Raw genomic sequence first — 115,343 nt, forward strand, 5'->3', positions numbered from 1 at the left:
CAGAGGTGCGGATCGCGGTCTCCAGATCAGCGAGCGCCATCAGGCCGCCGCCGTCGCCCGTCGTGAGGACGGTCGTGCTCTCGGGAGCTGCCGCTGAGACGCCTGCGACCGTCGAGAAGCCGAGACCGATGGTCTGGTAGGCGGTGCCGACCATGATCATGCGCTCGGGCGATGCGATAGGCCAATACATGTTCGCCCAGCCGAGGAAGTGGCCACCATCTGAGGTGACGTGGCGATCCGCGGGAAGTAGCTCGCCAACGCGCGTTGCGACAGCGCGCGGATCGAGTCGCCCATCAGCGCACACGCCTGACGGGTGCTCGTCGAGGCCCGAGCTGCGATGGCGGCGCTCGCCGCCGGGTTCGAGGCCAGTGACGGTGTCGCGCCACGGCGCGGAGGTAGGTGGGGTGGCCGCGATCCGCGCCCCGAGCTCGGCAATGACGTCGCGAGCGTCGCCCTGCAGGAGGACGTAGTCGATGGGGGAATTGGTCTTGGGCGCAGGGACATCCGCCGCATCAACGCGGATCACGCGCGTGCCAGCGCCGAACAGATCGCCGAAGCGCATGGTGAACTGGTTGAGGCTGGCACCAACGACGAGTACGACGTCGGCTGATTCGATGACCTCCATCGCCTGGATCTGGCCGAAGCCGCCGGTGACGCCGAGGTCGGTGGCCTGGCCTGCGAAGAGTCCGCGGGCGAGGGCCGTCGTGGAGGTGATTGCGCCGAGATGATCGGCGATCGCGTCGAGCTGGGGTGCGACGCCAGCGAGGTGCGCACCGCGGCCCGCGATGATGACCGGGCGGGCGGCCTGCGACAGCGCGAGCGCCGCGGCATCAAGCTGCGACGATGCGACCGGCGCCACAGCGGTGGGATCGAGGGCGGGCAGACTTGCATCGGCCGCGGTGCCTGCGGCTGGGTGATCCGCGCCCGTTGCCTCAGCGGGGGCTGCGACCAGGTCGTACGGAATCGCGAGGATCACTGGTACCTGCGCCTGGAGCGCGTAGGCGACGGCCTCATCGACCGTGCGGGCGACGTCTGCGAGGCCGAGCGTGAATGTGCGCACGCCGATAGCGGTCGCGTGCATGGTCTGGTTGACGTCCCAGGGGCGTGGGCCGGAGCTCGGCTCATCTCCCACGACGACGAGCATCGGGGTGTGGGCCTGCGCGGCTTCGGCGAGGGCGGTGAGGGCGTTGGTGAATCCGGCGCCATAGGTCGTCGTGGCGATTGCGATCTTGCCACTCACGCGGGTGTAGGCGTCGGCTGCTGCAACGGTTGCCGCCTCGTGGCGCACCGCGGTGTATGGGACGCCGACCTTGCCGAGGTGATCGATGAGGTGCGCATTGCCGTTGCCCATGAGGCCGAAGCTGCGATCAGCGTGCTGGGCAAGCGCGTGAGCGAGAGTCTGCGTGAGGGTAGGTGTCAGCGTCTGAAGAGGTGAAGACATCACAGGTCCTTAGGGTCGAAAAAATCGAGCGAAGAGATTCCGTGTATGTCTCGTCTGCGGCATCAGTGCCGTGACAGCAGTGCCCCTTTTTCGCGCACCTTACCCGGCCGGGCCGGGATACACCTGGCCGAGCTGGACGAACTCAGTGTAGAGGCAAATTATTGATCAGCGGTAGTTCTGCGAGATTTTTGCTGCAGCGCTATGCAGTGTGTCTACGATTTCGTCGACAGACTCTGGAAGTGTGAAGTGCACGATTGCGAGGGCTGCTGGGGGTTCGCCAACGATCCGCAGCGGGACGGCGAGGCCCGAGACTCCGTTCACAACCTCATTGCGACTTACCGCGTACCCGGCTGTGCGAGCGTCGATCGCTGCGTCACTGAAATCGGCGGATCCCAGCAGCTCCAACCGCTCTGGGGCTGACAGTGAGCTCTCGATCGCGTGGCCAGGGGCGCCGCGATCGACCGAGTGCCGCACGCCAGGGTCGCGCGCAATTGAAACTTCAACACTCGATGGCTCGACCGTTGCGAGAGTGACCACCTCATCGGCGTCGAGCACCGTGAGGAAGGCCGTCATGCCGAGCGTATACGCGACGTCGGTGACGACCGGCAGGGCGGCGGCGTGCAGTTCGGGGGCGACACCGCGCGACAGGGCGGTGAGTTTTGGGCCGAGGCGGATCCGCCCAGCGTCATCACGCACCACGAATCGGCGGTGTTCCAGCGTGCGCAAGATGCGATACGCGTTTGAGCGGTGCACGCCGAGGCCCTTCGACAGCTCGGCGATGGTGAGCGGGGCCTTCGCATCGGCGAGAAGTTCGAGCGCTTCGAGGCCGCGCAGCAGGGTGAGGGACATCGCCGCAGCCTCTGACTGAGTCGGGGCGGGGGTGCTGTCGGGTGACGTGCTGCGTGCGGGCGCCGTTGCCATGAATTCTCGATTCTTCGCCGGGAAAGTTGTGTCATCTCAGAATGCGATTTATGCTGAGTGTGCGATTATCGGAATCGCTGTTCGATAATCGAACAATATCGTAAACGAAGGCTGTTTGCGATACGAAATGGAGAAACAATGCAGTTCCACCACCACGGTTATGTGTCGACCGATCCGCGCGTACGCCCCGCAGCAGGCGTTGGCCTCGACCGCCCGACAGACCTGCCCGATGAGATCGACGTACTCATCGTTGGCTCCGGCCCCGCCGGCGTCGCAGCAGCGGCTCAGCTCGCTGAATTCCCGAATGTGGTGACTCGCATCGTTGAGCGCCGCGACGGCCGACTCGTGCTCGGTCAGGCAGACGGAATTCAGGCGCGCAGCGTTGAGACCTTCCAGGCGTTCGGATTCGCCGAAGAGATTATCCACGAGGCGTACCAGATCACCGAGACTTCGTTCTGGAACCCCGACCCCGAGAACCCCGCCAACATCATCCGCACGGGCGTCACCCCTGACGATCCCGCTGGCATCAGCGAGTTCCCGCACCTCATCGTGAACCAGGCTCGCGTTATCGACTACTTCGCCCAGTTCGCCCGCCAGGCACCCGCCCGTGGCGAGGTCGACTACGGCTGGGACTTCGTTGGTCTCGAGGTCGGCGAAGGTGAATACCCGGTTGCGGTGACCCTCCGTAAGGTGTCGGGCCACTCCGGCGCTGGCCTCAACGCTGAGCGCTCGGCTGACGCGAACGACGGCGAGACTCGCGTCGTGCGCGCCAAGTACGTGATCGGCGCAGACGGCGCGCGCTCGAGCGTTCGTCGTTCAATCGGCGGATCCTTGCAGGGCTCCGCCTCCATGCACGCCTGGGGCGTCATGGACGTACTTGCAGTCACCGACTTCCCCGATATCCGTAAGAAGAGCATCATCCACTCGGAGTCAGGCAGCATTCTGCACATTCCGCGTGAGGGCAACCACCTCTGCCGCATCTACGTTGACCTCGGCGAGGTCGACGAAAACGATCACGGCAAGGTGCGCGAGACAAGCCTGGAGCAGATCATCGCGCAGGCCAACTCGATCATGCACCCGTACAGCCTCGATGTGCGTGACGTTGCATGGCACAGCGTCTACGAGGTCGCACACCGCCTCACAGACCGCTTCGACGATGAGACCACTTCGCCTGACGGCAAGTGCCGCGTCTTCCTCATGGGTGATGCCTGCCACACGCACAGCGCGAAGGCCGGCCAGGGCATGAACGTCTCGATGCAGGATGGCTGGAACCTTGCATGGAAGCTCGGTTACGTCCTCTCTGGCCTCAGCCCCGAGTCGCTCCTCAAGACCTACTCGGAAGAGCGCCAGGTCGCTGCGAAGAACCTCATCGACTTCGATCACGAGTGGTCGTCGCTCATGGCGAAGAAGCCCGAGGAGTTTGGCTCGCCCAAGGAGGTCGAGGAGTTCTACGTGCGCACCGCCGAGTTCCCCGCGGGCTTCATGACGCAGTACGAGCATCCGATGACCACTGGGTCGGCGGATCACCAGCACCTCGCAGCCGGCTTCCCCCTCGGCAAGCGTTTCAAGTCGGTCATGACGACTCGTGTTGCTGACGCGGTCGACATTCACCTCGGACACCACCACCGTGCCGACGGCCGCTTCCGCGTCTACGCCTTCGCTGATGCATCGGGCGAGCAGCTCGAGCAGTGGGCATCGTGGATGTTGAACGACGAGGCCTCGCCCGTGCGCAAGTTCACTCCCGCCGGCGCTGACATTGACTCGGTGCTCGATGTGAAGGCGGTCTTCCAGCAGGAGCACCACAGTGTCGATATCTCGAAGGTGTCGAAGCTCTTCCTCCCCGCGTCAGGCCCGTTTGGTCTCACCGACTACGAGAAGATCTATGCGGCACACCCCGGCGAGGGCACGGACATCTTCGACCTGCGCGAGATTTCGCGTGATGGTGCGGTCGTGATTGTGCGACCTGACCAGTACGTTTCGGCGGTGCTCCCGCTCGACAAGCCTGAGCTTGTAGCGGAGTTCTTCGCAGGGATTCTGACCCCGCAGGTCTAGTGAGCTGAGCTGGCCCACTCGGCCAACTCACCAGCCCAGCCTCGCGGCCGCGCAACCCCGCGAGATCGACCCGTTCTCTCGAGAGCACGAGTTTCTACGCGTAGAAACCACTCTTCTCGGCAGAAACGGTCAATCTCGCGGGGTTTGTGCTGGCAACTGCCGTTCCCAACTGCAATCGCTGCGGTCTCAAAAGGAAACCCCACCAAGCTGCCAGGGGCTAATGGTCACGCGCCAGCGAAATGCGGGGCGCTAAGCTGCATGCCCACAGCCAAATGAAATTCACCAGGATAGGCAAACGTGGCGCATACTGCGCCGCCTCCCAGCTCAGAGGGCGCGGCCTGCGGCCGCACGTGATTCCTACAGCCAGCGCACATTTGAGGTGGAGCGGTGCTCAGTACGCCTCAGCAGGTGCCGAATTGGGGCGCGGGCCTGGGGCTACCCCCTCGAAAACCACCCTTTCTCCCGAAAAGGCCCCTTTCTTGCGTATGAAACACCTTGTTTCGGGAGAAACGCAACTGTTCGCGGGGTTCGCGGGGTTGGCGGGGTTCGCGGGTCAGGCAACAGTGAGGAGCCAGCGGGCAGCGCGCAAAGACTACGCAGCCCCGCCAGAGGTCGCCGCGATCCGCCCACCGGCCACGGTCACGCGCAAGGCAGCACCAGCCGGCGCATCCTCGGGCGATGAAACCACAGCACCCGGTACGCCAGCGGAGTCAACCACCTGCGCGATCGCGTACCCACGTGCCAGCGTGCCCTGCGGTGATAGAGCTGCCAGCCGCGCGGCAAGGTGTGAGCCCTCGCGCGATCGCTCCTCGATGCCGCGCTCAACGAGCTCCTGGCCGCGCGCGATCCAGCGCACAAGTTCTTCAGACCGTTCGTCGACCAAACGCTCAGGCGTCGCCAAGACGGGACGCCCGCGCAGCTGCGCCACCCGATCCGCCTCGTGCGTGAGCAGCTGGGTAATGCGCGAGGTCATGCGTGAGCGCGCTTGGTCGATGCCGGCGAGCTCTTCGCCCACATCCGGAACCACGCGCTTCGCCGCATCAGTCGGGGTGCTCGCGCGCAGGTCGGCAACCTCGTCGAGGAGGGGGCGATCCGCCTCATGGCCAATCGCACTCACGATCGGCGTTTGCGCGTTCGCTGCCGCACGCACGACGCTCTCGTCGCTGAACGGCAGGAGGTTCTGGAAGTCGCCACCGCCGCGGGCGACGATGATGACGTCGACTTCGGGATCCGCGTCCAACGCGATAATTCCCGCGGTCACCTCGGCCGCAGCGCGATCGCCCTGCACCGCTGAGTAGTGAATTTTGAACTGCACGCCCGGCCAGCGCAGTGTCGCGTTGCGAATGACATCTTTCTCGGCGTCGGAATCGCGACCGGTCACGAGGCCGATCTTGCCAGGCAAGAACGGCAGCTGACGCTTGCGTGACACGTCAAACAGACCTTCACTCTGCAGCTGGCGGCGCAGGCGCTCGAGGCGCTCAAGTAGCTCACCGATGCCAACGTGTGACAGGTCGAAGACCTGCATGCTGAGCGATCCGCCCTTCACCCAATAGCTCGCCTTGACGAGCGCGATCACGCGATCGCCGGGGGCAAACTCGCCCGTGAGGCGTGATGACACCGAACGCCAGATGTTGAAGCTGATCGTGGCGTCCTGAGTGAGGTCCTTGAGCTTGCCGTAGACGTTGCCGCCACGCACGTTCCACTGCGTGATCTCGCCTTCGATCCAGACCTGACCGAGTCGGTCGATCCACCCCGCGAGCTTTTCGCTCATGAGCCCAACGGGCCACGGGGCATCACGGGTCGCTGGGGTCGTTCCTGCTTCGGCCATGACACCCAGAATACCCGCGTAGTATCTAGGGTTATGAGCGACGTTCTGACTTCTGCATCCGCCGACTCTCCTGCTGTGAACCAGCGCACCATCGGTGCCCCTGTGGTCAGCCTGGCAATGCCCCGTATGCGCCGCGTCGAAGGACGCCTGAAAGTGACCGATGTTGACGGTCCCAAGCAGCTGTTGCTTGCGGCTCCGCGCGGGTACTGCGCGGGCGTGGATCGCGCCGTTGTCGCCGTAGAGAAAGCACTCGAGCGCTTCGGCGCGCCGGTCTACGTGCGCAAGCAGATTGTGCACAACGTTCACGTTGTCGAGACCCTCGAAAAGATGGGCGCGATCTTCGTCGACGAGATTCACGAGGTGCCCGAGGGTGCGAACGTGGTCTTCTCGGCGCACGGCGTCTCTCCCGCTGTTGTGCAGGCTGCTGACGATCGCGGTCTCCACGCAATCGACGCAACCTGCCCGCTCGTGACCAAGGTGCACCGCGAGGCGGTTCGTTTCGCAAAGCAGGATCTCGAGATCCTGCTCATCGGTCACACCGGTCACGAAGAGGTCGAGGGCACTGCGGGTGAGGCTCCCGAGCACATCACGATCGTGAACTCGCCTGACGACGTTGACACCCTCGAGGTGAAAGATCCAGAGCGCCTCGTCTGGCTCTCGCAGACCACACTGTCCGTCGATGAAACCATGGAGACGGTGAACCGCCTGCGTGCGAAGTTCCCGAAGCTCCAGGATCCGCCAAGCGATGACATTTGCTACGCGACGCAGAACCGTCAGGTCGCGATCAAGAAGATCGCACCCCAGGCCGATCTCGTGCTCGTTGTCGGCTCGAAGAACTCGTCGAACTCTGTGCGGCTCGTCGAGGTCGCCCTCGAGTATGGTGCGAAGGCTGCGTATCTCATTGACTACTCACACGAGGTCAAGCAGGAGTGGCTCGAAGGCGTCCGCACTGTCGGTGTCTCGAGTGGCGCTTCGGTGCCCGAGAGCCTTGTGCAGGATCTTCTCGACGACCTCGGCGATGCCGGCTACGACGACGTGCGCGCGGTCGTGACAGCGGAAGAAGACCTCGTGTTCTCGCTGCCCAAGGAGCTCCGCCAGGATGCCTCGGGCAACAAGGACGCTCGCGCCCTCGGCGGTCGCGTCCGCCGGTAATCTGCGCATGACCTGACTTGCGGGTCGCGGATCTTTTCCTACCCACAACAGCACGGCTCTCCGCACACAGGAAAAGGCCCAGGTTCTACTTCGAACCTGGGCCTTCTTTTGTTCGCCGACGTGGTCGAGGGGGACGTGTGTCGGAGCCTGTTTGTCACTGAGCGCAGCCGCCGCGATGGATTTTGGAGTAAAGCGGCGGCTAAGCCAGTTTGACCGTGCCGGGCAGCTGAAGTGAGGACCGCTAGGGGGGTGAGTCGTTCACCTCAGGGTGGTGTGGGTGGGTATGCCGCCCGCCTCCGAAGACAATGCAACCGGGCGACTAGGGGGTCGTGGTTGGCTGCGCTTGCCAGGATTTCGTGCACACTAAGAGCGTAAGCGCCTAGCTCGCCAAACAACGACTGTTTTTTGTGATGTGAGTAGTGGATCAGATGGCTTGGGTACTGCGCCAAAAAGCCTAAGTAGCCGGTCTCTGCTGCTCTGAAACGCTGAGAGGCGGGCAGCTTCCCGATGGATGCTGCCCGCCTCTCAGCGTGTGTGCGTGTATTACTACGGCTGCGTGGTCGTCGCCATGTAGTCGAGCATCTTCTGCACAGCGTCAGGATCGCTCAGCGCGGTCATCAGCTCGGGCATGCTCGATACTGCGATGGTGGTTGCAATGAAGAACCCGATCGACACCACAACGCCAGCCACGAGCGGGACCCAGAAGGTCACCTTCTTGGCGCGCAGGCGGCGGATCGAGAAGATCAGCGTCAACGCATAGATCGCGAGTACGACGAGTGCGCTCACCGTACCGAGCGTGCCGATCGATGCGGGAACTGCCGAGCTCGACACCTCAAGCGCTTCAGCGATCATCGCGAACGATGAGCGCAACACGAGCATTGACTGCGCGGTGAAGAGCGCACCCATGGCGCCGAGCACCAGCAGGATGATGGTGAAGACCTTGTCTGCGCCACCCTTCTTGGGCGTCTGCGTCTGGTAGATCGGCTGCGGAGCACCAGCGGGCTGGCCTGGCTGCTGCGGTGCGCTTGCGCGGTACGGAGCACCGGGCGCCTGCTGTGCTTGCGGAGCCTGCGCTGCAGGCTGCTGCGGGGCAGCCGCGGGGATCGGTGCACCGGCACCAGCGCCAGCGTTCGAGCCGGAGCCGAGGTTGTGCGGGATGCCGGGCAGCGGGCCAGCCGCCGAGGTCGCCGTATCCACGGACCCCGCGGGAGCAGCTTCAGCGTTTTCTTCTCCGGGAGGAGTCCACTGCCAACCCTCTGGCGCGTACTCGCCAAACTCGGGCTTCGGGCGCGCAGCTGCGGGCTGTGCGGGCTTTGCCTGATCCGCGCCCTGTTCTGGCGTTACCGGGGTCGTGGAATCGTCGGTCATGCGCTGATCGACTTTCCTGCCGAACCGAGCTGCTCAGCAGCGAGCGCGATGCGTGCTGCCATGCCCGACTCCGAGAGGCGGCCGTAAGCGCGGGGGTCGTACGCCTTCTTGTTTCCGACCTCGCCGTCGATCTTCAGCACGCCGTCGTAGTTCTTCAGGATGAAGTCAACTGCGGGGCGGGTGAACGCGTACTGGGTGTCGGTGTCGATGTTCATCTTGATGACACCGTGCGAGACTGCCTCGGCGATCTCTTCTGCCGACGAGCCCGAACCGCCGTGGAACACGAGGTCGAGGGGCTTCTCGCCGGTACCGTACTTCGCCTGCAGGCCGTCCTGGATCTCCTTGAGGAGCGAGGGGCGGAGCTTCACGCCGCCGGGCTTGTATACGCCGTGCACGTTACCGAAGGTGAGTGCGGTGAGGTAGCGGCCCTGCTCGCCGAGGCCGAGTGCCTCAACAGTTGCAACTGCGTCTTCGAGGGTGGTGTAGAGCTGGTCGTTGATCTCAGCAACGATGCCGTCTTCTTCGCCGCCGACGACGCCAATCTCAACCTCGAGGACGATGTTTGCTGCAGCCATGCGGGGTAGCAGCTCCTTCGCGATGTCGAGGTTCTCAGTCAGGGGCACAGCCGAGCCGTCCCACATGTGCGACTGGAAGTAGGGGAGGCCGTCACCGTTCTTGACGCGCTCTTCGCTCGCAGCGACAAGCGGGAGGACGAAGTTCTCAAGGTGCTGCTTGGGGCAGTGGTCGGTGTGCAGTGCGACGGTGATGTCGTATGCCTTTGCGACCTCTTCTGCGTACTTTGCGAACGCGAGTGCGCCGCCAACACGGTTCTTTACGGTGTGACCAGCGAAGTAGTCAGCGCCGCCGAAGCTCACCTGAATGATGCCGTCCGAGCCTGCCTCAGCAAAACCCTGCAGTGCAGCGTTGAGCGTCTGCGAGCTGGAAACGTTTACTGCGGGGAACGCGAAACCGCCGTTCTTAGCGGCGTCGAGCATTGCTGCGTACTGCTCCGGTGATGCGACGGGCATGTGTCTACTCCTTGACGTCGAGGGGTTCCGGCGCTTGGCCGGTATCTTTACTCAGTCTACGCGGTAGGATTAGAGACATGAATGAACCTGTATCGCTCGGCGATTGGCAGCCGGACCGCAATCTCGCTATGGAGCTCGTACGCGCAACGGAGGCCGCAGCGATGCGGGCTACCCCCTGGATTGGGCGCGGCGATAAGAACGCAGCTGACGGTGCTGCGGTTGACGCAATGCGTCGTTTCCTCTCAACCGTTAACATGCAGGGCACCGTCGTGATCGGTGAGGGCGAAAAGGACGACGCCCCCTGGCTCTACAACGGCGAGGTCGTTGGTAACGGCCACGGCGCTGAATGTGACGTTGCAGTTGACCCGATCGACGGCACCCGCCTCACTGCAGAGGGCCGCCCCGGCGCACTCTCGGTGATCGCAGTTGCAGATCGCGGCAGCATGTACGATCCCTCGGCTGTCTTCTACATGGACAAGCTCGTATGCGGCCCCGAGGGTGTTGGCGTTGTCGACATTCGCAAGCCCATCGGCGAGAACATTCGCGCTCTCGCAAAGGTCAAGGGTGTCGAGGTTTCTGACATTCGTGTGGCCGTGCTTGACCGCCCCCGCCACGCACAGCTCATCGCAGATATTCGCGAAGCTGGCGCAGGCACCCGCCTCCTCATGGACGGTGACGTCGCAGGTGGCGTCAACGCCGCGCGCTGGGACTCGAACATCGACCTCTGCGTCGGTATCGGCGGCACCCCCGAGGGCATCATCACTGCGTGTGCAGTGAAGGCGCTCGGCGGCATGATCCAGGGCCGTCTCGCACCCAAGGACGAGGAAGAGCGTCAGGCAGCAATCGCTGCAGGCCACGACCTCGACCGCGTGCTCGAGGCAAACGACCTCGTCGCAAGCGACAACTGCTACTTCGTAGCAACTGGTATCACCGACGTTGACTTCATTGGTGGTGTTGAGCGCCGCGGCCCGTTCGTGCGCGCAGAAAGCATCGTGATGCGTGCTCACTCGGGCACCATCCGCCACATCACCAGCGACATGGATCCCAACCGCTGGGAGTAATTTCTGGCGCGGGCGCGGGCGCGCTAGCGCTCCTTGCTTTGGGTTTGCGGTTCAAACCCGCGAAATCTAAGGATTCTGGTTACTTCGACCGCTAACCCGTCGAAAACTAGGGTTTCTGTCGAAAAGGCCCCTTTCATGCGTATGAAAGGGGCCTTTTCGTGTGAAAGGGGCTGTTTCGGCGAGGTAGCCCTTGTTGACACGCGCAAGCTCGCGCGAGCGGGAGCCAGCGCCGCTCATCGGTGCGCCAAATTCCCTCAGGATGTGAAGTATCGGTGCGGCCGCTGGCCGCGCCCTTCTCGTTAGAAGGTGGCGCAGTATGCGCCACGATTCCCTAACCCCTGAGTGAGCATTGAACTGTGCAATCGTTACTAGTTGCCTGGGCCGCGACATTGCTTCGGTGTGCTGCTGAGATAGGGAGATCCCAGCGGAGGCTCTCGATTAGCTAAAGGTTGAGCAGGCTGAGTGCGAGCTGCCACTGCCGCTTCGCGGCCTTGCCACTGGCTAGTTGGAATCTGTGTGGCGGGGGATATCAAGGGCCGCCTTCTGGCCGACCGCAGCGCCGCGGAGTACCCAAGCCAACATCCAGATCGATGTACCAAGAGTGGATGCGAGGAATACGGCGATGCAGGCCTCTTGTGGAGCTCTTGCTGCAGACATGGCTCCGGCAGCTAGGGCGCCGAGGCCGCCGACGATGCCGCCGTATCCGCCAATTCTTGTCTGCTTCTCACTCGCCTTGTGGGCGGCGAACCAGGCTGCGTCCGATGCCAGCGTGGCGGAGGTGCGGATACCAGCGAACTGGTTTCGCTTGAGCGCACCAGAAGCGCCGCGACGTGCGAGCCAGAACAGTAGGAAGCCGGAGGCGACGAGCAGGAGGCCTACGCCTGCGAAGGTGATGCCGATGCCTGCTTCGTCGCTCATACCCTCCACGCTAGTAGGCTGCGGAGGAATATTCCATCGGGTAGGGCTGGTCTAGAACCCAGGCAGCGTATCAGCTGGCTCGGACGCAGACGCAGACGCAGGCGTAGACGCCGACGCAGACGCCGACTCGGGGTCGGCATCGAACCGAAGCTCGGGGGCAACCAGCGGGCGCACCGCGTCTTCGAGCTGAGCTGGTTCGGTGCCAATCTTGTCGCCGTTGAGGGCGCTAATCTTGCGCGCGGTAGGGAACACCTGGCGTTCGAGGGAGCCGACGTATGCGTTGTAGTCCTGTACTCCGCGGGAGAGCGTACGGCCCAGCTTGTCGAGGTGCGTTGCGGTGCGGCCGAGACGGGTGTGCAGCTCGCGGCTGAGATCGAAGAGCGTGCGCGCCTCAGCGGTGAGCGACTCCTGGCGCCAGCTGTGCGCGACCGACTTTAGGATCGCCCAGAGGCTCACAGGGGAGGCGAGCGCCACGCGGCGCTCGAACGCGAACTCAAGGAGCATCGGGTCGGTGTCGAGGGCGCTCGACAGGAGCGACTCGCTCGGCACAAACGCGATCACAAACTCGGGCGAATCGGGCAGCGCCGATGCGTAGTCACGGGCGCTCAGCGCGATGATGTGCTCACGCAACGCCTTCGCGTGTTTTGCGAGCAGCGCGGTGCGACGGGCCTCCGCCGCAGCGTCGTCAGTCACGCCGGCAGCCGCGATGTGCTGCGCCTCGAGGTACGCGTCGAACGGTACCTTCGAGTCGATTGCGATGGCCTTGCCGCCTGGCAGGTGCACGACCATATCGGGGCGCAGCTCACCGCGCTCGGAGGGAAGCCGGTGCTGCACGTCGAAGTCGACGCGTTCGAGCATGCCAGCAGCTTCGATAATGCGGCGCAGCTGGGTCTCACCCCAGATGCCGCGGGTGTTGTTCGAACGCAGTGCAGCCGCGAGCGACTCGGCGGTACCGCGCAGCTTCTCTTCAGCGCGAGTGGCCTGGCGCAGCTGCTCAGCAAGTTCGCCGTGCTGCTCAGCGCGCTGCTGTTCCATCGTCGTCACGGTGTGCTCAAGCTTGCCGACCGACTCACGTAAGGGAGCGAGCTGCTGGAGCACCCGCTGCTCTTCTTGGTCAAGGACCGCGCGCCGGCGCGCGTCCTCCTGCATGTCTTGCAGCCGCTCTTCGAGACTCATCACGCGGGCGTCTGACGCAGCCAGCTCTTCGCGCAGCAGGCGCGCGCTGGACTCGGCCTCAAGCTTTGCTTGCTGCACGGCAACCGCAGTGTCGCGCGCAATGGACGCCTGCTGGGCTGCAAACGCAGCGGCCGCAGCACGACCGCGTACGACCGTACCCACGACGAACCCGCCGCCGACGCCGATGGCGAGGGCAAGAAGTACGAGCAGTGAGATGGTGAGACCTGTCATGGAAGTATGTTCCCATGAGCCACTGACATTTCAAGATTGAGGCTCGCGAGCTACGGTGATCCGCCGCCTCAGACTAAGGAAATTACAGCTTGAGCGGAATGGCCTTCAGCGGAGTCAGCCGCAGTCCGACCTTCTTCGCGAGTGCCGCCACATCAGCGACCTCGTGGCGTACCGCGGCGTCAGAAATGATCGCGGCGCAGGCCTCGGCGTCTGCGAGTGCTTCGTGGTGGGCAAACTCCGCGAACCCGGCCGCAGCGGCGGCGAGGGGAAGCCGGTGCGAGGGGATATCGTACGTGCGGCGCGAGACCTGCACGCTGCACAGATACTTCAGGCGCGGAGTTGGCGTCACCGTCTCCGCACACGCGCTCTTGATCACGCCCATGTCAAAGCTCGCATTGTGTGCGACAACGACGTCATCGCCGATGAACTCACGCAACTCGTCGAGCTGTTCGGCCCAGCCGCGCGCCTCTGAGACCATCGCCGGGGTGATGCCGTGAATCTTGATGTTGAAGGGCAAGAACTCACCATGCGACTCAGGCGGAGAAATCAGCCAGCTCGCACGGTCAACGACCTTGCCGTCTCGAACACGCACCATGCCCACGGCACATGCCGAAGACGGGTGGCTGTTGGCAGTCTCAAAATCGATCGCGGTGAAATCTACGGGCACCCGAAAAGTCTGACACAGCCCCCTGACATTTGGAATCGTGCGCCCATTAGGCTTGATCCGTGACCAGACTGCCGAAGCTTATTGCCACAGACCTCGACCACACACTCCTCAACGGTGAGGGCCATGTCTCGGCTCGCACCCGGGCAGCGCTCGACGCGGCACGCGCTGCGGGCATCACGGTCGTACCGGTGACGGCCCGCCAGCCCATCGCCCTCGTGGACATTGCGCGTGAAGCGGGCTTTGAAGAGTGGGCGCTCTGCTCAAACGGCGCATTCGGCATCCACCTGCAGACGCGTGAGCTGCTCTTCGCCAACGAGATTCCCGCACGGGTGGTGGCGGAGATTGTGTCGGCGATCCGCGCCCGTATTCCGTCAGTGGTGTTTGCGGCAGTGCGCGATGCGGGCGAGGGGTTCCTCGCGCAGCCCGGATATGCCGCACTCGCAGATATCAGCGATCACAAGCGTGTGCCGACCGAGATGGATCTGGGCACGCTCGCAGAGATCACCAGTGAACCCGCGCTCAAGCTCGTCATGCGCGACGGGACGCTTTCGGTCACAGAGATTTTTGATGCGGTGGCGGATCTCGACCTCGACGGCTGCGAACTCACCCTCTCTGGCGCACCCTTCGTCGATGTGATGGCCGAAGGAATCACCAAGGCAGCAGGTCTGGCTGAACTGTGTGATCACCTCGGAATTGCGCAGGATGAGGTGTACGCATTCGGTGACGAACTCAACGACGCAGAGATGATCGCCTGGGCCGGTCACGGCGTCGCAATGGGCAACGCGATTGACGTGGTGAAGGCAGTTGCAGACGAAATTACCGGCACGAATGATGAAGACGGCCTTGCCCAGGTCGTCGAACGGCTGTTGGCCAGGTAGAATCGTTTCTCGTGGCTCTTACAATCGGCATCGTGGGACTTCCCAATGTGGGCAAGTCGACCCTGTTCAACGCACTTACGCACAACGACGCACTCGCTGCGAACTACCCGTTCGCGACGATCGAACCGAACGTAGGTGTTGTGAACCTGCCGGATCCGCGCCTCGACAAGCTCGCGGAGATCTTCGGCAGTGAGCGGATCCTTCCCGCTCCCGTCAGCTTCGTCGACATCGCAGGTATCGTGCGCGGCGCAAGCGAAGGTGAAGGCCTGGGCAACCAGTTCCTCGCAAACATTCGTGAGGCAGACGCAATCGCGCAGGTCGTGCGTGGCTTCTCTGACCCCGACGTTGTGCACGTCGACGGCTCGGTCAACCCGGCCAGCGACATGGAGACGATCAACACCGAGCTGATCATCGCCGATATGCAGACTGTCGACAAGGCTCTCCTGCGTCTTGAGAAGGAACTCAAGAACAAGAAGGTCGAAGCTTCGGTAGTCGACACCGCAAAGGCAGCACAGGCTGCGCTGAACGACGGCAAGCTGCTGTCGCAGACCGATATTGATCTCGCTGAGATCCGCGAGCTTGGTCTGCTCACCGCAAAGCCCTTCCTCTACGTATTCAACGTTGATGAGGGTGTTCTGCAGGACCAGGCAAAGCTCGATGAGCTTGCTGCACTGGTTGCTCCTGCACAGGCAATCTTCCTCGATGCAAAGATCGAGAGCGAGCTCATGGAGCTCGACCCTGAGGACGCAGCTGAGCTGCTCGCGTCGACCGGCCAGACCGAGAGCGGTCTCGACCAGCTCGCGCGCATCGGCTTCGACACCCTCGGCCTCCAGACCTACCTCACCGCAGGTCCGAAGGAAGCACGCGCATGGACCATTCGCAAGGGTTCGACCGCGCCCCAGGCTGCTGGCGTCATCCACGGCGACTTCGAAAAGGGCTTCATTAAGGGCGAGATCATCTCGTTCGAGGACCTCGTAGAGACCGGCTCGATCGCCGAGGCTCGCGCGAAGGGCAAGGCCCGCATGGAGGGTAAGGAATACATCATGCAGGACGGCGACGTCTGCGAGTGGCGCTTTAATGTCTAACACCCTGCCTCCGTGCCCGGAGTGTGCAGAGTCGTACTCGTACGAGCAGGGCGCGCTGCTGGTGTGCCCGATGTGCGGTCACGAGTGGTCCACTGCAGAGCCTGGCGCTGATGCAGCTGACGGTTCAGGCGAGTCTTCAGCAGACGTCATTCGTGACGCCGTGGGTAATGTGCTTTCGGACGGTGATACCGTCACACTCGTCAAGACCGTTAAGGTTTCTGGCGGTGGTGGTGGCACCATCAAGGTGGGCACCAAGGTTACCGGTATCCGTTTGAACGCTGGTGGTGCTGGCGGTCACGACATCGATGCCCGTGTTCCCGGTTTCGGCAACATGCAGCTCAAGTCGAGCGTGGTCAAGCGCGCGAACTAACTCGACGCTGGTATCCGCCGGCCTACGGCTTCTAAGTCTTGAAGCCTCGAAACCTCGAAGTCTCGAAACGAATCGTTTCATACAAAAAGACCCCTTTCATGCGCATGAAAGGGGTCTTTTTGTCAGAACGGGCCGGTTTCGCTGCAGTTGCAGCGGGCGTTACCCAACCCGCTCGCTACTTCAATGACCGCAGCGCCCGCTTCGTAATGTAAGCGGTGGCCGCTGTCGGACTCTCCGCGTTCCAGCGATCGCAAATCGCACGTGCCCACTCGGGGGAGTCCTTGGAGGCGTCGTTGATCCAGTTCGCGACCGAGTCTTGCACGTAGCGGTGCGGATCTGAGCGCAGCGGTTCAAGCAGCGGTTCACCGAGCTGTGGTGAAGTCTTGAACTCGGCAATGTGCTTTGCCCACACGCCTCGTGGCCGTAGGGATTCGCTGGCGAACCGGCGGATGTTCGCAGACGGTTCACCCGTCCACGGCGTGAGCTCGCGAATCGAGACCTCGAGTTCCTCCGTCATTCGTGGCCTGACCGCCATCCACACCCATTCGCGTACGGTGAACAGATGGTCATCGGCAAGCGGCTTCACTGCGTCCAAGAGTGATGGCACGCTGTGGTTGGTGTCGGCGGCAATCGCGAAGCACGTCCAGCCGCGCACGGTGTCCGAAGGGTGCTGCGTCAGAGCGTGAATTTGATCCGCCCCCAGATGCTCGTGCAGCGCCTGACCGATGGCGGTCATGCGCTTGAGGATGCCCAGGCCCTGCGCTGCCTCCGCTGCGAGAGCAAGGTCGCTTGGTGCATCGGGGATGGCGGCGGCAAACAGCGCGGGGTGGTCGATCACGAGCGCCTCTGTGAGGGTTCGCGCCTCGGCCTTGCCGGCGTTGAGCGCGGCGAGATGCTCTGCGGTGACGTCGCTTTTCTTTGATGCTCCAGGACTTGCCATGCTCAGTTCATTGCTCCTCACTGCGTGACTCACGGTGATCTCAGCCTAGATGGTGTGGTGGGCAGTCAGCTCCCGCCAAAGCCGTAGCGCCTAACCTAAGGGTGAGCACACTTGGACCAAAGGCCTCACTACAGATGACGAAGCAGACCTCGAACTCGCGCATAACCTTCACCCGTCTCCCAGCAATACCGATTGAGCAAGTGACGGCGCTGCTAAACGAGCCGCGCAACAGCAGACATATGCCGCTCGCGACGACCTTTACCCCAGAGCAAGCTGCCGACTGGGTGCGGGACAAGGATGCGCAGTGGGCGATTCACGGCTTTGGCCCGTGGGCAATTTTGGTGAATGGTGAATTTGCTGGTTGGGGCGGGTTTGAAGCTGAGGCAGGCTCTGCCGACTTCGCGCTGGTGCTGCTGCCGGGTCATTGGGGGATGGGTGAAATGATCACCCGTAAAGCGTTGGAAACAGGCTTTGTAGAGTTTGACGTTCACACGGTGACGATCGCGCTCCCGTACTCACGTCAGCCGACTAAGGTCGTCGGACGTCTAGGGTTCAACGCTGACGGAGAAGTCATCTATGGCGGCGAGCGATTCAGGCGCTACAAGCTCAACCGGCAAGACTGGCGCACGGCGTAGGCCGAGTCACCCTTCTACCGAAACCGAACCAATCACCCAAATCTCGTCACAAGACATCGAATTAGCACTGAATTTCCTCAGAAGAGTGAAATATTCTCGTTTCTCAGTTACCTTGATGGAACTGCGGTGCGCGAAATCACCAGCGCCACCCAGAGTTTGTAAGTACCGAATGAAATTTCACCGGGCGGTACCGGGCCGAAGGTCCCAGCGGATCCTGGCGCGACCGCCTGTCGAATCACGATGGAGTGCGGCGAGAAATGATGAAGAACGAGGCCGATGGTTCACGCGTGAACCGCAGTGAGTTCTTGCGGGATGTTGCGCGTCGCGCTGAGACTGACGTGAAGCTCACGACGGAGATCGTCAATGCGGCGCTCGCTGAAATCGTTGAGGTGGTGAGCCGCGGCGACCACCTGACGCTCACCGGTTTTGGCCGCTTCTACCCGCAGCAGCACAAGGGGCATCGCGTGCAGAGTGTCGCTGAGGATGGCAAACTCGCGGGCACTGACGCGGTCGCGCACGTCGATGACTATACGGTGCTGAAGTTCTCTGCGACCCGCACGGTGAACCGGAGCCTCGCGGCCGAGTTGCCTGCGTCATAGGGGCGCGGATCCGCGCTTCGCGCTACCGAACCACACACTCCGCGACCAAACAACACGCAAAGCTACCGAACCCCCGCTTCGCGCTACCGGACGCTGAGCGTCTCTCTGCCGATCTCGACGAGCCCTGCGTCGCTGACGATGAGTGCTACGTCTGCCTCAGGGGCAGCGAGCGTGTATGCAATCGTGCTGGACGCGGTTTCCCCCGCGGGAATCTCAGCGCCCTCCGCTGCCTCCGCACCTGCCGCCACCTGCTCATCGGGCAAGGCTGCGAGCGTGAGCTCGGTTGGTGCTTCCGCGCCAGTCTCTTGCACCGCACGGAAGTGATTGAGCCAGGCAGTCAGCGCATCGAGGACCTCGGCAGAGGTGTTCGTGAGGTCATTGGAGACCACAAGAAACGCCCCACGTTCGCCGGGAATCACGCGGGATTCGGTGATCGCAATTGTTGTGCGAGAAGATATCAGGGTGCGGTCGGAGTAGCTCGTCGGCCCTGCCTCCGTGGGAACTTCCGTCTCGATGACGCTGTGCTCACCGTCACGTGAATCGCCCTGGAATCCGTGCAGCCAGTGGCTGAGAGGGCGGTCAGGCCTGCGACAACGGTGATCGCAGCGTTGCGGTGCGGGTTGATTTGCGCCTGTGCCTCCACCCGTTCGGGCGCTCAAGACACCCAAAACGTTATCGGACTGAGTGCATTATTTACTCATATACGAGAATGTTTGCCCCCAAACATTCGTTACGCTTGTTGTGTAACAGTACTCTGTGCGAGCCACCATGCGCGCACACTGGAAGATGGGGTGTTTGGTGAAGCTGAGGCAGATCCTTACGGGTGTCCTTGCGAGCGTGTTGGTCGCAGCGTTGGCGTTTACGGACGTTGCAACTTCCGCGGGCGCAGCCGCTGCGGCGGCACCCTCCCCATCGATCACCCTGAACGGCACCGTCACCGAGGGTGACCCCGGTGCGCTCACCTCGAAGTCGATCATCTTGGCGACCGGCAACGAGGTGAAGGTGAACTATCGCCTCGTGCCGAACTATTCGGCCGGCCAGGCATCCGGTGTGCGGGTGACGCTGTTCATGCCGTCGCTTGAGCACGTCGACGGCGAGTACCAGGTGGTCGCGCGTGACGCAGCCCCGACGCCGCTCGGTGTGCAGGGACGCGTGAGCTCCGGCGGCGAGTGGAACGTCATCTCTGACACCACGGTCAAAGGCGGCCCGCTCGTTCTCGAGTACGACGGTGACCTGCGTGGCGGCGCGAACCCTGCGTTCGATATCTTCCTGACGACCTACAACGACGGCACGAACGGTGTCTACGGTGGCATCCCCGAGGGCACCCCATTCGAGATCAACGGCTTCGTCTCCTATGACATGTTCGACCGCGCCGAAGGCAGCGAGTGGGAGACCCCCGGCCAGCTCGACGACGAGTCGCGCGTTGCGATCATCTCGTCCGACCTCAAGTGGGAAACGAAGATCGAGCCGTACGCATACGGCAACGGTGACACCTCGGTGCCGATGTGGGATCGCTACCAGTACTTCGATTACGTCTACACGGTAGATAACGTCTCCACGAACCCGGGATCGAACATCGAGGGGTACACGGGAACCTTCGACATCGACACGACCGACAACATCAACGGCATCATTCCGTTCGATATCAACCGCTTCAGCTACACCGCAGACGGTAAGACCGAGCCGAACACCGACCCCGAAGCGACCGAGGGCGAGTTTATTGGCGTGCCTGGCAAGGGCGGCGTCTTGATCTATGACATCACCGAGTGGGACGGCGAAAGCGAACTCACGGAGGAGATCCCGTACTCCTACTCGGGCGCCGGCATGATCTCGATCAATCGCGAGCACGGTGCAGCGAAGCAGGGGCTGAAGCCCGGCGAGAAGCACAAGTTCATGGTCTCGCTACCGATGAGCCGCCAGGGCTTCCCGAACCTCCCCACGAACTTCAAGCTCACCGCGATCACCAACGTGCTCTTCGCCAAGACCGCGAACTGGACCAAGACGCACACGGCTGTGCGCGAGGTTGATGTGCCTCGCTATGGCCTGACCTTCACGCACGCGCCCGAAAAGGCCACCGTGGAAGAAAGCCAGCGCACCTACACCGAGATCTCCGCGATCAAAAACACCTCGAACGCTCCGATCTTCAACACCGACCTCTCCTACACGATCGACCCGGGCTTCGTTGCCGATAGCGTCACGCTTGAGTTCCCGACTGAAAAGTCCGATCCCGACCTCAGCAAGTCCACCCTGACCTACACCTACACCGATAAGAAGGGCGCAGAGCAGACCGGCACGCTCACCGGCACCCTGGGGGAGTCCGAGCAGGGCGCGGATCATTCCAAGCTCACCTTCGATGTCTCGAAGCTGTATGCGCTCGACTGGAATCGCGAGCTGTCGTTCTCGTTCGTGAGCGGTCGCCTGAACCCTGGCAAGACGCTGCCGTTGACGATCCGCGTCTATGGCACCGCGCCGACCGCTGGCACCATTACAGATCCCGCGGCAGTGACATACAACGAGCGCTACGCGAGCAACGACGACTACGCAGAGGACACCGTCTACACCGACGTGCCGCACACGGTGCAGCGTGATGCCGTCTTTACGGTGGTCAAGCCCAAGCCGCAGGACGTGCTCAAGCCCGTCGTCGATGTCATCGGCGTGTACGGCAACGCCCGCACGAAGAGCACGACTCAGGTGCCGTACGAGGCGCCGTTCCAGGCGGAGTACCAGCTGTCGACGGGTGGCGTTCCCGCGGCCTCGTTCGAGTACACGATGGATCTCAGCGCGCCAACGGTGGCCCCTGGCGTCGCGAAGCCGACGAAGATTGCGCTGACCGATGCGCTGTTGGGATCCGCCACTGATCTCGAACTCGCCTTCATCGATGCGGCCGGTAAGAAAGTCACCACCGCAGACACGACGGTGACGCTCGGCGACCTCGCACTGACCGACGTCGCGAAGATCGTGATTTCGGGCAAGATGCTCACCCTTGCGAGCGCAGAAACGATTGCCGTCGTCGACTATTCCTCTGCGCTGGCGATGGGCGGATCGCAGACGCTCCAAGCATCCTTCGCCGGTAGGCAGGTGCCGCCCGATACCGCAACCCGCACGGCATCGAAGACCAATGTGGTGACGGTTCCCGAGGCGAAGACTACGGTGAAGATCGAGGGCCTGAACCAGGTCACGAAGTCGACCGGTGCTGGCAACTCGTACGACCAGTGGGTCGATCGCCAGTGGTACTGCTCGACGAGTGGGTGCGGTTCAAAGACCGACTACACCCTTGATCAGGGGTACAAGTCGCTCGGCGGCTTTGCGGCGTCGATCACGCGCCCCACGACCGCAGCGACGAACAACGACCAGACGACGGTCGTGAGCACGAAGTTGCCCGCGGAGCAGTTCGACATGTACTACATGAAGATTCGCAGCGATCTGCAGCCCTACCTGCGGTCGGTCGATATCTTCCGAACGATTGATGGCAAGGAAGTCCTCTGGAAGACCGTGCCCGCCGCCGACTGGACAGCAAACACCACCGAAGGTAAGTTCTGGCGGATCGCCACAGCAGACCCCCGGGCAACAGACCTGAGCGAGACCTTTGCAACGGTCGACGCAGAGGGGCACACGTATTACAAGGCGCCGTTCGCTGCCGACGTCGTTCCCGACCAGCCCGTGAGCCGGGTCGCCTTCACGCTTGACTTCTCGCGTGCTGACGCGAATGCGCTGCCGGAGCTCAAAGGCACGACGAGTCGCGTGGTCGAGTTCATGGGCCGCTTCTATGCGACGACGACGGATACGAAGAAGCCCACCTCGGTGACCGCTGCCGACACCTTCGGCACGACGGCGGCGACGTTGCGCACCCACGTTGCAAACCCGGTGTATTCGATCGTGAGCCACCCGTTTGCGAAGTCGAGCACCGGCGCACAAGACTCCACTTCGACCGCGTCGAAGACCGTCACGATGGGCACCGAGGCGAACTATCTCGCGAGCGTCTGGAACGTGAATACCGCCTCGTGGTACATCTACAATGGCCACGGCCCTGACGTCTACACGCCGGTCGCCACGGAGTTCGACGAGTGGCTGTACCACTACAACCCAGAGTCGTTCCACGACAGGTTGACATACGAATTCACGTACCCCGCGAGCCCGAAGGACGACAAAGAGTACAACTTCGAGGCGACGCAGATCACGCTGCCGAACGTCAAGCTGCTGAACTCCCTCACCGAACTGCGCGTGACCTTCGGCAATCAGAAGACCGCGACGCTCACGGTTGACGATGACCTGCGCAAGGAGATCCTCGCGCAGCCGCAGCTCAAGCTGGTCTATGACAACTCGCAGCCGGCGGGTATTCACCGTGTCAACGACACGACCTTTGCAATTTCAGCTGGCGTCACAGCCACGTACCCCAAGACGTTTGAGGCGAGCTTCGAGAAGATCGCAGGCATCGGCGATACGACGGCCGAACTGCAGGGAGGCGCAGGGGACAGCCTCGGCGCAGACCTCAAGGAGATCGACGTCAAGGTCGGCGGTGTCGTTAATGGCAATAAGGCACTGGTTGGCACGACGGCGCTGTACCGGGAGTCGAACGGTACTGCTCGAACCAAGATGGACGAGACGAAGGCGACGCTGCTCGGCGCGACGCCAACGCTTGGCGGCACGCTCGACATGACCTTTGATGCGCTCTCGGTTTACGACTACGAAACCGACGGCATCACTCCGACGACGAGCACCGTGCACATGGGCATGGCGAACTCGGCTCAGGCAGACGTGACGAGTTTCACGATGAACATCGTGCCTGACGCGTCATTCCGCTCGCAGCAGCTTGAGATTCCTGCGGCGATTTTCGACGCAGACTGGCGCACGGCGAGCGTGAAGATCACGCAGCCGAGCGGCAAGCCCGTTGAGATTCCGCTCGACCGGTTCAGCCTGAACCCCGACACTCATCGATACGAGCTCGACCTCGTTGCGCTGTTCGAGGCGCAGGGTGACGAAGCTGCGCTGCTGACGATGAAGACTGTCCCGGTCACCTTCGGCGGCAAGTCAGACCTCCTGCAGCTCGCAATCAGCAACATCAGCATTGATTTTGCCGCGGCGACTGATGAGACCCGCATGTGGGGTTCCTTCGCTCGCGAAACCGACCCGACGCTGTCGGCGCGCATGATCGACGGCAGCTACGCCTTCCTGACGGGAATCTGGGTCGACGAGACTGCAGCCGGTCATGACTGGAACTCGAAGCCCTCGTTCCGTGCAGAAGGCACCAAGCTCGACGCAGGAAACTACGCCTACACCTCGTTCCGCGTGCACGTGACTGACATGAAGAGCCCGCAGCGCTTCACGGTCAACGCGGGCGGCAGCAACTCGGGTATGACCCCCACGCTCTCAAAGACGACGTCGGCGGCGCCCGTGCTCCACAACCGCGTGAGTAGCCTGCAACTGCTCGGCATGCACCTGAACGACGACCTGTCACAGGCCACGGGATCCGCGAACTACCTGTTCGACGCTGATACTGACGGTCCGATCGCGGCCAACAACATGGTGGTGGGTGACACCGCGAAGGTGCTGTACGAACTGCGCAACGCCTCAACGGCGGGGAACGGCAGTACTCCGGTAGCTGACCCTGCCGCGCACTTCACTGCGCCGCAGGGCCTCGATATTGCCGAGGTTACGGTCGTGCAGCCCGGTGACTCGGAGACCCTCGACGGCGTCATCGCGGCGGCGGGCCGCACACCGGTCAATGTGGCAGCAGACCAGTTCACCGTGACCGACAAGACCGCGAAGAAGCGTACCGACGTGACCTTCTCAGGCGTCACGGTAGCGGCGCAGGAATCGGTGTTCGTGCTCGTGAAGTACGTCGCCGTGAACGACTACGCCAAAGATCCCGCCAAAGAGCTGGGCGCGACCCAGAAGCAGACCGTCTACCCATACTCCTATGCACGCCCCGGCTACCAGCATCACCTGCAGAACTACGTGGTGACCGGCGTGACGGGTGACGGTATCACCGGTAACTCCTCGGTCACGGGTGATTACGACGGCGATAAGACCAACGAGTACCTCGCACGCACCTACGGCATGACGACCTACGCGAACCCGACGGGGCTCACGCTGAAGTCTGCTTTCACAGAGGAAAGCCTCTCGGGCACGGGCATGATGCTCTCGTTGTCGAAGATCAGTAACAAGATCGTGCACAGCAATACGAACGCGACGCTCGATATCACGCTCGATTCGCGCGCCCGCGGATTCACGCTCACCGAACTGCCCACTCCGACCTACCCCGAAGGGTTCGTCGGTGAGTTCGATGCGCCGCAGGTACTGATCCGCGTCAATGGCCAGTGGGTGGCATACGACAAGAATGAGCACTCGCTCGCAGGAATCAATGAACTGCGCGTTGACTACGGCATCTTGCCGGCTCGCGACGAAGCCGGTGCAGAGTTCCAATTGCCTGATTTCACCATCACCGGCACTGGCCACTGGCAGGCGACCGGGGGAGCGGCGACCAAGAGCTCGGTCATCGCTTCGTCGGCCGTCCTCACGCTCACGCACCACGATGGCGCGCAGCCGGAGAATCCCGCCGTCGCGAGCTACGCAGTTACCGCGACTGACCAGCAGACGATCTACAAGGCGATTCCGGTCGTCGAGTTGAACCTGCAGTCGTTCGACACCGCTGACGAGGCTGCCGCCGAGTACACCGATGTATCTGCTGCACAGCTCGGCAAGACCTCGTACCTGCCCGGTGACGACGTCCACCTGAAGCTCACAGCCCGCAACGCAGACACCCCCGCGGCAACCAACACCGGATTCGGCAAGGCACCCCTGCTCGAGCCAATCATGTACGACAAGATTCCCGAGTACATCACGAGCGATCTTGACGCGTTCATTACCGGCGGCACGCTCGATGCTGCGGCCGCAATCGCGGCTGGCAAGCTCACGATCAACCGGTACGACCGCGCTGGCAAGCTGATTTCGGGGGCGGATCTCCCCGCCGTCACCGTCGAAACCGTCACGGGTCTTGACGTGGGCGGATCGCAGACCTTCGCAAACAATCGCCACAACGATACGTACGGTCTGCTCTCCTCGACGGAACCGAATGACGCCTCGGGACTCACTGCGAAGAACCCCGCGGCGAAGATCGATTTCCAGCTGGTGACCTACACGTTCCCCACGAAGCTGGGCCGTGGCGAGCGGATTGAGATCATGTATGCGGGCACGATCCGCGAGAATGATCTGCCGGTGGCGACCTACAAGGACGGGCACGCCGTCTTTGCACCGCTTATGAGTTGGTACAGCGGAAACACCCCCGTCGCGAGCAACATGCACCAGACCAACATGGATATGGCTGCGTTGCTCCACGATGCCGGTATCACTGGCACCCGCAGCGATGAGATGACGGCGACCGAATTCCTGTCGACCTCGTTCGCGTGGCAGCCTGGCAGCAACACCGAGCGCAGGCATCCGGCAAGCAGCAGCGGCACGCTCGACACCTACTATGACTCCTCTGCGAACAGCTCGATGAGCCACAAAGCATTCATGCAAGAGCGCGTCGCCACCACATACACGAACCCGCTCTACGAAGCTGCGACTGGTGGCGAAGCTGACGATAACTTCGCATATGTTGGCGTCTCGCGCGTCAATGACGGCAGCGTACGTCACGGCGAGCGCGTGCTCTGGGCTCAAGACAATCTGCAGCTCAACCGTGCCTGGCTGTACGGCGCGAGTGAGATGCTGCCCGACGTGCAGCGGAAAGCAAGCGGCGTAGACGCGGCGAACTTCTACGAGTTCGACGGCTCGCTCCGGAAACCAGACAATAACATCACGGAGTACGCGTACGACGACTACACCTATGCGGTTGAACTCCACGAGCAGTTGACCGTGCGGTTGCACGCGGCAAACCTCGGCGACCGCAGCATCGAGAGCGGTATCGAGTACCTCGAGGTGCTGCCAGAGGGCATCTCGCCCTACGACGGTCATGGCGAACTGCTCGGCGTGACCGCGTATGACGGCACCGGCTCCGCAATTGACGCTGACCGAGTGACGGTTGACGTCGTGCAGTCACCGCGTCGCGACCACGGCTATCGCGCCCCCGCCCAGCAACAGGAGGCTGGCAGCTACGCAGAGACGACCCGCGATGAGGTAGTGCCGTATGTGGTCCGCGTGCAGGTGACCGGTGAACTCGGTGGCATGTTCAACGCGTCGACGTCGACCATGCAGTCGAAGTACCAGTACGTCGACCTGCGCGTGCGCGTTGAGCACGAGTCGTCGCAGCTCGTCGACGGCAAGTTCACCTGGTACGACCAGCTCACCGTCACTACGGTCGATGAGGAGCCCTATCTTGAGGTCTACGACAGCTCGTACGGTGGTTACCATCGTGCGCCTGATATCTGGAACCCCCTGAAGTTCCCGAACGACGGCATGCAGCAGGGTATCGACGTCGTCGACCTTCTGTGGTCGAACTATTCCTATTCGACGTACCTCGCGCTTGAACCGTGGGGCATGTACATCAGCGGCATCAACTCGCAGGGCACGACGACCGAGCTCGATGGTAAGCCTGCCATCGTGAACGGCGATCGCCTCGCAATGCGTGCACCGACGTTGCGTGTGTGGAACAACACCGAAAAGGACGCCGACTCGGCAACAGGCGGTGCCTCGTCCTTTGACAAGACCCTGCAGAACTTCACCGCCGAGCTGTACGAAGAATTCACCGTGCACTCGACCGTCGAGAACCAGCAGGTTGAAACTGACCCCGCCTACTTCACGAGCGGGTACACCGAAGACAAGTGGAAGCATCAGCCGCAGACCACGGGTGGTGCCCGTGGCACCTGGTTCGACCCGACCGTTACGGTCTCGCTGCCCTACGGCATCGTGCCAATGCTCGCCGACGGTCAACCCGCCCGGTACACCGGCAAGGTCGATGATCAGCAGGACATCGTATTCACCGCCGCAATCAACGACGTGACCTACAAGTCTTCGACGCAGGTCGCTGATGTGAGCGAGCACCTCACTGTGAAGGTCGAGCGCGTCGCGAGCAACGAGGGCGAACGATTCGTGCTGCACTTCACTGCGAAACGCACTGCAGCGGCACAGGCCGCGCTGCACGCGGTGAAGTTCGGTCAGTCGTTGACGGTCTCGCCGCGGGTGAAGACCATCGATGGCCCGGCGCCTGCCGCGGCTGACGACGCATCTCCTGAGGTCGCGTCTGCTGACGACACCAAGTACCAGCAGATTCTCACTCTCGCACACAGCGAGCGCCCCTCGTTCAAGCCCGTAGTGGTCGCTGCAAAGCCGACCGGATCGGTGCCGACCGGCGCTCCCGCCGACCGTGACCGCCTCGACTCCACGAGTGAGTGGTTGCACACCCCGACGAACGGCAAGGCCAACAACCTCGGTGTTATCAAGATCACCGAGCGCCTAATTTCGGCGACGAAAACCTTCCTGCAGAACGACAAGATTTCGCTGCACTCCGGCGGATCCTGGGACGTCGAAGCCGCACGCCTGATTCCCGTTGAGGTGCCGACGTCGGAGGTGAACGCTGGCGCGTATGGCGGCACCCGCATGGTGCTGCGCCGGCCAACGATCGTGAACAGCACGAAGACTGGTCTCACGAAGGACGGTGAGTTCGTCGAGACTCAGCTCGTCGACGCAGCTGGCGATTTCTGGCTCTCGCAAGAGATCACGAACCGCGCTGCGACGAGTGAGAACCCGTACGAGATGATCACCGGTTCTGGCGACGTCCACAATTCACGGTTCGTGCTGAGCGCGTACGTCTCAGCCTTCGCAGAGCGGATCGGCGACCCCATGCTCGTCGTTGACGACAAGGTGCTCGCTCCCGCGGAATACGAGAAGCTTGGCTACGCGGTCAAGATGCTCACCTCAGACGAACGTGCTGCAGCTGGCAACAACGACCGTCAGCTCATCCAGTGGCGCGTAACGACACCGCCGAACGCGATCGGGACGAGCGGCAAGCTCGCATCGGGCGCCTCGATCACCGTGCGACACAAGCTGCGGCTGGTTGACGGCTACGAGGACACGACTCCGAATGAGGAGCCGACCTGGCACGGCGACGCACTCAAGATCGACTCGTACGTCTCGCTCATCACCGATGACACCTCACTCATCGCTGGCGACCAGCGCGAGGGCGATTTCATCGTCCAGAACGCAGCCTCGATGACCTACGAGACGCGCGTCGCTGAGCACGAGGGCCTCGTCGATTACGACAACGACGACAAGCTGGAGACGACGTTCGCGCACAACCCCGCGCGCATTGAGATCATCAAGCCGCGTGGTGAGGTACGCGTGAACACCACCCGTCCCCGCCTCGAGTATTCGAATGGTCGCACCGGCGACCCGTACTTCAACTCGTCTGACACGATCGAATACATCGTGACGCACGCGAAGAACACGGGCTCTGGCCTCAAGGAATTCGCGTTCGAGCACACCCTGCCGACGAACGAGTCGAACGACCCGACGAACTCGCTGAGTACCGAACCCGTGAACAACACGTTGCTCTACGTCTCGACGGGTTTGTGGGAGATTCCTGCGGAAACCACCGAACTCCTTGCAGAAGCTGGCAAGAGCATCGACGATGTCTTCGAGACTGAGGTGTTGGTCTCGAACGAGCTCGCCGAGGCCGGGTATGAAGCTGGCACGTGGAAGTCGCTCGGCACGAGCTCGATCCGCGCCAATACTGAATTCAAGGTGCCCGCGGCTGATCGGCTTGGGAAACGCAAGATCCGCGTGATTGTGCGTTCTCTCGACCCTGATTTCCTCGTCCCGAAGGGCACCAGGCTCGCCATCGATGCGGATCCCGCAACCGACGGCAGTCAGGAAGTTACTGAGACCGACCCCGAGAATCAGAGCATCACTGAGTACCCGACGAGCGTCACTGACAACGCGATGCGGATCGGTCTGCGCGCTGCTTCGGAGCGCAAGGCAACGATCTTCATCTACGACACCGTGCAGATGTGGGGCAACTACGTAGCCAACGCACGCTTGCAGCTCGACAACAGCGAAGCACGGGCATACCTGACGCCGTCGCGCCCCGTAGTCAACGTCTATCACGACGCAACCTACTACCGGTCGGACTCAACGAAGCCAACCGAGGAACGCTATGGCTGGTCAGAGAACACCGCGATTAAGCCGGATGTTTCGCCGCACCTGAAGTTCCGCGGTGAGATAGTGAACGCCGACGAGTCGATGTGGAACCCCGATACCGAGGGAAACACCTACGCTGAAGACACCCTCATCAATCCGACGGTGTCGTTCGAACTGCCGTCGGTCATGACGGTCGGCGACGACTTCACCTATGTGCCCAACGATCAGATCACCGCTTCGCATCCGCTGAGCGATGATCACCGCTCGCGGTACGGTCTCACTGACAACGATGCCTACCTGTGGACGTGGAAGCTCGTTCACGCGGATGGCACCGAGGCGAGCGCTGACTCACACATCAAGCACACGAAGATCCACACGGGCTCCTGGCCGGGTATGGACCGCAACGTCGTCACCGTGTGGTTCGACGGCACCGTTTTCCCCGGCGATAAGGTCGTGGTCGATTTCATCGGCAAGATCGACGCCTACACTCCCGGTGCGAAGTCTGACGACCTGAAGTCGAAGGTCTACGTCACGAACAGCACCGGTCTCGTGCAGCCGTTGAACTCTGCGCAGAACAGCGGCAACCGCCTGGGCTACATGACTGACCGCTACGACCTCGACGCGAACAAGCTCTTTAATGAGCGCCTGGTGTTTGCCGAGCGCGTGCTGTTCGAGTACGAGACGTACGACAACTTCGGCAAGCGCAAGGTTGCCTACTCAGACCTCAACCGCGCGGGAACGGTCTGGCCTCAGAGCACTCCCGTGCGCGAGGGCGGTACGCTCACCTACGAGCTTGCAATGGATAACACCAAGGAGCCGGGCGGATCTACCGCGTACCCGTATCCGATCATGTACGACGTGCTCCCGTTCGCGGGGGACACCTCGATCATGAACGCGGCGACCTCGCGTGAATCGATGGGCTCCTCTGAACTCGACCTCACCAGCATGACGCTGCGCCGCGAGGGCGACGGCGGCGGGGTGTACCCGGTCTCCGAGTACACCGTCTACGTTGGCCCGTTCAAGATGCAGGGCGGCAAGGTCGTTGCCGCTGACATGCTCGAGAGCACCACGGTCGGCACCGAGGCGTTCTACGATTCACTCGGCGTACCCGGCGCTGCTTCGGCGGTACGTGACGCGCACTTCGTGACGCTCGCTCAGTTCACGGCGGCGGTTGCCGCTGATCCCGCGTTGCTTGGCGAGGCGCAGACGCTGCTCACCCTGTTCAACACCAAGGACGCGTCGCTGCCGGGCCAGAGCAAGCTCAAGCTCAGCTACGACATGCGCTCGCCGCTGAACGCTCCGGCGTACATCGAGACCTGGCAGCCCGAGGCGAAGCCTGCAGATGTCGGCCAGTGGAACTCCTTCGTCGGTACCCAGCGCAAGACTGGCTTCAAGCCGCAGGAATCGAACAAGGCCGGCACCTACGTGACCGAGCGAAAGGCCTCAGTCTCGATCGGTAACTACGTCTGGCACGACGTGAACTACAACGCGAAGCAGGACGAGGGCACGATCATCACTGATGACAACGGTCGCGAACTGCTGCAGCCTTCGAAGGACATCAACTTCGATGGCACGGTTGATGACCCCGGTATCAACGGGGTGAAGGTCACGCTGCTCTCGCCGAACGGACGCCTCGTAGATTACGCAGGCAACTCCGTTGCGAGGCAGGGGGGCGAGTGGACTGTCGTGAACGACGAAACTGGCAAGGTCATCACGGATGATCTCGGTCAGACGACCCCGTCTGACGGCCCGCTCGTGACGACCACGCGATCCGACATTCACGGTAACGCTGGCTACTACGTGTTCTCGAACATCACGCCTGGCAGCTACCGCGTGATGTTTGAATTCCCTGCGGCCTACGACCGGTTCTCGGTCACGACCAAAGAACTCATCTCTGGCGCAGGCGTGACCGTTTACGAGCCCGGCTTCGCAGCGAGCATCCCGGCGGCCAACGCCAAGGAAGCGCTTGTCGCGATCACCTCAGCGCAGGAGATCACCACCGAGAGCGTCGACAAGATTCGTATGGGCTTCGACCTCGGTGTTGGCCAGCTTGCTGACTTCGGTGGTGTCATCTGGAACGACGCGAACCGAAACGGTGTGCGTGATGCCGGCGAGCAGGGTCTCGCGGGCTACCGCGTTGCACTCAAGGACGGTTCGGGCAAGCCCGTGCGTGACGCACGCGGTGACGCGCTGGAGACTGTGTCTGCGGCAGACGGTAGTTACCTCTTCACGGCACTGCCACGCGGCGGGAACTACACGATTCAGGCGACGCATCCCGGCGGCACGTATGACGTCGAGATGCCGGTGACCCCGATTCTGTTGACGCACGATCCGCTCGCCCAGACGGACGACAACGACGGCTTCCTCCGCAAGAGTGATTCCGGCGCACGCCAGGTCGTGACGAACACGTTCAGTTTCGATCTGGAGCGTCTGTTCGGTGCTGACTTCGCGGCGATCAATGCGATCAATGTTGGTTTCACCGAACGCCAGGACACCGCCGTTATCGGCAACCGGGTCTGGAACGATCTCAACCGTGACGGTATCCAGGACGCTGATGAGCCGGGCATCGCCGGCCAGCAGCTCGAACTTGAGCAGTACGTTCGCGCGGGCGACGAGTGGGTCAAGCAGGACGGCTTCACCCGCATCACGGTGTCGGGCGCCGACGGGTACTACTACTTCGCCGACGTTCCCGCGTTTAGCGGCGAAGACACTGACCCGATCGAATACCGATACCAGGTCGTCGTACGTGAGCTCACCCGCGGCTTCACCTTCGCACCCACCCAGACGGGCAACGACGCTGAGGCAGACTCCGACTTCTTCCTGAACGGCACAATGCACGAGGGAGCCGTCGGCGCGAACCTCATTTCGTTGCTGGACATGGAGGGCGGATCAGCACTCGCTGTCGACACCAGCTCGGTCGATTTGGGCCTCATAGCGCACGCCACTGGCGTGATCGCTGGCGAGGTGTTCATCGATGCTGACGCTGACGGGACGAAGACCGGCGATGACCGAGCTACTGAGCGATACACCGCAACGCTGCAGGTGAGCGTTGACGGGGAAACCTGGACCGACGTCACCTCGCAGCACGGCGTGAACGCGTACCGGTTCGAGGGGCTCGCGATCCACCATGAGGACCGTGGTGTGCTCAACCAGTACCGGGTGGTGATCACTGAGATTCCGCTGTGGCTGCAGCTGACTGCGCAGAATGCCGGTACCGGAGACGGTGCTGACGCGATCGACAGCGACTTCGCTGAGACCGTGCGCGATGGTGCAGCAACCGTGACCGCGGTGTCTGATGTCTACGTGCTCGGCGAGCTCGCAGAGGGACACCTGTTGCCGGTTGACACCCGCGAGGCCATCACCCACGAGGACGTCGATCTCGGTCTCATCGAGCCCGCAATCACCATCGGTGGTCGGGTGTGGAACGATGCGAACGCCGACGGAATTCAGGACGCCGACGAAGCCGACCAGGGTGGCAATACTGTCACCCTGTGGGAGCGTGTGGACGGCGAATGGCGCCACGCGACCGATCGCAACGGCGTTATGAACGTGACCGTCGGCACGGACGGCCGGTACCGCTTCACTGTGAGCCCCACGGTGTACGACGAGGCCGATCCGCGCTTCTTGCAGCCGCGCGAATACCGTGTCAGCACCGACCGACTCGGCTACCAGGAATGGTCGCCGGTACACATCGGCGATGATCGTGCGCTCGACAGCGACATCGCGTTCGACGAGGCCATGGACGGTGCGGAGGGCGGATCGCTCCACCGCGGATTCACCGACGCCTTCAGCATCGTCGACACCGATGGCGCATCTGGCGCGATCGTGGCGAACACCGTGCGCGACGACCTGACGAAGGACATCGGCCTGGTCACCAACGCGCATCTCGCCACCATCGGCGGCGTGGTGTGGAATGACGCAAACCAGGACGGCGCGCGTCAGGCTTCCGAGGGGATGATGGCGGATCAGGAGCTGACGCTCTGGGAACGCATTGACGAGGAATGGGTTGTCGTTGAGGACCGCAACGGAAACTCCACGCGAGTCAGTGGCGTCGACGGCTCATATGAGTTCGTCGTGTCGCCGACCGACTACGCGGAGATCTCCGCGGGCTACCTCCTGCCGCGCGAGTACCGTGTGACGACCACGGTTCCTGCTGGGTACGAACTCAGCCAGGGAGCGGAAGTCACTGCGAGCTTCGATGGTGAGAAGGTGGTGACCCTCACAGCGCAGATTGTGACCGTCGGGGAGGACGGCCGGATCCTCGTGCGCGAAGTGACGAACGACCTGTCACTCGACTTCCCGTTCGTGTTCGTACCGGTGGTCTTGCCGAGTGAGCCAGACGGAATCGGCGGCCTCGTGAACACGGGGGGTGGACCACTCGTGTTCTGGGGAGCAGCAGCTGCGATCGCGTTGCTTGGCGGTGGCGCGCTCGTTCTGTGGTCGCGTCGTAAACGCCCGAGGCACGCCGCGCGCTAGCGCCCAACTCAGCAGTAGCGCTCAACTCCGCAGTGGGCGCTCAACTCAGCAGTGAGTGCTCAATTCGGCAGTGAGTGCTCAACCTCGCGAAAGGGGCCGTTTCTCTCGAAACGGCCCCTTTCTTGCGCATGAAACTATCGATCTCGGCAACAACGCCTCTGTGTGCGAGTTTCGCCTGGAACTCGACCTCGCAAACTTCGCCAAAAATGCTGTGTGTCTTGTAGCTTTGTGCTGCATACTGATCTGCACACGGCTCAGCGCAGCCACAAAAAACTACGTCAAGGGAGACGCCATGGCGCACTCAATTGCAACCTATATTTCACTCGACGGCGTGACCGGTGAGGCGATGCAGCACTGGCACGAGGTCTTCGGCGGAGAGCTGAACATCATTCGTTACGGCGACATGCAGCTGCAAGGCATGCCGTTCGAGCCGCCGGCAGATGCTGTCGCACACGCGACGCTCACGTTGCCCGGCGGGGTGATCGCTGGTGGTGACTCAATGGATCCGGGCACCGAGTATCCGGTACGCGACACCGCGTACTCGATGCTGTACACAACAGATACTCCCGACGAAGCGCGGGCGCTCATTTCTGCGCTCCTCGAAGGTGGCGGCGAGGCCGGCATGCCGTTCGAGAAGGCGCCGTGGGGCGACTGGTATGGCCAGGTGTTTGACCGCTACGGCGTGATGTGGTCGTTCTCGTGCGAGGAGGCCTAACGATGGCAGCAGCCGAGAACACTGCAGACTCAGCGCCAGCGGCGAAGGGACCGAAGTCTTACTTCCCGTCTATTGAGACCAAATACGGGAAACCGATGACTGAGTGGTTCGCAATGCTCGCTCCCCATACCGGAGAAAAGCACATGGCACAGGTCGCGGCTTTGAAAGCAGCAGGTATGGGGCACGGACACGCAAATGCCGTCGTGCACGTGTTCCGAGCCGAACACGGTGGCGCTGGCGAGTAACCGCGTCAGTTCGGTTCGGTTCGGTTCGGTCGGTGCGGGGTGGTGTGGCCAGTTTGCCTCACCACCCCGCACCGGCAAATAGGGTCTAAATCGCGAGCGCGAGGTCGTCGAGATCACCAACGCTGCCACCCGCTGCGAGCGTCTGCTCGTAAGCCGCGAGTCGGAACTCGTCGATCTGGGTGTTCGTTGTACCGCGCTTCCAGTAGCCGAAGACCGCGACGTCGCCCTTTGCAAGCCCGCGTTCCTTCCTAAAGTGCGAGCGAATGGTCTTCATTTCGTCGCGCTCGCCTGCAGCCCACACGACAACATCTGTGGTGGCCGGAATGCTTGCAATGTGAGTGTCAAAGCCATGCCCTGGCGCGATCCGCGTCAGGGCGATGCCTGGCACACTGGGCAGCTCAGCGAAGGCTACTTCGTCATCGGTGGCGACCCAGCCGCGTCCCCGCAGCGGCTCACGCTGCGTGTCCTCGGCTGCAGCAGCAAGAATGGCATAGAGCGCAGGGAGCGAAGTCGCGTCGGCAAAGATTGCGAGCTCACGTCCCTGCGAATCAGGGAACACAAAGTGTGGGCGAGGCCCGCCAAACTCGACGGTGTCGCCGATGCTGAGGCTGTCGAGCCAGCGCATCATCGGGCTCGCGCTGCCGTGACGCACCACATCGACATCAACGGTGCGATCTTCTACGTTGAACGAGCGCACCGTGTAGACCCGGGTCTCTGAGTCGAAGCGTTCGTCAAAGTAGAACCGAAGAGCGGCGTTCGGACGCTGCCACAGGGGCTCATCGTCAAAGTTCGGGACGGCGAGCACGACGCGGGCGAGCTGCGGGCTCACCTCGATGATTGCGCGCACGGTTGCGGTGTCGAGCTGGAGACCGCGGTTGTGATCTTCTGACTGAATTGCGGCTGACTTCTGCAGCGGTTCGGTGGACTTCATCTGATGCTCCTGTGTGTTGAAAAGCGAAACGAATGGGAGTTAACGAGCAGATCAGCTGCCCGCTGGGGTCGTGACGAGCGCGCTTGCGCGTCGGTCACGGGGAATCACGAGGGGCCTGCCGGTTTCCGGGTCAGGAATGACGCGGGCCTCGAGGTCAAACACCGCGTGCAGTAGCTCTGGCGTGATCGTTTCAGTTGGTGAACCGGTGGCAACGATCCGCCCCTCGCGCATGGCAATCACGTGCGTGGCATACCGTGCGGCGAGGTTGAGGTCGTGCAGTACGGCCACCAGGGTGCGGCCACCAGCGTGCAACTGCGAGCAGAGGTCGAGTACGTCGAGCTGATGCGCGACGTCGAGGTAAGTGGTGGGCTCATCGAGCAACAACACCGGGGTGTCTTGGGCAAGCGCCATCGCAATCCAGGCGCGCTGCCGTTGACCTCCACTGAGCTCATCGACGAAGCGGTGAGCGTGCTCGGTCATATTGACCTCGGCGAGTGCGGCCGAAACCGCCTCCTCGTCTGAGACGCTCCACTGGCGGAGCAACGTTTGGTGCGGGTTTCGACCACGCGCAACGAGGTCGCCAACGGTGAGCCCGGCGGGCGCCAGTGGTGGCTGTGTGAGCATTCCGATGCGGCGAGCGAGCGCCTTCGGACGGACCATCGCGATATCTTCACCGTGGAGCGACACGTGTCCCTGGAGCGGGCGGATCATGCGAGCGAGTGACTTCAACAACGTTGACTTCCCGCAGCCGTTCGGACCGATGATGACCGTAAAGCTGTGGTCGGGAATCGATACGTCCAGGTTGGTGATGATCGGCTCGCCTGCGTAGCCGAGCGAAAGTGATGCGGCAGAGAGCGCGACGGAATCGAGAGGAATCATGAGAGTGTTTCTGTATTAGATGCGACGGGCGAGGAGCCACAGCAGATAGAGGCCGCCGAGCACGCTGGTGATCAGGCCGACGGGGGTGCGCATACCGATGTTGAGGTTCTGCGTGAGAAGATCGGCTGCCACAAGCAAGAGCGACCCGATAAGGGCTGAGAGACCGACGAAGAGGCCGGGGGCACGCGTGAGGCGGCGCGCAATCTGGCCGGCAGCAAACGCGATGAATGCGATGGGGCCCGCTGCTGCGGTGGCGAGAGCAGCCGCCAATACCGCAATGAGCATGGCGAAGAACCGAGTGCGTTCGACACGGAGCCCCAGGCCAGCGGCAGTCTCGTCGCCCATCTCGATGAGGGTGAGGCCACGAGCGCACACGCTTAACAGCGGGAGGCACACGCACACCGCGAGCACGGTGACAAGGGCGTGCGGCCAACCTCGACCGATGAGTGATCCGGCGCCCCACAGCTGGGCAAGGGTAGCGTCGCTGACGTCAGCACGGGCGATGAGGAGCGAGGAAAACGCGCTGACGACGGCACCGACGCCAATGCCGACGAGCACCAGCCGATAGCCGCCGGTCGTGCCGTTGCGTCGGGACAATACGTAGACAACGAGGGCTGTCAAGATTCCACCGATGATCGAGGCGACAGCGGTGGCGAACAGGCCGCCGCGGAGCACGACGATCTGGAACACCGCGGCTGTCGCTGCGCCAGCTGTGAACCCGATGATGTCGGGGGAGCCAAGTGCATTCCGAGAAATCGATTGGAACGTGGCGCCACTCATTCCTAAGAGTGCGCCCACCGCCCCAGCAGTGATGACACGGGGGAGCCTGCGACCGAACACCGAACGAGTGAGCGAGGGCTTGGCGTCGCCGCTCACGAGGGTGGCGAGTTCGCCTGCAGAGAGCGGCTTAGTGCCGATCACCAGGGTTGCGGTGACGAGCATGAGTAAGACAGCGATCGCGATGGCGCTCACCCACACGGAGCGCGGATGCACGCGAACGGAGTATCCGTTTCGACGAATGAACGTTCCCGTCACCGGGGCGAGTGCGGTGAGGTCAGTCACAGTGCAGACACCTTTCGAGAACGGACGAGTGCGATGAAGACCGGGCCGCCGAACAGGGCTGCGGCGATACCGGTCTGCAATTCCGCAGGAGCGACAATCCAGCGGCCAAGCGTGTCAGCAACAACGAGCAACGTCGCGCCAACGAGCGTCGCGAGGGGGAGCAGAAGTCGGTGCTCATTGCCCGTTGCGAAGCGAGCGATGTGGGCGGCCCCGAGACCGATGAAGCCGATGGGCCCGACAGCAGCCGTCGCGGCGCCAGCGAGGACGACGACTGCGATGGCTGCCGCGATCCGCGCCCCGGTGACGCTGGTGCCGAGTGACGCGGCAACGTCATCTCCAAGCGCGATGGCATTGAGTGGGGCCGCGAGAAACATCGTGAATATCACTGCGACGAGAATGAACGGCAGCACGGTGAACAAGACATCGAACCCGCGTCCCTGGAGCGAGCCGATGGCCCAGAACCTGAAAGAGTTGAACGCGGTTTCGTCGCTGAGCATCACAACCTGCGTGAGCGAGCCAATCACAATGCTCACTGCGGTTCCCGCGAGGGCGATGCGTACTGGGGTTGCTGCGCTTCCGCGCGCGGATCCCAGCGCATAGACCACCACGGCAGCGAGGGCCGCACCGATGAACGAAAACCAGAGGTAGCCCGCGGGTGCGCTCACACCGAAGACGCTGATAGCGATGACGACGCAGAGCGCGGCGCCAGCGTTGATGCCGAGAATGCCAGGGTCAGCGAGCGGATTTCGGGTGACCGATTGCATGAGCGCGCCAGCAAGGCCGAGCGCGGCGCCGACACTGATTCCGAGGAGGATGCGCGGCAAGCGGGATTGCACGACGATGAGATGTTCGTTGTTTCCGGGGTCGTACGACACAAGCGCCGTGAGGACCGTGCGTGCTGGGAGCGGGTGCGAGCCGACTCCGATACCAAGTACGGCGGTGGTGAGGAGTAGCAGTAGCGTGAGCGCGAACGCGGCCGAAGCCCGTCGGGCAGGGGAGGCCTGCCCGACGGGAGCGGTCGTTGGTGAAAGAGCCATGGCCTACTTGGCGAAGGTGTCGACGATGAGTTCTACCGTCTGCTTGGCGCTGTAGTAGTCGAGGCGGAATGACTGCGAGCCCAGGCTGTACACGCGATCGTTTGCGACTGCCGACTGGTTAGCGAGCAGTGGGTCGCCCGTGAAGTCAGCGACCGGGTCGCCACCTCCCATTGCGACGATGAAGATGCTCTGTGCCTGTTCGAGGCCAGCTGCCATGTTCTCGCTGGAGAGGACGTCGACGTCGCGGCCGGCCTGACCCTCAGCGGCAAACGCGTCGTTCGCGCGCTCATAGGTGAAGCCGAGCGACGAGAGGAGCTGTGCCTGCGGGCTCTCCGGCAAGAACTACCAGGCGCCCTCTGCGCCCATGTAGACGAGTGCCGTGGCGGGCTGTTCAGGGAGCGTGAGCTTTGCTGCCTCGCCGGCAACCCAGCTGTCATACTCGGCAAGACGCTCAGATGCGTTCGATTCGAGACCGGTGATCTCACCGAGTTCCGTTGTGAGCTCCTGCCAGGTGACGCTGCTGTAGTCGAGCAGCACGGTGGGCGCGATCTCCGAGAGCTGGTCGTACGCGTCGCTCGTCGCGTCGCCACCGTTCGCTGAGCCGATGATGAGGTCTGGTTCGAACTGATCGATCGCGTCGATGTCGAGCGTGAGGTTTGCGTATGCGACCTCGACACCGCGCTCGTCGGCGACATCTGCCCACTGAGTGAAGAAGCCCTTGTCGTCGGTGAGTGGGGTGACCGTTGCCGCACCCGCAGCGACGAGCGGGGCATCAATAGCGAGGAGGCTACCGGTCAGCGACGGCGAGGTCGACACAATGCGAAGCGGAGCCTCATCAATCGTGGTGCTCCCTGCTGCGTGATCGATGGTGCGAGGCCAGTCGCCGCTTGCGGTGTTCCCTGCGGTGGTGTCGTCGGTGGTGGTTGCCGGTGTGCCCGAGCAGCCAGCGAGGAGCAAAATGGCTCCCATCGCGGCGATGAATGTGGGCAGTCGTCTGGCCATGCTGAGTGCAGCCTTTCAAAGATATGTACGTAATTCTGCGCGGTTCAGTAGCCCGCGATAACATCAAAGTTAGCCTTACCTAACTTAGATCTGTTGATAGGAAACGACATCGTGTTACCCGCTCCCCATGGGGATCCTGTTCGAATGCGCGAATCGGTGCTGTTTGTTGTGCTCGCTGGGGCGGCCCGATTCCGCACCGCCGTTGGTGAGGCCATCGTGCGCGCCGGTTGCGGCATATGGATTGCAGCTGGTGACATGCTTTCGATCCGTGTTGAGCACGGAGATGTGGTGCTCCCCGTGCCTGCCGTCGGGGTAGGGGCGACGTCCGGGGTTCGCGTGACTGTGGAGCGGCGCCTCCTGCCCGAACTTGCGCGCGCGTTCGGAGGCTCACTTGGTTACCTCGATGCGTCGCCGTCTCCGGTGGAGGTTCACGGTGCTGATGAATTGGCTGTGCCCGAATTGGTGTGGCCGACATCGAAAGATCTCCGCGCCTCCGCCGAATTGCTCGCGGCTCACCCAGAACTTGACGTCGCTGAGTGGCTCGCGCGCTCCGGATTGGGGTGGAGTCAGCGCACCGTACAGAGAAATTTCCTCGCTGAGACCGGCATGACATTGGCTGGCTGGCTACGTCGCTCTCGGGTGGTGGCTGCTGTGAAGCTCATTCAGGAGGGTCGATCGCTCGATTGGGTGGCGCACCAGGTCGGCTATTTGAGTCTCGCCGGATTTATTCGCGCCTTCACGCGCGAGGTTGGTGTGACGCCGGGGCGCTGGCGCGAGGAGGTGCTGAATGGCGACCCGCGGTCACATGAGGGGCGGGTGGTGTTGCCGCGTGTGGTGCGCGGGCACTCGCAAGGCACCTGGGTGCGAGCGAATGGCGCTCACGTTGCCGTGTGGGCAGCGGTGGGCGGATCGCGGCTGATGGTGCGCGACCGGACCATTGAGTTGCGTGAGGGGCAAGCGGTCGTTATTCCGGCCGGAATGCCAAACTCGCTAGAAATCCCGCCAGGCTCGATCGTGCTTCCGGTCGGGTTCCGGTCAGGCGCTACTGGCGGGGTAGGAGAGCCGCTCGTTCCCGCGCAGCTGGGCAACATTTCTGACGTCAATGATGCTTGCCGCATACACCGCGGTCGGTGCGGTTGGAATTGACGCGGAGCGGGGGTTTTGTGCGGTGCTCACTGGGTCGACCGTCGCTGAGGTAACCGCGGGAGACACGGTGCTCGCAAACTTTGCGAGCATGAGTGCGCGCTCGCCGCATGAGTCGAACCTGCGGCTTTCGGATCGACTGGGAATGGATGAACGAATGCTGCAGCGGATGGTGGGTGAGCGCGCTGGGGTCTCGCTTGTGGTGTTGCGCAGGCTGCTTCGAATGACGGGCGCCAGGCACATGCTCGGTGCCGGGGCAAAGCCATCCGAGGTGTCGCGCGAGGTGGGATATGCGCATCTGCCTGCGTTTACGCGAGCATTCCGCGCTGTTCATGGCGCCCCTCCCGCTGAGCTTGAGGTGCAAGATCTGCAGTTCGCGCGATCGGCGTGGGGGCAGCGGGCGCAACGGAACCCTGAGTGGGGTGATCGGGGGCAAAGCGTGCGTCATGTTAGCTAATCTGATGTTAGTTAGGCAAACCTTACTAACGTCAGATATGGTTACGACGTTCATATTTTCGCCACCGAAAGGCACGAATGTCATCCCTGTCCAGAACCCACTCGTTCTCCGCCAAGCTTCGACGAACCGGACTTGGCGCGCTCGCTACCGTGAGCGCCGTCACGCTCCTGCTCACCGGGTGCACCTCGGAATCCGCAAGTGAGGCGAAGTCGAAGTCTGCTGACAGCGGCATTGTCCTGACAGATCAGCGAGGCGAGACTGTCGAACTTCCGGCAAACGTCGAGAAGGTGGCGTTCACGGTGATGCCAGCGCCGTCGATCTTCGCTGCGGTAGATCGCTCGTACGATCGCATCGTTGGTATCAACGAGTCGACCCTGCAGGCAAACCAGGGTGGCATGTTCGCGACGATGTTCCCTGAGTCTTCGAGCACGACCACGGTTGCTGGCGCAGACTTCGTGCCGAACGTTGAAACCTTGCTCACGCTGCAGCCTGACGTTGTCGTGCAGTGGGGCGATCGCGGTGATGACGTCATCGCACCGATCGAGAATGCCGGCATCCCGGTCGTTGGCCTGAAGTACGGCACGCAGGAGGACCTCGAGACCTGGCTCACGCTCTTCTCTGAGATTGCGGGCAAGCCAGAGCGTGGCGAAGAGCTTGTGGCGTGGCAGCACGAGCAGATTGCCGAGATGCAGGAGCAGGTTGCGGCGCAGAAGACTGAGCGCCCGCGCGCAATCATGCTCTCCGCAGCGGCAGACAGCTACTCGGCGACGACCGGCAGTGGCTACGACGGCTTCCAGTTCGACCTCGTCGGTGCTGACCTCGTCTCGCAGGACTTCGTCTCGGACACCGGACAGGTGAGCCCAGAGCAGATCCTCGAATGGAACCCCGAGGTCATCTTCCTCAGCGCATTTGACGAGTCGACCCCCGAGCAGATCATGGCTGACTCGCGCCTTGCATCGGTCCAGGCGGTCAAGGATGGCCGTGTGTACAAGACCCCGCTCGGCGGCTACCGCTGGCAGGTTCCTGGCTCGGAGTCGCCGCTCATGTGGGAGTGGATGTTCCACCTGCTCTACCCGGAAGCCGGCAACGTTGACCTGCGCGAAGACACGATCGATGCGTTCGATGATCTCTTCGCCTACGACCTCTCAGAGGACGAGCTCGATGGCGTCCTGCGCTTCGAAGACAACGTGTCGGGTGCGAACTATGACCAGTTCCTCCGCTAACTCGGCAGCTGTGACTGGCGGTGCCGGCGCGACCGGCACCGCCTCCTCGGGCGCGCCAGTCGGCACCGACGTGACACCAGCGCCGGCTGCCCGCCGCGTGATCCGCCCCAGTACGGTCATCGCAGCGCTCGCGGTGCTGCTCGTGCTCGCGATCCTGGTGTCGCTCTCGGTCGGCCGCTTCGCGGTGCCGGTGACGGACACCGCCCGCATTCTGCTCGGAAGTTTCCTCCCGGTCGATCAGACCTGGACCGATCAGCAGGGCACCGTTGTGCTCGACGTGCGTCTACCGCGCGTACTGCTCGGGGCACTCGTCGGTGCGGGGCTGGCGCTGAGCGGCGCCGCGATGCAGGCCGTCTTCCGCAACCCGCTCGCGAGCGCGCAGGTACTGGGTGTCTCATCCGGCGCTTCACTCGGCGGCGTGCTCATGATCCTCGCCGGACTCGGCGGCGCCTACCTCGTCGGTGGCGCGTTTGTCGGCGGGCTCGTTGCCCTCGTGCTCGTTCTGCTCATCGCGCGTGTGACTCCCGGGTCGCCGCTCCTTATGGTGATTCTCGCGGGCACGGTCATCGGCGCGATGTTCAACGCCTTTGTGTCGATACTCACATACGTTGCCGATCCGAACGGTGAGCTGCCGTCGATCGTGTTCTGGCTGATGGGCTCGCTCGCGACGGCGAGCTATTCGAAGCTTGTCCTTGCTGCGTTCCCGATCGTGATTGCTGGTGCCGTAATTCTCGCTCTGCGCTGGCGCGTCAATCTGCTCTCGATGGGCGACGAAGATGCGCGGGCATTGGGCGCGGATCCTGCCCGCACCCGCATGGTTCTCCTGATCGCAGTGGCACTCATCACCGCGGGAGCGGTCGCTGTCACCGGCGTTATTGGTTGGGTCGGTCTCGTGGTGCCGCATTTGGTGCGAATGCTCATTGGAGTCGACAACCGTTTCGTGCTTCCCGCGAGCGCACTACTTGGCGCGAGCTATCTCGTACTCATCGATACGCTCTCGCGCACACTCACCACTGCCGAAATTCCCATTGGCATTCTCACGGCAATCATTGGTGCCCCGTTCTTCGTGGGGCTCCTTATTAAGAATGGAAAGCGAATGTGGGGCGGCAATGATTAGGGCAACCGGGCTGGGGCACCGTTATGGGCGCTCAGCTGACTGGACGTTTCGCGATGTAGACGTCACCATTCCCGCCGGTGAGGTTCTGGCGGTGCTCGGTCCGAATGCGCGCGGTAAGACCACGCTGGTCTCAACGCTTGCCGGGCTGCGGGTTCCCGCTTCCGGTGAAGTTGAGCGCGAGGGACACGTCGGATTTGTGCCACAGAGCCACGCGAGCGCGTTTGCCTTCCCCGTGCGCGAGGTCGTGCTCATGGGGCGCGCGCGACATGTGCGTGCAATGTCGACCCCGGGCAAGCATGACCGAGAGATCGCAGACGCTGCGCTTGAGCGCATCGGCATCTCGCATTTGGCGGATCGCAGTTACCCGCGCCTGAGCGGCGGTGAACGGCAGCTCGTGTTGATTGCGCGTGCGCTCGCGTCAGAATGCAGCAGCATGGTGCTCGATGAGCCTGCGTCTGCACTCGACCTGCGGAACCAGGCGCGTGTGCTGCGTGTGCTCCGATCGCTCGCCGACGAAGGCATGGCCATTGTGATGACCACGCACCACCCTGACCATGCGTTCCATATCGCGGAACGCTCGCTCCTCATTGTCGGCCCAGATGACGTGCGCGTCGGTGCCACCGGGGAGCTCCTCACCGAGGAGCTGCTGTCTGAGCTGTATGGGCTTGGGATGCAGACCGCCGATGTGACGACCCCGAGTGCGCTGCGGCGCCTCATCGTTCCTGATTTTGGCCCGGCCGTACCTGCGGCTTGGTCTGATGCGGCGCGACCCGCGCCCACAGTAGAAGGAGTGCGAGTGTGATTATTCGCGCAGTAATGCAGGAGACGCCGCCGCTGCCGGTGGCCGCGTCTGACGAGCCAGTGGCGCTTGACGTGTACCGGCTGCCAGAGACCGACCTCAGCCGGGTGACCGGCATCATCATCGCGGGTGACGCCGATCAGGTGTTTCTTGCTGAGCAGCAGCCGCTGCTTGATGGTTTTGTGGAGCGCGGTGGACGCGTGCTGGTGAACGGTCACGTGCAGCGATCGTTCCTGACAGGACTCGCGACCTGGCGCAAACTCGCGTTCGCTGGACCACGCGACCTGCGGCTCACGCGTCTGCACGAGCACCCGGTATGGGAAGGAGCCGACCCTGATCTGTTCCTCTTCAGCACTGGTGAGCCTGGCCCGCAGACGCTCGAACGCCTGCGGGAGATCGGTGTTGCTGGATTCTACGGTTGCGGCTACCCCGCCTGGCTGCCTGAGAATGCCACGGTCATTCACGGCCTAGGAGAGCTCCTGGCGCCTATCGACTATGAGTATTCGCTCGGCGCAGGACGGGTGCTCGTGCACTGCGGCAACGACCTTACTCACTTCATTTCGGCAGATCGCGGCACGGCTCACATGGGTGCGCAGCTCGCCGCATGGCTCCGTGCTGAAGACGAACAGAAAGCAGGTGCAGCATGACCCGGCGAATTGCCTTTGTTCACGGTGGATCGCACGCCCAGCTCGCAACGCTCACCGATCCTGCGCTCGGCATCTACAACCTCGCTCCAGTACACATTCGAGATCTCGCGCGTGAACTCGGCGACGAGCTACTACGGGTGCGCAACGCCAAGGCGGGGGAGAGCGCGGTGGACGTGCTATCTGAGGCCGATGCGATCTTGGTGAGCGACCGACTGCGTCAGGATCTACTTGCCCTGGCAGGCCCAGCGCTGCTCGAACGGTTTGCGGCGGGTGTTCCCGGTGCTGTGTTCGGGGAAAACCGTGTCGGTTCGTGGTTTCCCCAGCTCGTTGAACACGAGCGTCCGACCATCTTCTGGTGGTGGCGCACAGGGGAGCCGCACCGCAAGCGTCGCGTCGCGCGCGAGCATCCTGCGCAGCGACACTTCTCCGACCGCTCGGTGATCTGGCATTCCCATGGTGTGCTTGAGCTTCCGACGGATGCGACGAGTCTCGTCGACCTGGATCACGTTGACGGCAGCGTTGACGGCTCGATTCTTGCGGTGTGGGAGCCTGCCAACGGTGCGCGAGTGCTGGTCAGCACAATGGACCCCGTCTACCACCACGGTTCAGGGTTTATGCCCGGTGCGACGCAGCTGCTCTATCGATCGCTCGCCTGGCTGGCAGATGAGATCGCCGCGGGAGACGCGACCAACGAATCAACCGCAACAGGGCCAACGGCAACGACTCGTGAGATCACGCTGTGGGAAAACGGACTTGCCCACACAATCACGTTTGCTGACTGCATGCGGTACCACGGGCCAGAGTTCCCGGGTGGTGTCGCGCACGCGTTTGCGGCTCTCGGTCGCGCCATTCCTGCGCTCGAAGCGCGACTCGAATCTGGTCGAGTGGATCGCCGAGCCCTGCGGATCCGCACCCCGTTCGGTGGCCCGGGTGCGCGTGATGCATTCGAACTCATGACGCGATCCGTGACCGGTGACCGATACGAGATCATTCCCGACCTCGCGCGGCCAGAACGTGGCACGACCCTGCAGCGTTACGTGTTTGAGTTCAGCGTTGGTGAGGTGACGGTGACGAGTGTGATTCGTGACACAGATATTGTCGTGCCCGAGTTTATTGAACTCACTGCGCGCCCCGGGAAAGGTGAGGCCGAGCTCGAACGGCTCGAAGTGTTAAAGCGTGAGATGCGTGACCGAATTCTCGCACTTCCCCCAGAAGAGGTCTACGACCTCGAGGGGTAGCCACGGGCAGACGGCTTTGCGAGTTGAAGCTGTCTCTGCGGGTCACTACTGACGACACGCCGTCGAAATGTGGGGGAGTGCGCCTGATTGATGTGAGCGCATAGAAAATCACGGGAGGTCGTAACAAATGTTCCGGCCTCCCGTGATTTCCCAGAATCTGTACCTAAAATAGTTCGTTGGGTGGGGCCGTTGCGGCTCCGGATCACGGCTGGGGAGCCGAGGTCCATTGCGAAGGTGAATCCTGTGCGGCGCATTCTGCGTGACGCGATCTGGCGCCAGTTTTGAGCGCGCAGATGGCAGATATCCGCAGGGTTCACCTTCGCACGCTGTTGTCTGGTCCGCGCCGCTGGAGGCCAGTTGAGTGATCGTTGAAAAAACGATACCTCCTACATTTATTATTTTCAGGATCACCGGGTAGCGTGGAACGGTGATCGAGAAGCTCTCAGGCCCCATTCGTTCCACCCTTATCTCTGGCGATCAGGAAAATTCTTCCGCCACGGAATCTCCGGGTGGTCCGCGCCATCGCATCGTCTTCCTGCACGGTCTCTTCGGTCGCGGGAAGAACTTCACGAAGGTTGCGCAGGCACTTTCGTCGCACGCAGACAGCCTGCTCATTGATCTTCCGAATCACGGCGCCTCCGGCTGGACTGAGCACTTCGTATTCGAGGAAATGGCTGACCTAGTCGCTGCGCACATCCTCGAATCCTTCCCAGGTGAAGGCCCCGTCGATCTCATCGGCCATTCAATGGGTGGCAAAGTCGCAATGGTGCTCGCACTTCGTCACCCGGGGCTCATCCGGCGCCTCGTGATCATCGACATTTCGCCCGTTGGTAGGGGCGCGGATCGCGGCAACTTCCGTCACCTCTTCGATTCGCTCCTGAAGATCGACCTGGCAACGCTTCCCGACCGCCGTCACGCAGAAAAAATGCTCGAAGAATCGATTGAGTCGGCATCCGTGCGATCGTTCCTGCTGCAGAACCTGAAGCGGACCGACGATGGCTTCACGTGGCAGCCGAACCTTGCACTGTTGAGTCATGAGCTGCCCACCATCATGGACTTCCCAGATATGACGGGCCGCCAGTTCCGTGGCCCTGTGCTCTGGATGCGCGGGGAAAAGTCGAGCTACGTTACGGACGAGGATCTGCCGGCAATGCGCGAGCTTTTCCCGCGTGTGCTCCGCGTCACAGTGCGGGATGCGGGTCACTGGGTGCACTCGGAGCAGCCTGACGCGGTCATCGCATCACTCACACGATTCCTGCTGTAAGTATTTGCGCTCGCAGCTGACTCTCCGTAACTTCCGGGTGTGATGTCAGTGGTCGGTTGTAGCCTGACGTCATGAACGAACACACGCTTCCATCGGGCAGTGAGTCGCTTGCGCTCCCCACCGATCTTGTCGGTGATGAGATTTCGATCTCGCCGAGTGAGCTGCGGAGCCTTGGTGACCGTTTCCAGAAATTTCACCTTGAGTACCGCTTTGCGATGCAAGAGGTCGAAACGAAGCTTGACATTCTTCGTGAAGAGTTTCTGCACATGCACGAGTACCATCCGATCGAGCATGTCTCGAGCCGGGTAAAGAGCATTGACAGCCTGCTCGCAAAGGTCGAACGTCGTGGCATTAGTCCCGACATCGACTCCATCCGTCGCGAGGTGCGAGACATCGCTGGCGTGCGCGTGACCTGTGCGTTCCGCCGCGATGTGTACAAACTATTTGACCTCCTGACACAGCAAGACGACGTGACGGTGCTCGAAGTTGAGGACTACATCGTTGACCCGAAGCCGAACGGCTATAAGAGCCTGCACGCGATTATCTCTGTACCGGTGTTCCTTTCAAGCGGTCGCGTTGACGTTCCTGTTGAGGTGCAGTTCCGCACGATTGCAATGGACTTCTGGGCAAGCCTTGAGCACAAGATTTATTACAAATACCAGCGCCATGTGCCAGACGGCCTGATCGATGAGTTGCGAAGTGCCGCTGTGACGGCATCTGAGCTCGACGAGCGTATGGAACGCCTGCATACGACGTTGCACGGTGTGCCGACGGAGACCACTCCCATCCGATTGCCCGATCCCAACCAGCGTGAGTACCTTGCATGAACACCTCGTCTTTGACTGACACAGACACTGGCACAGCGAAAGATGCCGCTATTGGCGTGCACCTGCCAGGCGGTTCTGGTGGAGTATGGAAAATCGCGACCGCATCTGGCGAGATGCGTGTGCACCGACCAACCGGCGCATGGACGCCGGCGGTACACGAACTCCTTCAGCATCTACATTCGCGCAATGTTGCTGGTGTTCCGCAGCTTTTCGGTATTGATGCCGATGGGCGTGAGGTGCTCGAGTTTCTGCCAGGCAACTCGGTCGACCCTGACGGTCAAGCCGTGTCTGACAAGGTACTTGCAGAGGCTGCTGCGTGGCTTCGCACATTTCACGATGCCGTTGTTGATTTCACTCCGACCAGCGATGTCTGGCGGCCCGGTACGCGTTCACTTGAACCGGGTGAGATTATTTGCCATAACGATCCAGGGCTGACGAACTGGGTGGTCACCGGCGATAAATTCAGCGGAATGATTGATTGGGACCGTGCGGCTCCTGGTCGACCAATTGATGATGTCGCGTTTCTCTGCTGGAGCGCGATTCCGCTGATGCGTGAAGCACCAATTGCAGACGTCGCACGCCGAATCGAGCTCGTGGCACGCTCATACGGGGGGATTGATCCGCTCAATTTGCTCGACGCCGTGAGTGATCGCATGGAACTCATTAGCGAGCGCTGGCGTGCCGGAATTGCGGCGGAAGATCCCGGCACGATCGCCCTGCGTGACTCAGGAATCATGGCAAAACACGAAGCCCGAGTGGCCGGGTTCAATGCGAGAAAACCGGGAATTAGCGTGGCGGTATCTCAGCGTTTACGCGCCTGACCGTCAGCGTTTGTTCAGCAGTATGAGTAATCTTGAAGTGTGAGTAAGGATCCGCTCGAAGAACTGTTTGGCCTGTTGGATGAAGCCGCTGAGGCTGACGCGCAGGCAAATCAGCCCGTTTCTGCACGCGAACGACTTTCGCAAGAACAGTCGGTGCGCACGCACGAACGGCAGCCAGATATTCCCCGTGCAGAGGCACAGCCGAAGCAGAAGCGTCGCTCGAAGCGCGGCGCCGCAGCTCTGATCGCCCAGGCTCAGACCGAGGCGCCCACCGCGGCTTTGCCGAACCCAGCGCCAGCTGCACCGACGACTCCGATCGCGCGCACGGCCCCGGTTGCAGCTCCTGCCGCCGAAGTTGCAGCTCCGACGGCTCCGCTGCCGACGCAGACTGCTCGCACAGCTGCTGCACCGGCCGCTCCGGCACCCGCGGCACCCACCGTGCCGCTCTCGACGTCCGCCGCTGCGGCAGCGCCGACCGCGCCACTTCGTTCGGCGGCTCCTGCCGCTCCTGCCGCTCCTGCCGCTCCCGCAGCGGCAGCGCCGAGAGTGCGCCCCGCGGCTGCACCTCGTGCGGCTGCACCAGCACCTGCTACTCCCGCGCCAGCATACGCTCGAAACGGTGGCAGTGCTGGGAATGGCGGTAGCGTTGGCGGTAGCACCCAAACCGTTGACGATACGCCGCAGGACGCGCGTGCGAAGTTCATGCCTTGGGTTGTCGTTGGCGTGGTTGCCCTCGTTGCGATCATCGGTGCGACCTTCCTGATCGGTGGCCTGCGTGGTGGTGCCGAAGAGGTAACCCCCGCGCCCGTTGAAAAGGTTGAACCCGTAGCTCCGACGCCGGATACAAACGTCTCTGAAGATGAGAAGCCTGAAGAGGTTGTCGAAGAGCCCAAGACCGATGAGGCTCCCACCGTCGAAGTTGGCGCGACTTACCCGATTCCCGTTCCCCAGTGGAACGCGAGCTTCGATCTTTCTGATCGCCTCGGTTCATCATGTGGATACAACATCGAGGGTGAAAACCTCGTGATGTGTACTGATCTTGTCGAATCGTTCCCGGAGAGCTGCTCGGCGCTCCGCACAGGATGGGGCATTACTCGCCTTGCTGACGGCAAGTTCGAACTGCTTCGTCCTGAGGGCACCTGTGCCGATGCAAAGGCGCTCTATGACAACGTGTGGGGCCTCATGCAGGCAGCTGCAGACAGTATGAAGACTGCGTAATCGCTCGACATTAGAGCTGAACGGCCGGACTTATGTGGGTCCGGCCGTTTTGCATTGTCTGGCTTGTCGGCCAACCTCCCGAGACAGCGTCGTTCTCTCGGGAATGGGCGCTACACGCGCATGCAACCCCTCGTTTTCTCAGAAACGGCTAGCGTCTGGCGGCCAACACAAGCCCGCCAAACCCAAAAAGTCTCAGAACCAAGAAAATTCGAATTCCACCTTACATTTTGTATAACTCTGCATGAATTGCGGAGAAATGCGCAGGAAGATTCGTGGAAACGACAGTTTCTGTCACGACTCGATCACGCTTGGAACCGCACTTGTCATCGAAATTTTTCTATTCGATACGATGAAGGAGTCAACGGCTATTGACCGCACTGCTGCGGTTTGCCTGTGGCGGCGGGCCTGGACGACCTCGCTCTGTCTGACACACGCACCAAATAGCCACCCAAAACAGAAAGAGAGAAGACTGTGAAGCGATCTCGAATTGGCCTGAGCCTTATTGCTCTGGCTGCAGCAGGCGCACTTGCGCTGTCGGGCTGCTCGTCGAACAGCGGCAGCGGAGCTGCTGGCGATGGCATCATCATTGCGAACGGCACCGAGCCGCAGAACGCACTGATCCCGACCAACATTAACGAGGTTGGCGGCGGCAAGATCGCCGATAACATCTTCTCGGGCCTCATCCACTACACCGAGACTGGTGCGGTTGAGAACGATATGGCTGAGTCGATCGAGACCACTGACTCGAAGACCTTCACCATCAAGATCAAGCCTGACGCAAAGTTCAGCGACGGTACCCAGGTCAAGGCTGAGAACTTCGTCAAGGCGTGGAACTTCGGTGCTGCACTCGACAACGCTCAGCTCAACAGCTACTTCTTCGAGGACATCGAAGGCTTCAGCTGGGACGAGAACGTTGCAGAGCTTTCGGGCCTGAAGGTTGTCGATGACACCACCTTCACCGTGACTCTCAACCAGCCCGCAGCTGACTTCCCGATCCGCCTTGGCTACACCGCGTTCTCGCCGCTTCCTGACGTTGCGTTCGAAGACATGGAGGCATTCGGCCAGGCTCCCATCGGTAACGGCCCCTACAAGCTCGCTTCGGACAAGGCTTGGGCTCATGATGAGCAGATCGAGCTCGTCAAGAACGAGGACTACTCGGGCACCCGCGAGGTTCAGAACAATGGCCTGACCATTAAGTTCTACTCGACGCTCGACGCAGCATACGCTGACCTGCTCGCTGGCAACCTCGACGTTCTCGATGAGATCCCCGATACCCAGTACGCAAACTACGAGGCAGACCTCGGTGACCGCGCTGTGAGCCAGCCTGCTGCGCTCAACCAGACCTTCACCATCCCTGAGACCCTTGCGCACTTCGAGGGTGAAGAGGGCAAGCTCCGTCGCCAGGCGCTCTCGATGGCAATTGACCGCGATCAGATCACCGAAAAGATCTTCGACGGCACCCGTACCCCCGCAGTTGACTTCACTTCGCCCGTCATTGACGGCTGGAGCGACTCGCTCAAGGGCAAGGAAGTTCTCGAATTCAACCCTGAAGAGGCAAAGAAGCTGTGGGCTGAGGCCGACAAGATCTCGCCTTGGACCGGCACCTTCGAGATCGCGTACAACGGTGACGCAAACCACCAGGCTTGGGTTGACGCTGTCACCAACGGCATCAAGAACAACCTCGGTATCGACGCAGCGGGCAAGGTTTACCCCAAGTTCGACGTCCTCCGCGAAGAGGTCACCAACCGCACCATCGGCGCGGCATTCCGTACCGGCTGGCAGGCTGACTACCCGGGTCTGTTCAACTTCCTCGGCCCGATCTTCGGCACCAACGCTGGCGCAAACGACGGCGACTTCTCGGATCCCGAGTTCGACGCGCTGCTGAAGCAGGGTTCGACCGCTGACACGGTTGAGGACGCGAACAAGGCGTTCAACCAGGCTCAGGAAATCCTCCTGCAGGATCTCCCCGCAATCCCGCTCTGGTACCAGAACGTGAACGGCGGCTACAGCGAGAACGTTGACAACGTAGCCTTCGGCTGGAACTCGGTTCCCCTCTACTACGAAATCACCAAGAAGTAGCTAAGAGTTCAGGAGAGGCCCCGAATCTTCGGATTCGGGGCCTCTCTCTGATAACAGCCCCAGCCGAACTCGACTCTCGGTTTATTAGGGTATTAATCTGTAGTAACACTGAACTTACGCATCAAAATTCTTGAGAGGATGCGCATTTTGGCTTTTCCAGTCATGCCGGAGAGGAGTAGCTCGTGCTGAGATACATCCTTTTCCGGCTTCTCCAGGTGATCCCAGTCCTCCTGGGCACCACATTCCTGATCTACTTCATGGTCTTCGCTATGCCGGGCGACCCGATCCTTGCAATGTTTGGCGACAAGACGCCGAACCCCGCAGTGGTCGCGCAGCTCAAAGAGCAGTACCACCTAGATCAGCCCTTTATCGTCCAGTACTTCTTGTACCTCAAGGGCGTCCTCGTCGGTGACTTTGGCATGAGCTTCTCAGGTCAGCCGATTTCAGAGGTTCTTGCGCGTACCTTCCCCGTGACGGTGAAGCTCGCGATCATCGCAATCGTTGTTGAGCTGTTCGTTGCAATCGCTGTAGGCCTGTTCTCAGGTCTGCGCAAGGGCGGCATCTTCGATAACGTGAACCTCATCATCGGCCTGCTCCTCATGAGCGTGCCGATCTTCGTGATCGCCTTTGGCGCACAGTTCTTCTTCGGTGTGAAGCTTGGGTGGTTCAGCCCCACGGTTGGTGCTGGCGCTCCATTGCAGGATCTCTTGCTTCCTGGCCTGGTTCTGGGCGTCAGCTTGTACGCGACGAGCATGCGACTGACGCGTGCTTCGGTCATCGACACGCTGAACCAGGACTTCGTGCGCACCGCGTACTCGAAGGGTCTGAGCCGCGGTCGTGTCATCCCGGTACACGTGCTCCGCAACTCGATGATTCCTACCGTGACGAACACAGCCACCGACTTCGGCATCCTGATTGTCGGCGCAACGGTCACCGAGGGCATTTTCAACGTCCCTGGCGTAGGTAACGCACTGTTCCAGGCAATCATCAAGGGCGAGAACGCGACCGTAGTGTCGTTCGTGACTGTCATGGTGCTCGTCTACCTCGGCGTAAACCTGCTCGTTGACCTCCTGTACGCAGTACTTGATCCGAGGATCCGATATGCCTGAGTCCCAGAAGCCTAATACTGAGCACTACGTCGCTCCGTTCGAAGACACCCCGGTTGCCGCTGTCGATGCGGTTCGTATCGACGCCAAGCGTTCAAACCTCTGGCTTGACGCGTGGCGCGATATGCGCGGCCGCCCGATGTTCTGGATCTCGGCCGTCGTCATCGTTATTGTCGCCCTCGTGGCGCTCTTCCCGACCTGGTTCACCAGTGTCGATCCGCGCGCGTGTGATCTCGCGTTCTCGAAGAACCCCGCTGCTGCTGGGCACCCGCTCGGCTTTGATGCCCAGGGCTGCGATATCTATTCGCGTGTTGTCTGGGGTGCAGGCACTTCGGTGTCCGTCGGCCTGATCGTGATTCTCATCACGTTCGTGATCGGTACGTTCATGGGTGCGCTCGCCGGCTTCTTCGGTGGCTGGGTCGATACCGTGCTGTCGCGTCTGGGTGACATCTTCTTCTCGATTCCCTACATCCTCGCTGCAGTCATCGTGATGACCGTCTTCGCTGACTACCGCAACGTGTGGGTTATTGCGCTTGCGATCGGTGGCTTCTCATGGCCGGTCTCGGCGCGTATCCTGCGTGGCGAGATCCTTCGTGTGAAGAACTCGGACTTCGTTATGGCGTCTGAGTCGATTGGCCTGTCGCGGATCCGCACCCTGATGTCACACGTGCTCCCCAACGCGATCGCACCGCTCATCGTGGTGACGACGCTGTCGCTGTCGGCGGCGATCGTGGCTGAGGCTGTGCTCTCGTTCCTTGGCGTGGGTCTTCCCTCGTCCGAGTTCATGAGCTGGGGCAACGACATCAGTGCGGCGCAGCGCGATCTGCGCAACTCGCCTGAGATTCTCATGTGGCCGTCTCTCGCTCTCGCGACTACCGTGCTCGGTTTCGTGATGATGGGCGAGGTCGTCCGCGACGCGCTTGACCCGAAGGCGAGGGCTCGTCGATGAACGAAAGGACCAAGTCGCAGATGGAACCGCTGCTGAGCGTACGCGACCTGCGTATCTCGTTTGGTGCAAAGAAGAAGCAGACCGAGGTCGTACACGGCGTTGATTTCGACGTGTACCCCGGCGAGACTGTTGCAATCGTGGGTGAGTCCGGTTCGGGCAAGTCGACGACCATGCACGCAGTCATCGACCTGCTTCCTGGCACAGGTGCAGTAACTGGCGGATCGATCAAGCTCAACGGGCGCGAGCTCGTGGGTCTGAGCCGTCGTGAGATGGAGTCGCTGCGAGGCCGAGAGATCGGTCACGTTCCGCAGGATCCCATGTCGAACCTGAACCCCGTATGGTCGGTTGGCTTCCAAGTTGAGGAAGCGATCCGCGCAAATGGCGTTGCGAAGGGCCGCAAGGCAATTCGTGAGCGTGCAGTCGAGGTACTCGAGCAGGCTGGCCTGAAGGACGCTGACAAGCGCATGCGTCAGTACCCGCACCAGTTCTCTGGTGGTATGAAGCAGCGCGCGCTGATCGGCATCGGTATGTCGGCAAGCCCGAAGCTCCTCATCGCAGATGAGCCGACTTCGGCGCTCGACGTGACCGTACAGCGCGTCGTGCTTGACCATCTTGCATCGCTGACCCAGAAACAGGGCACCGCGGTTGTCTTCATTACGCACGACCTCGGCCTTGCGGCTGAGCGTGCTGAGAAGCTCATCGTCATGTACAAGGGCAACATTGTCGAGGCTGGTCCGAGCCGCGATATTCTGCAGCGCCCGCAGCACCCGTACACGAAGCGCCTCGTTGCTGCTGCACCGAGCCTCGCGTCGCGTCGAATCGGTGAGGCAGAGGGCACCGGTGTTGCAGCCGGTGACGCAGCGTTCGACCTTGCAGCCATGGCAACCGCTCGCGCAGAGAACCTCGAAGTGTCGAAGACCCCCGTTATCGAGGTTCGCGATCTGACGAAGATCTACAAACTCCGTAAGGGTAACTTCGGCACGGAGGACCTCGCAGCCGTGAAGAACGCGAGCTTTGTGGTGAACCGTGGCGAGACCATGGCACTCGTTGGTGAATCGGGTTCGGGTAAGTCGACAATCGCCAAGATGGTGTTGCAGCTTGAGAAGCCGACGAGCGGTGACATCCTGATCGACGGTAAGTCGACGGCTGGCATGCACGGTCGTGAACTGTTCAACCTGCGCCGCCGCTTGCAGCCGGTGTTCCAGGACCCGTACGGTTCACTCGATCCGCTCCACAACATTGGCAACACGATTCTTGAGCCGCTCAAGATTCACGGTGTTGGCGATGCGGCAAGCCGGAAGGAACGCCTGAACGAGCTGCTCGATCAGGTCGCACTACCGCGTGAACTCGCGACGCGTTACCCGAACGAGCTCTCGGGTGGCCAGCGTCAGCGTGTGGCTGTTGCTCGTGGTCTCGCACTCAAGCCTGAAATTCTCGTCCTAGACGAAGCTGTTTCTGCGCTTGACGTGCTGGTCCAGGCTCAGATCCTCGAGCTGCTTGCTGAGCTGCAGCGCGATCTCGGTCTGACCTACCTGTTCATCACTCATGACCTCGCAGTGGTTCGCCTCATTGCTGATCGTGTGTGCGTCATGCAGCAGGGCCAGATTATCGAGCAGGCGACGACCTCTGAGGTCTTCGATAACCCGCAGCACGCGTACACGCAGAACCTGCTGAACGCTATCCCTGGTCGAAGCATCGAGCTGGGCATCAACTAAGCGGAGTTTCACAAAAAGTGGCTGATTGGCGTTATGCGCTCATCAGCCACTTTTTGTTCCCAGGTCGCCTAGACTGTGATCGAACAAGCCTTTTCCGAGAAAAGTTCAGAAAGGCTTGTGTAGAATAGTGCGTCGGCTTCTTTCAGGCTGCTGCGATCTCTCGCACGGTCATAGGCACCCGCCGCCGACCCTCCGCATGTCTCGTTAGGATCCCACCTTTATGGCTCTCGCAACACGCGAAGACCTTCGCAATGTCGCTATCGTCGCACACGTCGATCACGGCAAGACCACCCTCGTCAACGCAATGCTGACGCAGACGAACTCGTTCGATGCGCACGAAGAAGTCGGCGACCGCGTCATGGACTCGAACGATCTCGAGCGCGAAAAGGGCATCACGATCCTCGCGAAGAACACCGCGATTTCTTACGAGGGTGACCACGCGACCAACGGCCCCGTCACGATTAACGTGATCGATACCCCGGGTCACGCTGACTTCGGTGGCGAGGTTGAGCGCGCACTCTCGATGGTTGACGGCGTTGTGCTGCTCGTTGACTCGGCTGAGGGCCCCATGCCCCAGACCCGCTTCGTGCTGCGTAAGGCACTCGAGGCTCGCCTTCCGGTGATCCTCGCTATCAACAAGACCGACCGTAGCGATGCTCGCATCGAGGGCGTCGAGAGCGATGCTCAGGACCTCCTCCTCGGCCTGGCTTCGGACCTCGCAGAAGATCACCCCGACATCGACATCGACTCGGTGCTCGAGGTTCCCACTGTGTACCTCTCGGGCCGTGCAGGCGTTGCTTCGCACAACCGTCCCGCAGACGGCACCCTGCCTGACAAGGAAAACCTTGAGGACCTGTTCCAGGTCATCCTTGAGCGCGTTCCTGCTCCCACCTACGATGACGAGCACGTTCTCCAGGCACACGTCACCAACCTTGACTCGTCGCCGTTCCTCGGCCGTATCGCGCTGCTTCGCGTGCACCACGGCGAGATCCACAAGGGCGAGAACGTCGTCTGGATCAAGCACGATGGCACCACTCAGAACGTGCGCATCACCGAGCTCATGCTCACCAAGGCACTCACCCGTTACCCTGCTGAAAAGGCAGGCCCCGGTGACATCGTTGCAATTGCTGGTATCGAAGACATCACCATTGGTGAGACCATCGCAGATGCAAGCAACCCGATCGCGCTCCCGACCATCACGGTCGATGAGCCCGCGATCTCGATGACCATTGGTGCAAACACCTCGCCGCTCGTTGGCAAGGTCAAGGGCCACAAGCTCACCGCTCGTATGATCAAGGATCGCCTTGATCGTGAGCTCATTGGTAACGTATCGCTGCGCGTTCTCGACACCGAGCGTCCCGACGCTTGGGAAGTACAGGGTCGTGGCGAGCTCGCTCTCTCGATCCTCGTTGAGAACATGCGTCGCGAAGGCTTCGAGCTCACCGTTGGCAAGCCCCAGGTTGTGACCAAGCAGGTCGACGGTAAGACTCACGAGCCTTACGAGCACCTCACCATCGATACTCCTGAAGAGCACCTCGGTGCAATCACCCAGCTCCTCGCTGCTCGTAAGGGCCGCATGGAGAACATGGTGAACAACGGCACCGGTTGGGTCCGTATGGAGTTCATCGTTCCTTCGCGTGGCCTCATTGGCTTCCGTTCGGAATTCATGACCGAGACTCGCGGCACCGGCATCGCAAACGCGATCGCACACGGCTACGCAGAGTGGGCTGGCCAGATTGTGACGCGTCACAATGGTTCGATCGTTGCTGACCGTGCGGGTGTTGTTACCCCGTTCTCGATGATCAACCTCCAGGAGCGTATGTCGTTCTTCGTCGAGCCGACGCAGGAAGTCTACGAAGGCATGGTTATCGGTGAGAACTCGCGTTCGGAAGACATGGACGTGAACATCACCAAGGAGAAGAAGCTGACGAACATGCGTTCGGCAAATGCTGACAACTTCGAGTCGATGACCCCGCCCCGTCGCCTCACCCTCGAGGAATGCCTCGAATTCGCTCGTGAAGACGAGTGCGTTGAGGTCACCCCCGAGCACGTGCGTATTCGTAAGCTCGTACTTGATTCGACCTTGCGTGCACGTACCGCTTCGCGCAACAAGAACCAGAAGTAATTCGCTTCTGCGCTTGAGCGTTCTGGCTGGCTAGCCGCTGGCTGACACTGTGCCCGGTCTCCCTGTTGGGGGACCGGGCACAGTGCGTTTGAGGAGGAGAGTGGCGGATTGTCGCGGATCGCCCGGGTTTGTATGAAACGCGGCCTCGTTTTCGTGTTTTCGGTGTCGACCACTAAACTAAAACCTGCGTGCAAACGCAAATCGGGATGTGGCGCAGCTTGGTAGCGCACGTCGTTCGGGACGACGGGGTCGCAGGTTCAAATCCTGTCATCCCGACCACTAGGCCGCGGAAACTCAACGGTTTCCGCGGCCTTTGAGGTTTCTGAAATTGAACCGTCCACGTAAAACCCATGTAAAACCCGATCCCGACACCCTCCCTGGGGCATGGCTCTCCAACCGAGAATGGTTGCTCCAGGTTGACCCTGTTTCTTGTCTGACTAGCGCACCTCGCTGGCATGGATACGAAGCCCACCCCTCACCGCTCCCTCGAACCGCTGTTCGACATCACCGAGCTTGCCGACTATCTCGGGGTTCCGGTCTCGACGCTCTACGACTGGAGGGCACGCGGACTCGGCCCTCGCGCCTACCGCTTCGGCAAGCGGCTGAAGTTCGCGCTCTCCGATGTGCAGAACTGGATGGAGACGCAGCGCGATCCCGGCAGCCTCGAATCGGATCGGGGGTGAACTGATGAGCAGGCCACGTCTCCCCATCGGTACCTTCGGTGACATCTGGTTCATCTCTAGGCCGAACAATCGCGTTGAGGCGCGCGCAAATATGCGAGATTGGGATGGAGTCACCCGCCCCGTGCAGGCCACCGCTGCGACGAAGAGAGCTGCCGAGGCTGCGCTTAAGGTGAAGCTCGCTGAGCGCACTCAATTCCAGCCTTCAAACCTGACCCTCACGCCAGACAGCCCGTTTACTGAACTCGTGACCTACTGGCTTGAAGACCTGGAACTTGAAGATCATCTTGCCAAGGCCACCAAGCAGCTCTACGAGCGGAACATGCGAACTCTCGTACTCCCCGCGTTCAAAGACTTCACGCTGCGGGAGATTGGCGTTGCTCGCTGTGACCGGCACATTAAACAGCTTGCCCGCCAGAGCTACAATCGCGCGAAGCAGGCGCGCAACGTCATGCGTCTCGCTTTCGGGCTTGCCGTGCGGCATGAGGTTCTGCCACGTAACCCGATGGACGGCATCGCCAAACTGCGGAAGCCACAACACACTCCTGATGCGTTGACCCCGGCTGAGGTAAACGCGGTGCGTGCCGCAATCGCTCATTGGGAAACTGGCCTTTCATCGTCTGGCCCAAAGCCTGACGGTCAGCTTGGGCAGATTGTTGAGGTGCTGCTGGGCACTTCCAGTCGTATCGGAGAGGCGCTGGCTTTCCGGCGTATGGATGTCGATGTGGCTTCGGCTGTGCCGACGATGGAGGTTGCGGGCACGATCGTTTGCCCGAAGGGTGAGCCGGTGCAACGCCAGGATCATCCGAAGACCTCGAAGTCGAAGCGCACGGCAGCGATTCCTTCGTTCACTGCCGAAGCAGTACGCAGCCGCCTGAGCAAACTCACCGATACCTCGCGAGAGGCACTGCTGTTCTGCTCTCGCGAGGGCACTCCGCTCTCTCCGGCGAATGTGCGCCGTCAACTTCGTCAGGCTTTGAACCTGGCAGGACTCTCGGGTATCACTCCGCATATGTTCCGCCGAACCGTCGCCACCGCAGTGAGCGAGGCGGCAGACGTGGAACTTGCCGCCGAACTGCTCGGGCACACTGATCCAAGAATCACGATCCAGCACTACATTCGCCGCAACCAGATGGTGAATGCGAAGACTGCCGAGATTCTTGAGAGTGCATTCGCGAAGCCAGAGTAGAACTCAGGAGGAATGGTTGAGGCCCCGAGACAAACATCGGGGCCTCAGCCATTTCTGCAGTTCAGTTGGCGTCGCTTGGCTCACACGGGGTTGCAGGAACGTGAAGACTCATCTTCAGCGAGAAGCTTGAAGTAAGCATCTTCGTCGGCACGGCGCGAAGCCACATCGGCTTTGACGAACTCTACGAAGTCGGAGTCGCGGTCAACGATGGGGGCCTCCGCCGCCGCAGGGTACGGGGTGTCGCCCGGCCAAGTGGTTTGCCGTGTGGGGCGGTCACGGTCGATGCGGGTGCCGGAGGCCTGCACCCATTCGCGCAGGCGCATCCGAGCTTCAGTGAAGTCGCGGTGCCAGGTGATCGGGCCGCTGGCGTGCTGTTCAGGATCGTAGGCACCGAGCCAGTGACAATGCAGCGCCGAGAGTTCCCATACCAACTCGGGGTGTCGGTGCCACAGCGGGGGCAGCACTGCCGGTGTGAGACCGTAGGAGAGTTTCAGCCAGGAGACCCAGCTGTTGAGTTCGAGCCACTCGATCTCGGCTTGTTCGCTGGTGAGTAGGTTCCAGTTGATCGGTCGCGGAGGTGCGCTCACTCTGCCGCCCGCATTCACCGGGGTACCGAGACGTGGCAACTCTCGTGATGTCGATGCCGATGAATCTGGTTCGACTGCCTCCGGGGCGGGAGGAAGTTCACTCGGATCCATGACGTCCTCGCTCATCGACTCACGCCGACTGATGCCGCGTTCATGTGCGTGGTGCGGCGCGGCTCAGGATGCGCGCTAACTGCCGTCGAGTGCTCCTGCGCGGTGCTGAGTGCCTGCCTCATCGCGGTCTGCTCTACCGCACGCTGTTCGGTGCGGGGGCTGCGGTCGACCGTGTAACGGGTGCGTCGGGTGTTGTGGCCGATCTGCTTGATCTCGAAGCGTTCCTTGCCCGTCTGCTCGCTGACTCGCACCACCCCCTGCGCGATGAACGAGTCGCCCTTGTGGTACTGAGCGAGGATTGTCTCGGCAGCACCCCAGTACGCGGTGAGCGCGTGAAAGGTTGGCTCTTCCTTGATCGTGCTGCCCGTCTCGGGATCGTGAACGAATCGCTCGGTGCCGTAGCGGGCATAGATTTTGGGTGCGCCGTCGCGGGTCTTGCTGGGCTTCGGGTCGGTTGCAAAGAACCCGACGATCGCATCGAGGGTTTCGATCGGCTCAGATGCGGGGGCCGGTTCGCTGCTGTCGTTCATTGGGGTTCTCCTTGCCTGTAGCACCGCGCCTCCGCGCGGCAACAAGGAGGTGAGGTCGCCACCCCGAGAAGCGATTACCGCCCGATCTGCAACCCAGACGGTCTCGGCGGCACCGGGGCGAACGCGCTGGGAGCAGCAGCCGGAGCATGGGGTCGCTGCTGCTCGGGATCGGAGCGCACCCCGCCCAGTGGCTGATACGCGCGCACCGCCTCAACCGTGAGTTCCGGGCGAGACGGCGAAGCCGAGACCCGCTCAGGCTCTGGGGAGGGTTCCTCCGGGGTTTGCCGCTGCATAACGGCGATCTTCTTCTCGACCTTCTCGAGGTCGGCCTCAGCCGCAGAGAGCGCGAGGGCATGCTTGAACGGTTGCCCGAGACGCTGCTCGGCATCCTGCCGGGTCTGTTCGGCTCGCGCTAGATCCTGTTCGGCTTCGGCCAACAGCTTCGGGAGTGCAGCCATACGATTCTCGATCCGCTGGATCAGACCGACACCGCCTTGCAGGAACGAGTCTCGGGTGACAGTAAACGATCCCCTCGGTACTCCGTGCAAGCTGGTACGCACGAGCACGTCTCCGGCCATTTCGGGCACGAGCTCGCAGCTGATGTCGAAGCCGCCGATCCGCCCGATCACGCCGTAGTCCTGTGCTTGGTGACGCCCTGCGTATTGCATGTTCGCTTGCCTTGCCCATCCCATGAGCGCGTGGCCGGCATCGCTACGCGAATCGTAGAAGCGGCCTTGGATCGTGATGCGGAACTTCTCGGCCGTGGTGTCGATCATGTTCGGGATCGCTGCCCGTATCCCGTCGATGTCATCGGCAGCACGGGCAGCGTCTTGAACTGCCTGGGAACGGGTGTATTCGAGCATCCGCTCGTTGTTCTGGTGCGCCCGGTCGAGTCGTCGCAGCCGGGTAACTTCACTCTGAAGATTGGCCTGATCGAGCAACAGTGGGTTGCCGGACGAGATGGCTTTCGCCTCGGCAGCGGTGAGCGAGGCTGAGTCGATTTCTTCGATCTCGCGTACGTCCAGCCTGCCGCGCATCACCTGTGAAATGAACTTCGCTTTACGCTCAACGCCCTGCCACATATACGAGTCGAAAGAACGCTCGGTGACGAGCCTGACGATTGCGACTTCCTCATTCTGGTTGCCTTGCCGCAGAATCCGGCCCTCGCGTTGCGCAATATCAGAGGGTCGCCAAGGGCAGTCGAGGTGATAGAGCGCGATGGCTCGTGCTTGAACGTTCGTGCCGACGCCCATGCGTTCGGTGGAACCGAGAAGTACAGAGATGTGTCCGGCGCGGGCAGCCGCGAACAGGCGACCTTTCTCGAGGTCGTTGCGGGCCTCGTGAATGAACCGGATACCCTCGGCAGGCATCCCACGGTAGATGAGTTGGGTGCGCAGTTCCTCGTACACGTTCCACCGCTCCTTGTTCGGTGTCGAGAGGTCGGAGAACACCAACTGCATCGCACCTTTGATCGGCGATGGCTCGCCGGTCACCGTATCGAGGTACTCGGTATCTCGGGTGTTCTCCCAGGTGCGGAAGATCATGTCGGCCGCGACGTCGACCTTGGTAGGGCCGGAGGGATCGTCAGAGATGGTCAGCCGCATATCGAGTGCGGCTTTCCTGCCGTCGCTGGTGACCGAGAGCATGTTGTCCTCGCGCGGGTCAACACTGCCGGAGGCAATCATCTCGGCACGTTCACCGAGGGTCTTCACGAACGCCACCAGTTCGGACGATGGGGCTACGCCTCTGGTGAGCGGGGCACGGTTGCCATCGTCGCGAATGCGAATGTCGGGAACGGGGAGCTTCAGATCTTCGGCGGTTTTCACGTCGGCGAACGTCGACCACATGCGGAGCATTTCGGGTACGTTCTGGAACTTCGCGAATCGCGTCTTCATCCTGAATGACGCACCCGTGGGAGACATCTCCATCTGCGTGACTGTCTCGCCAAAGGTCGCCGCCCATGCGTCGAAGCTCTCACCGATTCCGGCAGCATGGAACAGGTCTGGGCGCAGGTAGCGCTGCATCACATACGCTTCGGTGATGGAGTTCGAGATTGGCGTCGCCGTCGCAGCGGTCACGATCCTTGTCTTCCCCGTCGAACGGAGATACTCGAGCTTCATGTGAAGATCGGAAGCGCGCTCTGACCCGGTGATCGAGGCGTCTCGAATGTTCGACGGTGTGGCAAGGTTCTTGAAAAGGTGCGATTCGTCCACGATGACGTAGTCGATACCGGTGTCCTCGAAGTTGATGCCCGGATCGCGGGGTTTGTCTGCGAGCTTCTTGAGGCGTTCCTCGGCCATTGTGAGGGCGCGCTGCATCCGCTTCACACTGATGCGATCTTCCTTGTCGGCGGCTTCGAGCGCGGTGCGGAGAGCGTCGAGTTGCCGGTCACGATACTCATGTTCGGTATCGACCCGCAGTGGCACGCGCTCGAACGCGGAGTGCGTCATGATGATCGCATCCCACTCGTTCGCCGCTGCCCGCGCGACGAACGCTCGCCGCCGATCCCGCGTCACATCCTGGCTCGACGCTGTGAGAATCTTCGCGTTCGGATACAACTGCAACCACTCACGCGAGAACTGCTCCAACATATGATTCGGCACCGAGACAACGGGCTTGTTGATGAGGCCCATACGTCGCATCTCCATCGCCCCGCACACCATCTCAGCGGTCTTCCCTGCACCGACCTCATGGAAGAGACCGACGGACGGTTCTGCGACCATCCGGGCTACCGCTGCGCGCTGGTGCGGGCGCAGCGTGATCGTGTTCGCAGCAAGCCCTGGAAATGTGAGATAGTCGGCAGCGCCCGTGTAGTCGCGGAGCGCGATGCACGCGAACCTGCGGTTGTAGCCGTCTACCAGGGTGCGGGCGCGCTCGGGGTCTTCCCACACCCATTCAGCGAACCGCTCCTGTAGCTGGTTCGCCTTTTCCTGTGCGGCTGCTGTCTCGGTGGGGTTGAGTACCTGCCGTTCTTTGCCCTCTATGTCCTTTTCGGTGTCGTAGACGAGGATGGGTCGCTGCTCAGCGAGCGCTTCAAGCAGAACGGGCGCGGAGCGACGCTCGGTGCCCCATTCGGAGGTTGATCGGATACCGTGCCTGCCGCCCTTCACCTGCCACATGCCTGGCACCGGGTTCTCGACCACGACATCACGGGCCTGCAGAAGCTCGGTGAGGAACTGCTGGTGAATCTGCGCGCTGATCCACACCGCTCCGATCCTCGGCGTGATGTCTTCAGCGCCGAGCGGTTCGGGCTTCACTTGTTCCAGTGCGGTGATGTTCACCGCGAACTCGGGATCACGCTCTGCACGCTGACGGGCAGCGTCGAGCTTTTCGTAGATGTCACCCGAAAGGTACGCCGGGGCGTGGATCAGTTCATCGGTCACCGGATCGGTGAACACCAGGCCGTCAAGTGCGCCGCGAGCCTCCGGCTCGCTCATGCCGAGCAGATCGGCGATCAGGATCAGGTCGATCCCGCCGGTACGGTCGAGACTCACCGCTACCGCGTCCGCAGGGGTCTCCACTCCTTGAATCTCAGGCCTGGGCACCACGACCCGCTCGCTCAGCAATGTCGCCGGAGTCGCTTCTTGAGTGGTTTCCTCGAAGTTCTCGAGCGCGAGCACGAGCGGCCCGAACGGGTCGCTGCGCAGCAGTCTGATCGGGGTCGGCACCGTGCGCGCGTACTTCGGGTTGCCGTCCTCATCGAATCGCCCGGTACTGCGCAGCTTGTAGCGATTCAGCGCCCCATAGACGCCGACATACTTCTGGTAGGAGCGGCGTAGCTGTTCGCGTGCCTGATCGAGTTCAGGGGTGTCATCGAGGGAGTGCGCCTCCATCGTGAGCAGCGTCGACGCTTGATCCCGCAAACTGAGTAGCGCTCGTAGCTCTCGCGCCGCTGACTTCGCGACCTTGAATGGCACGACTGCGCCTACGGCGACCACGCCGAAGCTGCCATTGTCGTGCGGCACGATTGACCCATCCCATCGGCCAGGCTCCGACGGCACGAATGCCGCGCGCCTTGCCTCGACCTCCGGTGCGGCCTCGGTCAGTGTCAAATCCTCGCGACGTGCTTGGAATGTCAGCTGGTCGAGTGCGTTTTGCAGGTGCTCGGCGGCGTGCTCGTGGTCGCCTTTCACGACGAGGGTGAGTGCCGAATAGAGGCCGTGCTGCATCCCGATCTCGCCGAGCACCATCTCCGGGTGTTCGTCAAAGTAGCGGTTCAGGTTCAACGGTTTCCCGTCGAAGTCGAGCTGCGTCACCGTCTCCCAAGTGAGATCGCGCGGTGGTTCACCGTCTGCGCGGCGACGGAACAGTAAGAGGTCGGTGACGATCTCGGTGCCCGCGATCCTGCGGTGCGCTCCGCTCGGCATCCTGACCGCGCCGATGAGGTCAGCGACTGCGTTCATCTCCCGGCGTGGGCCAGGGTTCCTGGCGTCGAGCGTGTAAAAGGAAGTGAGTACCGCCATCAGCCCGCCAGGCCGCAAGAGCCTCAGCGACTTGATGATGAAGTGGTTGTGGATCGCATACTCAGAGGCGTTGTACACCCGGTCATGCAACTGGATCTTCCCGTAGGGCACGTTGCCCACCGCAACGTCGAATGTGCCCTCGGGGAATCGGGAGTCTGCGAACGACTCGGTGCGAATATTTGCGTCGGGGTAGAGTGCGCGACTGATCGCCGCCGTCATCGGGTCAAGCTCCACGCCAGTCGCATGGGCACCTTCGGGTGCGAGACCGATGAACGTACCGGATCCGCTACCCGGTTCGAGCACGCGACCGCCCGAGAAACCGAGGTCTCCTAGCGCCCGCCATATCTCACGCACGACATCGGGGTCGGTGTAGTGCGCGTTCATCGTCGTGCGGGCCGCAGCCCGCCACTCGTCTTCACTGAGCAGTTCGCGCAGCTCGGCGCGCTCTTTCTCCCACTCCGGTTTTGACGTATCGAACACGTCTGCCACCGCACCCCAGCTCGACCAGCGTGCGAGCATCGTCTGCTCAGCCTCCGTGGCCGGCCGTTGCTCCGCTTCAAGCTGCCGCAATAGCCGGATCGCGGCGATGTTTGCGTGGTAGCGGCTCTTCGCACCGCTCGGCGGGCGCGCATCTGCTGCGCCCGGCACAAACCGGGGTGCAGCCAGACGGGGCGCTGCTGGCTCGAGGGTTTCGGCTACTGGACTTCGCGGAGGAAGCGAATATTCGCTGCTTCTTCCATGATCCCCTGATACTCCTCCAGGTAGCGGTAGGGGTTCTCCGATCCGATCAGGCCCTCGAAGAACCACATCGGGATCGCCCATTCCTGAGCTATCTCTTCCAGTTCCTCGGTCGAGTAGATCGGGTACGGGCTGTCCTGAATCCGATCGACGATCATCATCAGCCCCTCGTCCATCGGCCGGGTGTCCTCCCACTCCTGTCGAGCCTCGGTCAGAGTCAGCGAGGGATCGCTCATCCATGCGAGTTGATGAGCCATGGCGATCTCCTCCGCTATCTTCCGGGCCGTGGTCAGCAGTGCGACCTGGGTGAGATAATCCTCCCTCGCTTCGGGCATTTCCGCCAGCATCACGCGCGCCATGTCCTCGCTCAGCGAACTCACTTCCCCCAGCACTTCGGTTCCAATCTCCGAAAAGCGTGTCTCCAGATCCTCGCTCGAAGCCGCCAAGGTCTTCATGTGGTTCGGGGCGTACCTCTCCCAATGTGCCCTGATCCGGTGCGCGTAGTGCGTCATTGAGCTCACCTGCTTCTCGTGTGCCAGCTTCAGCAATCTGTGCGTCAGCGGTTGTTTCGTCCAGACCCCAGAGGTCGAGCTCAAGCTGATCTGGTGGCGGCTGCCGTCTACGCCTCGCCATCGGAAGCACCGCCTCTCAACGTGGATTCGAGCCGCGCCCGATCCGAGCGAAGCTGCGCCGCATCGTTACGCGCTGTCCAAGGCCGCAGATCGGTAATGATCGGGGGTGCGGCACGCAGCAGCGTCACGCCCGTACCGAACGGGATCATGCGCAGCTTCTCTGGCGGCATGATCGGCACCCTGCGGATCGACCGCTGCGAGGAACGCTCACCGAACGCGCCCATCGTGATCGAATCGGTGTGCTCATCGCGTTCACCCAACAGGGCGGAAAGGTCTTGCAGGTCGCGCGTGTTCGACGCGCCACCGAGAATCACTTTCACGATCGACGCATCCCAGATCGCGTTCGCAGAGTTGTCACCCCATTTCTCTCGCGCCTGCGCGAGCGATTGCAGAATCGGCACCGTCGTAATGCCGGTGCCACCGCCCTCAGCCATCAGCGTCGGAAGCGACGGTAGCGGCGCGATGTTCGCTATCTCATCGAGCACCAGCGCCAGCGGAGGGTCGAGCCGGGCACCAGCAGAGACCGCCGCCTGACGGCGGGCGGTCTCCACGATGTCTTCCACAAGCGCCGCCACCAGGGAGGCTGACGCGCCAGCCCCGGCTCCGGTCGCAAGCAGATACAGGGTACCCCGATCAGCGAGGAACTGCGCCGGATTGAACTCTTCCCCAGGGCTGGGTGAGACGGTATCGAGCACGCGCGGGTCGGCGAGCGCGGCAAGACTGAGCGCGACACCCTGCCAGATGCTGTCGCGTGTTCTCGGGTCAGCGTCGATCACGCCGCCGAGCGCGTTAGCCCACCCAGACGCCGCATGAGGCGTGCTTTCAAGGATGGTGACGGCCTCAGCGGCAGCGGCAGGATCGAGCGTCCACCTGAACAACTCTGATGTGGGCCGCTCGTCGAGTGCGGCAGCGTGCAGCAGCGACTGCAACGCCACCCGAGTTTTCGCCTCCCAGAAGCCGCCATTCTCGGTATCGCCAGAAGCCAGCCCGGTCGCGGAAGCGAGGCCGGTGGCGCGGATCATCGCGGTGAGAGGGTCGGTGCAACCCCGCACCGGCGACCATCTCATTCCCGCAGGAATACCATCGGCGAGGCGTTGCGGATCGAACACCGCCACCGGCCGTTCGCCTCTCCTGCGCGCCTCGAGCGTCGCCGTCACATTATCCGGTCGCGTCGACGTCGTGACCACCGCGCCCGGAGCGTCAAGGATCATGTTGATCGCGAGATGCAAGCCCTTTCCAGAGCGGGGCGGGCCGAGCACGAGCATCGAGTCTTCGACCGACGCCCACACAGGTTTGCCGTGAGCGGAACCGAGACGGTAGCCAACATCAGAGGGTCGAGGAATGGCGAGCGTGGGGCGCAGGTTTGCGGCCCGGCGCATGAGCGCTTTCTCGGATGCTTGCGCCTCGATGTCTGCGCGGGTCGCGACGCCAACGATCCTGCGAGGATCGGCCTCTCGTCTTTTCTGGCCGCGACGCACAAGCGTCCACACCCACAATGCGATGCCGGAGATGAGACCCAGAAAGACGGCGGAGATGAACCAGTACACGACCGGGTTCAACCCTGGCGCGCCGAGCGCCGTACCAGGGTCGCCGGGAGTGAAGAGCACTCCGGCACCCGCCGCAATCCCAGCCTCCGGTGCAGGGTGGCCGGTCGCCCACGCGGTGACAGTGCCTGCGGCACGCAGCACGAGTGCAAGCGCGAACAGGGCGGCGAGGCCGACCATCGCGAAGTTGGTCAGCTCGTGCCCGTACCCGCCGACTTGCCGGTTCATGGTGTCGCCCGAACGAGTTGCATGGTGCCCGAGACTCGCCCAACCAGCAGCATCTCCTGCACGTTCGCCGGTATCTGATCCTGCGCCACAACCGCGTTGACCTGCCCGTCTGGGGCGGCGCTGCCGTAGCCGATGATCGGCGCGATCGCGACATCCTCGCCAGCGAGAAACCCGTGCCCTTGCACCGGCACCGGAGGCACCTGCCCTATCGGCACCGGAGCAGACACGGGAGCGACCGGAAGCGGCGCAGGGGCGCGCGGCGGCATCACAACGTCAGTGAATGTTGCGCCGTCGTACTCGGTGACGGTGACCTTGACCGCTGTGCCCAGGCTCGTGGTGATCGCTTCGAGCACTGCCGAGAACGCCTCCCTGCGCCAGGCCGGAGCATACGGTGGCGGCTCGTACACTTGCCCGTCGAGCAGCACCGTCATCGCCCCATCGGGCCGCACGCTCATCTGCACGAGCGGCAACCGAACCGGAGCACCAGCGGCGGCTTGTGGGGTGGGCTTCGCACTGTGCCGCTTCACCCGAACACCATCCGTTCGGAAGCACGACGGGCAGGGAAGAACAGGGGGCTGTGACATCTCATGCCAGGCATGTGCGACGGCAGACCCGAACCCGAAGAGCGGGAGTGCCGATGCAACACAGACGGGAGGCGCAACCGAGTTTCGGCTGCGCCTCCCGCTGGGGGTTGGGGATGCTTAGTTCATGAGTTCGTCGAGTTCGTTCTCCTTTCCATCAGTACCAGTGGGGTCTTCGGCTGCGGCTTCGCGTTCGCGCTGCTGAGCGAGGCGACGCCCGAACAACATCACGCCCGCTGCGGCGAGGATCGCGACGCCTGCGCCGATGCCGAGCGCCCACATGCCGCCGTTGTCGCCTCCGGTCACCGCCAGCTCAGGCGGAGCGGTGGGCTCGGTCACGACCTTGGTGGTCTCGTTCGGGGCACCGCAATGGCCGCGATGCAGCACGTCACCGTCCGGGCCGTACAGGGTCTCCACCCAGTAGTAGGTGCCGACGCGATCAAACACCACATCGTTCGAGCGGTAGTCGCCCGGCTCGTCGACCTCGATGGCCTCGGAGGTGAAGACCAGCTCGTCTGCGGTGCAGAGCGCCTCGCTGCCGTCCTGCCGGTAGGCCTCGAACTTCAGCGTGGAACCCTCGGGCACCTTACCTGTGACGGTCGCGACATCGTGAGCGGGATCACCGAGCAGCACCTCGGGCACCGCGTTCGTGACCACGCTCACTTCCTCAGGCTGCCCAGTGACCACGGTGGTCTCACCCGGAGCACCGCAACGCCCCTCGACGATCACTTCACCGTCTTTGTCGTACAGGGTCTCGACCCAGTAGACATGGCCGGGCTGGTCGACGCTCGTGGTGCCGGAGCGGTAGATGCCCGCCTGGGTGACAGGAATCTGCTCGCTCTCGAAGAACGGTGCGTCGCACTGCGGCTCAGCCTCGGGATCGACCGGGCCATGCGCCCGGAACACGAGGTATGCACCTTCGGGGATGTCGGTGCCCTGCACGAGCGCGAGATCCTCGAACGGTTCACCGACGCGCGCCTCGGGTGTCGCCTGCGTAATCACCGAGACCGGCTGCCGATCATCGGGCACGAAGAACCGCTCCCGAATATCGCCCGGCGAACTCGTGTGCGGCTGCACCCGGTCATCGCCCGCGAAGTGCGACACGATGACGTAGTAGCCGGGCTTCACCGGCTTGATCGCATCCTCATCCGTGTACCCGAGATGGTAGGTGCCGTTTCGTGCGGGCGTCGTGATCGACGTGAGCACCGGAGCATCCTCAAGATCGAGGTCATCGGTCAGCTCGTCCTCGGTCTTGAACGGCCCGTACACGGTGTGCACGACCTCGTCATGGTCGGCACCCCAGTAGCCGTCGCCCTCGAACTCGCTGTGATTCTCGGGGAACCCGCTTACCTCGATCCGGTCGAACGCGCGACCGCCTTTGAGATGCACGTTGTACTCCTTGACCTCGGAGACGATCTTGATCGGCCAGCGCACCGAGTGCGTCTCGATGCTGATGCCGTAGTCATCGGCCCAATCGGCGGCGAGGTAGGGGCGCACCCATTCGGGCTGGTCAGCGCGCTTCATCTCCCACACCCAGGTCACAAACCCCGCGTTCGGCAGCACGATCTCAGGGCTGGTGTAGGTGCTGGGGCCGGTCGCGGTGATTGTGACCGTCTCGATTACTCGCGCGTCAGCGGGCACTTGGCCGGCCTGTGCAGGGGGCAGCGTGCCGGGCACCTGATAGGCGGTGCCCTTGAAGATCACGGGGATGTGCTCGCCGTTGTGCTTGAGCCAGACCCCGTTGCTCGAGGACACGGTGATCGTGTCGGTCACCGTGTCGCCGGGGTTCACGAGCCGCTGGTCAGCGCGCGAGACCGCCTCGGGCTGGAACGGCACCACCGACGTCTCCGGCACGAGGCCGAAACGATCGGTGAAGCTCTCGGTGATGTACTTCGCGTTCTCGCCCTGCGCTGCTTTGTCGATCGACCAGACCCAGGTGTAAAAACCTGACTCGGGAGCGGTGATCGTGCCCGGCGACGTGTAGTTGCCGGGGCCGGTCAGGGTGAGCTTCTCCGTGCCTGCGACAGGCGCACCGCTCGGCGGCGCGTTCGCCTCGGCGGGCTGCGCGTCGAACGGGCCGTAGAGCGTACCGACGGCCTCGACCGGGATCGGGGAACCGTTGATGCGAATCCACGAGTGCTTCGTCACCGTCACATTCACGCCGTCAACGAACTGGTCGCCCGCCTGTACGAACTTCGATGCGACCTGCGTGGTCAGCTCGGGCTGGAAATCGAGCGGGATCACGGGCGACTGCGCGGCGGCTTTCACCGGCTCGAAGCTCGCTGCTGCGAGAATCCGCTGCTCGCCGGGAGTGTAGAACATATCCACCCCGGCACCCAGACCCGCAGCCTGTGACGAGAACGACGCACTCACACGGTACTCCGGCGCACCCTCAGCGGGGGTGCCGGTGATCGCGTGCGTGCCCGCACCGAGTGTCGCAGTAGTCGCACCGTTCGCAAACGTCGCATTGGTGAGCGTTACCGCGCCCGTGAGTGATCCTGGCGTGGTGCTGATCGTGAGGCGACCCTGGTACTGGTCGCTCATCTCGATACTCATCGACGCGGATGGCTTCGCCACCTCGTTGTCGGCGGCGGCCTGTCGCATTGCTGCGAGGTTTCCGAGCACCGTCGACCGCGCACCAGCCGGTACACGCTCGATGAAGTGTGCCTCGCCGCCGCGCGCGGCATAGGTGTCGTGGTCGGCGACATCCCACACGAACAGTTGTACCGCAGCCGTGATCGCCGGGTCTGACGATTCGCCCCAGGTGGCCATCACATAGTTCAGCTGCGCGAGTTGCCCCTCGGAGAGATTGTCGAGGGTGGTCTTCAGTTCGGGATGCTCGGTGTTCCCGTAGGGCGGCAGCGCGTCGATGTCCATGCAGTATGCCTGACGGCCGTGTGAGGAGAACGAGCCGAGCCACAACTGCTCATTCCCATATCCGACGCCCAGGGTCGCGGCCTGCGCAGCTGGGGCAGGCATCATGACGAGGCTCGATACGAGCATCAGCAGCGCCAGCAGCAAGGTGGCGAACTGTACTCGGAATCTTCGCTCCTGGGGATCGACCCTGGGCCGATCATCCGGTGGGCGGGTGGACGTGTAAGACATAGATCGCTCCTGACTCCTGTGTTGACAGGCCCCGCAATATGGCGGTGACCCGACAGCGAGGTAAGACAGAAACCCCGAGCACGAAGAAACGGTCTGAGAAGCACAGCACTTCTCAGACCGTTTGCGGAGATGAGCTTTTAATCTCTATGCGTTGAAGTTCCCGACCCGGTTCTGTGCCCCAGCGGCCTCGCTTCCCTTGTGGTTGCAAGTTCCCGTCACGCCTGACGCAAAATGAAAAACCTTCACTCTCAATGACGGTTCGTCGGTACGATTGACGTATGGTCGCCTCTCGTGAACTGCCGGGGTCATGAAGCTCGTCGCGCTGCGTGGCGGCGCTGCCGACGAGGTGCTGCGGACTGCCCAGGACGCGGAGGACTTCGAGCAGGAGATCGTTGACGAGCACGCGATCGCGATGGCTGCCGCTGGCCTCAGCGACGGCCATATCCAGGGCACCCGCCGGATCATCATCGAGTTCGCCCGTTCGCTGACGGGCCCGTTGTGGGAGGCGGGCTGCGCCGACGCGGACGCGTTCCTGGCCGAGCAGCGGCGCATGGGCCACGCGGTGAGCACGCGGGCGGGCAAGGCCGGGGCGCTGGCGCAGTTCTACGAGTTCGTCATCGCCCGCTATCAGGGCCAGATTCACCGCATGACCGGGGTGGTGGTCGAGCAGCCCATTGATGACTTCAACCGGCAGTCCGGTGCGTCGCTGGGCAAGGTGCGCGTGCCGCCGTCCGATGACGAGGTCGACGCGCTGTTCACGGGCTGGCGGCAGTCGATCCCGGACGCGCGGAAGTATCTCCCGGCCGCGCGTGACTACTTCGCCGCGTCGTTGTGGCGGCGGGTCGGGGTGCGGATCAACGAGACGGTGATGCTCGACATCCGCGACTGGCGGCCCGACCTCGGCGGGCTAGGGAAGCTGCATGTGCGGTTCGGGAAGGGCTCGCACGGGCGCGGCTTCAAGGCCCGCCTGGTGCCCGCGATCAACGGGGCCGACCAGCTCATCGACTGGTGGCTGGCCGAGGTGCGTCACCAGTTCGGCGACGACTGGGTCAACCCGGATGCGCCGATGCTGCCCTCCGAACGGTTCGATGAGGACCTGGGGCGCTGCGCCAGAGTGAGCGACTACTCGCTGCGGCGCGGCCTGACAATCCAGACCGAGCGGTTCCTGCCCGCGTGGGCGGGCCGGTTGACGCCTCATGTGCTGCGGCATTACTGCGCCTCGTCTCTGTATGGGAGCGGGATGGACTTGAAAGCGATCCAAGAGCTGCTGGGCCACCAGTGGCTGTCCACGACGTCGGGGTATGTCCACGTGCGTAGCGAGCATGTCGAGCTGGCCTGGCGCAACGCCAACCAGCGGGTCGAGGCCCGCTTCGCGGAAGAAAGGTGAATCGCCTGTGCAATGGAATTTGAGAATGCGAGCCGCCGAGCGCGGCATCTGGAAGTCCGCCGAGATGCGCCGCCGCCTCGCCGCGGCAGGACTGGAGATCAGCGCCGGGAAGATGTCGGGCTGGTGGGCCGGAACCCCCGCGACGATCCGTCTGGAAGAGCTCGACGTGCTCTGCTCGATCCTCGACTGCGCACCCTCTGACCTGATGACTCCCGAGCCCCAGAAGGTTGCGGCGAGGCGTCCGAGACAGGCCGAGACGGTGGGCGGTGAGAAGGAGGTCGGCCCGACGGTCTCGCCCCGCTTCGGTAAGCCCCGTTCCGAGCCGCCGCTGTGAGTCCAGCGCCGGGGCCGGAAGCGCGGCTGCGGGTACCGCCCTTGTGCAACCGCTGCCAGGTCAACCGCGTCGCGTGGAGCAAGCCCCGCATCGACTTCTGCTACGACTGCATGCCCGGAGGCCCGTTCCCGCCGCCACCCTGCGAGATGTGCGGAACGACCACCGACTACTTCAGCCAGGGCCTGTGCCAGCGCTGCCACCCGCGCAGCCCCCACAAGGTCGGCTCCTGCAAGAGCTGCCTCGCGTGGGGCGTGTATCCGCAGCACAACTGGATGTGCTGGTCGTGCCGCTGGTGGCAGACCCACTACCCGAAAGGGGTCTGCAACTACTGCCATCGCGATACCTGGATCGGTGACCGGGGTGCGTGCCGTCTTTGCCTCGAACAGGCCCGGATGCTCCAAGAGCCCGGCCGCGCCCTCGACCTCGCGGGCGCGAACAAACACGGCCAGCAGCTCTTCTTCGCGAACATGCACTTTCAGCGCCGCCGTACTCCGCGCCTCAAGCCTGCGAACGGGTGGAAGACGCCCGGCGGGTGGGGTCGCCCCGGCCCGCCGCCGAAGAAGCTCGCCCTGACCGAGTGGGTGCAGCCCGTCCTCATCGACGTCGCCCCTGACCCCGAGCTGCTGCTCCAGCGCGCCCTGATCGAGAACAGCGAGCTGACCCGATACTGCAACGCGATCGTGCACGAGCACGCCGAACAGTTCGGCTGGTCTGTCCGCCAACGCAACGACGTGATCCGTTCCCTGCGCCTGCTGCAGACCCTCCGCGACAGCCCGACCGCGAAGATCCGCGCCTCCGACGTGCTCCAACTCCCACGCTATGACGGCAACATCGTCTCCACCCTCGACGTGCTCGACGCCGCCGGGCTGCTCATCGATGACCGGCCCCGCTGGATCGACACCTACTTCGCGAACAAGACGTCGCTGCTGCCACAGGTGATGCAGGAGCAGCTCGAGGTCTGGGTGAACGTCATGATCGACGGAGCGACGGCCGCGCCCCGGCAGCGCTCCCGCGACCCGCTGACCGTGAAAGTCCATATCCACGCCGTCGTGCCGGCCGTGACCGCGTGGGCCGAGGCCGGCCATCAGTCGCTCGCCGAGATCAGCCCCGCTCAGATTCGTGACGTGCTGCCCGAGAGCGGGAACCCGCGTGCGCTCATGGAGCGTGGCCTGCGGTCGCTGTTCAAGGTACTCAAAGCTCGCAGGCTCCTCTTCCAGAACCCCACCCGCGGCATGACGTTCACCAAGGTCAACGGCAACATCCCGATGCCGCTGGACACCGCGCTCATCCGTGAGAAACTGAACTCGCCCCACCCCGTGATCGCGTTGGCCGTCGCTCTCGTTGCGTTCCACGCCCTGACCGCGAAACAGGTCTCCGAGCTGCTGCTCACCGACATCGTCGACGGGCGATTGAACGTCGCAGGCCGGAGCATCCCGCTCGCCGCTCCCGTCCGCGAACGCCTCGCCCGATGGCTCGACTACCGCCAGAACAGATGGCCGAACTCGCAGAACCCGCACCTCATCATCCACCAGCGCTCCGCGCCCAGGATGATGGCCGCGAACCGAACCTACCCCTGGCAGCAGGCCGGCATCCGCCCGCAGGCCCTCCGCGAAGACCGCATCCTCGCCGAAGCCCACGCCACCCGCGGCGACGCCCGCGCGATCAGCGACCTCTTCGGCCTCAGCATCGCCGGCACCGACCGCTACATCGACACCCTCGCACACCCCGACCTCACCACCAGCGACCAGCCAGGGTGACGCCGCCGCGCCGGGTCGATTCCGGCCCCAGGGTCGTGCTCTCGCGGACGGTCAGGAGCCAGGTGCAACGGTGGCCGATCCGTCACAGATCTGCGGTGGCGCGGCTCGTGCGGGCGGCGCGGAGCCCGTTGAGGATGACGATCACCTCAGCGATCTCGTGCACCAGCACCACCGCGGCCAGACCCAGGACACCGAACAGGGCGAGCGGGAGCAGCACGACGATGATCATGAGCGACAGGATGATGTTCTGGTTCATGATGTGCCTGCCGCGGCGGGCGTGAGCGAACGCGCGCGGCAGGAGGCGCAGGTCGTGACCGGTGAACGCGACGTCGGCGGACTCGATCGCGGCATCGGAACCTGTCGCGCCCATCGCGATGCCGATATCCGAGGCGGCCAGTGCAGGGGCGTCGTTGATGCCGTCACCGATCATCGCGACCGAGCCGTGCCTGCCCAGCTCGCTGATCGCGGCGGCCTTGTCCTCCGGGCGCAGCTCGGCGCGCACGTCCTCGATCCCGGCCTGCGCGGCCAGCGCGCGGGCGGTGCGGGCGTTGTCACCGGTGAGCATGGTCGCCCCGACACCCTGGGTCGCGAGGGTGCGCACGACCTCTGGGACCTCGGGGCGCAGCTCGTCGCGGACCCCGATCGCGGCGACCGGGAGTCCGTCGCGGTGCACGATGACGACGGTCATGCCCTGCTCCTCCAAGCCGGCGACCTGGTCCTTGAGCGTCCCCGCGTCCAGCCAGCGGGGGCTGCCGACGGTGACCTGGGCCCCGTCGAGGGTGCCTTCGATGCCGTGCCCGGCCTGCTCGGTGACGTCCAAGGCGGCGGGGGCTCCGGGTGAGGCGGCGGTGATCGCGGCGGCCAGCGGGTGGGTGCTGTGCTGCTCCAGGGATGCCGCCCAGGCCAGGGCCTGCGCCTCGTCCACCCCGTCGGCGGTGAGAACGGCGGTGACGGCGGGCTCGTTGCGTGTGAGGGTGCCGGTCTTGTCGACGGCGACGTGGCGGATCACGCCGAACCGCTCGAACACGGCACCGGACTTGATGATCACGCCGAGCCGGCTCGCCGAGCCGATCGCGGCGACGACGGTCAGCGGGACGGAGATCGCCAGCGCGCACGGCGACGCGGCGACGAGCACCACGAGCGCGCGGGTGATCCACAGCCCCGGGTCGCCCAGCAGCGAGCCGATCAGCGCGACGAGAGCAGCGAGGATCAGCACGCCAGGCACGAGCGGCCGGGCGATGCGGTCGGCCAGGCGGGCGCGGTCGCCCTTCTCGGTCTGCGCCTGCTCCACCAGCTCCACGATCGTGGTCAGCGAGTTGTCGGTACCCGCCGCGGTCGTCTCGACCTCCAGGGCACCGGCGGTGTTGATCGCCCCGGCCGACACCGCATCGCCGGGCTCGACTTCCACCGGGATGGACTCGCCCGTGATCGCGGAGGTGTCCAGGCTCGACCGGCCCGTGCGGACGATCCCGTCGGTCGCAATCCGCTCACCCGGACGCACCAGCATCAGCTGACCAACGGCCAGGTCCTTTGCGGCGACCTCCACGGACGCGCCATCCCGCCGGATGGTCGCGGTCTCCGGGACCAGCTTGAGCAGCGCCCGCAGCCCGCCGCGGGCGCGGTCCATCGCCTTGTCCTCCAACGCCTCGGCGATCGAGTACAAGAACGCCAACGCCGCGGCCTCCCCGACGTAGCCGAGGATGACCGCGCCGATCGCGCTGATCGTCATCAGCAGCCCGATGCCCAGCTTGCCCTTGAGCAGCTTGCGGATCGCGCCCGGGGTGAACGTCGACGCGCCCAGCAGCAGGCCGATCCAGAACGCCACCAGTGCCGGGATCTCCGCCCCTGCCCATTCCAGGACCAGACCGGTGCCGAAGGCGACGCCGGAGAACACCGGGACCATGACCCCGCTGTCCCGCCACCACGGACGCTCCCGCCCTTCCTCGGCCTCCTCAACGATCAGAGTGTCGGGCTCGTCGCAGCCGCACGCCGCGCTCACGCGCCCGCTCCCGTCCCGCAGCAGCCCGGCACCGTGCACTCGGCGTCCACGCACGGCGCGTGCTCGTCCACGGCCAGCGTCACGTCTACCAGCGCCGTGAGCGCCGCCGCGAGGTGCGGGTCGGCGATCTCGTAGCGCGTCTGCCGACCCTCCGGCTCGGCGACCACGATCCCGCAATCCCGCAGGCACGTCAGATGGTTCGACACGTTCGACCGCGTCAACTCCAGCTCACGCGAGAGCACCGCCGGGTAGCTCGGCCCGTCCAGCAGGGTCATCAGGATCCGGGAACGCGTCGGATCCGCCATCGCCCGACCCAGCCGGTTCATGACATCAAGACGCGAAGCAATAGTCAGCATGTACTGAACTATACAGTAAGCACTGAACTATTATCGATGATGGCGAACCATGCACCCGCGACCCAGCAGCGGCACTCCCGCCCCCGCGGAGCCCTCACGACACCCGCACCGGCGGGCGCGGTACAGTCGCAGAGGAGGCAGTTCCTCGAACATCCACCCGCACCCACACCAAAACGACGGCACGGGCGGAAGTTCCCGCCAAAACCGTCAATATTCACCGGAACATCTAGGTTTTTTAGCCCATTCGCGTGGTGGTGTCGAACGCTTCGAGTTCGGCAGGATGCAGTTGGTGCTGCGAAACGAAGCTCCTGCCTTTGATCTTCCACAAGCCTTGTCCGACGCCGAGACCGGGCAGCAGCGACTGTTCGGTTCGGGTCAGGCCGAGTGCCTGCGCGGTCGCGCCTAGCTGGTCGGGTTCCTGCCGGTAGATCACTCGAGTCTCGGCGTTTGCGAGTAGCGACGAGGCGAGCGCGCGCATAGCTGAGCCGCTATCGCCTACGTTGTCGAGGTCGCTCAGCTTGTGGAACACGAGCACGTTGGCGATTCCGTAGTGGCGGGCGAGTCTCCACTGGCTGTCCATGCGGCGAAGCAGTGAGGGGTAGGCCATGAGCCGCCAGGCTTCGTCGTAGATCACATACCGCTGCCCGCCTGCCGGATCGAGCAGCGCACCCTCCATCCACGCAGACGAGCAAGTCATGAGCACTGAGGTCAGTGCGGAGTTTTCGACCATGCGCGACAGGTCGAGGCTCACCATTGGCAGCGACGGATCGAAGCGGACGGTCGATGGCCCGTCGAAGATGCCCTGCAAGTCGCCCGCGACGAGTCGCCTGAGCGCGTGCCCGAGTTGGCGACCGTCTTCTTTGAGCCTGCCGTCAGCGTCGCTGCCAGGCTCGAGGATACGGTCGACCACTTGCGGCAGGATGGGCGTGCCGTGCTCACGCATCACCGCGCCAAGCGCGTGGTCAATGCTGGTGTGTTCCAGTGGGGTGAGGGGGCGGGAGAGCATAGTTTCTGCAAGTGCGCCGACGAGTTCACGGCGACGCGCGGTGACCTGAGCCGCCCAGTCTTGATCGCTGATCCCTGCCGCACGATAACCCTCATCGAGCGGATTGAGGCGGTGTGGCAGGCCACGTCCAAGAATGATCGCGCGCCCGCCGACCAGCTCAGCGACGGGAGAGTGCTCGCCTTTCGGATCGCCGGGCACATAGACTCTGCGCCCGAACGGCAGCGCTCTCGTGTAGAGCGATTTCACGAGCGCCGACTTGCCGCTGCCCACGATTCCCGCGATCACAATGTTCGGGGCGGTGATGAGGCCGCGCTGGTAGAGCGTCCACGGGTCATACACGAACGAGGCACCGGAGTAGAGATCCTGCCCGATGAACGCACCGTCTGAGCCGAGGCCGACCTCGGCAAGGAACGGGTACTGCGCCCCGAGCGTCGCCGTCGTGTCTTGATGCTTCGGCAACCGAAACCTGCCAGGAGTGCGCAGCGACTCAGGATACGGCTCGCCCGCTGCGGGGAGATAGACCGTGTTCCGGCGCTCCTCCCGTTCGGCCTCGCGCCTGGCTCGCAGTTCGGCATCTTCACGGGCGCGCGCCTCGTAGCGAAGCTGCGCAGCCGCCCGGCGTCTGGCTTTCTTCAAGCGTCGACGCTCGGCGGTCGGGGCGACGAGCACGCTCGCGTGCAGACGCTCCTCGTCACTCACCGCGACAACCCCGCATCGAGGCTCTGCGGTGCGGCCGTGCGGGAAAGGCCGTGCGCGGCTTTGGGCGCAAGGGTGCCCGAATCGAGCGGCTCCGGCCTGAGATGCGTGGTGACGCTCGCAGCGGGCGGAGCATCGGGGCGATGTGGGGTCGGCCATTCAAGGAGCGAGAGGTGTTCGGAGGTGCGACCCAGGCGGGTCTCGGCACGGTCGACAAACTCTGCGGCTTGGAGAAGGTCACGGGCTGCTTCTTCGATCACCGCGACACCAGAGACGATGGTGCCGCCGGTTCGGATGATCGCCTCATCGTTCCGAGCGATCGCACGCGACGCGAAACTCCTGAACACGTCGGGCAGCAGCCGAGAGATGCCGAGCAGTTCACGGTTCAGATCGTAGAGTTCGCGGAGTGGGGTGTCACGAACGGTGTGCGCGAGGTAACGGAGTGCATCGTAGGCGGCGGTCGCCGCTTCGCGCGGGGTCTCATATTCAGGCATCAGTGGTGTCCAATCAGTCGGGGCGGGTTCAGATGGGGCGGGCGAGCGGGAGGGCTGCGGCGGCGAACGCGCGGGCCTGCTGCCCGACCAAACGACGGCATTCGCAGGAGGCTTGGATTGCGGCCTGTTCGACCGCGGCGACCGCTGCCTCGAGTTCCTCGCTGGTTGAAGCTGTGACCGAGATGAGGCCGGTGACGCGGGCGAGGCCGTGCCCGGCAGAGAGGTCGGCCTCTTGCTGCATCACGTCGACGTACTCGGCAGCAGTCGCAGCGTCTTCGATCTGCCCGATCTTCTGCCGCTGCGTCTTATCCGAAATCAGTTCGGTGCGTTTGCGCCGCAGATCACGCGCCGCTTGATCGGCGCGCACCGGCAGGTAGTGCAACGAGAGAGTGCGCAGGATCCCCGACGAGAGCACGAGGGGTGAGAGGAAGCCTGGGTAGACCTGGCTCCTGGGCCATTCGCTGACCCACAACACTGCATGATGCGCACTGTCAGACCTGATCGACTCCCACCGTTCTGTGACAGCGACCGGGCCAGCGGTAGCGAGGTCGCGTCCGAGCTCGCCGTGACGTTCGAGCGCGGCAGCGGTCGCGGGATCGTAGGCTGCGCGCAGCACCATTGCGACATCGCCTGGGGTGAGCCACCCATCAACCTGCAGGTCTGCGGCACGAATCGCCGCGACCAGGGTGTGCATCTCTTGCCGCAGCACCTGTGCAGCCCCGCGCACGCCGCCGCCTGCGGTGCGGATCGCGCGTGCCGCGAGGCGCATATCGAGCGAGAGCGAGACGGTCGTGGCGTGCCGTTCCCCGGTGGGGCCCGCCCGGTCGATGAGTTCGCCATAGACGGTCGCCGCCCACGAGCCGTCAGCGTTGCCGTGCTCCTGCCACCATTGCGCAAGCCCGGTGCCGGAATCGGGCAGGGTGCGTTCCGACACCTGGATGCGGGCGATCCTGCCCGACCTGCACGCGGAAGCGAGCACTCTGCCCCAGCCGTCGACGCGGCGCTGCTGGTCGCCTGGATCGAGCAGCACGAACGCGGGGTGGGAGACTCCGAGGATTGCCGTCAAGAGGTGCTGGTGCGGGTCATGGATCATCGCCGCCCCGGTCTCATCGTCCACCCACTCCCGCAACGCGGCGGCATCGCCGGGAAGCGCGAGCGTGCCCTCGGGGCGAAGCCGCATAAGGGCACGTCGATACTCGGTCTGTCCGCTCGCTTGCTTCTGCCACCACCGCAGCACGATCGGCGCCCACTCGACGATCTTCCGCCCGCCAATCGGTACAGTCGCGGTGACAGCGGCAAGCCCCCAAACCGGGGCAGTCCAGGCAAGCCCCGCACCACCCGTGACGTAGAGGCCACCGACTGCGGCGACGAGACCGATCCCGAGCGTGACCAGCTGGGGCAGGGAGAGACCGAGCATCACGCCCCGCTTGGTGAGGCGCGAGAACTGCACGGTCGACAACTCGAACTCAGACATGACCGCTCCTTACGCTTTCGGGGTCGAACTATCGCCAGGGTTCGTGCTTGGGCCAGGCGGCAGCGCGCGAGGCGGCGGTACCTGCCCGTGGCGTGCGGGAGGCGGAGCCGAACTCTGCCCCGGCGTGCTCGCGCCCTCCATCTGACTGTCAGCCTGCTGCGCGACCTGACTGCCAAGCTCCGGGCCGAGGGTCGCGGCCTTCTTCGCCGCTGCCGCACCGAGCGCTATCCCAACACCAATCGGCCCGCCCGCAGCACCCGCGCCAACGCCCGCCCCGGTGCCAGTCCCAGCACCTGTACCTGCACCAGTACCGGCTCCAGCGCCAGCACCGCCTCCCGGCGGGGGCGGCGGGGGCGGCGGATTACCACCACCGCCCCCGCCAGAGGGCGGCTTATCGCCGCCACCCGAGCCGCTCGAATCGCCGAGAACACGAGATGGATTCCCAGGCATCCGATTCGGCACAGGCACCGGTCGGTTGAGCGCTTGCTTCGCTTCGGACTCGGTGGACATGGCGTGGTAGTAGTCGGTGCCGAGCCACGAGATCGCCTTGTAGGTGATGTACGGGGCGAAGGCGGCAACCGCGAGGAGCACGATCCCCGCGAGCGGGTCAGTGAGCGCCTGGATGTCGAGGGCGATGGGCACAGAAATCTGTGCAATAGCGACCAGTAGGATCACGGTCAGCACGAGTTTCGAGACGATGAGCGCGACCACGAACATCAGCCATTTCCCCGCCCACCCGCGCGTGGTATCCCAGGAGAACCCCGCCAGTGCGAGCGGCGCGAGCGCGACCGTCAGCAGGAGCAGGCTCTTTCGCACGAGCAACGAGAACCACACGATCGCAGTCGCCGCGATTGACAGGCCGCCGAGGAACAGCGTGACGATTGCTCCGATACCTGGGGAACCGAGGTTCAACGTAGTCAGTGCGGTAATGAGCATCGTGATCTTGTCGCCCATTGACTGCATCGAGTTCCCGGTCGCTTGCACAATGCCGAGGCACAGCTGATCCACGATCTCTAATCCCAGCGCGACGAGCGAGACCGCGACGAACGAACCGAGGATGCTCTTCCCGAGGCCGATCCCGGCACGGGCGAGACCACCGGGTTCTCGTTTCACCACAGCGGTGATGAGTTGGAAGCAGGCCAGCAGCAGAGCGATCATGACGCCGATGCCGAAGATGAGATTGTAGACGCCGACGAACTCGCCACTGGTGACGTCGACCATCGTGGTTGAGTCGAATACGATCCAGAGGCCTTGGATGAACCAGGCCGCAGTCTGGCCGACACCATCGGCGATCCACTGGATCGGAGCGGCAGCGACCATCGCGGTGGTCTCATCTGCGGCATCGCACAGCAGCGAGAGAATGGGCTGCTCACACAGACTCATTAGAGACTCTTTCGTTCATCAGATCGGCGGGTGGCGGTTAGACCGACTGGCCGACATCCCAGAAAAAATTGATCAAGGTCACGGCCGCCCCGCACAGCACGGCTGCGCCGCAGCAGATCAGCACACCCGTCTTCCCTCGGCCCGCCAAATGCGGGTTCGACGAGTTCGCACCAAACGCCCAGACCACGGCACTGATAATCAAGCCGAGCGCGGACAGGATGAGTCCGAAAGTCATGACTGCGCCGACGATCAATCGGAGGGCGTCGACGCCCGGCAGCCCGGACGAGTTGGGGTCGATGTCGATCATGGGTGAGGCTCCTCACAGCTCTCAAGACGGGAAGGGAACACCGATGAGGTACCTGCCGAATCCCGAACACAAGTCGGGCCTGACAGTGACGCTCATGCGTCTGCCAGGCCCGAGTGGTGAGGGCGGTTAGAGGGTGGAGCCGTAGCTGAGGAAGAGGTTCACGATTGCGACAGCAGCTCCGGCCATGAGTGCACCGCCGAGTGCGACGAGCACACCGACGCGGCCGCGCATCGCGGTGTTCGGATTCCCGCCCCAGGTACCCAGCGCCCACGCCACACTCGAGATGATGAACATGAGAGCGCTCACAATGAGCACGAACATGAGCGCAGCACCGATCACTTCCTCGAAGCCGCCCAGATCGAGGGAGCCAAAATCGGGAAAGACATTCATGCCGCGACCGCCTCGCGCGAACCCTCTTCGGCCGGTGCATCGCCGTCTTCGCTGCCGGGGTCGGCGTCCTCTTCATGGGTGGTGCAGCCTGCACGGCCGGGAGCCTCGCTGCCGGGGCCGGTGAGGTCGATCGCTCCGTGTGCGGCGAGCCACGGCTCCGGGTCGATGGCCTGCCCGTGCGTGCCACCGGGCCGCACTTCGAGATGCAAATGCGGCCCGGTCGAGTAGCCGCTCGATCCGACATCGGCGATGTGCTGGCCAGCGGTCACCCGATCGCCTGCAGAGACATGGATGCCGTGCGCCCACATATGCACATACGCGGTCGCGATCCGCTCTCCGCCGATGGTGTGCTCGATCGTGATAAGGCCACCCCAGCCGCCGTCGATCCCGGCGAAGGTGACGATGCCGTCAGCGACGGCGAGAATCGGTGTGCCGTCAGGGGCCGCGAGATCGAGACCGTAGTGGTAGCTTTGCTCTCCGCTGATCGGGTCGATGCGAGGCCCGAACCTGTCAGTGACGACGTAGGTGCCTTGCGCCATCGGGAACACGATGCTCTTCGACTCGGGCGGAGCCTCGGTCGATACAGCCCCGCCACCGCCTCCGGTGGTCTGCGTGGTCGGCACCGTGCAGTTCCCGTTCCCTGGCACGGCGACCAGCACCAGGCTGAGCAGCCCTGCGCTCGGAGCGAGCGCGAGCGCCGCGAGAAACGCGAGGATCTTCTTCATCACCGACCTCGCTTACCGCAGCGGCGTATCGAGTGCCGTCAACCGCAGCAGACGGCACTGCTCATACGACGGCTTACAGGCCACGAACATGGTGAACGCGACCGGATGCTCGGTCGTCACCACTTCACCATCCCAGACCCCGGATCGGTGCCTCGTACCGTCGACGGTGTAAGCGATCGTGCCGGGCTGCAGCGCATCCTCTCGGGCCTGCCGTACAACGTCGGTCCAGCCATCAGGCACGCCAATCGTGTCGATCTCGAGGTGCTGCCGAGTCTCGTACTGTTGCAACTCTTTCCAGGCCGCGTTGTTCGGCAGGTAGGTAGTGAGGTCTTTCACCAACCCGTTGGTTTCCAGATTGTCGGGATCGGAGCCTTGATCGAGGATCGACTGCACATAGTCGACCGGGAGATACCCGTCGTTCGTATCCCACGCGAAGATCGCGGAAGCGACCGATTCCGCGAAGCGATCAGCGTCCCCGGTCTGCGCGACCTTCCCGAACACTGGCCGGGCCTGCTCAGCCGGTTCCGTCGCATCGGGGGCTGTGGTGGTGCCGACCATTGGTGTCAGCTCGTCGTCGGGTGGGCCGAGCAGCAGCCCAATCGTGGCGATGACGAGGACGAATAGGAGCCCGGTGCCGAGCACCGTAGCCACGATCATGCGCAACCGACGCGCCCGCTCAGAATCAGTGGCCGGTTGCTGCGGTAAGGGAGTGCGACGTTTCATACCGCACAGGTACGAGACTGCACCCCGGACACCGGCTCAGGTCAGGCGGCAGCGCGGGCGTTCTGGAGTTCGGTGGCGAAGCGCATCGTGCCCTCAGCGATGGAGACGAACAAGTCGAGCTGCTCGCCGGAGAGCTCTCGCACCATCTGCTCGACATCGTAGTACCGCCACCAGCCGTCGAGTTCGCTCCAAGTCGCCCAGAACGCGCGGGAACTGCGCAGCTTCGGCACCTCATCACCCGCTGTGACCGCAGTGCGCGGTTTGGATGGGTGCTTCGAGCCACTGCTCCCTTTCACTCGTTCAAGGGCAGCTCGGGCGAGACGTTCCATCTCAGCGGCTTTCAGATCCGACTGGCGGGCGCGAGCCGCCTCACGGCCTGCGCTTTCGCGCACGCTCTCAGGCTGGGTGGGATCGGCCGCGATGCGATCGAGCTCGTCAAGCGACAGGGCGGCGTTCATGCGCTGATGCGAGGCCAGTACCCCGGCCCCATCCCGAATCCGGGCAAGCTCGGCCTCGGCCTGGCCGCGAACCGCCGCCGAGGCGGTGCCGTCAGCGGCGAGGTCTTCGATGCGGTTCACTCGTTCGAGCATCTGATGGGAGTCACGCCCGGTGACCATGCGGGCTGCCTGTTCGCGTGCTTTCCCGTATTCGTGTGGTGCTGACGGTGGTGGTGAATCACCACCACCGGAGATTCCTGCGAGTCCGGGCTGCGCGCCGAAGCGAGTCGCGGCTTGCCGCAGCGCGGCTTCTTCCTCGAGCACGGCCTTCAGTTCGCGGTAGAGCGCGGCAGCTTCCAGGGTGGTGAGGGGCTTGTGCAGGGCATGATCGGCGTGTTCGCTGAGCAGCTGGCCGAGCCGGTCAGAGAGGCCTGAGCGCACCCATACGTTGATGGTGCGCCAGCCGAGTTTCCGTGCGGCAGCGACCCGGCGCACCCCGATCAACACGAACCCTTCCGGGGTGATCGTTGGCGGTTGCAGCAGCCCGTGCTCAGACAGCGACTTCGCCAGCAGGTCGAGATCGCCAAGGTCGCTGCGATGCCGGGTGCCAACCAAGAGCGAGTCGAGCGCCCGATCCAACTGAATCCCGTACTGGCCGCTCATCACGCACCGCCAGGTTTCGGGGCAGACTCCACGATCTGCCGCACCAGGTGTTCGTCACTCAGCAGTTCGGGAAAGCTCTCACCGATGACGATTCGCATGAACAGGCCACGGCCCGCGTTCGTTGCTGCGTAGGCCGGGTTCTGAGTGCCCAGCAGCACCGCGACAACGGTGTTCCAGGCATCCTTCTTCACGTCGAGGAGCGCGAGGGCGAGACGGTCGCGGCGCAGCACGTCGAACGCGCTCGTACGGCTCCCGAGTCTCTCAAGGCCTTCGTAGATGTACCAGATCACATTCCGGGCCGTTGATTCCGGCCAGCAGAGCCGTGAGAACAGGAATACTGCCTGCTCGATCATGGTCACCTCGGGAGAAGGTTCTTCTTCGCCTGCGTCCTCAATGCGAGGCTCACCGACTTGGAACGCTGGGTTCCATTCGAGCAGCGCCTGGTCGCGGTCTGCAAACCGTTCCGCATCATGATTCGCGGAGACCTCAGACTTGCGGGCCTTGTCGACCGAGCAGAGCAGCCCCTGGCCGCGCTGCTCATAGATGCACGTCAGCCGTACCGCCTCGGTGACCACGGCCCACGGGTTGTCGGCGCGGGCGGTGCCGGGTTTCCGCATCGCCTCGAACGCGGCGGTCACTGCCTCCCAACGGTCAAGGCCGTACTTGCGGGCAAGACGCGCATACTTGCCTGCGGTGAACTTCGCGAGCTCATGCGCCTCGGTATCGTGCCGCCACGCGCCGGGGCCAGCCTCCTGCAAACGAATGAGCAACGCCCGCAGCCCCTCCGGGGTCTCGAACTCGTGATCCTCGGGCGAAGCAGCGGCGATAAGTGTTCTGGTCATGATGGCGCACCTCCTACAGGAGACGTGCGATCCTCATCCCGAACGAGCAGAACCAATCTGAGAGCGATACCGTGCATGATCCATCACCGTCACCATCAGCCCCGAGAAATCGTTTCGGGTTCCGGCATCGAGCGGTGCGGCGCATCCTGACCAAACGGGTTCATCGGAGCGAGATGCCAGGTGCCCTCACGCACCTCCCGATGGAAGTCTCCGACCTTGCCTCGGGCACGCTCCGAGAGCGCGGCGGTGAGATCCATGCCGCGAGCGGTCACTCGCGCCCCGGCCTCCGCGAAGAGGTCGGTCGGGCGTTTCCACGCCACCCGCACCCCGGCCGGTTTCTCCGGTTCCGGGCCGACAATATCGGCAGGATCATCCGTCACCCGAGCATCGAAGCCTCCCTCCAACTCGAGCGCATCCTCGACCACTTCGGCGTCGTAAATGAGTTCAGGGGAAGGTGTGTGCCGGACGAGTTTGGTATCTTCGATCAGCTCGGCCTCGATGATCTCTTCCTCGGCGTAAAGGTCAAGATGGGACGGAAAACGATACGGCGACATCGCGCCGGATGCAGGGGTGGTCATGATGGGGTCTCCTGTTCTTCGACGGGTTTGAGTAGCCAGCGGCCGACGGTGCTGCGATCAACACCGAACAACCGGGCAATCTGGGAGTTGTTGAGGCCGAGACCACGCAGCGTCGACGCCACGGTGCGCCGCTCTTCGGCATTGACCTCGGCAAGCGGAGCCTCAACGTCAATCTCGGGGTCGGGCGCTGGCTGGTGAGTCTCTACCGCGCGGAGTTGTGCGTCTGCCTGCGCTGCTTCTGCGGCGACAGATTCATGGTGGGCGGCGACCTGGAGCACGGTTCGGGAATGACGAATCAGGATCGCCGTGAGATGTGTCGAAGCGACCAGCACGATGGGAGGGACGGAGGCGACCGAGCCTGCGAGCAGTCCCGAAACTTCGGGGTCGGCTGCCACCAGCGCGTGAACCGCGTTCGCGGCGACCGATACCCCCGCACCGAGGATGAGCAGTAGCCACGGGTACCAGATCACGCGGGTGCCAGCGAGGGTGAATACCGCGACCGTTGCCACGACGATGATGCCGTCCACGATGAGCGGCCACAGCCAGGCGAGGTCGCGGTCGATGCCGCTGCGCGCGGCGAGGTCGTGCAGTGCGGTGAAGCTCAGCACGAACGCGGCAGCCGCCAACAGCACCGTGCCGGTCTCGGCGGCGAGCACCGCAAGCCTCAGACCACGAGACGAAATATGCGGGCAATTCATCTCAGCGCCCCAACCCGGCCGATGATGCGGCAGAACGCGATGCAGGCTCATAGCTCCAAGACCGCCGTGCTGCCGACGCTGCTGCATCGGCTTTTCTCGGCCCGGTCTTCTGGTATGCCGACTCAACCGTGCGCGTGATCTCCTGCACCCCAAGCCCCGCCTGCTCAGCGGCAGGACCCAGCACTGAGAGTGTTTCCGGCAGCGCGTACCCGTCTTCGACCATGCGGCACGCCATATAGAACAGGCCAGCGTTGCGTTCGCCCTCAGCCAGCCCCGCAACCCAAGCCGCACGCCGCTCAAGACTCACCCCGCGACGCTGACCACTGAACTGCGATGGAGGAAACTGTCGGCGAGGACGAAGAGGTGCCAGGAATCTTCGAAGCGTGACCGCATCGACCGGCGAGGTCGCGGCGACGCTCTGCGCACTGAGCGCATACACCCCGCTCGAACCATCAGGGTACGAGACCCTGGACGGAGGAACGAGAACATAGCCGCCCTCGCCACGGAAATCTATCTGCGCTGATGCTGCCTGCCAGTTCCGCTGCTCCCGTGCAGGGCTAGCAGGATAGTAGACGTGCAGGCCACCCGAGGGGGTCGTAACGAGCGCCGTCCACCCGTGCAGCAGGCCAGCATCACGAGCACGCTTGAACGATGCCAATCCGAGGTCAGATTCGCCGTGCCGATCAACGTCAACAACCTCAACACCCGACGCCCTGCCGGTCGGCACCGCGACATTCGCGTCAGGCCACCGCCGCCACCACGCCTCGACTTGCTTCAAATTCGTCGTGGCTGCTTGAAAGCCACCCGGCACGAGCGGCCGCTTCGAGCCGGGCACACAGGGAAACACCGGTACCCCGGCCTCGGTAAGACGAAGTGTGGCATCGTGCATTGTCAGGCCGTTGAGCTCCGCGAAAAGCCTGCCGGTATTCATCAGACACCCCGCGCCCTGCCAGCGGCCAGCAACTCATCGGCCGCTGCTTCAGTGGTCGCCGCCTCGATCGGCTCTGCCAGTTGCTCGTTGAGTTCTTTGAGCTTCGCTTCACGCGCGGCCCGAGATTCTCCAACAGTCCTTTGTGGTGCATCCATGATCCGCCTTCCTCTGTAGCGGGCTGCGCAAACGGTTGGCAGCCTTGTCACCATGAGGTGCGCCGGGAAGAGCGAGGATTGAGGAGAATCAATGACCGTCAAGCTCAACGCCGAACCCGACTAGTCCTTCCTGTCCTATCAACGCACAAGCCGAGAATACAGGTTTCTGCCCGCATGATGCGGTGAACGCAGCTATGAATGCGGAGACCACCACTATTGCTGTGGTGGTTGCTCCCATTGCAGGCATATGACTCGGTATCTGCTGGGTGTCACTCCGAGCGCGCGACGAAACTGTAGGGAAGCGTAACCCACGTGTCCCCAGCCCACCCGTGCCGCGATCTCAGAGACCGTGAGATTGGTGCTTCGCAGGAGCAGCGCCATCTCTTCGACTCGGAGCCGTGCAAGGTACTCGAAGGGGCTGCTGCCAAATGAGGCCACGAATACGCGCCCGAGTTGAGACGGTGAGAGATGCACCTGAGTGGCAAGGTCTTCGAGGGTCCAGCGCTGACGCAGGTTTGCCCGAATCAGCTCCGCAGCGACGCGAGCCTCATTCCGCAGTGCAAGAAAGCGGCGCTGCTCGATTTGATCAGTGCGCCACTTCTCAACTTTCATCGCCTGTTGCCCCGAACTCAGGAACGGTAACAGTGCGTCAAGGACCAGGGAGAGCACCGATTGCGCACGGTAGAACCGCTCGGAGGCGATGCCCTCCTGGCTCATGACCGTGAGTTCATCGAGCCAAGCCGCGATCTGTTCCAGTTGTGTGTGCCCGAGATGGAACTGTTGGGAGTGATTCGTGAACAGCACATCGAAAAAGTGCTTTACTTCCAGCCGATCGACAAAATGTGTGGCGCATTGCCAATACACCAAGTCGATGAGGTAGTCACGGTCAATATAGAGCGTCGATACTGTGACTCGAGGTTCGGGGGCAGCGCAACAGAGCGTGTGTGCTGAGACAACAATCACATCACCGGGGACAACTCGCGCTGTGTTCGCGCCGCACGCAAGTGTGGCAATTCCCTCTCTGACCAGGATGAACTTGACGCAGTCAAAGGCCGCCGGCGGCACATCTGACGCGATCGTCATCGTTCGCGCGGCAAAGGGGGTCAAGATGCGGCCTCACTGCCGTTCCTCACCGTTGTTCATCGTTTCGGTGTGAACGGAGAACGGTTGCAGCGGCGTTGGATCGGGAACGTTCAGCATGATGCGCTCACCACTGTGCGAGTCGAGGTAGAGGTCGATCTTGAGACGAAGATCCAAGTAGCTATCCCCGAGGACATCGTAGGGGCTACCCAATCGGGCGTTCAGTGAGTCGTAGGTGTCTTCTGCAAACCGCAGCGCATTGAGCAGCAGATCCCACTCTTGAAGCGATAGGGCTAAGCTCTTCTCCATCACCTGAGCCTCACTGTTTCACGATCGCGGATCGCATGAAAACACCAGCCGAATACCAGTGAACCGGCGAACGTCACCCCTGCAGATGTGAGCAGCGGGGTCAGCGGCAGGTCGAAACGAAGAATGGCAGCCACGATTACTGCCCACAGGATGATGCTGGTTACTGCAAGGCCGCACAGGGCGACAACATCAGACACTCGGATGTCATCAAGCTGATGCGCGTCGTCGTCCCGTTGATGATTCATATCGTCGCCGTCATTCGCTACTACCCAATCGCACACGAGATCACCGGTGCGCGCTACTTGTGTCGCTCGTTCAGCAGGTCTCTGATCTCGGTCAGCAAATCGAGCTCAGTCACTTCGGACTCGGACTCCTGCCCCTGCGCGTGACGCTCGTTGAGCTTGTTGATCGGGAGCACAAACACGAAATAGACCACAGCGGCGACGATCAGGAAGTTGATGATGGCCGCGAGGATCGCGCCGAGTCCGAGAGTAGCAGCGCCACCCGAGGTGGTCGGAATCTCGATCAGGAACGCATTCGCGAGGGAATCAGCGTTAAAGACCGCTCCGATGAGCGGGTTGAACAGCTGGTCTACCAGCGCGGTGACAACGGTGGTGAATGCGGCACCGATCACCACCGCGACTGCAAGGTCGATCACGTTACCGCGAGCAATGAAGTCTTTGAATCCTTGAAACACGCTCAGTTGCTTTCTCTTAAATGAAAGGGAGTAAAAAGTTGACGGGCTCCATCCTCATTTGGGATCGGAGAGGATGAAGCCCGTCTGGTCCAGTAGCCATAACCAATCAGAGCTACGTCTTAAGTGAGCTTGTTGCGACGAATGAACATTGCCGATGCACCCACACCGATCAGACCAATCGCGAGCATGAGAGCGCCCGCTGCCGAGATTCCACCGGTCGTGGCGAGAGGGGGAGTTGTCGAGTTCTTTGAGCAATCGATCTGTTTGAGATCAACCGTGTAGGTTGCCGTGCCATCGTCATTCATGGTCCAGCCCTCTGCGGCCTTCAGTCGGTATCCGTCTTGAGCGGAAGCCGTGACAGTTACAGTGCTGCCCGCTTTCACCTCACCCTTGCGGGTGTACGAGATACCCTCGGTCTCAGCAACCGTAACCGTGGGATCAGTCAGATCACCAGGAACCTCGCACACGGCGTCAGTCACGGCAGGAGCAACCGGAGCAACCTCGACAGGAGGGGTCACGTCACAAGGAACGTCTTTCAGCTCGACCGTGTAGGTTGCAATCTTGCTATCGTCACTGAGAGCCCACCCATCAGTAGCAGCCAGCATGTAGCCTTGCTCAGCAGTAGCGGTAACGGTGAGGGTGCTGCCTGCCTTGATGTCGCCCTCAACATCGTAGTTCACGCCCTCAGTCTCAGCGACCGTAATCGTGGGATCAGTCAGATCACCAGGAACCTCGCACACGGCGTCAGTCACGGCAGGAGCAACCGGAGCAACCTCGACAGGAGGGGTCACGTCACAAGGAACGTCTTTCAGCTCGACCGTGTAGGTTGCAATCTTGTTATCGTCACTGAGAGCCCACCCATCAGTAGCAGCCAGCATGTAGCCTTTGTTAGCGTAGTCGTCGTCCAGCGCCGCAATGACGACAACGGTCTCGCCCACAGCGACAGTTCCGTCAAGGGTATAGGTGATGCCGGCGGTGTCTGCCAGCGTCACCGAAGGATCGGTCACGTCTCCGCCGGGAACGGTGCACACGGCCTGCTCTACCATCGGAGCTACGGGAGCGAGGTCGCAGGCTTCAGCGGGAGTTTCGAACCAGGTGAAGAATGAGAAGTCTCCGTCGTTCTTCCAGTTATCGTGGCTGTACTCGGGATTCGTATCTTGATACTCTCTTTCCCAGTTCGCGCCGAGGTCGCCGTCTGTCCAGGGGCGGAGTTCGCCTCTGCTGATCCAATCGAGCACCGCAAAGTGAGCGCCATCGTCCAGAATGCGGTAACTGTCAATTTGGTAGATGCCGCCACACTCGGCCTGATCATAGAAGTTAGGAATGGTGTTGGGAGCCATGCCATCGGTGATCTGAACGTAGTCGACTAGCGTCTGCGATTGGCCATTGGGAAACGGGTTCCAGGGTGCACTTCCGCCTTCAGGTAGCTTCCATACGAAGGTGATGTCGTACGGCTCGGTGAACTCGTCTTCGACTGCCGTTGCCGCTGTGGAACCAGCGAAACCCATACCAAGAGCTACCAAAAACGCCAGTACAATCGCCAGAACTCTTCGCACCCAGTAGGGACCGGTTCTGGTTCTGAGGTGTTGAATGTGGTTGGCGGGTCTACTGAGATTCATGGTCATTTCTTCCGTTAGTGCGTAGTCGGGCAGGAAACTTTCAAAATAAGAAAATGTCTTAACCCGCAAGTGGTTGGCGGGCTTCGTCCTCATCGGGGATTGAAAGGACGAAGCCCGCCAAGTCGGCCAGGAGGAGCAGAGCCAGCATGATGGGGGGAAACTGGGTTACTCGCTGCCTGACCTGGCCGGGGCTCAATTTGGGGTGGAGGCAAGGGGGAGAAGCCTCAAAGGGGTTGAGCCCCGGCGGTCTATCAGTTAGGCGTTTCCGCCTTCAGTTCCAGCTACGACGCGGTTGCGTCGTCGGCTGAGCAGGAGAGCCCCGCCACCCAGACCGAGGATCAGTGCGAGGGCGATTGCCCCACCCGCGAGCGTCCCACCGGTAACGGGGAGCGACGGGGGCACTTCATGCTCGGTCTCTGCCGGAGGCGGAGTGATCGGCGGCAGCCCTGGAGGTGTAGCGTTTCCAACCACGAGGTTGTAGAGCTTTACATCCTTAGCATTCTCGTTCACCTTCACCGAATAGTTGAGCTCTACTCGTTCACCAATCTCGAGAGTCCCCGACCACTTCAGGGTGGTGCCCACGAGAACCGGTGCGGTCGCGCTGGTTTCGGTGCCGTCTGCGGCGATGATTGTCGCAGACGGAGTACCCGACAGTGCACTGTGGTTCAGCACCTTCGACAGGTCGTCGGTGATGTTCACCGGATCGAGTTTGGTCGCACCAGTGTTCGTGCCGGTCACGGTGTAGGTGACGACCGAGCCTGGCTTGACCTTGCTCCCCGAAGCCGGGTCGCTGGTCTTGTCGATGGTGAACCCAGGGATCGGGTGCTCGGTTTCTACCGGGGGCGGAGTGATCGGCGGTTTGCCCGGAGGCGTTGCATCAGATTCGGCGTGGTTATTGAGCGTCTTGCCCTCGAACCCGGCCTTGACCTTGACGGTGTAGACCACCTGCACCTGCTCGCCCTTTTCGAGCTTGCCGCTCCAAGCGAGCGTCGTACCGTCGATGCTCGGAGCCGATGTCTCGGTTCCGTCAATCGTGGCAGTTGGCTGGCCCGTGAGCTCTGCGAACTCGAGCACCTGCGAGAGGTCATCCGTGATGTTCACCGGATCGAGCACCGTCTCACCGGAGTTGGTGCCGGTCAGCGTGTAGGTGATCTCGTCACCGGCCTGAACGGCAGTGCCGCTCACCGGGTCGGCGGTCTTCATGAACGTGTACCCGGGGGTCGGGTGCCACGTCTCAACCTCAGGCGGCGTGATCGGAGGCAGACCCGGGGGCGTCGCTTCAGACTCAGCGTGGTTGTTCACGATCACGCCGACAGCGTCATCGTTCAGGGTCACCGTGTAGGTGATCTTCACCGACTGGCCTTCCTTCAACGAGCCCGTCCACTTCAGATCCGTGCCGTCAACGGAGGGCTGAGGTACAGAATCCTCTCCTTCAATCGTGGCCACGGGATCGATCGTGATGTTCGCGTGGTTCAGTACCTTCGAAAGATCATCGGTAATCATCACTGGATCGAGGACGGTCTTGCCCGTGTTCGAACCGGTCAGCGTGTAGGTAATCGTCTCACCTGGAACAACCGTTGTACCTGACTCAGGATCCGAGGACTTGGTGAACTCGTAATCCGGAGTCGGGTGCTCAGTCTCGCCCGGGGGCGGGGTGATCGGCGGCTTGCCCGGAGGCGTTGCTTCAGATTCCGCATGGTTGTTGATCAGAACACCGTTCGCGTCGTCGTTCAGCGTCACCGTGTAGGTGATGGTGACCGACTGGCCGACCTCCAACGAGCCAGTCCACGTGAGCGCTGTGCCATCGACGACCGGAGCCGGAACACTATCTTCACCGTCGATCGTCGCTACGGGATCGATCGTCAGCTCAGCGTTGTTCAGCACATTCGACAGGTCGTCGGTGATGAGAACCGGGTCGAGCGCTGTCGCGCCAGTGTTCTCACCCGTCAGTGTGTAGGTCACTGTGCTGCCGGGTGCGACCGCAGTAACGCTCGCGGGGTCGGAGCTCTTGGCGAACTCGTAGCCCGGAATCGGGTGCTCGGTCTCCACTGGAGGCGGAGTGATCGGCGGCAGCCCCGGAGGCGTCGCCTCGGACTCAGCGTGGTTGTTGAGGATCTTGCCCTCATGCCCCTCGCCAACGGTGACCGTGTACGTCACGGTGACTGTCTCGCCAGGCTTCAGCGTGCCATTCCAGCTCAGCGCATTCCCGTCACGCTCCGCAGCGGGCACATTGTCCGCACCTTCAATGACAGCCACCGGCTCCGACTTGATCGTCGAGAACTCGAGCACCTTTGTCAGGTCATCAGTGATCTCAACTTCAAGATCGGTCTTACCAGTGTTCTCACCCGTGATCGTGTAAGTGATGTCGTCGCCAGCCACAACTGTGCTACCTGACACGGGATCCGAGGTCTTATCGAACTCGTAACCCGGAGTCGGGTGTTCAGTCTCGCCCGGGGGCGGGGTGATCGGCGGCTCGCCCGGAGGCGTGGCAGTCGACTCAGCGTGGTTGTTCACCAGTACGCCAGCAGCATCATCGTTCAGAGTGACCGAGTAGGTCACTCTGACTGACTGGCCGGGCTGCAGACTCTGCAATAGCGAGAGCCAGGTCAGCGTCGTCCCGTTGACCGACGGCTGCGATGCGGCGTCCACTCCGTCGATCTGTGCAACTGCGTCCCCGTTGTAGGTAGCGTTGTTCAGCACGTTCGACAGATCATCGGTAATCACCACCGGTGACAGCGTGGTCTCACCCGAGTTGGTGCCGGTCAGCGTGTACGTAATGGTGTCGCCAGGGTTCACCGCTGTACCCGACTCAGGGTCAGAGGTCTTAGTGAACTCGTATCCTGGAACTGGCTTCGTCTTCAGCGCCATATCGAGCGTGAAGTTGGTGAAATCATCCGTGGTACCCGGGGTCACCGTCATACCACCAGTGTTGTCGTCCGTGGGCTCGTCACCGGTGATCGTCGAACCGTTCACCGTGGCGGACAGCGTGATCAGGCCAGTTTTCACCGAGCCGTCCGATTGCTGCGCACCGTTGTGGTCGGTACCCTCATTCGCATCGTTGTTCGGGTCAGCCTCGTAACCCTTGTCCTGAGCGATGTACCCGGCGAGCGGGCCGGCCGGTGTCGTTTCGTCACCGGCAGCGAACTCAGAGGCCGGGATCTCAGCGTAGTACTTGCCCTCGGGCAGGTCATTGATCACCCAGCGACCGTCGGCGTTGGTGGTGGTTTCACCCACCTTGTCACCGGCCTCGTTGTAAACGTTGACCTTCACACCTTCGGGCGCGACAGTGTCGGTGCCTGCGGTGTACTTGCCGTCGTCGTCGGTGTCGAGCCAGATCAGGTCGCCCAGTGAGAACCCGACCACGCGTACGAGCACCTGGTTTGAGGTCAGCAGCTGGAAGACGCCGTCCTTGGAGGCCGTCTCACTGAACGCCGTGAAGCGGTTCGCGTAGAGATCACCCGCGGCGTTATCTGCCTGGTTGGTCTTGAAAGTGATCTTCAAGCCTGACGAAGTGCCCTCGTTCACGTTGCCCAGTCGATTTGCCGCGACGAACTTGAAGGCCGTCGCGTCAGCCGTGAAGGTCGTCGACCAGATCGACGGATCGATGTCGTCGTTCAGGTTCTGCGGAACATTGGCGGGATCGATCGTCGTGTAGTAGAACGTACCGTCGACGTCGGCTGTCGGAGCAGCATCGAGCTTGCTCGTTCCCTCGTAATCCGAAGCCGGGTTACGGTTGACGTTCGCAGAGTTCACCTTGTCACCGTTATACGGCAGCACATCGATGACCGTCGGTGCCGCATAGCGGAGCGCCTCCGCGAAGTTCTTCACCTGCAGCGTGTAGACCTGATCCTTATCTTGCAGATCAAGCGGGGCGTCGACCGTCTTCTTCAGCTGCAGGCCACCCGGCTGGGTCACCGTCACGGTGTGGTCGTCATTGTGGCTCTGCTGCACCGCGATGATGCCATCAGCCTTGATGTTGACCTTGTTCACCAGACTCGAGTTATTCGCCTGGAACGGGTCGACGTGGGTAGCCACCTTGAACGAACCGATCGGCTCGTTCGGTGTGAGCGTACCGAGCTGCCACACCAGGGTGGTGGTTCCGTTCGCGTTGACCGTGACGCTCGAAGGCATAGTTGTACCGAGTTCTTCGGTGCCCGCTGCATCGTATTCCACCCCCTTGGGGAGGGTGTCGGTGACAGTCACATTGTTCACGGGCGCCGGATCATCAGAGACTGCGGAGAGTGAAGGATCGATCTGCCAGATGACAGGCGTGCCGGCCTTCGCGCTGCCGGTTACACCAATGTCGCTCGCGCCGGTCGCGTCTTCACCGTTCACCGTACCTTCGATGGTGTACTTCGTGATCGCCATCGTTGCACGGGTCAGCGTCCAGCGGTCACCGAAGGCATGCTTGACATCGGAGCCATAGGTGCCGTCGTTAGTGGTGCCGGAACCTGGAACGTACGGGTGATTCTTCACCACCCAGTCGCCTGCGCCGTAGGTCGGGCTCTTGATGTTGCCGAAGTTGGCAGCAATCGTACCGGCGGGAATCTCTTCACCGTCGTTCGGGCCACCGTAATAGGTGTTGCGCTGCTCGAGCACTGTCAACATCTGCAGACGGTAACCCGCCGGAGCCTTGTAGCCATCCTTCGTCTTCATCCAGACAGCGTTGACCTCGTCAATGCCGCCGGGGACGTCGTTCGGGTTGTCGTACCAGGTGATGCTGGCGTCTTCGGTGATCGAGTTCGTGCCGCTAGCTGCCGTGGCCTGATTAGTCCAGTCGCCTTCATAGCGCGCTTGATCCGAATCGAAGTTGCCGTTATTCGCGGTGTCGCGAGCGACATCGTCGGTCAGGTTAACGTGAGCGTACTTGAACGTGAAGTTGTCCTGATAGGCCAGTGCCACGTTGCGGTTGTCACCGTTGACCGTGTTCGTGCCAACCGAATAGAGATCATCGGGGATGACCGGCCCACTCGTGTCGTTCGGATCGTTCGGCTTATCAGCGTTAAACGGCGCAAGCTTCATCATCGAGTTATCCCAGACATCGATCATCTCGACGTCAGGAGTGTCGAAGTTGAACAGTGCCTGCACCTTAGAGGTGAACGCCTGCCCTGGCTGCACCTGGCCCGCACCGGCCTGGCCTGCCGACTCGGGCATGTTTGCCTCGCGCATGTTCCAGCTCATGCGCTGGTCAACGAGGGTCTTGCCGCCATTGCCGGGAGAGATCTCGATGTTTGCGGGACCGGATACGTTGTTGCTTCGGCTGGTGCCGTCGGGCATCGTGTCACAGTTACTGCTGCGATCATCACTGGGGCCTGCCTCGCAGTAGCCAGGCTCATCAGCCGAGCCGTAGTTGCTCGCACCAGACTTGCCCTTGGGGTCGAAGTCGCCAACGCGGTTCCAGATGTTTACCTTGCCGGTGTAGTCACCCATGACGTCGTTCATTGCGTCGACCTCGTCGAACGGAATGAAGACGCGCACAGTGTAAGCCGCAACATAGAACTTGTCGGCTGCAAGTGCGGTGCCATTCTGAGACTTTGTCGGGTAGCTGGAGCCCGATGTATCGATGCCGTCAAGTGTGAATTTGTAGTTGCCGGTGTCGGCATCGCCTACGCGCTCATACGAGCACGTGCCGGAATCCACGACAGAGTTTTCTGCAGTTGTCACACCGCCGCCAAAGATCGGGGTGCCGACCTTGCCATAAACAGTCGAGCCACCAGGGCCAACCGAGGTGTTCTGGGCGTTCAAGCCGTCAGGGCCACAGTGCATCATGTACCACTTGAACGGTGTCTTCAGTGTGTTGCTGCCGTCCGCGGTATTCGCCCAAAGTGCGTCTTCGAACGTTACCGGCTGCTCAAACGCTTCATTGCCGACCGTACGGTCAGTCGTGATGTTGATCGAGTACGAGACCTCGTAGCCCCTCATTTCAGTCGGGGTGCCATTGACGTCGACGGTCTTCGTGCCGAGCTGCCACACCCAGGGGCGCTGCTTCTCAATATCGTACCGCGGGGCAGCGGTGATCTCGAAGGGGCCGAACTCGTGCGGTCCGTCGGGGCGTGCGGTGGTGACACCGTTCTCATCAGCGCCATAGGTGCGCACGTTGGTGGTGAATGTCGCGCCGTTTTCTGAACTGCCCGAGACGAATACTTGCGTATCAAGCTGGTGGTTCGCCTTGTCAACGCTGGTCGCACCGAGGTTGCACTTCAGCACCACAGAGGTGGTGCCGCTCGGAGGATCCTGCCGAGGCTGCAGGACATCTCCCGAGGGAAGCGCTAGAATCTCGCTGCCGGTGCCACACGAGTTTGGCATCTGACCGAATGTGGCGACCGCACCTGGCTCCAGCACCAGCTCCTGTTCAAACCACGCGTCGAATGAAGATCCGAGATCCTGTTCGGCGCTCGCGGTGATTGACCAGGAGTGGTTGATCACGTCGGAGGTACGCACACGGTTATTGCCGTCACCCGCATCTTGACCCGGCTCGCTATCGTCAGCATCAAACGGAGCGGTGCCCGTGTAAATGGTGTAGCCCCCGAACCCATCCGGGTCGTTCATCGCGATCACATCAGTCGACCAGGTTGGGTATACGAGCGCGTTGAGCTCAACGTCGTTTGCGTCAGCTGGAATCGTCGCGATTGACTTCTGTGTTGCATTCGCGTCGCTGTTGTCAACGACTCTCTCAAAGTCATTGACCCCAGCGGTTTTCGCTGTAGGCGTGAGGTAGTTGTCGCCGCCCAGTCCATCGGCATTGATCATCACCGTGTAGGGGCCGGCAATTCCCGAGACGTCTGCCGTCTTGAATGACCAATTGCCGTCCGCGTCGGTGGTGGTCTCCGCCTTCTGGGTGGGATCTGCGCCAATGAGCGTCACCTTCACGCCCGCGAGGGGGGTGTCGTTCTCGCCCGTCGGCTGGCTCGTATTAACCGCACCGTTATTGTTCGAGTCAACGTGGATCACGCCGTGGGCAAGATCGCCGGGTGCAGCGATTGCTGCTGAGGGCATACCAACACCGAACGCCACCAGCACGGCGGTCGCTAGCGCAAGAGTCTTCCCGCCCTGCGCCTTGAGATTTCGCCCGATCTTGGAACGTCTCTTATTTAACAACTGTTCCTGTTTCATCTACCTTTGCCCCCATCGAATCCCGGAGAATCGTCGAGTGTGTTCTTTACCGCCCCGCCGCAGAACGCGCACGAAGCAGAGCGAAGTCCATTTCGATTGAACTCTGTAGCGCTCGTGGAATCTGCCCCATTGGGGGAGATTCCCCCAGGGGAGTCACCCACCAGGCGTAAAATCCCCCAGACGTGTCACCCATTCCTTCGGCTTGCTGATCTGGAAGCGTGGATAATCTACTTATTCAAACAACTCGAATTATCGGGGGGGGGGGTAATATAGACCCTTTTTCTCCACTGGAGATTGAAGACATGACTGTTCAACACTCGCTCCTGTCAGCACCTGAGAACGTGGCTGCTTCATGGCGGGCACACATCCCAGGTCTTGATGTGTCTCCTCATATTTCGCGGCCTCGTCTTGTCCAGCAAATACTCGCTTCCACAGGGCGGTGGGTTTCCGTGCTCGGGCTGCCTGGTTCGGGAAGATCCACTGTTCTGTTTCAGCTGGCCACCCATTTGGAACACATCGGTTCCCCATACGTGGCTTCTTTCTCCGCTGCGCAGTCGCTAGACCTCGTCGGTGTGCTTGCAGCCGGTGTGCCTGAGGGAAGCGCCGTGTTGGTCGATGATTTTGACCTCGCTACTGATCCTGACCGTTTACGTGATGCACTTTGCGGCTTCCTTGCTGTCGACCCAAGCGGGCGTGTGATCACCACATCTATTGACGATCTTTCATGCGACAGGCTCGAGAGACACTCAGAAACTCTCAAGCTCGATTTCGTGGCGGGGGCACACCTGCTCTTCACCCATGAAGAAATCAGATCTCTGTTCCTGGCGACTTGTGCGGAGCACAATATCGTCTTGGTTGATGAGCAAAGCATCGAAGCTTCTGTCCGACGAATCGAAGAGTCCTCGATGAGGTCACCCTTTTCTGTGCGTATTGCGCTCCAGCAGGAGATCCGGTCACTGCCTGACCCGCCATCCGTCGTGAGGGGGAGCGCTTTAGCTGCGGCCGCGTCAGCAGTGCAGTCCAAATTGCTCGAGACGATACCGCAACGACGGCTTCGAGACGGCTTGCTCGGCAAGCTGGCCATCCTGGAACTCATGCCGCGTTTCACCCAACGGCACATCGGCAAACTATTCCCAGCTATCTCTGCTGCAGAGGGTCATGAAATTCTTGGCCTGCCGCACCTTGATAGCGAACTTTCTATAAACGAGATCGATGTTGCGTGGGTTGCAGCCTACTGGCCAGCACTCATTGAGAAGCGACGCCTGCATCGGGAGCAGCGCATCAAGCTAGCCGAACAGCTCCTCGCCCTGGATGAACCCGGGGCGGCGTTCGATCAGTTTGTTTTGGCGCAGGATTATCTACGCGCAGAGATGCTTCTCCGCTCTCAGTTCTTGACAGTTTTTGAAACCACTGCACCTGAGACGGTTGCAGCGCTTGCCAGCACTGCACGTAAGCACTACAAGAGCTACCCACTTCTGTACACGTTCCACGCGCTCGTGATGCCATACACAGTTCAAGCGCAACTCTCGGAGTGTGCGCAAATGTTGCGTGGCTTTGTGAGCCAACTGAACGAAACAGACAGGCACCTCACCAACGCCGTGCGCGCTGTTGTGCACGATCGTCTGCAAGACACTCAGGCGGCGAGAGAAACAGCCTGGGGCGTCATTGAAGCTGTGCAGGCGCAGATCGATGAAGAAGACTCGTCTGAGATCAACTCATCCCCGGCAGAAGCGAGTGTGATTGCAATTCTCGCGCTACTGTCTTGTGGCGGTTTCCCGCGCAGAGAGCTACTTCTCCCGAAGAGCGAGAGCGGTGACTACCTTGAGCACCGCAGGTCGCTAGCATTCTCTGCAATCAACGCAGCCCTCTACGAACAGTTCCCCAACGAAGAATCTGCCGGAGCATTGAGTGATGCCTATCGTTCGCTCGTGTACCCTCCCTCACGCTGCCTCACCGACATCGCGGTCTTTCAAGAGTACGACGAGCAGTTCAGACGTATCCTTGCATCTTGGAAGGACGCTGAAGAAACAGATGTGAGGGTCATCGAGCGCCCAGAAGACATCTTCGCGTTAAGCGACCTTGAAGATTCATCGCCCTCAATCCTCAGAGATGTCGCGATGCTCTACAAGAGACTCACCAGCACCACGGCAGCACCACCTGCCTCGAAAGAAGCGTTCCAGACTATTCCGTTACCGTTTAGGCACGTGGTTGAGTGGCAAGCAGCTCTCTATCAAGGCGACACCCTCGGAGCAATCACAGCTATCGACCAAATCGATGATGGCTGGGGTGAACGACTGATCGCCATACGCGTAGTACATAGATGCTCAGCAATGTTGTACCAAGGTAACACCGAGGGTGTCCAGCTCATGCTAGATCGCTCAGACGCGGTATCAGAAGCGCTCCTCGCACAAACCATCACCCTCATGCCCGCAGCAAGCGGACAAGCACTAGCCGCCCTATCCCCTCGCTTGGCTCGTATCTTCAACGCAGCCTCCACAGTCGGGTTGCTTGGTACCGGAGCGTTGCGAGAAAAATCTGTCTATACTCCAAGCCTGTCACCAGCTGAACTCAGAGTACTGCGACACCTCGCTGACGGGCTCAACACCGCACAGATTGCAGACCGCCTGCACCTCTCCGCTGAAACAGTGCGAACCCATGTCAAGCGAATGGCTTCGAAGCTCGGCGTTCGCGGACAGGCAGCAATCTTGCAGCGCGCCAGAAAACTCTCTCTGCTTTCCTGACTTTGAGTCAGCCTCAGGACTCCGCAACCTTCGCCCGACTTCGCCGTCACATATCTTGCAAACATGGCTGAAGTGCCGCGAGCCGACTCTGATTTGACCGCGTAACGCGGGGCAGTGGAGGCCACCTTTCGAGCGTGAAAGGTGGCCTCTGATGACGGTTTCGATGCGTCGTATGACGGCGGGTGACGGGTACAAGTACCTCCTGAAGTCGGTCGCCTATGGCGACGGCGATAGAGCCATGTCGACCCCGTTGACGCGCTATTACAGCGAAGATGGAACCCCGCCTGGCAGGTGGCTCGGTTCGGGTCTGAGCGGCCTCGCGGATGGTCAGATAGTTGCCGGTGATACGGTGACCGAGGCGCAGCTCCAACTGCTCATCGGGATGGGGCGAGATCCGGTATCTGGTGACGCGCTGGGGCGACCTTATAGCCAGTTCCAGACGCTCGATGAGCGCGTTGCCGCTCGCATTGCCGCGCTCGATCCTGAACTCACGCCATCGCAGCGGGCCGAAGCGGTCACGGTGATTGAGGCGGAGGAAGCGGCGAAGAAGAGCCGTAAAGCGGTCGCGGGCTTCGACTTCACGTTCTCGATCCCGAAGTCAGCGTCGGTGTTGTGGGCGGTGGCTGATGGGGGCACGCAACAACTCATTTGGGAGGCGCACCATGCCGCGATCAGTGATGTGTTGCAGTTCATGGAGCGCGAGGTCGCTGCAACACGGGGTGGTGCGCGGGGCCCTGACGGTGCGGTGCTGCAACTCGATGTTGCTGGGGTTGTTGCAGCCGCGTATGACCACTACGACTCCAGGTTGCACGACCCCTACTTGCATACGCATGTGGTGGTGTCGAACAAGGTGCAGCACGCCCAGACCGGGCGTTGGCTCGCGCTTGACGGGCGACCTCTGCACGCGGCAACGGTCGCGCTGAGCGAGTTGCATGAGGCGATCTTCGCTGACTCACTCACTCGGCTGTTCGGGGTCTCGTGGGAGTCACGCGAGCAAGCTGCTGGCCGGAATCAGTCGTGGGTGATCAGTGATGTGCCGGAGGAACTGATCAAAGCGTTCTCGAGGCGCGCACGCGATATTGAAGTCGAGAAAGAACGCCTCATCGTAGAGTTCGTGGCACGTCACGGTCGCAGGCCGTCGTCGGCTCAGGTCATCAAGCTGTTGCAGGAGGCCACGCTCGCAACACGCCCCGAGAAAGACGTGCGCTCGCTTGATGATCTCACGAGCGAGTGGCGGGATCGTGCAACAGTGATCCTCGGCGAAGATGCGGCGGCGTGGGCGATCCGTGTTGCGTGGCAACACGACCCCAGAAGCTCAGGTCTACGGTTGTTGCGCGCCGATGATGTTCCGCTCGACATGATCGCGGCCCTCGGGCAGCAAGTGATTGAGACGGTGGGTGAGAAGCGTTCGACCTGGCGACGCTGGAACCTCATGGCCGAAGCCGCCCGGCAGTCGATGTGGCTCAGGTTCGCGTCAACCGAGGATCGCGAGGTCATCGTCGGCATGATCGCGGATGCCGCCGAGCACGCATCCCTGACGCTCACTCCGCCCGAGCTTGCCGTCACTCCCGTCGAGTTTCAGCGCGCTGACGGCTCCACAAGATTCCGGCCGAAGCACTCGACACTGTTCTCATCGACGGCGTTGCTTGCGGCGGAGGATCGGCTGACCGCGAGAGCACGGGGCATGGCCGGCCCCAGGCTCGCGCTCGACACGATCGAGCGGTTCGCGAGTGAACCCGATGATGAGGGGCGCACGCTCGGCCCCGACCAGCGCGACGCGCTCGCCCGGATCGCGGTCTCAGGCCGCACCGTCGATGTTCTCGTGGGGCCTGCAGGTACTGGGAAGACTACGACGCTGGGCGCTTTGCGTCGTGCCTGGGAATGGAAGCACGGTGAGGGGTCAGTGGTGGGGCTTGCCCCGTCAGCAGTCGCGGCAGGCGTGCTCGCTGACGAACTCGGTATCCCGACCGACAACACCGCGAAATGGCGAGAAGTGTTCGAGCGCACCGGGCAGACCTTCACACGCGGTCAGCTGGTGATTCTTGATGAGGCGTCGCTTGCGGGCACGCACTCGCTCGATCTCATCACCCGTGAGGCTGAGCGGGTCGGAGCGAAAGTGCTGCTCGTTGGAGACCCGGCACAGTTGCAGTCGGTCGGCGTGGGCGGCGCGTTCTCCCTGATCGTGAACGACCGCGCTGAGGGCACGCCGGAGTTGACGGAGGTGTGGCGGCTGCAACACGACTGGGAGAAGCGCGCCTCGCTCGAGTTGCGCCACGGCCGCGCACCAGTGATCGACACCTATATGGAGCACGGCAAGATCCGGGGCGGCACCATTGACGAGATGGCCGAGGCCGCGTACCGGGCCTGGTGGGAAGACCGGCAGGCCGGGCGAGGAACGATCCTGATCGCAGAAACCGTCGAGAACGTCACCGAACTGAACCAGCGGGCACGCCGCGACCTCATCGCCCACGGCTTCGTCGCCGCCGAACGCGAGATCGAACTGGGCGACGGCAGCCGCGTGAGTGTGGGAGACACGATCATCACGAGGAAGAACGACCGCCGCCTGCGCTCGGCACATGGATGGGTGCGCAACGGTGAACGTTGGGTGGTGACGAACGTGCGCGATGACGGTTCGGTCTTCGTGCGGCCACCCACCATGCGGCGCGGGGGCGGGATCTTGTTGCCCGCCGCATACGTTGCCGAGCACGTCGACCTCGGCTACGCGGTGACCGCGCACCGTGCCCAGGGCGTTACCGTCGACACCGCACACACGCTCGTCGAAGCCACCACGACCAGGGAAGTGCTCTACGTCTCCATGACGCGCGGCCGCTACTCGAACCGAGCCTATGTCGCCACCGATCGGCTCGATCCCGCGCACAGCGTGCCGCAGCCCGGCGAGAACCCCGATGTGACCGCCCGCACCGTGCTCCAGGGCGTGCTTCAGCATGTCGGGGCTGAACTCTCGGCACACGAGACGATTACTGCGGAGCAGGAACGGTGGGGCGGGATCGCGCAGCTTGCCGCCGAATACGAGACGATCGCTGTCGCCGCGCAACAGGACAGGTGGGCGCGGTTGCTTGCTGCATCCGGGCTGACCTACGCGCAGGTAGACGAGGCGGTGAGTGCGGAGACGTTCGGGGCGCTCGTCGCTGAGCTCCGACGCGCAGAGGCCAGCGGGCATCCGGTCGATACGATCATGCCGAGGCTTGTGTGGGCGCGTGGCTTCGCGGACGCCGACGATATAGCCTCCGTGCTGCACTACCGACTCGAACAAGCCGTAACTCGGCTCGGCGTTGGTGGTGCGCTGCCGCGCGCTCGGTTCATCGTAGGACTACTGCCCGAAGCGGTCGGAGAGATGAGCGCCGATATGCGTGCCGCGCTCGAGGAGCGGCGGGAACTCATCGAAGCGCGCGCCGCCGCGATCCTCGACACCGCCCTCGAACGCGGCGAGCAGTGGGTGACCGCTGCTGGTGCCCCGCCGAAGAATGAGCAGGATCGGGCGCGCTGGCGATCAGGGCTGATGACCGTCGCCGCATACCGCGACCGGCATGGCATCGACCCCAGGGAGGCGCAGCCGCTTGGAGTCGAGCCGGAGAGTATCGGGCAACGCATCGACTACGAACGCGCTGGGGCGGCCCTGATTCGTGCCCAGCAGATCGTTCACCTAACTGTCCAGTCTGAAGTGCCGAGGCCGACAGCCGGGCGCGAGCATCGCGGCCCGACGCGATAGCGATGGGCCACCGACAGCGGAAGATGCGAGGATGTGTAGGTGGCTGCTCAACTGGACGACCTGACCGTGCTCGCGCGTTTCGTGATCCGCGCACGTCGGGTAGAAGCTCATTCTCTCGTGCAAGACGAAAAGACCTTGTTGGGTTATGCAAAGGGCACGTTCAAAGTCACGCTTGGCTTTGATGGAGCGGCAACTATCAGGCGGCCACTCCCAGATAACGAAGAAGAGTTCGAATCCTTGGTCGCGAGGATCAGACCGCTGACGCTGAAATCTGAACCAATCTATTACGCCAAGGTGCTTGGAGCTCTGGAACGAGTGTTGGAGCAGTGCGACCCAAGTGCAGAGGTTCTATCTGAATGCCAAGCGTTGAGAGCTTCTTGGGAGGCCGCCGAGCTTCAGGGAACCCAAGTACAGGGATACTCAGTGCAGCGCTCACGTCATGATGGTTCGGAAGCAACCAAGCATGTCTCCGATACACAACTCGCTGCCGCGTGGGTATACGCAGACCTTGTCCATGCCGATGCTCAAGGCCCCAAAGCCGAGGCGCTTGCTTTCGATCTTGACGAACGATACGCAGCCGCAGTGCTCGTGTTCTGCGGTGCAGCCGTGCGGGTGGTAAGGACACTTCGCCTGATCGAGCATCTGAAAGCCGCAAACATACTCAACCTTGCTGATGAACTCTGGTCTCAAAAGGTTACGGTCGACACTACCGAGATCGTCGAGGAAGCGGAGGTGTTCATGGCTCCTGTAGGGGCCCCGATGCCAAATCTCATGACTTCGGTCGAAATGGGAGAAGACTGGAAATCAATCTCGGTGACTGAGATGCTCAGGCTTGAGATAGCAAACCGAGTAACAGTCCTCCTGCGTGACGACGATCGCAACATAGAGTCCAGCGACGCGGCGGTCATAAGGCGAGAAAATGGCGAAGACTTGATGACCTGGGAAGCCCTCATCGCTGAAAGCGTCCTCTGTCGTTTGGTCTTTGAAGCCGATTCAGGCGAGATTCGGTCGATTCGGTCGATGGAACTTCAGTTCCTAGATCACACTCATTCACTCAAACTCTCCGCCCATGAATTCAAACTGAAGATGTTCCAAGCCAAGACGTTAACCCTCCAGGTTGGAGACCAAAACTGGGTGACTCTGCGAGTTCCAGAGGCCTCCGAGGAAGAGCTATTCCAGCAGCAAGTTCTCTTTGAAACGACAAGAGACATTGTTCTGATCGAGCAAATCGCGAACAGAAGGTTCAAAACAAGTAGCGAGCCCTTCACGAACGACGATCGCATGGCGTTGAGAGTCGCACGTCTGGCCTGGGAGGGCAAGATCACCTATTGGAATCAAGGGCCGATAAAGGTCACGACCGAAAACGGGCTGCCACCCTCTCAAATTCAAATACCCGCCCAAACTCTCTCAATCGGTGGCGCGGAGATCCCTACCCCTGAAATACGATTGCGCCACCCAGACATGGACATCACCGAACTGCAGCCTGAGCCGCCGCTCGAACCAGGAGTGAAACTCTATGAGCTCCGGCCCCCTGCGCAAGCATTCTTCCGGGTGTGGGCACCAGAGCAGATGCAGGTTTCAAGTGACGCTGATCTCACTTCGCCTGTTCCCTGGGGCCTGCTCGGGATACAGGAAGCCGAGCCTCCCGAAACGGATGCCGCGTCGGTCGACTCAGACCAGCAGGAGCAATGAACCGCGCACAAAGCGAGGTTACCCAGTTCTTTGATCCTGGGAGGGCTGTCGAGTTGGAGAAGCGTTGAATCGCTCTGCTTCGCGGAATCTCGCTTTGGTGAGGAAAAGGAGGCTGATCGGCCCCCACACGAGGAACTTGATCGCGTTCCAGATGCAGAGAATGAACACGAGATACAGCCACTCGGGAGCCCCCACCCCGATCAGAGCGAGAGCGCCGCGTGCGATCAACAGGTAGGGAACCGAGAACAGCATCGCCAGGACGCCGTAGCGAAGGTTCTCACGGCGGCGCAGGAACCAGATCAGCCGGTTCGTCGGAGCGTACCGCTGCAACAGATCATTCGCGAAGCTGCTGAGATGCCAGATGAGAGCGAGCATGACGAAGTCCTTTACAGATCTACCGGCGGTCAGATTCGTGTAAAAGCACTTCGCAGCTAAAGCTGCTCCGTCGTACCCCAGGCGGGGCTTGTTTGCCGTGTGCTCCTACTATACGCCCGAAATCTTGAAAGCGCAGTAGTTGGTGAGCTGGAGGCCGGTACTGCTGGAACGTTCGCTGCATCCCAGTAGAAGCTGTGAGCGTGGGCAGAATCGCCCACCAGGTGGGCGTGAAGTGGGCTAGACTGTAGACACCACGGCTGGCCGCTAGTTCCGACAAGGATAGGCGGCCAGTTCTTTTTCTAGGCAGGGTCATGGCAGACAGCACCTACGAGAAACCCTTTCTCACAGTCGAACAGCAGATCGACCAGATCAAGCAGCGCGGCATGAAAATCGGGAGCCGTGATGACGCGCGGAACGCGCTGCGGCGCATCGGGTACTACCGGCTGTCGGGCTACTGGCATCCCGACCGAGTGCCTGCCGGGCCGGGAGAAAAGCGGGCATCCGAGTTCCTTCCGAATACGCGACTCAGCGATGTGCTCGACCTCTATGCCTTCGACGAGCAACTGCGCGCTGCCCTGCTCGAAGCGATCGCTCAGATCGAGGTCGCATTGCGGTTTGAACTTGGACATCCGCTCGGCAGGAACGGCCCGTTCGCGCACCTTGACGACTCCCACTTCAACTCCGGATTCACGAAGTTGCGCGATCGGGTGTGCAAGTTGCCCGGCTGTGATGGCGACTGCCGCTGGGAAGAATCAGACCACCACGAATGGGTCGACCGGCAGCGCCAGACCGAGCAGGTCTCGACTGAGGCGTTCGCGGCGCACTTCCGCGAGAACTATGGCGAACCTCTGCCGATCTGGGTGGCAACCGAAACAATGTCATTCGGCAGACTCACCCGGCTGCTCGATGGTCTGGACTCGGCCGAGCGTGAACTCCTCGCGGCTGAGTGGGATGTGATCGACAGCACCGGGCAGGGTGACCCGTCGGTGCTATCAAACTGGATGGAGCACCTGCGCCAGGTGCGCAACATCTGTGCGCACCACGCCCGCATCTGGAACCGCAACATCAACGCGACTATCGCCGTGCCCTCCGGTATGCCGGAACTACAACATCTGCTTCTCGAAGTCCCGCGCGGTGACGAGTACACACCCCCGATGGTGCGCCGCATCTACGGCACGTTCGTGATCCTCACCCATCTGCTCGCTGTGATCGAAGCACCCGTCCGCTATCGAGACCGACTCCGCACACTACTCACAGGTTTCCTCGCTGCGCGTCCGCAGGCAGAGGCGAACATGGGTTTCCCCGTAGGCTGGCAAGCGCATCGGATCATGGCTGAGGATTATCGGCGGGATCAGCAGCGTGCTGCACGGTTGGCGATGCTCAGAGCGATCGAAATGTTCGGTTCGGGTGAGGCAGCTGATGCGTTGAGCGCTGTGCCGGAAGGGAAACCGCGCAGGTCGAGAGTGAACTACTACCGCAAGAACGGGGCGCTGCTCTCAGTAATGTGGAACGCTCGCCGAGCATACCCCGCGTTCCAGTTTGATCCAGCGACGGGCGTTGTGCCTGAATTGGTAGTCCTCGCCAACCGGCGTCTGCTCGACGGCGGGAACGTCAATGATGACGGGCATTGGGCGGCGCTCGAGTGGTGGCTTACCCCGAACACCTCGCTGCCAGATGAAACCAGCCCAGCAGAAGCGATGGGCACTGGCGCTCTCACGCGCGATGCGCTCGACCGGCTCCTGCCGCCGCGTGACGATGAGTAATGCGAGCATTACCGAGTGATCCTGTTGGGAGCCTGGGCTGATCGCGGAGACTCCATACCTGCCGTGGCGAGCGTAGAGCGCAGGGGTTGCACATCGGTTCGGATAGTCGTTGGTCTGTTGAGCGCGGTCGATGAAAGGTCATAGCCGCCCCAGGGCGAGTATCCGGCGACGTGTCGAGTCGCGTATCGTGCGCGCTCGGTGATGATCGGCGCACCAGATACTTGCATCTCGGCTGGGTAGTGCGCTTCGATCCATTTGCGACCCAACTTGGTCAAGCCACTGCCATCGCGCACCCGAATCTGCGCGGGCACCACAGGCAGCTCACGCCAGTTCGGGATCGCGTGATTGTGCCACCCCTCGACGCTATCGTCTTCTGAGTCGCTGACCTGATGCCATCCGCATGGTTCGCAGACCGCGAGATACATGAGGTCGCCCGGCCCCTCGCACTTCGGCTCGGGGCGCAGGTCAGCTGAGAACATGACGAGGCGGTGATCGCCGTACTCGGTACCACCATTGAGCCAGCCGTAGCCGGTGTGCCACATATGGCTATGCGGGATCGACCCGAAACGGCCATTGAGAAGCTGCCATTGCTCAAATGCGGCCTGTAGCTCGCCCGGCGGGTAGTAGTCGGTGGTGAAGTGGAGCGGCGCGCCGTGCCACTCGGGTGGGTTCGCGCGGAGATCCTCACGCACGAGTTCGTCAAGATCGAACGCAAGCTGGCTATCGTTGTTCAACGTCTATTACCACCACTCGGAGCCTGAACTATCTGGTGAGACTGTGCTCGCGAGTAACGGTGTGTCGCAGGGTATTCTGCGCAAGTGTCGCCGTGAGAAGACCACGCGGTGGTGCATCTAAAAGTTCGGTGATGTCGGTGTGGCTTTGCACGAGGGTTGCGCGGCCCTCGCGGATGAGCGCGTTGGTGCCGTGGCTAGCAACATCGGTTGCACGCCCCGGTACTGCGCCGACAGGTCTGCCATAGGCTGCCGCATGGAACGGGGCACCAGTCCAGCGGTAGTCCCAGCCGGCTTGTTCCTCAACAACGGTCGTCATGCCGGAGAGCGCAGCAAGGAGGCCATTCGCGGTCAACGCGCTGGCATGTCGCATGTCGCTCGGCGGGCGATCCGTGACGAGCAGGCCGGTCGCTGCCGCCTGTTCCAGCCAGTCGTAGTTTTCGATCTGTGATTGATTGATCGGATCGGGCATGACGAGAATCACGCGGTCGTTTTGCTTGAGTGCGGAAGTGATTGCGGCCTCAGCGATGCCGTCATCGGGGAACGAAACGATAGTGCGCCCATCTGCGGCGAGATCAGCTGCCAGTGCTGTGGCCATCTGCAGTCCATATTGAGATGGATTGGGGGTGCCAATAAGCGCGGCGCGGCTCGCCAACGAGTCTGCGAGCAAACTCGTGTCTCCCTGCGTCCACAGCGCGAGCGGCGTGCGGTGATCGAGAGGATCAAGCGCAGCAGGCCAATGAGGATCACCGGGGATCAGAATATGTTGCCCGAGTAGTTCACTTTGCTCGATTCCTTCAAATACCTGCACGGGGTCGGCGACATCGAATCGCCGCCGCCACAGGTGCAAGTCGGCGCGCTGCATCCCGACGATCAACTCGTTGCTCAGGGCAAACCGGAGTGTATCGAGACCGTTCCCAGCGAGCCGGAGCACCGTGTTGGTCTGAAAATCGCCGGTCTCGGTTACTGACGTGATCACCGCACGCGCGGTTCGCTCATCGGTTACGCTCTCAAGCGTCCTATCGGCCATGTCGCCCTCCTGATACACGGATAGTGTGTCGGGAAGGTACGACAACGGTGACGAGCAACGGGGCGGCCACTTACTACGCCCGTGGGTATCGCGTGTTGCAACTTCTGAGTGTGTCTGGGGGCGAGTTGTGGACTGCGGCCGCCGCGAGCCCGAATCTTGTGCTGACGAAGGGGTTAGGTCGTTATCGCCTCGGTATTCTTGTGTCATGTTGTTGACTGGTGCCTTCGTTGATTTGGCTGGATATGTGGTCGGACGTGACTCATGCGCTGTCTTCGACGGCCAGAATTCTGATGTCGGTGTTGTGACCATGCGCGGAAGTATCCAAGCGCACGCCTCGGGCTCCTCTGCGGTGTCACGTCACCAGACGGAGAAATGACTATGCTCCAGAGCTTCACCAGCGACGTGGCCTTTCGCGGCCTGAGCAAAACCCCATTCGACGGAGCCTCACCCTGCAGGCTAGGTAAGCGAACGGTGATCTACGGCCGAAACGGCACGGGAAAGACGAGTCTGTCAGAAGCTCTCAGGCTCGCGGAGGGTTCCGGACGCGCTGACAGTGCCACTCTTCAAGCCCGAATCATTGCGAATGGTTCGTCTTCAGGGATACGCCTTGAGCCCGGTAGCGCACCGTTTCGGCTGTTTGTCTACAATCGCTTTTACGTTCAGGAGTCTTTGCGGCTTTTCCTTAGCGGTGATGGTCACGCATCACCGATTGTGCAGCTCGGCATTGACAACATTAAGGCCGAAGCCGAACTGAAAGAGCATCAGGCATATTTGGCTGTGCTTGAAGCACGAGAAACCTCTATTCGTGAAGCTGTGAAGCGTATCGAACGTGATCGCGAGACGCTTGAGAAAGAAACCAAAGCTGAGATCATCTCAGCTCTCGCGCCAGCGGACGCAGCGTATTACAATCCAACCAGGTTCCAAGTCACTCAGGTGAGAAAACTGCTCGATGATCAGAGCGCAGCTGCCCTATCGAAAGAGGAACTCGCTTCAGAGTTGAACGCGGCAACAGCCGCCCTGTTGGGTCAGGTCGACCTATCTCCTGCGCCCGAACAAATAGCGTCGAACCTGCATCTGACGGTCAACGATGAACTCCTTAGCGCGCACGTGGAATCAGTGCCTTTACCTCGGTTGACCGAGAATGCTGATCTCTCGACTTGGGTCGAAGATGGATTGGCATTTCATAGCGAAGGTGATCTTTGCGAGTTCTGCCAGAACGGTATTGTCAACTCCGATGTTCTCGCGGCATACCGGCGGCATTTCAGTGCGGCTCTCGACTCTCTACGAGAACGACTTGGAAAAGCAATCGCATACTTTGAGCGTCAGCGTGATGCTCTAGATACTTGGCTCCAGAGTATCCCCAGTGAAAGCGAGTTTCTGCCGGACTTCCAGGAGCGCGCTAAGGATGCGATGGCTGATGTGAGGAAGGATGTCGAGGCTCTCCAGATTGAGATTGGTAAAGCGATTTCCGCCATTCAGAGACGGCAAGCCGATCCTCTCCGTGTGAGGCCGGATGCAGACCTCCTCACAGAGTCATTCGCTGTAGTGGATGTTGCCGGGCTCAACCAAGTTCTGACTGAGAATAATGCGGCTTGCGGGTCGCAAGCCGCGCGCATAAAAGGGGCGCGTGCATCCGTTGAGCTGCATTTTGGCGCTCAGAAGGGTGCCGAATACCGATCTGCTGCACGGCGCCTGGAGCTAGCCCAAAGGGCACTGTCGAGGCTTCAGCAGCGAACTGTTGAGGTGGATGCAAAACGGCTTGCGGCTCAACAAGAACTGCAAGACGTCGGGCAGATGGCGAACCTTATCGACGTGGATCTTCGAGAACATTTCGGTCATGCACACTTGAGGGTCTCGGTCACGCCGGACGGAACTGGCTATGTTGTGACGCGCTCCGGGACCGTGGCTACTCATCTGAGCGAAGGCGAGCGAAACGCTATTGCCTTTACCTACTTCTTGCGCTCGCTTGAGGAAGAAGACGTCGATCCCGAGCAGGCCATCGTGGTGATTGACGACCCAGTAACGAGCCTCGACAAAGAGTCACTATTCGCTGCATTCGCATTCGCCCGCGAGCGTACAGAACAGTTCATTCAAACTATATTTCTTACCCATGACTACGAATACTTCAGGTTGAACCTCATCGATTTAAAGAACCGTTGGGGGAGCTCTCAAAAACGCATTCGCATGAACGACGCTACTGAGAAGCAAATGCCCGAAGTCTCATTCTTGGAGGTTCGCGCAG

At 62.2% G+C, this 115,343-nt stretch carries 85 protein-coding genes and 1 tRNA gene (2 of these 86 cut by a window edge); 38 read left to right on the forward strand and 48 right to left on the reverse strand.

Features of this window, described 5'->3' with window-relative positions; genetic code table 11:
- Positions 1 to 1,441, reverse strand: partial view of a thiamine pyrophosphate-binding protein gene (locus ICL81_RS00995; protein ID WP_188033139.1) — the 5' portion only. 299 nt of this gene lie to the left of the window's left edge; the window shows 1,441 of its 1,740 coding nt (coding positions 1–1,441); its start codon is at positions 1,439 to 1,441; its stop codon lies off the left edge, out of view.
- Between the two features lie 165 nt (positions 1,442 to 1,606).
- A complete protein-coding gene (locus ICL81_RS01000) occupies positions 1,607 to 2,362 on the reverse strand; it encodes an IclR family transcriptional regulator (protein WP_188033140.1) in 756 nt (251 codons plus the stop codon).
- A gap of 138 nt (positions 2,363 to 2,500) precedes the next feature.
- On the opposite strand from ICL81_RS01000, the gene ICL81_RS01005 reads away from it, so the two are divergent.
- Positions 2,501 to 4,414, forward strand: a complete 1,914-nt coding sequence (locus ICL81_RS01005) for an FAD-dependent monooxygenase (RefSeq protein WP_188033141.1) — start codon at positions 2,501 to 2,503, stop codon at positions 4,412 to 4,414.
- Positions 4,415 to 5,006: 592 nt separating this feature from the next.
- Here ICL81_RS01005 and xseA read toward each other — a convergent pair.
- Positions 5,007 to 6,242 (reverse strand): exodeoxyribonuclease VII large subunit, encoded by a 1,236-nt coding sequence (xseA, locus tag ICL81_RS01010; protein WP_188033142.1) that lies wholly within the window; start codon positions 6,240 to 6,242, stop codon positions 5,007 to 5,009.
- A gap of 117 nt (positions 6,243 to 6,359) precedes the next feature.
- Here xseA and ICL81_RS01015 point away from each other — a divergent pair, with 117 nt between their 5' ends.
- Entirely contained in the window at positions 6,360 to 7,394 is a 1,035-nt protein-coding gene (locus ICL81_RS01015; protein WP_251381663.1) for a 4-hydroxy-3-methylbut-2-enyl diphosphate reductase, read from the forward strand.
- A gap of 546 nt (positions 7,395 to 7,940) precedes the next feature.
- On the opposite strand, the gene ICL81_RS01020 is transcribed toward ICL81_RS01015, so the two are convergent.
- Positions 7,941 to 8,762: a DUF6264 family protein gene (locus ICL81_RS01020; protein WP_188033144.1), complete on the reverse strand. Its 822-nt coding sequence runs from the start codon at positions 8,760 to 8,762 to the stop codon at positions 7,941 to 7,943.
- Positions 8,759 to 9,790: a class II fructose-bisphosphate aldolase gene (fbaA, locus tag ICL81_RS01025; protein ID WP_188033145.1), complete on the reverse strand. Its 1,032-nt coding sequence runs from the start codon at positions 9,788 to 9,790 to the stop codon at positions 8,759 to 8,761. Before fbaA ends, ICL81_RS01020 begins: the two co-directional genes overlap by 4 nt.
- Positions 9,791 to 9,867: 77 nt before the next feature.
- Between fbaA and glpX the strand changes: the two genes are divergently transcribed.
- A complete protein-coding gene (gene glpX, locus ICL81_RS01030) occupies positions 9,868 to 10,851 on the forward strand; it encodes a class II fructose-bisphosphatase (protein WP_188033146.1) in 984 nt (327 codons plus the stop codon).
- Between the two features lie 501 nt (positions 10,852 to 11,352).
- Here the strand turns inward: glpX and ICL81_RS01035 are convergent.
- The 3 genes from ICL81_RS01035 to ICL81_RS01045 all read right to left on the reverse strand — a co-directional run bounded on the left by ICL81_RS01035 (position 11,353) and on the right by ICL81_RS01045 (position 13,843).
- Positions 11,353 to 11,769, reverse strand: coding sequence for an SdpI family protein (locus ICL81_RS01035; RefSeq protein WP_188033147.1), 417 nt, complete (start codon positions 11,767 to 11,769; stop codon positions 11,353 to 11,355).
- A gap of 51 nt (positions 11,770 to 11,820) precedes the next feature.
- Entirely contained in the window at positions 11,821 to 13,176 is a 1,356-nt protein-coding gene (locus tag ICL81_RS01040; protein ID WP_188033148.1) for a DNA recombination protein RmuC, read from the reverse strand.
- A gap of 82 nt (positions 13,177 to 13,258) precedes the next feature.
- Positions 13,259 to 13,843: a 3'-5' exonuclease gene (locus ICL81_RS01045; RefSeq protein ID WP_188033149.1), complete on the reverse strand. Its 585-nt coding sequence runs from the start codon at positions 13,841 to 13,843 to the stop codon at positions 13,259 to 13,261.
- Between the two features lie 59 nt (positions 13,844 to 13,902).
- Here ICL81_RS01045 and ICL81_RS01050 point away from each other — a divergent pair, with 59 nt between their 5' ends.
- Genes ICL81_RS01050 through ICL81_RS01060 form a run of 3 tightly spaced genes read left to right on the forward strand, consistent with a single transcriptional unit; the run spans position 13,903 to position 16,176 of the window.
- Positions 13,903 to 14,721 carry a Cof-type HAD-IIB family hydrolase gene (locus ICL81_RS01050; protein WP_188033150.1) on the forward strand — a complete coding sequence of 273 codons (819 nt, stop codon included), beginning with the start codon at positions 13,903 to 13,905 and terminating at the stop codon, positions 14,719 to 14,721.
- A gap of 11 nt (positions 14,722 to 14,732) precedes the next feature.
- Positions 14,733 to 15,806 carry a redox-regulated ATPase YchF gene (gene ychF, locus ICL81_RS01055; protein WP_188033151.1) on the forward strand — a complete coding sequence of 358 codons (1,074 nt, stop codon included), beginning with the start codon at positions 14,733 to 14,735 and terminating at the stop codon, positions 15,804 to 15,806.
- On the forward strand, positions 15,799 to 16,176 hold the full coding sequence (locus ICL81_RS01060; RefSeq protein WP_188033152.1) for a zinc ribbon domain-containing protein YjdM: 378 nt from the start codon (positions 15,799 to 15,801) through the stop codon (positions 16,174 to 16,176). The genes ychF and ICL81_RS01060 overlap by 8 nt, the downstream gene beginning before the upstream one ends.
- 175 nt (positions 16,177 to 16,351) lie before the next feature.
- Here ICL81_RS01060 and ICL81_RS01065 read toward each other — a convergent pair whose 3' ends face one another.
- Positions 16,352 to 17,116 (reverse strand): DNA alkylation repair protein, encoded by a 765-nt coding sequence (locus ICL81_RS01065; RefSeq protein ID WP_188033153.1) that lies wholly within the window; start codon positions 17,114 to 17,116, stop codon positions 16,352 to 16,354.
- A gap of 134 nt (positions 17,117 to 17,250) precedes the next feature.
- Here ICL81_RS01065 and ICL81_RS01070 point away from each other — a divergent pair, with 134 nt between their 5' ends.
- Both ICL81_RS01070 and ICL81_RS01075 read left to right on the forward strand, forming a co-directional pair.
- On the forward strand, positions 17,251 to 17,751 hold the full coding sequence (locus tag ICL81_RS01070) for a GNAT family N-acetyltransferase (protein WP_188033154.1): 501 nt from the start codon (positions 17,251 to 17,253) through the stop codon (positions 17,749 to 17,751).
- 257 nt (positions 17,752 to 18,008) lie between these two features.
- Complete coding sequence (locus ICL81_RS01075) at positions 18,009 to 18,350, forward strand: HU family DNA-binding protein (protein WP_188033155.1); 342 nt, start codon at positions 18,009 to 18,011, stop codon at positions 18,348 to 18,350.
- 83 nt (positions 18,351 to 18,433) lie between these two features.
- Here ICL81_RS01075 and ICL81_RS01080 read toward each other — a convergent pair whose 3' ends face one another.
- Positions 18,434 to 19,018 (reverse strand): DUF5067 domain-containing protein, encoded by a 585-nt coding sequence (locus ICL81_RS01080; protein ID WP_353055377.1) that lies wholly within the window; start codon positions 19,016 to 19,018, stop codon positions 18,434 to 18,436.
- 130 nt (positions 19,019 to 19,148) lie between these two features.
- Here ICL81_RS01080 and ICL81_RS01085 point away from each other — a divergent pair, with 130 nt between their 5' ends.
- The 3 genes from ICL81_RS01085 (at position 19,149) to ICL81_RS01095 (ending at position 34,859) form a co-directional block, all read left to right on the forward strand.
- Positions 19,149 to 33,899, forward strand: coding sequence for an SdrD B-like domain-containing protein (locus ICL81_RS01085; protein ID WP_353055378.1), 14,751 nt, complete (start codon positions 19,149 to 19,151; stop codon positions 33,897 to 33,899).
- A gap of 292 nt (positions 33,900 to 34,191) precedes the next feature.
- A complete protein-coding gene (locus ICL81_RS01090; protein WP_188033157.1) occupies positions 34,192 to 34,614 on the forward strand; it encodes a VOC family protein in 423 nt (140 codons plus the stop codon).
- Positions 34,615 to 34,616: 2 nt separating this feature from the next.
- A complete protein-coding gene (locus ICL81_RS01095; RefSeq protein WP_188033158.1) occupies positions 34,617 to 34,859 on the forward strand; it encodes a DUF4287 domain-containing protein in 243 nt (80 codons plus the stop codon).
- An 85-nt stretch (positions 34,860 to 34,944) separates the two neighbouring features.
- On the opposite strand, the gene ICL81_RS01100 is transcribed toward ICL81_RS01095, so the two are convergent.
- Genes ICL81_RS01100 through fepB form a run of 6 tightly spaced genes read right to left on the reverse strand, consistent with a single transcriptional unit; the run spans position 34,945 to position 39,770 of the window.
- Entirely contained in the window at positions 34,945 to 35,790 is an 846-nt protein-coding gene (locus tag ICL81_RS01100; protein ID WP_188033159.1) for a siderophore-interacting protein, read from the reverse strand.
- Positions 35,791 to 35,841: 51 nt separating this feature from the next.
- Entirely contained in the window at positions 35,842 to 36,669 is an 828-nt protein-coding gene (locus ICL81_RS01105) for an ABC transporter ATP-binding protein (RefSeq protein WP_188033160.1), read from the reverse strand.
- Between the two features lie 15 nt (positions 36,670 to 36,684).
- A complete protein-coding gene (locus ICL81_RS01110; RefSeq protein WP_353055379.1) occupies positions 36,685 to 37,731 on the reverse strand; it encodes an iron chelate uptake ABC transporter family permease subunit in 1,047 nt (348 codons plus the stop codon).
- Positions 37,728 to 38,768, reverse strand: a complete 1,041-nt coding sequence (locus ICL81_RS01115; RefSeq protein WP_188033161.1) for an iron ABC transporter permease — start codon at positions 38,766 to 38,768, stop codon at positions 37,728 to 37,730. The genes ICL81_RS01110 and ICL81_RS01115 overlap by 4 nt, the downstream gene beginning before the upstream one ends.
- A 3-nt stretch (positions 38,769 to 38,771) precedes the next feature.
- Positions 38,772 to 39,107: a hypothetical protein gene (locus tag ICL81_RS11880; protein ID WP_251381597.1), complete on the reverse strand. Its 336-nt coding sequence runs from the start codon at positions 39,105 to 39,107 to the stop codon at positions 38,772 to 38,774.
- Between the two features lie 3 nt (positions 39,108 to 39,110).
- Positions 39,111 to 39,770: a Fe2+-enterobactin ABC transporter substrate-binding protein gene (gene fepB / locus ICL81_RS01120; RefSeq protein WP_251381599.1), complete on the reverse strand. Its 660-nt coding sequence runs from the start codon at positions 39,768 to 39,770 to the stop codon at positions 39,111 to 39,113.
- Positions 39,771 to 39,914: 144 nt separating this feature from the next.
- Here fepB and ICL81_RS01125 point away from each other — a divergent pair, with 144 nt between their 5' ends.
- From ICL81_RS01125 to ICL81_RS01220, 19 genes are all read left to right on the forward strand, one after another.
- Positions 39,915 to 40,916 carry an AraC family transcriptional regulator gene (locus ICL81_RS01125; protein ID WP_188033162.1) on the forward strand — a complete coding sequence of 334 codons (1,002 nt, stop codon included), beginning with the start codon at positions 39,915 to 39,917 and terminating at the stop codon, positions 40,914 to 40,916.
- Positions 40,873 to 41,370, forward strand: coding sequence for a helix-turn-helix domain-containing protein (locus ICL81_RS01130; protein WP_188033163.1), 498 nt, complete (start codon positions 40,873 to 40,875; stop codon positions 41,368 to 41,370). The genes ICL81_RS01125 and ICL81_RS01130 overlap by 44 nt, the downstream gene beginning before the upstream one ends.
- Before the next feature lie 77 nt (positions 41,371 to 41,447).
- Complete coding sequence (locus ICL81_RS01135) at positions 41,448 to 42,593, forward strand: ABC transporter substrate-binding protein (RefSeq protein ID WP_188033164.1); 1,146 nt, start codon at positions 41,448 to 41,450, stop codon at positions 42,591 to 42,593.
- Positions 42,574 to 43,710: an iron ABC transporter permease gene (locus ICL81_RS01140; RefSeq protein ID WP_188033165.1), complete on the forward strand. Its 1,137-nt coding sequence runs from the start codon at positions 42,574 to 42,576 to the stop codon at positions 43,708 to 43,710. Before ICL81_RS01135 ends, ICL81_RS01140 begins: the two co-directional genes overlap by 20 nt.
- A complete protein-coding gene (locus ICL81_RS01145; RefSeq protein WP_188033166.1) occupies positions 43,703 to 44,512 on the forward strand; it encodes an ABC transporter ATP-binding protein in 810 nt (269 codons plus the stop codon). The genes ICL81_RS01140 and ICL81_RS01145 overlap by 8 nt, the downstream gene beginning before the upstream one ends.
- Positions 44,509 to 45,156: a hypothetical protein gene (locus ICL81_RS01150; RefSeq protein ID WP_188033167.1), complete on the forward strand. Its 648-nt coding sequence runs from the start codon at positions 44,509 to 44,511 to the stop codon at positions 45,154 to 45,156. Before ICL81_RS01145 ends, ICL81_RS01150 begins: the two co-directional genes overlap by 4 nt.
- Positions 45,153 to 46,394, forward strand: coding sequence for a hypothetical protein (locus ICL81_RS11820; RefSeq protein ID WP_215394723.1), 1,242 nt, complete (start codon positions 45,153 to 45,155; stop codon positions 46,392 to 46,394). Before ICL81_RS01150 ends, ICL81_RS11820 begins: the two co-directional genes overlap by 4 nt.
- A 427-nt stretch (positions 46,395 to 46,821) precedes the next feature.
- Complete coding sequence (locus tag ICL81_RS01165) at positions 46,822 to 47,658, forward strand: alpha/beta fold hydrolase (RefSeq protein ID WP_353055380.1); 837 nt, start codon at positions 46,822 to 46,824, stop codon at positions 47,656 to 47,658.
- 71 nt (positions 47,659 to 47,729) lie between these two features.
- Positions 47,730 to 48,485: a GTP pyrophosphokinase family protein gene (locus ICL81_RS01170; protein WP_188033168.1), complete on the forward strand. Its 756-nt coding sequence runs from the start codon at positions 47,730 to 47,732 to the stop codon at positions 48,483 to 48,485.
- 11 nt (positions 48,486 to 48,496) lie between these two features.
- Positions 48,497 to 49,306 (forward strand): phosphotransferase, encoded by an 810-nt coding sequence (locus ICL81_RS01175; RefSeq protein WP_251381601.1) that lies wholly within the window; start codon positions 48,497 to 48,499, stop codon positions 49,304 to 49,306.
- A gap of 39 nt (positions 49,307 to 49,345) precedes the next feature.
- A complete protein-coding gene (locus ICL81_RS01180; RefSeq protein WP_188033170.1) occupies positions 49,346 to 50,524 on the forward strand; it encodes a hypothetical protein in 1,179 nt (392 codons plus the stop codon).
- A gap of 471 nt (positions 50,525 to 50,995) precedes the next feature.
- Positions 50,996 to 52,603, forward strand: coding sequence for an ABC transporter substrate-binding protein (locus tag ICL81_RS01185; RefSeq protein WP_188033171.1), 1,608 nt, complete (start codon positions 50,996 to 50,998; stop codon positions 52,601 to 52,603).
- Between the two features lie 182 nt (positions 52,604 to 52,785).
- On the forward strand, positions 52,786 to 53,712 hold the full coding sequence (locus ICL81_RS01190; protein WP_188033172.1) for an ABC transporter permease: 927 nt from the start codon (positions 52,786 to 52,788) through the stop codon (positions 53,710 to 53,712).
- On the forward strand, positions 53,705 to 54,658 hold the full coding sequence (locus ICL81_RS01195) for an ABC transporter permease (protein ID WP_188033173.1): 954 nt from the start codon (positions 53,705 to 53,707) through the stop codon (positions 54,656 to 54,658). The genes ICL81_RS01190 and ICL81_RS01195 overlap by 8 nt, the downstream gene beginning before the upstream one ends.
- Positions 54,655 to 56,373, forward strand: a complete 1,719-nt coding sequence (locus tag ICL81_RS01200; protein ID WP_188033174.1) for an ABC transporter ATP-binding protein — start codon at positions 54,655 to 54,657, stop codon at positions 56,371 to 56,373. The genes ICL81_RS01195 and ICL81_RS01200 overlap by 4 nt, the downstream gene beginning before the upstream one ends.
- Positions 56,374 to 56,593: 220 nt before the next feature.
- The gene (gene typA, locus ICL81_RS01205; protein ID WP_188033175.1) at positions 56,594 to 58,498 is read left to right on the forward strand and encodes a translational GTPase TypA; all 1,905 of its coding nucleotides are present in this window, start codon (positions 56,594 to 56,596) and stop codon (positions 58,496 to 58,498) included.
- A gap of 202 nt (positions 58,499 to 58,700) precedes the next feature.
- Positions 58,701 to 58,777: transfer RNA gene (locus ICL81_RS01210), tRNA-Pro, on the forward strand.
- 176 nt (positions 58,778 to 58,953) lie between these two features.
- A complete protein-coding gene (locus tag ICL81_RS01215) occupies positions 58,954 to 59,181 on the forward strand; it encodes an AlpA family transcriptional regulator (RefSeq protein WP_124973983.1) in 228 nt (75 codons plus the stop codon).
- Positions 59,182 to 59,185: 4 nt separating this feature from the next.
- Positions 59,186 to 60,367: a tyrosine-type recombinase/integrase gene (locus tag ICL81_RS01220; protein ID WP_124973985.1), complete on the forward strand. Its 1,182-nt coding sequence runs from the start codon at positions 59,186 to 59,188 to the stop codon at positions 60,365 to 60,367.
- Positions 60,368 to 60,447: 80 nt separating this feature from the next.
- On the opposite strand, the gene ICL81_RS01225 is transcribed toward ICL81_RS01220, so the two are convergent.
- From ICL81_RS01225 to ICL81_RS01250, 7 genes are all read right to left on the reverse strand, one after another.
- Complete coding sequence (locus tag ICL81_RS01225) at positions 60,448 to 61,080, reverse strand: hypothetical protein (RefSeq protein WP_251381603.1); 633 nt, start codon at positions 61,078 to 61,080, stop codon at positions 60,448 to 60,450.
- On the reverse strand, positions 61,077 to 61,595 hold the full coding sequence (locus ICL81_RS01230; protein ID WP_124973987.1) for a hypothetical protein: 519 nt from the start codon (positions 61,593 to 61,595) through the stop codon (positions 61,077 to 61,079). Before ICL81_RS01230 ends, ICL81_RS01225 begins: the two co-directional genes overlap by 4 nt.
- Before the next feature lie 74 nt (positions 61,596 to 61,669).
- Positions 61,670 to 66,706 carry a helicase gene (locus tag ICL81_RS01235; RefSeq protein ID WP_223160504.1) on the reverse strand — a complete coding sequence of 1,679 codons (5,037 nt, stop codon included), beginning with the start codon at positions 66,704 to 66,706 and terminating at the stop codon, positions 61,670 to 61,672.
- Between the two features lie 47 nt (positions 66,707 to 66,753).
- Positions 66,754 to 67,308 (reverse strand): hypothetical protein, encoded by a 555-nt coding sequence (locus ICL81_RS11825; RefSeq protein WP_223160505.1) that lies wholly within the window; start codon positions 67,306 to 67,308, stop codon positions 66,754 to 66,756.
- Positions 67,309 to 67,415: 107 nt separating this feature from the next.
- Entirely contained in the window at positions 67,416 to 69,200 is a 1,785-nt protein-coding gene (locus ICL81_RS01240; protein ID WP_188033177.1) for a type IV secretory system conjugative DNA transfer family protein, read from the reverse strand.
- Entirely contained in the window at positions 69,197 to 69,727 is a 531-nt protein-coding gene (locus ICL81_RS01245) for a hypothetical protein (protein ID WP_188033178.1), read from the reverse strand. The genes ICL81_RS01240 and ICL81_RS01245 overlap by 4 nt, the downstream gene beginning before the upstream one ends.
- Before the next feature lie 174 nt (positions 69,728 to 69,901).
- Positions 69,902 to 72,886: a hypothetical protein gene (locus tag ICL81_RS01250; RefSeq protein ID WP_188033179.1), complete on the reverse strand. Its 2,985-nt coding sequence runs from the start codon at positions 72,884 to 72,886 to the stop codon at positions 69,902 to 69,904.
- A 307-nt stretch (positions 72,887 to 73,193) separates the two neighbouring features.
- Here ICL81_RS01250 and ICL81_RS01255 point away from each other — a divergent pair, with 307 nt between their 5' ends.
- The 3 genes from ICL81_RS01255 to ICL81_RS01265 all read left to right on the forward strand — a co-directional run bounded on the left by ICL81_RS01255 (position 73,194) and on the right by ICL81_RS01265 (position 76,364).
- Entirely contained in the window at positions 73,194 to 74,273 is a 1,080-nt protein-coding gene (locus tag ICL81_RS01255; protein WP_188033180.1) for a tyrosine-type recombinase/integrase, read from the forward strand.
- A 7-nt stretch (positions 74,274 to 74,280) separates the two neighbouring features.
- Positions 74,281 to 74,607: a helix-turn-helix transcriptional regulator gene (locus ICL81_RS01260; protein WP_097784351.1), complete on the forward strand. Its 327-nt coding sequence runs from the start codon at positions 74,281 to 74,283 to the stop codon at positions 74,605 to 74,607.
- Positions 74,608 to 74,753: 146 nt separating this feature from the next.
- Positions 74,754 to 76,364, forward strand: coding sequence for a hypothetical protein (locus tag ICL81_RS01265; RefSeq protein WP_251381605.1), 1,611 nt, complete (start codon positions 74,754 to 74,756; stop codon positions 76,362 to 76,364).
- Positions 76,365 to 76,446: 82 nt separating this feature from the next.
- On the opposite strand, the gene ICL81_RS01270 is transcribed toward ICL81_RS01265, so the two are convergent.
- The 22 genes from ICL81_RS01270 to ICL81_RS01375 form a co-directional block, all read right to left on the reverse strand.
- Complete coding sequence (locus ICL81_RS01270) at positions 76,447 to 78,363, reverse strand: cation-translocating P-type ATPase (RefSeq protein WP_215394724.1); 1,917 nt, start codon at positions 78,361 to 78,363, stop codon at positions 76,447 to 76,449.
- Positions 78,360 to 78,719 carry a helix-turn-helix transcriptional regulator gene (locus ICL81_RS01275; RefSeq protein WP_007633539.1) on the reverse strand — a complete coding sequence of 120 codons (360 nt, stop codon included), beginning with the start codon at positions 78,717 to 78,719 and terminating at the stop codon, positions 78,360 to 78,362. The genes ICL81_RS01270 and ICL81_RS01275 overlap by 4 nt, the downstream gene beginning before the upstream one ends.
- Before the next feature lie 235 nt (positions 78,720 to 78,954).
- Complete coding sequence (locus ICL81_RS01280; RefSeq protein WP_188033182.1) at positions 78,955 to 80,424, reverse strand: ATP-binding protein; 1,470 nt, start codon at positions 80,422 to 80,424, stop codon at positions 78,955 to 78,957.
- Entirely contained in the window at positions 80,421 to 80,915 is a 495-nt protein-coding gene (locus tag ICL81_RS01285) for a hypothetical protein (RefSeq protein ID WP_124973997.1), read from the reverse strand. The genes ICL81_RS01280 and ICL81_RS01285 overlap by 4 nt, the downstream gene beginning before the upstream one ends.
- Positions 80,916 to 80,943: 28 nt before the next feature.
- Positions 80,944 to 82,389, reverse strand: coding sequence for an SCO6880 family protein (locus tag ICL81_RS01290; protein WP_188033183.1), 1,446 nt, complete (start codon positions 82,387 to 82,389; stop codon positions 80,944 to 80,946).
- A 9-nt stretch (positions 82,390 to 82,398) separates the two neighbouring features.
- A complete protein-coding gene (locus tag ICL81_RS01295) occupies positions 82,399 to 83,772 on the reverse strand; it encodes a conjugal transfer protein TrbL (RefSeq protein ID WP_185715075.1) in 1,374 nt (457 codons plus the stop codon).
- A gap of 37 nt (positions 83,773 to 83,809) precedes the next feature.
- Positions 83,810 to 84,079, reverse strand: coding sequence for a DUF6112 family protein (locus ICL81_RS01300; RefSeq protein WP_188033184.1), 270 nt, complete (start codon positions 84,077 to 84,079; stop codon positions 83,810 to 83,812).
- 126 nt (positions 84,080 to 84,205) lie between these two features.
- Entirely contained in the window at positions 84,206 to 84,469 is a 264-nt protein-coding gene (locus tag ICL81_RS01305; RefSeq protein WP_124974001.1) for a DUF6112 family protein, read from the reverse strand.
- Entirely contained in the window at positions 84,466 to 85,194 is a 729-nt protein-coding gene (locus tag ICL81_RS01310) for a M23 family metallopeptidase (RefSeq protein WP_188033421.1), read from the reverse strand. The genes ICL81_RS01305 and ICL81_RS01310 overlap by 4 nt, the downstream gene beginning before the upstream one ends.
- Positions 85,195 to 85,206: 12 nt before the next feature.
- Positions 85,207 to 85,917 (reverse strand): hypothetical protein, encoded by a 711-nt coding sequence (locus ICL81_RS01315; protein WP_124974005.1) that lies wholly within the window; start codon positions 85,915 to 85,917, stop codon positions 85,207 to 85,209.
- 41 nt (positions 85,918 to 85,958) lie between these two features.
- Positions 85,959 to 87,017 (reverse strand): ParB N-terminal domain-containing protein, encoded by a 1,059-nt coding sequence (locus ICL81_RS01320; RefSeq protein WP_188033185.1) that lies wholly within the window; start codon positions 87,015 to 87,017, stop codon positions 85,959 to 85,961.
- Entirely contained in the window at positions 87,017 to 87,859 is an 843-nt protein-coding gene (locus ICL81_RS01325; RefSeq protein WP_124974009.1) for a hypothetical protein, read from the reverse strand. Before ICL81_RS01325 ends, ICL81_RS01320 begins: the two co-directional genes overlap by 1 nt.
- Positions 87,860 to 87,954: 95 nt before the next feature.
- Positions 87,955 to 88,437, reverse strand: coding sequence for a hypothetical protein (locus tag ICL81_RS01330; RefSeq protein WP_124974011.1), 483 nt, complete (start codon positions 88,435 to 88,437; stop codon positions 87,955 to 87,957).
- Positions 88,434 to 89,186, reverse strand: a complete 753-nt coding sequence (locus tag ICL81_RS01335) for a DUF2637 domain-containing protein (RefSeq protein ID WP_235829338.1) — start codon at positions 89,184 to 89,186, stop codon at positions 88,434 to 88,436. The genes ICL81_RS01330 and ICL81_RS01335 overlap by 4 nt, the downstream gene beginning before the upstream one ends.
- On the reverse strand, positions 89,137 to 90,066 hold the full coding sequence (locus ICL81_RS01340) for a bifunctional DNA primase/polymerase (protein ID WP_124974013.1): 930 nt from the start codon (positions 90,064 to 90,066) through the stop codon (positions 89,137 to 89,139). The genes ICL81_RS01335 and ICL81_RS01340 overlap by 50 nt, the downstream gene beginning before the upstream one ends.
- Positions 90,066 to 90,221, reverse strand: coding sequence for a hypothetical protein (locus ICL81_RS01345; protein WP_188033186.1), 156 nt, complete (start codon positions 90,219 to 90,221; stop codon positions 90,066 to 90,068). Before ICL81_RS01345 ends, ICL81_RS01340 begins: the two co-directional genes overlap by 1 nt.
- Before the next feature lie 213 nt (positions 90,222 to 90,434).
- The gene (locus ICL81_RS01350) at positions 90,435 to 91,328 is read right to left on the reverse strand and encodes an AraC family transcriptional regulator (RefSeq protein WP_124974014.1); all 894 of its coding nucleotides are present in this window, start codon (positions 91,326 to 91,328) and stop codon (positions 90,435 to 90,437) included.
- 9 nt (positions 91,329 to 91,337) lie between these two features.
- Complete coding sequence (locus tag ICL81_RS01355; RefSeq protein ID WP_124974016.1) at positions 91,338 to 91,610, reverse strand: hypothetical protein; 273 nt, start codon at positions 91,608 to 91,610, stop codon at positions 91,338 to 91,340.
- A complete protein-coding gene (locus ICL81_RS01360) occupies positions 91,610 to 91,855 on the reverse strand; it encodes a hypothetical protein (RefSeq protein ID WP_124974018.1) in 246 nt (81 codons plus the stop codon). Before ICL81_RS01360 ends, ICL81_RS01355 begins: the two co-directional genes overlap by 1 nt.
- A 53-nt stretch (positions 91,856 to 91,908) precedes the next feature.
- Positions 91,909 to 92,307: a large conductance mechanosensitive channel protein MscL gene (mscL, locus tag ICL81_RS01365; protein ID WP_188033187.1), complete on the reverse strand. Its 399-nt coding sequence runs from the start codon at positions 92,305 to 92,307 to the stop codon at positions 91,909 to 91,911.
- A 119-nt stretch (positions 92,308 to 92,426) separates the two neighbouring features.
- The gene (locus tag ICL81_RS01370) at positions 92,427 to 93,815 is read right to left on the reverse strand and encodes a hypothetical protein (RefSeq protein WP_188033188.1); all 1,389 of its coding nucleotides are present in this window, start codon (positions 93,813 to 93,815) and stop codon (positions 92,427 to 92,429) included.
- 366 nt (positions 93,816 to 94,181) lie between these two features.
- On the reverse strand, positions 94,182 to 100,922 hold the full coding sequence (locus ICL81_RS01375) for an isopeptide-forming domain-containing fimbrial protein (RefSeq protein WP_188033189.1): 6,741 nt from the start codon (positions 100,920 to 100,922) through the stop codon (positions 94,182 to 94,184).
- Between the two features lie 335 nt (positions 100,923 to 101,257).
- Between ICL81_RS01375 and ICL81_RS12110 the strand changes: the two genes are divergently transcribed.
- The 3 genes from ICL81_RS12110 to ICL81_RS01390 all read left to right on the forward strand — a co-directional run bounded on the left by ICL81_RS12110 (position 101,258) and on the right by ICL81_RS01390 (position 109,202).
- Positions 101,258 to 103,780, forward strand: coding sequence for a LuxR C-terminal-related transcriptional regulator (locus tag ICL81_RS12110; RefSeq protein WP_188033190.1), 2,523 nt, complete (start codon positions 101,258 to 101,260; stop codon positions 103,778 to 103,780).
- Between the two features lie 151 nt (positions 103,781 to 103,931).
- Entirely contained in the window at positions 103,932 to 107,510 is a 3,579-nt protein-coding gene (gene mobF / locus ICL81_RS01385) for a MobF family relaxase (RefSeq protein WP_188033191.1), read from the forward strand.
- A 39-nt stretch (positions 107,511 to 107,549) separates the two neighbouring features.
- Positions 107,550 to 109,202, forward strand: a complete 1,653-nt coding sequence (locus ICL81_RS01390) for a hypothetical protein (protein WP_188033192.1) — start codon at positions 107,550 to 107,552, stop codon at positions 109,200 to 109,202.
- A gap of 18 nt (positions 109,203 to 109,220) precedes the next feature.
- Here the strand turns inward: ICL81_RS01390 and ICL81_RS01395 are convergent, their stop codons facing one another.
- The gene (locus tag ICL81_RS01395; RefSeq protein WP_124974161.1) at positions 109,221 to 109,577 is read right to left on the reverse strand and encodes a sulfate permease; all 357 of its coding nucleotides are present in this window, start codon (positions 109,575 to 109,577) and stop codon (positions 109,221 to 109,223) included.
- Between the two features lie 311 nt (positions 109,578 to 109,888).
- On the opposite strand from ICL81_RS01395, the gene ICL81_RS01400 reads away from it, so the two are divergent.
- On the forward strand, positions 109,889 to 111,340 hold the full coding sequence (locus tag ICL81_RS01400; protein WP_188033193.1) for an Abi family protein: 1,452 nt from the start codon (positions 109,889 to 109,891) through the stop codon (positions 111,338 to 111,340).
- Positions 111,341 to 111,348: 8 nt separating this feature from the next.
- Here the strand turns inward: ICL81_RS01400 and ICL81_RS01405 are convergent, their stop codons facing one another.
- A complete protein-coding gene (locus ICL81_RS01405) occupies positions 111,349 to 112,074 on the reverse strand; it encodes a DUF6349 family protein (RefSeq protein WP_188033194.1) in 726 nt (241 codons plus the stop codon).
- Positions 112,075 to 112,102: 28 nt separating this feature from the next.
- Complete coding sequence (locus ICL81_RS01410) at positions 112,103 to 113,101, reverse strand: DNA-processing protein DprA (protein ID WP_188033195.1); 999 nt, start codon at positions 113,099 to 113,101, stop codon at positions 112,103 to 112,105.
- Between the two features lie 372 nt (positions 113,102 to 113,473).
- Here ICL81_RS01410 and ICL81_RS01415 point away from each other — a divergent pair, with 372 nt between their 5' ends.
- A protein-coding gene (locus ICL81_RS01415) for an AAA family ATPase (protein ID WP_188033196.1) crosses the window boundary here: on the forward strand, positions 113,474 to 115,343 show its 5' portion. 476 nt of this gene lie beyond the right edge of the window; the window shows 1,870 of its 2,346 coding nt (coding positions 1–1,870); the start codon lies at positions 113,474 to 113,476; its stop codon lies beyond the right edge, outside the window.

Origin of the sequence: Leucobacter sp. cx-328 (assembly GCF_014530035.1) — a bacterium.
Lineage (GTDB): Bacteria > Actinomycetota > Actinomycetes > Actinomycetales > Microbacteriaceae > Leucobacter.

What these genes read in the sequence shown, in the direction of transcription:
- ICL81_RS01125 (WP_188033162.1), top strand. Translation starts at nt 39,915, where the DNA reads ATGCGCGAATCGGTGCTGTTTGTTGTGCTCGCTGGGGCGGCCCGATTC.
- ICL81_RS01395 (WP_124974161.1), bottom strand. Translation starts at nt 109,577, where the DNA reads ATGCTCGCTCTCATCTGGCATCTCAGCAGCTTCGCGAATGATCTGTTG.
- ICL81_RS01170 (WP_188033168.1), top strand. Translation starts at nt 47,730, where the DNA reads ATGAACGAACACACGCTTCCATCGGGCAGTGAGTCGCTTGCGCTCCCC.
- glpX (WP_188033146.1), top strand. Translation starts at nt 9,868, where the DNA reads ATGAATGAACCTGTATCGCTCGGCGATTGGCAGCCGGACCGCAATCTC.
- ICL81_RS01310 (WP_188033421.1), bottom strand. Translation starts at nt 85,194, where the DNA reads ATGAAGAAGATCCTCGCGTTTCTCGCGGCGCTCGCGCTCGCTCCGAGC.
- ICL81_RS01360 (WP_124974018.1), bottom strand. Translation starts at nt 91,855, where the DNA reads ATGAATCATCAACGGGACGACGACGCGCATCAGCTTGATGACATCCGA.
- ICL81_RS01090 (WP_188033157.1), top strand. Translation starts at nt 34,192, where the DNA reads ATGGCGCACTCAATTGCAACCTATATTTCACTCGACGGCGTGACCGGT.
- ICL81_RS11820 (WP_215394723.1), top strand. Translation starts at nt 45,153, where the DNA reads ATGACCCGGCGAATTGCCTTTGTTCACGGTGGATCGCACGCCCAGCTC.
- ICL81_RS01275 (WP_007633539.1), bottom strand. Translation starts at nt 78,719, where the DNA reads ATGCTGACTATTGCTTCGCGTCTTGATGTCATGAACCGGCTGGGTCGG.
- ICL81_RS01320 (WP_188033185.1), bottom strand. Translation starts at nt 87,017, where the DNA reads ATGAGCGGCCAGTACGGGATTCAGTTGGATCGGGCGCTCGACTCGCTC.
- ICL81_RS11825 (WP_223160505.1), bottom strand. Translation starts at nt 67,308, where the DNA reads ATGACGCACTACGCGCACCGGATCAGGGCACATTGGGAGAGGTACGCC.
- ICL81_RS01105 (WP_188033160.1), bottom strand. Translation starts at nt 36,669, where the DNA reads ATGATTCCTCTCGATTCCGTCGCGCTCTCTGCCGCATCACTTTCGCTC.
- ICL81_RS01115 (WP_188033161.1), bottom strand. Translation starts at nt 38,768, where the DNA reads ATGGCTCTTTCACCAACGACCGCTCCCGTCGGGCAGGCCTCCCCTGCC.
- fepB (WP_251381599.1), bottom strand. Translation starts at nt 39,770, where the DNA reads ATGGCCAGACGACTGCCCACATTCATCGCCGCGATGGGAGCCATTTTG.
- ICL81_RS01135 (WP_188033164.1), top strand. Translation starts at nt 41,448, where the DNA reads ATGTCATCCCTGTCCAGAACCCACTCGTTCTCCGCCAAGCTTCGACGA.
- ICL81_RS01290 (WP_188033183.1), bottom strand. Translation starts at nt 82,389, where the DNA reads ATGTCTGAGTTCGAGTTGTCGACCGTGCAGTTCTCGCGCCTCACCAAG.
- ICL81_RS01040 (WP_188033148.1), bottom strand. Translation starts at nt 13,176, where the DNA reads ATGACAGGTCTCACCATCTCACTGCTCGTACTTCTTGCCCTCGCCATC.
- ICL81_RS01130 (WP_188033163.1), top strand. Translation starts at nt 40,873, where the DNA reads ATGATGCTTGCCGCATACACCGCGGTCGGTGCGGTTGGAATTGACGCG.
- ICL81_RS01005 (WP_188033141.1), top strand. Translation starts at nt 2,501, where the DNA reads ATGCAGTTCCACCACCACGGTTATGTGTCGACCGATCCGCGCGTACGC.
- ICL81_RS01285 (WP_124973997.1), bottom strand. Translation starts at nt 80,915, where the DNA reads ATGCCTGAATATGAGACCCCGCGCGAAGCGGCGACCGCCGCCTACGAT.
- xseA (WP_188033142.1), bottom strand. Translation starts at nt 6,242, where the DNA reads ATGGCCGAAGCAGGAACGACCCCAGCGACCCGTGATGCCCCGTGGCCC.
- ICL81_RS01370 (WP_188033188.1), bottom strand. Translation starts at nt 93,815, where the DNA reads ATGGGTTTCGCTGGTTCCACAGCGGCAACGGCAGTCGAAGACGAGTTC.
- ICL81_RS01230 (WP_124973987.1), bottom strand. Translation starts at nt 61,595, where the DNA reads ATGAACGACAGCAGCGAACCGGCCCCCGCATCTGAGCCGATCGAAACC.
- ICL81_RS01340 (WP_124974013.1), bottom strand. Translation starts at nt 90,066, where the DNA reads ATGAATACCGGCAGGCTTTTCGCGGAGCTCAACGGCCTGACAATGCAC.
- ICL81_RS01075 (WP_188033155.1), top strand. Translation starts at nt 18,009, where the DNA reads ATGATGAAGAACGAGGCCGATGGTTCACGCGTGAACCGCAGTGAGTTC.
- mobF (WP_188033191.1), top strand. Translation starts at nt 103,932, where the DNA reads ATGACGGTTTCGATGCGTCGTATGACGGCGGGTGACGGGTACAAGTAC.
- ICL81_RS01015 (WP_251381663.1), top strand. Translation starts at nt 6,360, where the DNA reads ATGCCCCGTATGCGCCGCGTCGAAGGACGCCTGAAAGTGACCGATGTT.
- ICL81_RS01000 (WP_188033140.1), bottom strand. Translation starts at nt 2,362, where the DNA reads ATGGCAACGGCGCCCGCACGCAGCACGTCACCCGACAGCACCCCCGCC.
- ICL81_RS01070 (WP_188033154.1), top strand. Translation starts at nt 17,251, where the DNA reads ATGACGAAGCAGACCTCGAACTCGCGCATAACCTTCACCCGTCTCCCA.
- ICL81_RS01095 (WP_188033158.1), top strand. Translation starts at nt 34,617, where the DNA reads ATGGCAGCAGCCGAGAACACTGCAGACTCAGCGCCAGCGGCGAAGGGA.
- typA (WP_188033175.1), top strand. Translation starts at nt 56,594, where the DNA reads ATGGCTCTCGCAACACGCGAAGACCTTCGCAATGTCGCTATCGTCGCA.
- ICL81_RS01265 (WP_251381605.1), top strand. Translation starts at nt 74,754, where the DNA reads ATGTGCGGAACGACCACCGACTACTTCAGCCAGGGCCTGTGCCAGCGC.
- ICL81_RS01020 (WP_188033144.1), bottom strand. Translation starts at nt 8,762, where the DNA reads ATGACCGACGATTCCACGACCCCGGTAACGCCAGAACAGGGCGCGGAT.
- ICL81_RS01240 (WP_188033177.1), bottom strand. Translation starts at nt 69,200, where the DNA reads ATGAACCGGCAAGTCGGCGGGTACGGGCACGAGCTGACCAACTTCGCG.
- ICL81_RS01100 (WP_188033159.1), bottom strand. Translation starts at nt 35,790, where the DNA reads ATGAAGTCCACCGAACCGCTGCAGAAGTCAGCCGCAATTCAGTCAGAA.
- ICL81_RS01250 (WP_188033179.1), bottom strand. Translation starts at nt 72,886, where the DNA reads ATGTCTTACACGTCCACCCGCCCACCGGATGATCGGCCCAGGGTCGAT.
- fbaA (WP_188033145.1), bottom strand. Translation starts at nt 9,790, where the DNA reads ATGCCCGTCGCATCACCGGAGCAGTACGCAGCAATGCTCGACGCCGCT.
- ICL81_RS01345 (WP_188033186.1), bottom strand. Translation starts at nt 90,221, where the DNA reads ATGGATGCACCACAAAGGACTGTTGGAGAATCTCGGGCCGCGCGTGAA.
- ICL81_RS01375 (WP_188033189.1), bottom strand. Translation starts at nt 100,922, where the DNA reads ATGCCCTCAGCAGCAATCGCTGCACCCGGCGATCTTGCCCACGGCGTG.
- ICL81_RS01225 (WP_251381603.1), bottom strand. Translation starts at nt 61,080, where the DNA reads ATGAGCGAGGACGTCATGGATCCGAGTGAACTTCCTCCCGCCCCGGAG.
- ICL81_RS01355 (WP_124974016.1), bottom strand. Translation starts at nt 91,610, where the DNA reads ATGGAGAAGAGCTTAGCCCTATCGCTTCAAGAGTGGGATCTGCTGCTC.
- ICL81_RS01140 (WP_188033165.1), top strand. Translation starts at nt 42,574, where the DNA reads ATGACCAGTTCCTCCGCTAACTCGGCAGCTGTGACTGGCGGTGCCGGC.
- ICL81_RS01215 (WP_124973983.1), top strand. Translation starts at nt 58,954, where the DNA reads ATGGATACGAAGCCCACCCCTCACCGCTCCCTCGAACCGCTGTTCGAC.
- ICL81_RS01410 (WP_188033195.1), bottom strand. Translation starts at nt 113,101, where the DNA reads ATGGCCGATAGGACGCTTGAGAGCGTAACCGATGAGCGAACCGCGCGT.
- ICL81_RS01195 (WP_188033173.1), top strand. Translation starts at nt 53,705, where the DNA reads ATGCCTGAGTCCCAGAAGCCTAATACTGAGCACTACGTCGCTCCGTTC.
- ICL81_RS01035 (WP_188033147.1), bottom strand. Translation starts at nt 11,769, where the DNA reads ATGAGCGACGAAGCAGGCATCGGCATCACCTTCGCAGGCGTAGGCCTC.
- ICL81_RS01200 (WP_188033174.1), top strand. Translation starts at nt 54,655, where the DNA reads ATGAACGAAAGGACCAAGTCGCAGATGGAACCGCTGCTGAGCGTACGC.
- ICL81_RS01295 (WP_185715075.1), bottom strand. Translation starts at nt 83,772, where the DNA reads ATGAGTCTGTGTGAGCAGCCCATTCTCTCGCTGCTGTGCGATGCCGCA.
- ICL81_RS01330 (WP_124974011.1), bottom strand. Translation starts at nt 88,437, where the DNA reads ATGACCACCCCTGCATCCGGCGCGATGTCGCCGTATCGTTTTCCGTCC.
- ICL81_RS01060 (WP_188033152.1), top strand. Translation starts at nt 15,799, where the DNA reads ATGTCTAACACCCTGCCTCCGTGCCCGGAGTGTGCAGAGTCGTACTCG.
- ICL81_RS01325 (WP_124974009.1), bottom strand. Translation starts at nt 87,859, where the DNA reads ATGACCAGAACACTTATCGCCGCTGCTTCGCCCGAGGATCACGAGTTC.
- ICL81_RS01255 (WP_188033180.1), top strand. Translation starts at nt 73,194, where the DNA reads ATGAAGCTCGTCGCGCTGCGTGGCGGCGCTGCCGACGAGGTGCTGCGG.
- ICL81_RS01315 (WP_124974005.1), bottom strand. Translation starts at nt 85,917, where the DNA reads ATGAAACGTCGCACTCCCTTACCGCAGCAACCGGCCACTGATTCTGAG.
- ICL81_RS01400 (WP_188033193.1), top strand. Translation starts at nt 109,889, where the DNA reads ATGGCAGACAGCACCTACGAGAAACCCTTTCTCACAGTCGAACAGCAG.
- ICL81_RS01335 (WP_235829338.1), bottom strand. Translation starts at nt 89,186, where the DNA reads ATGAGCCTGCATCGCGTTCTGCCGCATCATCGGCCGGGTTGGGGCGCT.
- ICL81_RS01220 (WP_124973985.1), top strand. Translation starts at nt 59,186, where the DNA reads ATGAGCAGGCCACGTCTCCCCATCGGTACCTTCGGTGACATCTGGTTC.
- ICL81_RS01145 (WP_188033166.1), top strand. Translation starts at nt 43,703, where the DNA reads ATGATTAGGGCAACCGGGCTGGGGCACCGTTATGGGCGCTCAGCTGAC.
- ICL81_RS01305 (WP_124974001.1), bottom strand. Translation starts at nt 84,469, where the DNA reads ATGAATGTCTTTCCCGATTTTGGCTCCCTCGATCTGGGCGGCTTCGAG.
- ICL81_RS01300 (WP_188033184.1), bottom strand. Translation starts at nt 84,079, where the DNA reads ATGATCGACATCGACCCCAACTCGTCCGGGCTGCCGGGCGTCGACGCC.
- ICL81_RS01065 (WP_188033153.1), bottom strand. Translation starts at nt 17,116, where the DNA reads ATGGCAAGTCCTGGAGCATCAAAGAAAAGCGACGTCACCGCAGAGCAT.